The organism is Pseudomonas sp. Van50, assembly GCF_055390755.1.
Window position 1 is genome coordinate 5,497,215 of sequence record NZ_AP024343.1, and the last position, 112,442, is coordinate 5,609,656.

Sequence of the window (112,442 nt, forward strand, 5' to 3'; positions counted from 1 at the left end):
GACGGCAACTGGGTGGTGCCACCGCAACGGGCGGTCTGGATTCCACCGGGGGTCGACCATGAAGTGCTGATGCTGGGCGTGAGCACCCGTAGCCTGTACATCGAACCGGCTGCGGTTACGACCATGGACACGCGGTGCCAGGTCATCGGCGTGTCGCCCTTGATGCGCCAGTTGCTGATGGAAGCCGTGGCGCTTGCGCCGGACTACGACGAGGCTGGACGCGATGGCGCGCTGATCGATCTGCTGCTCCACGAACTGCTGCGCAGCACCCATCTGCCACTGCACCTCCCACTGCCCCAGGACCCGCGCCTGCTCGGCCTGTGCCGGGCGTTCCTGAAACACCCCGACACCCATGCCTCGCCCGTGCAATGGGCGGCGCAATTGCATATCAGCCTGCGCTCCTTCAATCGCCTGTTCAGCCGGCAGACCACGCTGAGTTTCAGCCAGTGGCGACAGCAGGCGTGTGTCATGGCGGCGTTGGCCCGTTTGGCCGAAGGGGATTCGGTGACGTGCATAGCCCTGGATCTGGGCTACGACAGCCCCGCTGCGTTTTCCACCATGTTCCGTCGGGTGCTGGGTCACGCTCCGAGCGCCTGGCTGGAGAAGACCACCGGTCATTGATCAAAAAATGAGATTGATCAGGATTCAAAACAACTGTACAAAAACACAGTATTTTTTGAATCCCACAGCTTTGGAGCACCCCATGGCCTCTCTCGCAATCAAAACCACCCTGGAACGCATCGCTGTCTATCAATTCACCCCTGCTCACAGTGCGCAGGCCCGAGCCATGCTGGGCTGGAGTGTCGAGGAGCTGTCCCGGCAATCCGGCGTCTCGGTCCAGGCCATCCGCCGCTTCGAGGCCGGTGGCGAGTTGCTCGATGTAACCCGCCTGGCCCTGGCGTTTCGCCTGGAGGCCGAGGGGCTGGTGTTCTTCCCCGGGTTCGCACCGGGGCGCGGCATGAACATCAAGGGCGCGACGCCGGACCCGATGGGGCGGCCCGATTACGCGATGATCGAATAACACCGTCTGCGCACATGCTAGGCGATACCGGCTCGGTCCGGGTACGCCGAGGGTTCTACGTCCAGCCACCAGGCGCGGCCACGTTGCGGCTGCGCCAGGGTGAATGCTTCGCCCATTTGCGGTGTGGTGATGCAAACGTTGCGCTCCCAGGCCAGGGCCAGGATGCGATCGAAAGGTTCATACCAGGCATGCATCGCCAAGTCGAACGTACCGTTGTGGATCGGCAGCAGCCAGCGGCCCTTCAGGTCGATATGAGCCTGCAGGGTCTGCTCCGGCTGCATGTGCACATGGGGCCAATCGACGTTATAGGCGCCGGTTTCCATCAGCGTCAGGTCGAAGGGGCCGTATTGTTCGCCGATGCGTTTGAAACCCTCGAAGTAGCCGGTGTCGCCACTGAAGAAAATTCGCGTGGCGCCGTCGATCATCACCCACGAGGCCCATAAGGTGCTGTTGCTGTCGAACAGACCGCGACCGGAAAAATGCTGGGAGGGCGTGGCGATGAACTCGATGCCGTCCACCTCGGTGCCTTGCCACCAGTCAAGTTGACGCACCTTGCTGGCATCGACACCCCATTTGATCAGGGTATCGCCCACGCCAAGGGGGGCCAGGAAGTGGCGAGTCTTGGCCGCCAGCTTGAGGATCGCCTGATGATCGAGGTGGTCGTAATGATCGTGGGAAAGGATCACCGCTTCAATCGGCGGCAACTCTTCCAGGCTGATGGGCGGCTGATGAAAACGCTTGGGGCCGACCCATTGCACGGGTGAAGCACGTTCGGAGAACACCGGGTCGGTCAGCCAGAATTTGTCCCGCAGCTTGAGCAACACGGTGGAGTGGCCGAGACGGAAGACGCTGTGATTGGGCGCGGCCAGCAACGCGGCGCGCGTCAGCGGTTGAACCTCGATGGCGCCCGCGGGCCGGGTAGCGCGCGGCTTGTGGAAGGTCATGTTCCAGATGATGCGCAGGGTCGTGCCGAACCCTTGCCGCGGAGTGAAGGCGTGATTGCGATACTTGCCCTGTTCGTGCCGGGATAAATGTTGGGCAGCCGGGCTATCGGTCGGAAAAGAGGGAATGGTCATGGTGCGATAACTCCAAGGACGTCGTCGCAATTGCGCTTCGCCGTTGTGGGACGCTGGATGGCCGTTGCATGCACGCTCAGCCGTTTGACACAGAAACTACACCACTCGGTGTAGTTTCTAGATTGCATGAATGCCGGGAGCAAGTAAACTGCCGAGTGTAAGTTCTCTCCTCTCAACCGACGAATGCCCATGACCGTACCGCAGCGCCTTACCGAGCGAAAACGCGAAGCCATCCTCCAGGCCGCGATTGCTGAATTCCGTAGCAGCGGTTTCGAGATCACCAGCATGGACAAGATCGCGGCGACTGCCGGCGTATCGAAGCGCACGGTGTACAACCATTTCCCCAGCAAGGAAGAACTCTTTGCCGAAATTCTGAATCGGTTATGGAACAGCATCACCGCAGAACAGGACATGCCCTACAGCTCGCAAACGCCGCTGCGGGAGCAGCTTCAAACGTTGCTGCAAGCCAAACTGCGCCTGCTGGCGGACGAGAATTTCCTCGACCTGGCGCGCATCGCCATCGCCGCAACGATTCATTCCCCGGAGCGGGCCCAGGACATGGTGTCGCGCATGGGCCAGCGTGAAGAAGGCCTGACGGCCTGGATTCGCCAGGCCCAGGCCGATGCTCGGTTGAAGCCTGTGGAGCCGGCATTTGCCGCCCAGCAAATGCATGGGCTGCTCAAGACGTTCGCCTTCTGGCCGCAGGTTTCGATGGGGCAACCGAGCCTGACCCAGGAGGAGCAGGCCCGGGTGATCGAATCGGCCCTCGACATGTTCCTGAGTCGTTACCAGGCTTGATTGGCTGGCACATCCCGCTGGATGAGGGCTACTGCATCGATGGGTTGTGCACAACCTTCTGGTGCATTTCGGTGGTCAAGCTGTCGATACGCTCGGTCAACGCCTTGGTCATTTCCGTCAGACGGGTGTTCTGCTCCAACAATTGGAGCAACTGCGCCGTGTTCTGCGCGGCCTGGGCCTGGCGCTCGCTGTTGGCGACGGCCAAGGCTTCGCGATGTTGCGCATCGGCTTCCGCCAGGGCCTTGTCCCGAGCGGCCTGCCGGGTTTGCGCCAGCAAAATCAGCGGGGCGGCATAGGCCGACTGCAGGCTGAACGCCAGGTTCAGCAAGATGAACGGGTAAGCATCGAAGTGAAAGACCCCCATCAGGTTCAGGCTGACCCATAGCAGCACGATCAAAGTCTGCGCACCGAGGAACATCGGCGTCCCGAAAAAACGCGCGAACGCCTCCGCCCTCAGCGCAAAGCGGTCATTGCCAAAAGTCGGCGCCAGATGGGCGTGAGGGCGATGAAAACGCAAGTGGTCAACGGGTGCGGAGGGAGTGGTTTGGGAAGACTTCGTCATCGTGATGTTCTCTGCCTGGGCTTGGTGCTCAAGGCACTATAACCGTTGGGGGATTGTCATCCATTGAGTCATGCACAGCCTGCGCGTTAAAAGTCAGCGCCACCGCAGATTGCGCCCCAACTCATCGAACAAGGTCACCACCGAACGCAAGGCCCGGCAATCCGGACGGGTCAGGAGCCACAGAGCCGTGTCATATCCCAGCAACGGCTCACCGATTGGCATCAGGCCCTGGTTTTCGTCGATCAGAAAGTCCGGCAGCGCCGCCACCCCCAAACCCGCCCGCACCAGTTCGGTGACAGAGAGCATGCTGTTGCAGCGATAGGCGGGCACTACGCCGGGTAAATGCTGACGACGCCAGGCCACGGTGGGGTGATCGGGGAGAAAATCGTCCGGCGCGATCCAGGTCATGGCGGCCAGGTCATCCACATTCGCCGAGCGCAGGTACGTGGCACCGGCACATACCCGGAACGTCACATTGCCGAGGTTGCGACCAACCAAGTGCTCCGGCGGCGTACGGGTCAGTCGCAACGCGATGTCGGCATCCCGGCGGCTGAGGTTGACAAAGTCATTCGAGGTGCTCAACTCGAGGCTCAACGCCGGATAAGCAGGCATGAAACGCGCCAGCGCCGGCAGCAACAACGCTTGCAGGACCGAATCACTGCACGTCAGGCGCACCGTCCCGCTGATGACCTCCCCGCCCTGCTCCACCCCCACTCGCGCCGCCTCCAAGGCCTGCTCGGCGCGTTCGGCTTGTTCGGCCAATGCCTGGGCCAGGCTCGTGGGCAAGTACCCGGAACGGCTTTTCTCGAACAAGGGCTGGCCCAGGGCTGCCTCCAGCCGACGTACCGAACGAAACACCGTGGACACGTCCACCTGCAGCAGCCGAGCGGCTCGGGCCAGCGAGCCACCCCGGACCAGCGCCAGGATCAGGGACAGATCGGGATAGTCCAGACGATAGTGCGTTGCTGCATTGATCACTTGGATAAACGCCAATATTGATTGCGTGAACGCCAATCTATAGTGGCCACCAGGAATCAACAAGCGGCGAGCTCCCATGGAAAAACAGCATGCGTTAAACATCGCCCTGGTCGGCGACCACGATCCACACATCACCGCTCACCGGGCGATCCCCCGCGCACTTGAGCTGGCAGGCACACAAACCGGCCATGCCCTTCGCCTGCAATGGCTGGCAACGCCGCTCATTACCGACAACGCTGTGCTGGAGGGTTTCGACGGTGTCTGGTGTGTGCCCGGCAGCCCCTACCAAAACGAAGCCGGCGCCTTGCAAGCCATTCGTTTTGCCCGCGAACAGCGTCGCCCTTTCCTGGGCACCTGCGGCGGTTTTCAGCATGCCGTGCTGGAATATGCCCGTCACGTGATGGGCTGGGTCGACGCCGTCCATGGTGAAACCTCTCCCGAGGCTGAACGGGCGCTGTTGACGCCGCTGAGCTGCGCCCTGGTGGAAACCATCGACAGCCTTCAACTCGAGGCGGGCTCGTTGATCGCCAAGGCCTATGGCCGACAGACCGCGTTCGAGGGCTACCATTGCCGCTTCGGGGTCAATCCGGACTTTGAAAAAGACTTGCTGAGCCAGCGCCTGCACGCCGTCGCCCGGGATTCGGCCGGCGACCTGCGAGCGGTGGAGCTGCAGGACCATCCGTTCTTTGTCGCCACGCTGTTCCAGCCTGAACGAGCCGCGCTGGAAGGCCGGGTGCCGCCGCTGGTCCGCGCGTTTGTCGAAGTCTGCGCAAGGAAAATGTCATGAGCGCCCACTGTTACGCCGTGATTTTCACCTCCCTGCGTACCGAAGGGGACCAAGGCTACGCCGAAGCCGCCGAGCGCATGCTGGCCCTGGCCCGGGAGCAGCGCGGATTTTTAGGTGTCGAATCGGCCCGTGGCGACGATGGCCTTGGGATTACTGTGTCGTATTGGAGCGATGAAGCCGCGATCCTGGCCTGGAAGCAGCATCCCGAACACCGCGCGATCCGTGAGCGCGGTCGCTCAACCTGGTACACCCATTGCCATACGAGGGTGTGCAAGGTCGAACGGGACTATGCCTTCCAACGCCCAAACTAATACCAGGACACCAATCCTTGTGGGAGCGAGCTTGCTCGCGATGGCGGTATGTCAGTCACGGTGATGTTGGCTGATCCACCGCTATCGCGAGCAAGCTCGCTCCCACAGGGTTTCTGTTCAGTTCAAGATCGAGGCCTCAGCCTTCCACCAACTGCCGCACCGCCACGATTTCCGGCAGATCGCTGCGGGCCATGTACACCCGCAAAGGTTCGGTGAGGTTGATGCGGTCGTCGATGTTCTGGTCCAGCAACAGCTGGATCCGCTCGCGCTTGAGGGCCATGGCGCCGTCTGCTGCGGGGGCCCAGACAAATTCGCTGGTGGGAATGATGCCGTCGTCGGCCACGTCCATGCCGAAGGCGTCTTCGCTGAACCGCACAATGTACTGGCCAGTCTTGCGGTTCAGGCCGACAAAACCCTTGAGCTGGTCGGCGGCCTGGCAGATGAATGTCGAAGTGGTGCGCATGGTAAACCTCATGGATGCGTCCCTCGGGACGTCTGATCAATGGTTTACACGCAGGGCAAGCGGATGCTGGAATTGAGGTTTCCCTCTGCGGGGAAACTGTGCGGCCAAGATTACCGTAGACCGGCCTGAAAAAGCACCGCAACAGAGGAATTCGTCCCGACCTGGATTAAATCAGCTCGATGAGCCGGGCAGTTCCCGGCTCATCGGATCAGTGCCTCGTCACGGTCTGAATGTTGGATGGACCAGTTTCAAGGAAGCTTGCTCATAGGCATAGGCAAATCCCAATACCCCGGCGTCTTGCCACATGGACCCGATAAACGATATGGAAGTTGGCTCACCCTCCGGCTCTACACCGGACGGTACGGTGATGATCGGGTAGCCTGCGATGGCAGCGCTCGGCTGGGAGATATAGTCATAATCGGCCACCATGACATCCAGCGTGTGATTCTGGAATTGAGTGTCGATGAGGCTTTTGAAACTTGCCCGTATCGGCAACCATAGAGCATCAACTTGTTCTTCACTTAACGTTTGCGCGTTGATTTGCTCAAGCATCCCCTGGCCATGGTTCCCTTCCACCGGATTTTGCTCGTTGAAATCTATCAACGTTTCAATAGACGTAATTGGCAACCCGCTACGAGTACTCAAGTAAGTCTGCAGTTCGAGCTTCATCGCCGCTGCCAATACTTGAACGTAGTTGCTCATGTCTGGAAGGCTCAGCGTCACCGGAACAAGGGTAGCGCCATTATCCCTGAGGGTTTTTACCGCCGCGCAATATTGAGGGCTGAGGTCGTGCACCATCCCGTTACCCAAATCACATTGCGACCGCTTCACGCTCTTCACGACGGGAAACAGCGGAAACGCGCCGAGATGTTTCTCGCCTTCATCCAGGACCACCCCAATGCGTTTGCCTTGCAACGCCTCGGTGGATAAAGCGCTGGTGTAATCGGAGCCTTGCGGTGCATTGCCGGTCAGCGGGTCGGCTGGATCGGAGCCTGCCAACTGGTACAGCAGCAAAGCGACATCATAGACGTTGCGCGCTATTGGCCCGGGGGTGTCCTGCCGCCGGGTGATTGGAACGACACCCGAGCGACTCAGCAATCCAAGGCTGGGTTTGAAGCCTACGACCCCATTGACGGCGGATGGGCAGATGATCGAGCCATTGGTCTCGGTGCCCACCGAAATGGGCGCAAAACCCGCAGCCACACTAGCCGCCGAGCCGGAGCTGGAGCCACAGGTACCTGCGCTTAAAACATGAGGATTGAGTCCTTGCCCACCTCGGCCGCTCCACCCTTGTGGCACCCTCAGGTCCCTCATTCCAGCCCATTCGCTCATGTTGGCTTTGCCCAGGATAATGGCGCCAGCGTCGCGTAGCCGCTGGATGACGAAGGCATCCTGCGCGGCCGGCATCCCCACCATCGCCAGTGAGCCGGCAGAAGTCTGCATCTGGTCCGCAGTGTCGATATTGTCCTTGATCAATACCGGTATACCGTGCAGCGGGCCTCGAACGTTACCGCTTGCACGCTCACTGTCGCGTAACGCTGCATCTGCCAGGGCCTGAGGATTCAGTTCGAGAACAGCCTTGAGGTGAGGTCCTTCCTTATCCAGCGTCTGGATCCGGTTATTCAAATAGTTCACCAGTTCCACCGAAGTCAGCTGGTTGGCAGTCAATCTCTGATTGAGTTCCGTGACACTCAAATACTCGTAGGCCTGCGTGGCATGTTCAGTTGTTTTTGCCTGGGCTTGGACAGTGATTGCAAGGCAAGATAAAAACCCGAGCTTGGCTATCCACAACGTTCTTTTATTACTCATGTCGATCCTTTGGCATGGAGAATACAAGCGAACTGTTTCGCTCTGCCGCGCATAGTAAGAGTCGAAAAAAACAGAAGCACTGCCAGAACCGTTAGGCGATATTGCTCGATTTTTTTAGCCAAGCCCGACAACACAGGGAACTACGCCGTACACACTGTTTCAGCGAGCGAATCGATGGAGGGATAGGAATTTTCTTGTAAATATTCAGAATGATCGACGCCGGACTCCACCCCTTTTAATACACGAAAATCGCTGAGCCAAGCGGTCTGCATAGCAGTCTCAGGCGAGGGGAAAATTGCATTGCGCAGGTTTAGGTCGGTTTGGCGATAGCGCCGAACGCGTTCAATTGTTAAAAGAGAAGCCTTTGAAAATCACGAAAGGATCTCGAGCATGCCTGTCACCTTCACCCGCAGCGCCTTGGTGCTGAGCCTGTTGCTCGGCTTTGGTCAGATACAAGCCGCAGAAACCCCGAGCCCCAAGGCCCTGGCAACCCTTCAAGGCATTCCGCATCCGGCGGTCATTGCCCACCGCGGTGCCTCGTTCGACGCGCCGGAATCCACCGCCGCTGCCTACAAGCTGGCTCGCGACCTGGGCGCCGACTATCTGGAACTGGACCTGCAACGCAGCAAGGACGGAGTGTTGTTCGTCCTGCATGACGACAGTCTGCTGCGCACCACGGATGTCGCCACCAAGTTTCCCGAACGCAAGGACAGCACCGCCAACGAGTTCACCATGGCGGAACTCAAAACCCTCGATGCCGGCAGTTGGTTCAACACCGCCTACCCGGACCGCGCCCGCCCTTCGTTCGCCGGCCTGAAGATCCTCACCCTCGATGAAGTGATCGACATTGCCCAGGGCAACCCACAGCACAAACCGGGGCTGTATATCGAAACCAAAGAGCCGAAGTTGTTTCCCGGCATCGAACGTGACCTCAAGGACAAATTGCAGGACCGTGGCTGGTTGAGCCCCTCCGGCTCCAAGCTCGCAAAAAGCGCCACCGGGGTCGGCCAAGGCAAGGGCAAGGTGGTCTTGCAAACCTTCGAGAAGAGCAGCCTGGAACTGTTGCACAAAGAGATGCCGAAGGTGCCGAAGATCCTCTTGCTGTGGGTCGGCGAGGGCAACATCGAACCCAAGTCCAAGGTGCCGTTTGCCGAATCCGGTGAAACGGACAAGGCGGTCTACTATGCCAAGCAGGAACCCAAGGACAGGGCGGAATTCGAGAAATGGGTCCAGTACGCCAAGGCCCAGGGTGCAGTGGGCACCGGTCCGTCCGCTGCCTTGACCCATGGCGGCAGCCAGAGTTACTCGGATCTGGTGCAGCCGTGGATGAACCAGTACACCCATGCCCTGGGTTTGCTGGTGCATGTCTACACCGTGGATGAGCCGGTGGACTTCAAGAAAGTGATGGACGCTGGCGTCGATGGCATTTTCACCAACCGTGCCAGTGAGTTGCTCAAGTACTTCAAGCGTCCCGAAACAGGCAGTGTGACGCAACTGTTGGAGAAGAACGGCTACTGAGTCGAAAGACGTTTCCAGAAAACGTGCTTCAAGTTTTTTCGAATTAAGGGTGAATTAAGTTGCCACAGATAATCTGAACCCACTTAAACGACTCACCCTTTAACGACACCAAGGAAAGACATATGAAAACTTTGACTGCCCTGTTCACCGCTGCCGCCCTGACCCTCACCGCTGGCCTGGCCCAGGCTGACGTTCGAATCGACCAGGTTCCGCAACTGGTCAAGGAAGGCAAGATCAAATCCCTGGAATCGATGAACGCAGAAGCCCTGAAGTTGCACCCAGGTGCCACCATCACCGACACCGACCTGGATAACCACTTCAACGGTTATGAGTATGAAGTGGAACTGAAAACCGCCGATGGCAAAGAGTTTGACGTTGACTTCGACGCTACAACCGGCAAAGTCCTGAGCAACAAGCAAGACACTTGATCCATCGACAAAAAAGAGCCGCGCAACTTTCGAGTTGCGCGGCTTTTTGTTTGGCGCATGTGAAAATCCGCTATCAAGTCCACAGGTCCAGCACCGCGACACACCTGTCACAAAACCTTCAAGAAAGCTTGCAATGATGCCGCTCAAGTGAACCTGTTGTCGCCGCGACAGGCACTCCCCGCCAGCGAGCCCTCATGAACCACAGCATCGACCAAAGCCATCGCGACCCGGACCTGTTCGGCCTGCTCTACGGCTTTCGTTTCCGCCCCGGCGAGCGTGGCAGGGAGATCGATTCGGCCCAGGCCCTGCAAAGCCTGCAACAACCGCAAGACCCGGATGAGTTTCTCTGGCTGCACCTGAACCTGGCTCATGCAGCGTGCGAACGCTGGATGAAAAGCCACCTGGCCCTGCCCGAGGAGTTTTTCGAAGCCCTGCACGAAGGCTCACGCTCGACCCGGATCGAACATGTCGACTCGGCATTGCTGGCCGTGGTCAACGATGTGGTGTTCAACCTCAGCAACCTGGTGTCCTCGGATGTCTCCACGTTGTGGGTTTGCGTGCACAGTCGGTTGATCATCAGCGCGCGCCTGCAACCTTTGCATTCGGTCGACAAGCTGCGCTCATCGGTCAAGGCCGGCGAGAGCTTTCGCTCACCGCTGGAACTGCTCGTGCATCTGCTGCGCGACCAAGGCGAAGTGCTGACTCAGATCGTGCGCAAGACCAGCCTCAGCGTCGACCAGATCGAAGATCAGTTGCTCTCTTCACGACTGTCCACCAACCGCTCCGAGTTGGGCGCCCAACGCCGCGTGCTGGTGCGCCTGCAACGCCTGCTGGCCCTGGAGCCGGGCTCGTTGCTGCGCTTGCTCAACCGCCCACCGCAATGGTTGCAGAAGGAAGACGTCAAGGAGCTGCGCAAGTCCACCGAGGAGTTTGCCCTGATCATCAACGACCTCACCGCCCTGGGCGAGCGGATCAAGCTGCTGCAGGAAGAGATCGCTGCCAACCTCAACGAACAAAGCAACCGTACGCTGTTCACCCTGACAGTGGTCACGGTCCTGGCGCTGCCCATCAACATCATTGCCGGTTTCTTCGGCATGAACGTCGGCGGCGTACCGCTGGCGAGTGACCCCGAGGGCTTCTGGATCCTCGTGGCGCTGGTGGCAACCTTTACCGTGATTGCAGGCCGATGGGCGTTTCGCAAGCGACGCGACTATTGAGCATGACCTGTCCAGACAACTCCTTTTGTCGGCATGCCTGGATTTAAAAGTCTTTTTGTCATTTCTCCTGGGGTATCCTGCCCACGCTTTGTAAAAGCGCGGATCTACCAGATCTATCCACAGACTTTGCGAGGAGCGCGATATGCACGAGATCCCTAATCTCCCCTTCCCAAGCCTGCACGACACTGAGCAGACGACCACGCTACAAGCCGGGGGGCAACCTGATGCCCAGCAACCCGAGCCCAAGGAAGCCACTGAACGCCGCCAGGCCGACAGCGAAGACTGATTGACCCGCACCACCAGACCGTGTGGAAAGCGCTAAGATGCGCTTTCCACACTGCCTGAACCCGAGTGCCCCCATGACCGATGACACCCCTCCCTTCAGCGAAAGCCAGGCCAGCGTCCTGTCGGCACCGCCGAGAAAATGGTCGAGATCTGGACCCGCCTTCCCGCCGAGAAACAAGCGGCCCTGCTGGCCCGTTTCGGCAGCGAAGAAAACGCCATCGCCGCGCTGGTCACCACGCGCCTGGTCAGTGGACAGCACGACAGCTGAACCACCATTGGGCAAATAGTTTTACTTTTCCCCGCCCGGACGCCGCGCTCGCCGTTATCATAAGCAGCCTATCTATCCCGCTGCTCCGTGGACCTCTTTCCCATGTCAGATTCCCAGCGCCCCCTGGCGGTCACGCTGCAAGTCGTTTCCATCGTCCTGTTCACCTTCATTGGCTACCTGAATATCGGCATTCCCCTGGCCGTGCTGCCCGGTTTCGTCCATGGCGAACTGGGTTTCGGCGCGGTGATCGCCGGGCTGGTGATCAGCGTGCAGTACCTGGCCACCCTGCTCAGTCGCCCTTACGCAGGGCGAATCATCGACAACCTGGGGAGCAAGCGCGCGGTGATGTTCGGCCTCGCCGGCTGTGGGCTGAGCGGTGTGTTCATGCTCGTGTCGGCCTGGACGCCACACCTGCCGACACTCAGCCTGATCAGCCTGTTGATCGGTCGCCTGGTGCTGGGCAGTGCCGAAAGCCTGGTGGGTTCGGGTTCGATTGGCTGGGGCATTGGCCGGGTCGGTGCAGCGAATACCGCCAAGGTGATTTCCTGGAACGGCATCGCCAGTTACGGCGCGCTGGCGATCGGTGCGCCGTTGGGGTATGGCTGGTCAATGCGTTAGGGCTGTGGAGCATGGGCGTCAGCATCATCTTGCTGGGTTTGCTGGGGCTGGCATTGGCCTGGCGCAAAACCGCGGCGCCCATCGTCGCTGGCGAACGCCTGCCGTTCATGCATGTGTTGGGACGTGTGCTACCACACGGCTGCGGCCTGGCCCTGGGCTCCATCGGGTTTGGCACGATCGCGACCTTCATCACCCTCTACTACGCCACGCAGCACTGGGATAACGCCGTGCTGTGCCTGAGCCTGTTCGGCGCCAGCTTCATCGGCGCGCGCCTGTTGTTCGGCAACCTGATCAACCGTCTGGGCGGCTTTCGCGTAGCGATTGCCTGCCTGTCGGTGGAAACCCTCGGTTTGTTGCTGTTGTGGCTCGCACCGGATGCCCACTGGGCCCTGGCGGGCGCGGCGTTGAGCGGTTTCGGCTTTTCCCTGGTGTTTCCGGCGCTGGGCGTGGAAGCGGTCAACCTGGTGCCCGCCTCCAGTCGTGGGGCGGCGGTGGGCGCCTATTCGCTGTTCATTGATTTGTCGTTGGGGATCACCGGGCCACTGGCCGGTGCGATTGCCGCAGGCTTCGGCTTTGCCTCGATCTTTCTGTTCGCCGCCCTGGCGGCCCTGGGTGGGTTGGCACTGAGTGTCTACCTGTACCGGCAGGCGCCCCGGTACCGTGAAGCGCGGGAGAAGGACTAGAAATCCACCTTGCCGCGCCCGGCCTTGATCGAGCCGCGCTTGGTCTTGGATTCCAGGCGACGCTTTTTCGAACCCAGGGTCGGCTTGGTCGGGCGGCGCTTCTTTTCGACCTTGGTGGCGCTGAGGATCAGTTCGGCCAAACGCTCCAGCGCGTCGGCCCGGTTCTGTTCCTGGGTACGGTATTGCTGGGCCTTGATGATCAGCACACCGTCGCTGGTAATGCGACTGTCGCGCAGGGCCAGCAACCGCTCCTTGTAGAACTCGGGCAGCGACGAGGCCGGAATGTCGAAGCGCAAATGCACGGCGCTGGAGACCTTGTTGACGTTCTGCCCCCCGGCCCCCTGGGCGCGGATGGCCGTCAGCTCGATCTCAGCGTCCGGGATGTGCACGGTGTTGGAAATCGCCAGCATGGGAAAGGGTCCGCTATCAAGCCCCACAGAATACCCCGAATCCCCCAGGGCGACGCCTAACTCCTGTGGGAGCGAGCTTGCTCGCGATTGCAGTGTGTCAGTCACCCTTGATATTGCTGACCCACCGCCATCGCGAGCAAGCTCGCTCCCACAGGGTTTCGTGCTTACTTGGCAGCCGCCACAGCCAATTCCTGGCGGGCACTGCGCTTGTTCTTGATCACGTAGCACACCCACATGAACACCACCCACACCGGAATCGCGTAGACCGAGATCTGGATGCCGGGAATCAGCAACATCACGCCCAGGATGAACACCACGAACGCCAGGCAGATGTAGTTGCCGTACGGATACCACAGCGCTTTGAACAGTGGCGTCTGCTGGGTCTGGTTCATGTGCTGGCGGAACTTGAAGTGCGAGTAGCTGATCATCGCCCAGTTGATCACCAGGGTCGCGACCACCAGCGACATCAACAACTCCAACGCATGCTGCGGGACCAGGTAGTTCAACAGCACCGCCACCAGCGTGACCGCCGCCGACGCGAGGATCGAACGTACCGGCACGCCGCGCTTGTCGATCCTGGACAAGGCCTTGGGCGCATCGCCCTGCTCGGCCATGCCCAGCAACATGCGGCTGTTGCAGTAGGTGCCGCTGTTGTACACCGACAGCGCGGCGGTCAGCACCACGAAGTTGAGGATATGCGCAGCGGTGTTGCTGCCCAGCATCGAGAACACCTGCACGAACGGGCTGCCGCTGTAGGCATCGCCGGAAGCGTTAAGGGTGGCCAGCAGGCTGTCCCAAGGGGTCAGGGACAACAGCACCACGAGCGCGCCGATGTAGAAAATCAGAATCCGGTAGATCACCTGGTTGATGGCCTTGGGGATCACGGTTTTCGGCTTGTCGGCCTCAGCGGCGGTGAAACCGAGCATTTCCAGGCCACCGAAGGAGAACATGATGATCGCCATGGCCATCACCAGGCCGCTCACGCCGTTGGGGAAGAACCCACCATGGGACCACAGGTTGGTCACCGACGCCTGCGGACCACCATGACCGCTGACCAGCAAATAGCTGCCCAAGGCAATCATGCCGACAATCGCCACGACCTTGATGATCGCGAACCAGAACTCGGCCTCGCCGAAGACTTTGACATTGGCCAGGTTGATCGCATTGATCAGGATGAAAAACGCCGCCGCCGACACCCAGGTCGGAATGTCCGGGGCCCAGTAATGGATGTACTTGCCGACCGCGGTCAGCTCGGACATGCCCACCAGGATGTAGAGAATCCAGCAGTTCCAACCCGACAGGAACCCGGCGAAACCGCCCCAGTACTTGTGGGCGAAGTGGCTGAAGGACCCGGCGACGGGCTCTTCGACGATCATTTCGCCCAACTGGCGCATGATCATGAAGGCGATGAAGCCGCAGATGGCGTAGCCGAGGATCATCGACGGGCCGGCTGATTTCAGCACCCCGCCGAGCCGAGGAACAGGCCGGTGCCGATCGCGCCACCGAGGGCGATCAGTTGAATGTGGCGATTTTTCAGGCCGCGTTTCAGCTCGCCCGAATGCGAGTTTTGTCCACTCATGAAAAGGGTCTCACGCAAGGTTTGATGATGTTCGTTAGACGTTGCCGCTCGAATCGGATCTCAAGCAGCGCCGATCAAACCCCAGCGCAGGCACCAGGAATTCAGCGTTTTTACAACGGTCATGCGTCACCTGTTTGTTTTTATCTGTGACGAAATCGAACCCGACACGCTTGTGGCGTGGCGGAGTGAACAAGGTGGATAACCTTGAAAGTGCGTGGGTACGCGAAGGGTCACAGTAAAACGCGGCGCATTGTACACCGCTGACCCCCTGCTGCCAGACACCACCGGATCAGCGTGTCGTTTGCCGGGATTGCATGGGTCCGCCTCGAACATGCCGGGCGGCTGCAAAAAAGTGTCCAGGCCCTTGCGAGCCCCTGAAGGGTGTAGCGCTAAAAACGCCACGACGGGAGAAATGCACTGGAGCTGCGGCGTTCATTGCGCCTCCTTTTTGTTATTCACCTGCACGACAGGCATGGGGCGCATCTCACCCTGCCCATCGATTCGAAACAAGCGGGCCAGAGCCTTGGAAAACCCTGCAGGGTGGGGCTTACGGAAGTTTTTTCTTACGCTTTGGGGAAACGACGTTTCGGCCCCTCTCGGCCGGTCTTTTTCGTCAGCATTTCTTTACAACCCGTCACGCAAACTTTCCAAGTAGGAAATTTCCGTAGGCTGACTGCAAATTGACGGTAGGTAGCTACCTATTAAAAAAAACACCCAGGCGGCTGTTTTTGAATGAGTAATGTTGTCGTTAAAAATGGAACAAAAAGTTCAAACGAAAAAAATAAATTATTTTTTTGCAATCCAAAAAACCCTCGACTAGGTTTTCAGCGACTTGCCAAGGCATCGTGCCGACAAGTTCTGCGGTGCCGTCACCGGCCTGTTTCCACTCGCCGAATCGGTCCGCTGATTTCCGTAAAAGTCATCTAGGAGATTCACTATGCAAGCACTGGACAAAGACTTGGAAACCGAACTGCAACTGGACGAATGGTTTGAAGCCCCAACCCATGAAGCCGCCGTTGAAATGATGCAAGCCGACGCCGTCGTTCCGTTCGGCACGGCGATGTGGCCTCTGTAGGCACCGCCCGGCGGAGGCGATCCGGCCGGTCGACTCCGCCACTTTTTGCCGGTTGTCAGGGAAGTTAAATGAACTTGTCAGGGAAGAATAAGCATGGACACACAACGAGCCATCTCACATTTCCTTTACTATCTCGAACACCATCCCGCCCTGGCCGGCATTCAGCCCGCCAAGGTGTTGCTCGGTCATACTGCTGACTACGAAGCGCTGACCGGCGCCATCGCCGAACAGGCGGGCAGCGGCTCACCCTTCCGGTTCAGTGCCATGCGCCTGGACCTCGAGCCCACGGAGCGCCTGTCCAAGGCCATTGCCGACAGCGATCTGTATATTTTCTTCTACGACTCTTCCACCCTGCCCAACCCACGTCCCGACGGCCCGGACTTTGTCCGTGCGCTGCAAGGCGTGATGGCCGACAACTGGAAGAAATCGCTGCTGTTCAAGGACTACGGCGATTATTTCTACGACACCTTCAGCGTGATTCCCCAGCGCATCGCCGGGCTCAACAGTCACCTGATCCGACGCATGTCCCAGGCGACGACCCTGAGTTTCCAGGATGACCGCGGTTCATATTTCGACACCGCCCTGGGCGGCGTTAAGAAATGGACCGACATCAACGGGGTCGGCAACTACGACCTGGCCCCCGGCGAAATCGCCACCCACAGCGACACCATCAATGGCCGGGTGAATTTTGTCGGCACATTCCTGAGCACCATCCCGTTCGCACGCAAATACGGCGTGTTGCAATCGCCGCTGGAGCTGTGGATCGAAGACTCCACCATCCAGAAAATCGCCACCGATGTACCTGGCCTGGAGCACGACTTCAACAAATACCTGGACGCCAACCCGTCCAATCGCCGCATCGAGGAATTGGGGATCGGCACCAACGAAGGGGTCAAGAGCCTGTACGCCCGCAATGCCGGTTTCGAGGAGCGCCACTGCGGCTTGCACCTGGGACTGGGTGGCGGGGCCAAGGGCAGCCATCATCTGGATCTGATTTTCGAGAGCGGCGTATTGGCGCTGGATAACGAGCCGATGTTCGATGGGCGATTTGTGCTTTAGGTGGGATTTCTGCACGGCTGATGCCGCCATCGCGAGCAAGCTCGCTCCCACAGGGTCTTCAGCGAATGGAAGATTTGCATTCAACGCCGTCCCACTGTGGGAGCGAGCTTGCTCGCGATAGCGGACTCACCGGCACCGCATCAATAAAAGCCAGGCAAAAAAAAGCCAACTCGAAAGTTGGCTTTTTTCATGGGCGGCTGCCGATCACTCCGGCTTACGACGCCCGAACCCCGGACGCTGTCCCGAACCTGCCGGTGCACCGCGGCGCTTGCCCGATGGCGCGTCGCGGTCGGCCAGGACGATACCCGGGCGCTTTTTCGGCGCCGGCTTGGCCGGACGCTTGGTGTCGGCCGGGCGATCGGCGACGGGCGTACCGCGACCTGCCGGAGCACCGCGACCTTCACCGCGCTCAGTCCGACCATTGGCCGGACGCGGCGTACGTGGGCCACGCTCACCGTCCTGACGAGGCGCAGGCTTGCGGGCCGGGCGCTCGCCTTCGATCTGCGGCTCGCGGGAAGGACGCGGACCGGTCGCCACACCTTCAGCAGCCGGACGCAGCGTACGCACGCGCTCGGTCTTGCCCATCGGGCGCGAGGATTTACGCTGCATCCGCTCCAGCTTGTCCTTGCTCTTGGCGGTCATCTGCGGCATCGCCACCGGCTTGAGACCCACTTCGGCGGCCAGGATGTCGACTTCGTACTGGCTCATTTCGCGCCAGCGGCCCATCGGCAGGTCGGAGTTGAGGAACACCGGGCCGAAACGCACGCGCTTGAGGCGGCTGACCACCAGCCCCTGGGATTCCCACAAACGCCGCACTTCACGGTTACGGCCTTCCATCACCACGCAGTGATACCAGTGGTTGAAACCTTCACCGCCGGGCGCCTGCTTGATGTCGGTGAAACGCGCCGGGCCGTCTTCCAGCACAACACCGGCCTTGAGGCGCTCGATCATCTCGTCGTCGACTTCGCCACGCACACGCACGGCGTATTCGCGGTCCATCTCGTAGGACGGGTGCATCAAACGGTTGGCCAGCTCACCGTCGGTGGTGAACATCAGCAAACCGGTGGTGTTGATGTCCAGCCGCCCGATGTTGATCCAGCGGCCTTCTTTCGGACGCGGCATCTTGTCGAACACGGTCGGACGGCCTTCCGGGTCGTCACGGGTGCAGATCTCGCCGTCGGGTTTGTTGTACATGATCACGCGGCGCACCGTTTCGGCGGCCTCTTCGCGCTTGATCACCTTGCCATCGATGGTGATGGCGTCGTGCATGTCGACACGCAGGCCCAAGGTGGCATCTTTGCCATTGACCTTGATCCGGCCCTGGGTGATCCAGGCTTCCACGTCACGGCGCGAACCGACGCCGATACGGGCGAGGACTTTTTGCAGCTTCTCGCCTGCTGGGCCGATTTCCTGGCTGTCGTTCTGGTCTTGGTCTTTCATTCTGGGCACCTCCCGGTGTGGTCGGGTCAGGCTTGGCCTGACGCTTTGAAAACGGGTCTTGGACGAAGGGATCGCCAAAGGGTCGCGAATCATACGCCTGTTGAGGCAATTGCGCATCTGAGACTAGCTGATCAACCCAGGCTCGGCGCTTTTTCCGCCGACCGGTGGCTGAAGCCCCCTGTGGGAGCCGAGCTTGCTCGCGATAGCGGTGGGTCAGCCTGCATTGATGCTGAATGTTCCTCTGTCATCGCGAGCAAGCTCGGCTCCCACAGGGGACGGTGTTTCCAAACCAGTTGTATCAATCGTCAAGCTGGCGCCGTTCGTTCTCGATCGCTTCGGCCAGGGCACGGGCTTCGGCTTCTTCGTCGCTCAGTTCCGGCTCGGGCTCGTGAGGCTGGAGGGCGGCGACAGCGGCCAGCAGTTTTTCCCGGGCTTCGGCAACGCCGAGGATGTCTTCTTCGGGTTCAGACTCGGCTTGAAGTTCAACGTCGTCGGGCTCCGGCTGATCATTCGTCTCGCCTTCAGGTCCTGGCCCCTCACGCAGCAGGTCGTCGAAATCAGTCTTCAAGCCCTCCTCCATGGTGTCCAGCTCCAGCAACAACGAATGGAAACTGGTCTCTTCCTTCGGTTCCTCAGGCTCGGCGCTGGCATCCGCCAGTTCCTGCAAGCCCTGGGGCACCGGCACGTCGTCGAACTCCAGTACCGGTTCGGGTTCCAGCTCCCGCAGTTCGGCCAGGGGCGGCAGGTCATCCAGGTTCTTCAGGTTGAAGTGATCGAGAAAGGCCTTGGTAGTGGCGAACATCGCGGGTTTGCCCGGTACATCGCGATAGCCGACGACGCGGATCCACTCGCGCTCCAGCAACGTCTTGACGATATGGCTGTTGACCGCCACGCCCCGTACATCCTCGATCTCGCCCCGGGTGATCGGTTGGCGATAGGCGATCAACGCCATGGTTTCGAGCATGGCGCGGGAGTAACGCTGCGGCCGCTCCTCCCACAGGCGTCCGACCCAGGGCGCGAACTTCTCGCGGATCTGCAGGCGATAACCGGACGCCACTTCCTTGAGTTCGAAAGCTCGTCCTTCGCAGGACTTGCCCAACAGCGTCAGGGCTTTCTTGAACACGGCCGGTTCGGGTCGCTCGCCTTCTTCGAAGAGTTCGAACAGGCGCTCCATCGATTGCGGCTTTCCCGAAGCCAACAGGAAAGCTTCAAGCAAGGGGGCCAGCTCGCGGGGTTCAGTCAGATTCATTGATTTGCTCGTTATTCGGCTCGTGCCCGCACGTGGATCGCTGCGAACGGCTCATTCTGCACCAGCTCGACCAAGGATTCCTTGACCAATTCCAGGACCGCCATAAACGTCACCACCACCCCCAACCGCCCTTCCTCGGCGGTGAACAGCTCGACGAACGGCACGAAGCCGCCGCCCTTGAGCCGCTCCAGCACATCGCTCATGCGCTCGCGGGTGGACAGCGCTTCGCGGCTGACCTGATGACTTTCAAACATATCGCCTCGGCGCAGGACCTCGGCCATGGACATCAGCAGCTCTTCCAGGCTTACATCCGGCAGCAACTTGCGCGCCCGCGCTTCGGGCGCATCGAGCTTGGGCACCACCACATCGCGCCCCACCCGGTTCAAGCCATCGAGGCCTTCGGCGGCGACCTTGAAGCGTTCATATTCCTGCAAACGCCGGATCAACTCGGCCCGCGGGTCGTCCTCTTCCGCTTCGACCTCCGCCGAGCGCGGCAGCAGCATCCGCGACTTGATCTCGGCCAGCATGGCCGCCATCACCAGGTACTCCGCCGCCAGTTCCAGGCGTACCGACTGCATCAACTCGACGTAGCCCATGTACTGGCGGGTGATTTCCGCCACGGGGATGTCGAGGATATTGATGTTCTGTTTACGGATCAGGTACAGCAGCAGGTCAAGCGGGCCCTCGAAGGCTTCGAGGAACACTTCCAGCGCATCCGGCGGAATGTACAGGTCCAGGGGCATTTCCATGACCGCCTGGCCATAGACCATGGCGAACGGCAACTCCTGCTGCGCGCCGGCTTGGCTGTCGGCATTGTCCACGACGGTTTCCACGGCGGACATTCAGGCCTCGACCATGAACGGCGTCGGATCGCCGCACCCGACGCGCACCACCTGGGGCTCGCCATCGGCCAGGTTGATCACCGTGGACGCCGACATGCCGCCGAAACCGCCATCGATGATCAGGTCCACCTGATGCTCGAGTATCTGGCGCATCTCATAGGGATCGGTCAACGGCTCGGTCTCGCCGGGCATGATCAGCGTCACGCTCATCAGCGGCTCACCCAGTTCCGCCAGCAGCGCCAGGGCGATGGGATGGCTCGGCACCCGCAGGCCGATGGTGCGCTTTTTCGGGTGCAGCAACAGCCGCGGGACTTCCCGGGTGGCATTGAGAATGAACGTGTACGGCCCCGGCAAATGCGCCTTGAGCAAGCGGAAGGTGCCGGTGTCGATCTTGGCGAACAGGCCCAACTGCGACAGGTCGCTGCAGATGAGCGCGAAATTGTGCTTGTCGTCCAGTTGACGCAGGCGTCTGACGCGCTCCACGGCATTCTTGTCGCCGATCTGGCAACCGATGGCGTAGGACGAGTCGGTGGGATAGACCACCACGCCACCACCACGAATGATTTCCACGGCCTGTTTGATCAGGCGCGCTTGCGGGTTTTCCGGATGAATCTGGAAAAATTGACTCACGTGTTCTACCTGTTCAGACGGCGGCGGTAACGGGATCATGTTTGAATCTACACCAGAGTGGTGGCAGATCTTCCGGCAACGGGCGGTATTCGCCGATCTCGGACCAGCCCCCAGGGCCATGGAAATCACTGCCGGCGGTGACCAGCAGGCCGAACTCACGGGCCAGGATCGCCAAGCTGCCCACTTGCTCGGCAGGCTGATGGCCGTTGACCACCTCAATGGCATGGCCCCCCGCTTGAATATAGTCGGCGACCAGGCGACGGCGCTTGCTGCGAGTGAAATCATAATGCCATGGATGTGCCAGGCTGACCCAGGCGCCAGCGGCCCGCAGGGTCTGGACGGTTTCTTCCAGGGTCGGCCAGTGCTGCTTGACGTCCCCCAGCTTGCCGGCCCCCAACCATTTGCGGAACGCTTCGGCGCGATCCTTGACGAACCCTTCGCGCACCATCCAGTCGGCAAAGTGTGGCCGGGCCGGTGCGTTGCCGCTGTCGCCCAGTTCCTGCTGGATCTGCCGGGCGCCGTCCAGCGCACCGGGCATGCCCTTGAGGGCCAGCTTGCGGCTGATCTCTTCGGACCGCAGCCAGCGCCCGTCGCGCAGTTGTGCGATGGCCTGGACCAGCGCCGGCGCATTCACATCGAAACCATAGCCCAGCACATGGATGGTCGCCCCGCCCCAGGTACACGACAACTCGACCCCGTTGACCAGCTGCATGCCCAGCGCCGTGGCGGCGCTGCGGGCCTCGTCGAGGCCTTCGAGGGTGTCGTGATCGGTCAGGGCCAGGACTCGCACGCCGTGCTCGAACGCCCGCGCCACCAGAACCGCAGGCGCCAGGGCGCCATCGGAGGCCGTGCTATGGCAGTGCAAATCAACATTCACGAGAGTTTGTTACCTCAAATCAGCTGGCCCTATCGCGGCCAAGGATGTTTGTTATTATGCCGCCACATCCTGCTTCTGGCTGCCACTGTGAAACAATTCATCGACTTCATCCCGCTCCTGCTGTTTTTCATCGTCTACAAACTTGATCCCCGGACCGTCGATTTCGCCGGCCACTCCTTGACTGTAGGCGGTATCTACAGCGCCACCGCCGTGCTGATCATCAGCTCCCTGGTGGTCTACGGCGCGCTGTTCGTGTCCCAGCGCAAGCTGGAGAAAAGCCAGTGGCTGACCCTCATCGCCTGCCTTGTATTCGGCAGCCTGACCCTGGCGTTCCACAGCGAAACCTTCCTCAAATGGAAGGCCCCGGTGGTCAACTGGCTGTTTGCCCTCGCGTTCATCGGCAGCCACTTCATCGGTGACCGATTGCTGATCAAGCGCATCATGGGCCATGCCATCAGCCTGCCGGAACTGATCTGGACCCGGTTGAACATCGCCTGGATCGCGTTTTTCCTGTTCTGCGGTGCCGCCAACCTGTTCGTTGCGTTCACGTTCCAGGAGTACTGGGTCGACTTCAAGGTCTTCGGCAGCCTGGGCATGACGCTGCTGTTCCTGATTGGCCAGGGCATCTACCTGTCCCGTCACCTGCACGATGCCGACCCCACCACGCCAAAAACCGAGGACTGACATGCTCTACGCAATCATTGCCACCGACGTCGCCGACTCCCTGGAAAAACGCCTGGCCGTGCGCCCGGTACACCTGGAGCGCCTGCAACAGCTCAAGTCCGAAGGTCGTATCGTGCTGGCCGGCCCGCACCCGGCGGTGGACAGCAATGACCCGGGCGCCGCCGGCTTCAGCGGCAGCCTGATCGTGGCCGAGTTCGACTCCCTGGTCGCCGCCCAGGCCTGGGCCGAGGCCGATCCGTTCGTGGCGGCCGGCGTCTACGCCAATGTCGTGGTCAAGCCGTTCAAGCAAGTCCTGCCGTAAATCCCCCCTGGCGCGATGGGCCTTCGCGGCTCATTGCCGCCGTTGCTCATCTTTATCGTTCGTCGGCCGACAACCTGTCTAATCTCGATTGGAATTCAGGAGTTGCAATGCGCAAAGGTCCGTTGTGCCTGTTGTTGGTCTCGTTGGCGATCGGAGCGCCCGCCCATGGCGAGGAAAGCACCGAGGGCAGTCATTCGGCGCCCTTGTCCCTGAGCGCCGGCGGCCAGATCGCCGAATTGCAGCAACGCTTGAAAGACAGCGAGCGCCAGCGTGAAGAACTGAGCAAACAACTTCAAAATGCCGACAGCGAGCGCGAAAGCGCTGTGCTGGCCCGGCTGCGCCAGGAGAACCAGCGCCTGAAGCTGCAACTCAAGGAAGCCCAGGCCAGCCCGTTGCCACGGCTGTTGACCGATCAACAGCAATGGTTCGTCATTGGTGCCGGGGTAGCGCTATTGGCCTTGCTCTGCGGTATCTTTGCCAGCGGTGGACGTAGACAACGTCGGCAATGGCTAAATTGAGTGAGTCATGAGCGAGCTGTTACTGATAGATGATGACCAGGAGCTGTGTGAGCTCCTCGTGAGTTGGCTGAGTCAGGAAGGGTTTCAGGTCCGCGCCTGTCACGATGGCCAGAGTGCCCGCAAGGCCTTGGCCGAAACCGCCCCGGCTGCCGTGGTCCTGGACGTGATGCTGCCCGACGGCAGTGGCCTGGAACTGCTCAAGCAATTGCGCAACGATCACCCGGAACTGCCGGTGCTGATGCTGTCGGCCCGGGGTGAGCCGCTGGACCGTATCCTTGGCCTGGAACTGGGTGCCGACGACTACCTGGCCAAGCCCTGCGACCCACGGGAACTGACCGCCCGCTTGCGCGCCGTGCTGCGTCGCAGCCATCCGGCGGCCGTGTCCAGCCAGATCGAACTGGGTGACCTGACCTTCAGCCCGGTGCGTGGCGTCGTCAGCATCGACGAACAGGAACAGACCCTCACCGTTTCCGAAAGCCGCCTGCTCGAAGCGCTGCTCAAGCAACCGGGCGAGCCGCTGGACAAGCAGGAACTGGCGCAAATCGCCCTGGGCCGCAAGCTGACCCTGTACGACCGCAGCCTCGACATGCACGTGAGCAACCTGCGCAAGAAAATCGGCCCCCACCCCGACGGTCGCCCGCGCATCGTGGCCCTGCGTAGCCGGGGTTATTACTACAGCCTCTAGAGGTTACGGCTCTAGAGACTGTGAGTGCTGCTACAGCCCCTGGAGGCTTTTGTGGCGAGGGTCTCCTTCCCATTGCATGCCCCACGGGGTTGTGTGCAGGCTGTTTGTCAGCATCGAACCAAACCGTCTTTACCCAAGCTTTACGCCCCCCTGACCGCCGCTGACCTTGATCTCCGTAATCTGCACACATCCGGAACTGACCGGGAATGAGACAAGGAGACACACCATGCGCAAGACCCTTATCGCTCTGATGTTCGCTGCCGCCCTGCCGACTGTCGCCATGGCCATGCCCGAAGGCCCCGGCCCGATGGGTCCGATGGACGGCCCGCGTCACGGCGGCCAGATGCACGACAAAGGCCCCTACAGCCAACTGGACCTGAGCCGCGAACAACGCCAGCAGATTCGCCGGATCATGGGCGAACAGCGCCACGAACAACGGGAACTGGTCGACAAGTACCTGGCCAAGCTGTCGCCAGCCGACCAGAAAGCCATGCAGGACGAAATGCAGGCCCGGCATGAGAAAGTCGATGCCCAGATCCGTGGCTTGTTGAAGCCTGAGCAGCAGAAGGAATTCGACGCGATCCAGAAGAAACAGGCCGAACGTCGCGCCGAGTGGGCTGAGTTCAAAGCCTGGAAAGCGCAACAACCGCAAAAAGCGCAATAATGCGCTGAAGCTTGCCCAGCCCAACGGCCAATCGCCGTTGGGCTTTCTTTGTTTTCGAGGATTTATCGTGCGTTCATTGTTCTGGCGCATCCTGGCCAGTTTCTGGCTGGCCATCGCCCTGGTTGCAGGGCTTTCGATCCTGATGGGCCATATGCTGAACCAGGACGCCTGGATCCTCAGCCGTCACCCTGGCCTCAATACCCTGCCCGAAGAGTGGACGCAAACCTACGAAAGCCAGGGCGAGGATGCCGCCCAGGACATCCTGCAACAGCGCAAGCGCCAGTATCACATCGACGTCCAGGTGTTCAACGAAAGCGGCGACCCGGTGGTACGCGGCACCTTTCCCCATCGTGCCGCGGCCTTCGAGGCCCGGCAGAACAACGACGACCGACGCCTGCCCTGGCGGCGGCTGACCGACGAGTTCACCAGCGCCAAAAGTGGCGACACGTACCTGTTCATCTACCGCATTCCCCATCCCGAACTGGACGCCTGGCACCGCGGCAGCCTGCTCTGGCCCCTCAGTGCACTGGGCATCGCGCTGGTGGTGCTGACCTTGTTCAGCCTGTTGGTGACGCTTTCCATCACCCGCCCACTGAGTCGCCTGCGCGGCGCGGTGCATGACCTGGGCCAGGCCGCCTACCAGCAGAACAGCCTCGCCAAGCTGGCCAACCGGCGAGACGAGTTCGGCGTGCTGGCCACCGACTTCAACCGCATGGGCGCGCGCCTGCAAAGCTTGATCGGGAGCCAACGGCAGCTATTGCGCGACGTGTCCCACGAACTGCGCTCGCCCCTCGCCCGGCTGCGCATTGCCTTGGCATTGGCTGAACGGGCCAGCCCCGAGGAACGTGAAAAACTCTGGCCGCGCCTGACCCGCGAATGCGATCGCCTGGAAGCGTTGATCAGCGAAATCCTGGTCCTGGCCCGGGTCGACGCCGACAACGCCAGCGCCGAAGAGGTGGACCTCAACGGTTTGCTGTTCGCCCTGCAAAAAGATGCACAACTGGCGTCACCGGAGCAAACCGTGCAGCTTGAAACCGAGGCAGACCTGACTCTCAAGGGCTGGCCGACCATGATCGAGCGAGCGGTGGACAACCTGCTGCGTAACGCCCAGCGCTTCAATCCGACCGGGCAACCCATCGAAATGCGCGCGGCGCGCCAGGGCGAACGGATCCTGATCAGCGTGCGCGACCACGGGCCTGGCGTGGAGGCCGAACACCTGGGTCAATTGGGCGAACCGTTCTACCGCGCCCCCGGCCAGACTGCCGCCGGCCATGGCCTAGGCCTGGCGATTGCGCGTCGTGCCGCCGAGCGCCATGGCGGTGCGTTGGTGCTGGGCAATCATCCCGAAGGCGGTTTCATTGCAACACTGGAATTGCCGCTGGTGCCGGGGGCGGTTGTCCAGCCGTAACCTGCAAATGAACAGTGGATCTGTTGACTCCAAGGCAATGCTGGCCCTTGTGGCGAGGGAGCTTGCTCCCGCCGGGCTGCGAAGCGGCCCCTGGATTTTGCGGTCGCTGCGCAACCGAGCGGGAGCAAGCTCCCTCGCCACGGTGAATCAAGCGCGACCTCATTAACCAAACGATAATTCCTCTTATTCAAACTGCCCCGCCCTGTTAGACTTTGCGCCCTCTTTTCACCTATCTCCCAGGTCGCCCGATGCCGTCGTTGCCTCTTCGTTTATGTGCACTGTTCATGGCCCTGGGCCTGAGTGCCTGCGATGATGCCCCGCGTTTTACCCAGGCCGAACCGGGTGAAGCCCGTTCCGGTGGCGCCGCGACGGTTCGCAAGAGCGATCAGAACGCCTTTTCCCTGCCCTCGGCCAACCTGCCACCTTCGCGGCGCGTGGATTTCAGCGTCGGCAACAGCTTCTTCCGCAGCCCGTGGGTGATCGCCCCCTCGACCACCACCGCCCGCGATGGCCTCGGCCCCTTGTTCAACACCAACGCCTGCCAGAACTGCCACGTCAAGGACGGTCGCGGCCATCCGCCGGCGCCGGATGCCGCCAGCGCGGTGTCGATGCTGGTGCGCCTGTCGATTCCCGACGCACCGGCCTACGCCAAGGTCATCGAACAACTGGGGGTCGTGCCGGAGCCGGTTTACGGCGGGCAGTTGCAGGACATGTCCGTCCCCGGTGTCGCTCCCGAAGGTAAAGTCCGAGTCGATTACAGCCCAGTCCCGGTGCGCTTCAAGGACGGCACCGCCGTGGAGCTGCGCAAGCCAAACCTGCAGATCACCCAATTGGCCTATGGGCCGATGCACCCGGACACGCGTTTTTCCGCCCGTGTCGCTCCGCCGATGATCGGCCTGGGGTTGCTGGAGGCAATCCCCGACGAAGCCATCCTGGCCAACGCCAAAGCCCAGGCGCGGGAAAACAACGGCATTGCCGGTCGCCCCAACCAGGTCTGGGACGATGCCCAACAGAAAACCGTACTTGGACGGTTTGGCTGGAAGGCCGGCCAACCCAATCTCAACCAACAGAACGTCCATGCGTTCTCCGGTGACATGGGCCTGACGACGAGCCTGCGGCCCTTCGACGACTGCACCGAAGCCCAGGTCGATTGCAAGCGCGCCCCCAGCGGCAACGGCCCGGACGGCGAGCCGGAAGTCAGCGACAACATCCTGCGACTGGTGCTGTTCTACAGCCGTAACCTCGCCGTACCGGCCCGTCGCGAGGTGAATTCTCCCCAGGTATTGGCGGGCAAGAATCTGTTTTTCCAGGCCGGTTGCCAGTCTTGCCACACCCCCAAATACACCACCGCCGCCAACGCCGCTGAACCGGAGCTTGCCAACCAGGTCATCCGCCCCTACACCGACCTGCTGCTGCACGACATGGGCGAAGGCCTGGCCGATAACCGCAGCGAATTCAAGGCCAGCGGCCGTGATTGGCGAACCCCGCCGCTGTGGGGCATCGGCCTGACCGAAACCGTCAATGGCCACACCCAGTTCCTGCATGACGGTCGTGCCCGCAACCTGATCGAAGCCGTACTGTGGCATGGCGGCGAAGCACAAGCGGCGCAACGCCAGGTTTTAGCGTTCAATGCCGAGCAACGCGCTGCGTTGCTGGCCTTTCTGAATTCCCTTTAAATGCCTTTTCCAGAAATGGGAGCCTGACATGTTCCGTCCCAAGCTGTTGTTCACCAGCCTCGCCGCCCTCGCCCTGGGTGCCTGCTCGCCCCAGGACCCGCAAGCGGTCACCTCGGCCGCCATCGCCAAGCAGGTGATCCTGCCAACCTACAGCCGCTGGGTCGACGCCGACCGGCAACTGGCAACCAGCGCCCTGGCGTTCTGCCAAGGCAAGGAAAACCTGGACACCGCCCGCGCCGACTTCCTCAAGGCGCAAAAAGCCTGGGCCGAGTTGCAACCCCTGTTGATCGGCCCGCTGGCCGAGGGCAACCGCGCCTGGCAGGTGCAGTTCTGGCCGGACAAGAAAAACCTGGTGGGTCGCCAGGTCGAGCAACTGGTCAACAGCCAGCCACAGATCGACGCCGCCGGCCTGGCCAAGTCCAGCGTGGTCGTACAAGGGCTCTCGGCCTACGAATACCTGCTGTTCGACGCGAAAATCGACATGGCCGACAGCGCCCAGAAAGCCAAGTACTGCCCGCTGCTCACCGCCATCGGCGAACGCCAGAAACAACTGGCCGAAGAGATCCTGTCGGGCTGGAACGCCAACGACGGCATGCTCGCCCAGATGAGCAAGTTCCCCAACCAGCGCTATGCCGACTCCCACGAGGCCATCGCTGATCTGCTGCGCGTGCAGGTCACGGCCCTGGACACGCTGAAGAAAAAACTCGGCACGCCGATGGGCCGCCAGAGCAAGGGCGTACCTCAGCCATTCCAGGCCGATGCCTGGCGCAGCCAGTCGTCGTTGCAAGGGCTGGAAGCCAGCCTGAGCGCGGCCAGGACCGTCTGGGCCGGGGTGGACAACAAGGGCCTGCGCGGCCTGCTGCCAAGCGACCAGAAACCGTTGGCGGACAAGATCGACGCCGCCTACGATGCCTCCTTGAAACTGTTCGCCAGCAGCCAGCGCTCCTTGACCGAAATGCTCAACGACGATGCCGGGCGCCAGCAACTCAACGATTTGTACGACAGCCTCAACGTCGTCCATCGCCTGCACGAAGGCGAACTGGCCAAGGCGCTGGGCATTCAACTGGGCTTCAATGCCAACGACGGTGACTGATCATGTTTCGACGTCAGGTCCTGGCACTGGGCAGTTTGCTGCTCGGCGCCGTCACCCTGGGCGGCTGGACGCTGTTCAAGCAAAAGGACAAGCACCCACTCTTGCTTTCGGCACGGGACGATGGCGACGGCAAGCACTACGCCGTCGGCTATCGACTGGACGGCACGCGGGTGTTCGCCACCCAGGTCGGCCAACGCTGCCATGACATCATCAATCACCCGACGCAGCCGATTGCGCTGTTCGTCGCCCGTCGTCCAGGCACCGAAAGCTACTTGATCGACCTGCGCGACGGGGCGCTGCTGCAAACCATCGCCTCGCTGCCGAACCGGCATTTCTACGGCCACGCGGTCATCCATAACAGCGGCGAATGGCTGTACGCCACCGAGAACGACACCACCGACCCGGGACGCGGCCTGTTGGGCGTTTACCGTTTCGAAGGCGAGCGGCTGGTGCACAGCGGCGAGATATCCACCCATGGCATCGGCCCTCACCAGGTGTCCTGGATGCCCGATGGCGAGACGCTGGTGGTGGCCAACGGCGGCATTCGCACCGAGGCCGAAAGCCGGGTCGAAATGAACCTCGACGCCATGGAACCGAGCCTGGTGCTGATGCAACGCGATGGCACCCTGCTGAGCAAGGAAACCCTCGCCCAATCGATGAACAGCGTGCGCCACCTCGGCATCGCCAGTGACGGCACCATCGTCTCCGGCCAGCAGTTCATGGGCGCTGCCCACGAATCGTCGGAACTGGTGGCGATCAAACGGCCAGGGCAGCCGTTCCACGCATTCCCGGTGCCCGAAGAACAATTGCAGGCCATGGGGCACTACACCGCCAGCGTCGCTGTGCACAGCGACCTGCGCCTGGTGGCCCTGACCGCCCCGCGCGGCAACCGCTTCTTCATCTGGGACCTGGACAGTGGCGAAGTCCGCCTGGATGCACCCTTGCCGGACTGTGCCGGCGTGGGCGCGGTAGCCGACGGTTTTGTCGTGACGTCGGGCCAGGGACGTTGCCGCTATTACGATTGTCGTCAGACACAACTGGTTGCAAAACCCCTAGATCTGCCGGCAGGGCTCTGGGACAACCATTTGCATCTGGTCTGAACAAGGGAGCGAAGCGCCATCGGCGCCAAGCTCCCTGCTTTTCGGAAAAGTCCCACGCACCACGGGCCCGTCAGCATCTGGAATAGCCCGCACTCTCAGGGTAATGTGCCCGCCTATCTGTATTTTCTCTCAATTTTTTTCCAAGGAAGTGGAACATGCTGCGACGCCGCATGCTGATCATGTTGGGTGTTGTCCTGCTGGTAGTGCTGTTGCTCGCCGGCTACAAGGCCTTTTCCGTTTACCAGGAGATCCAGTCGTTCTCCGAGCCAAAACCTCCGATCAGCGTCGCCGTGGCCACGGCCGCCCAGCAACCCTGGCAGGCTCGCCTGCCCACCGTGGGCAGTCTGAAGGCCCTGCAAGGGGTGGACCTGAGCCTGGAGATCGCCGGGACCGTGCAGAAGGTGCAGTTCCAGTCGGGGCAAAAGGTCAAGGTCGGTCAGCCGCTCCTGCAACTGGACAGCGAAGTCGAAAGCGCCCTGCTGGAAACCGCTGAGGCCGACCTGGGCCTGTCGCAAGTGGATTTCGGTCGCGGCCGACAGCTGGTGGGCAGCCAGGCGATCTCCAAGGGCGAATTCGACCGGCTCTCGGCGCAACTGAAGAAGAACCAGGCCACGGTCAACCAACTCAAGGCGTCGCTGGCCAAGAAACACATCCTGGCGCCGTTCAGCGGCACCATCGGCATTCGCCAGGTGGATGTCGGCGACTACCTGGCCAGTGGCACGGTGATCGCCACCCTGCAAGACCTCAGCAGCCTGTACGTGGACTTCTACGTGCCTGAGCAAAGCGTGCCCCGGCTCGCTGTAGCCCAATCGGTCAACGTCAGCGTCTCGGCCTATCCCGGGCAGACCTTCGTCGGCACCATCAGCGCGATCAACCCCAAGGTCGAGGACAGCACCCGCAACGTCCTGGTGCGCGCCACCCTGGCCAACCCGGACGGCAAGCTGCTGCCCGGCATGTTCGCCAACCTGCAGGTGATCCTGCCGGACGTGGCCGCCGGCATCGTCGTGCCGGAAAGCGCCGTGACCTACACCCTCTACGGCAACTCCATGTACGTGGTGACGCAAAAGAAAGCCGCCGATGGCACCGTCGAGAAAGACGACAAGGGCCAGCCCGTCCTGATCGCCGAACGGCGTTTCGTTGAAACCGGCGAGCGACGCGACGGCCAAGTGCTGGTTTCCAAGGGCGTGCAGAGCGGCGAACAAGTCGTGATCGCCGGCCAGATCAAGCTCGATAACGGTACGCCGATCGCCATCAGCGACGACAAGACCCTGACCGAACAGAACAGCACGCCGCGCGCGGACTGATCAAGGAACCCCCATGGCTTTTACCGATCCGTTCATCCGTCGTCCGGTGCTCGCCACCGTGGTCAGCCTGTTGATCGTACTGCTGGGCTTCCAGGCCTGGAGCAAGCTGCCCCTGCGCCAGTATCCACAAATGGAAAACGCCCTGATCACAGTGACCACTGCCTACCCCGGGGCCAACGCCGAGACCATCCAGGGCTACATCACCCAACCGATGCAGCAGAGCCTGGCCAGTGCCGAGGGCATCGACTACATGACCTCGGTCAGTCGCCAGAACTTCTCGGTGATTTCGGTCTATGCCCGCATCGGCTCCAACAGCGACCGGCTCTTTACCGAACTGCTGGCCAAGGCCAACGAGGTCAAGAACCAGTTGCCCCAGGATGCCGAGGACCCGGTCCTCAGCCGCGAGGCCGCCGATGCCTCGGCGCTGATGTACATCAGCTTCTTCAGCAAGGAACTGAACAACCCGCAGATCACCGACTACCTGTCACGGGTAGTCCAGCCCAAGCTGGCGACACTGCCCGGCATGGCCGAGGCGGAGATCCTCGGCAACCAGGTCTTCGCCATGCGCCTGTGGCTGGACCCGGTCAAGCTCGCCGGCTTCGGCCTGACCGCCGCCGACGTGACCAATGCCGTGCGCCAGCACAACTTCCTCTCCGCCGCCGGTGAAGTGAAAGGCGAATACGTCGTCACCAGCATCAACGCCAACACCGAACTCAAGTCCGCCGAGGCCTTCGCCGCGATCCCGCTCAAGACCGACGGCGACAGCCGCGTGTTGCTGCGGGACGTGGCCCGCGTGGAAATGGGCGCCGAGAACTACGACACCATCAGCTCCTTTGGTGGCACGCCTTCGGTGTACATCGGGATCAAGGCCACGCCGGGCGCGAACCCGCTGGATGTGATCAAGGAAGTGCGCAAGATCATGCCGGAGATGGAGGCGCAACTGCCGACCAACCTCAAGGCCGAGATCGCCTACGACGCCACCCTGTTCATCCAGGCTTCCCTCGACGAGGTGGTGAAGACCTTGTTCGAGGCGGTGCTGATCGTCATCGTCGTGGTGTTCCTGTTCCTCGGCGCCCTGCGTTCGGTGATCATCCCGGTGGTGACCATCCCGCTGTCGATGATCGGCGTGATGTTCTTCATGCAGTTGATGGGCTACTCGATGAACCTGCTGACGCTGCTGGCCATGGTGCTCGCCATCGGCCTGGTGGTGGACGACGCCATCGTGGTGGTGGAAAACATTCATCGGCACATCGAGGAAGGCAAGACTCCGTTCGACGCCGCGATAGAAGGTGCCCGGGAAATCGCCATGCCGGTGGTCTCGATGACCATCACCCTGGCGGCGGTGTATGCACCGATCGGCCTGCTCGAGGGCCTGACGGGCGCCTTGTTCAAGGAGTTCGCCTTGACCCTGGCTGGCGCGGTGGTGATCTCCGGGATCGTCGCCCTGACCCTGTCGCCCATGATGTGCGCCCTGCTCCTGCGTCACGATGAGAACCCCTCGGGGCTGGCCCATCGGCTGGACACGCTCTTCGAACGCTTGAAGAGCCGTTACCAGCGCATGCTCCATGGCACGCTCAACACCCGGCCGGTGGTGCTGGTGTTCGCGGTGATCGTGCTGCTGCTGATCCCGGTGCTGGTCATGTTCAGCAAGTCCGAACTGGCCCCCGACGAGGACCAGGGCATCATCTTCATGATGGCCAACGCCCCGCAGCCCACCAACCTCGACTACCTGAACACCTATACCGATCACTTCATTACCATTTTCAAGGAGTTCCCGGAGTACTACTCCTCCTTCCAGATCAATGGCTATAACGGCGTGCAGTCGGGCATCGGCGGCTTCCTGCTCAAGCCCTGGAACGAACGCGACCGCACCCAGATGGAAATCCTGCCCGAGGTGCAGGCCAAGCTGGAAAGCGTGCCTGGCTTGCAGATCTTCGGCTTCAACCTGCCCTCGCTGCCGGGCACCGGCGAAGGCTTGCCGTTCGCGTTCGTCATCAACTCCCCGAAGGACTACGCAACGCTGCTGGAGGTTGCCGACCGGGTCAAAAAGCGCGCATTGGAATCCGGCAAATTCGCCTTCATGGACATCGACCTTGCGTTCGACAAGCCAGAAGTCGTGGTGGATATCGATCGCGCCAAGGCCGCCCAGATGGGCGTTTCCATGCAGGACCTGGGCGGCACCCTGGCGACGCTGCTGGGGGAATCGGAGATCAATCGCTTCACCCTCGAAGGCCGCAGCTACAAGGTCATCGCCCAGGTCGAACGGCCGTTCCGGGACAACCCGGACTGGCTGAACAATTACTACGTGAAAAATGCCAAGGGTGAATCGCTACCGCTATCGACCCTGATCAAGGTCAGCGACCGGGCGCGGCCGCGACAACTGAACCAGTTCCAGCAGCTCAATGCGGTGACGATTTCAGGCTTTCCCATCGTGAGCATGGGCGAGGCCATCGAGACCGTCCGCCAGATCGCCCGGGAGGAAGCGCCGGTGGGGTTCGCCTTCGATTACGCCGGGGCTTCACGCCAATTCGTACAGGAGGGCAGCGCGTTGTGGGTGACCTTTGCCCTGGCCCTGGCGATTATCTTCCTGGTGCTGGCCGCGCAGTTCGAAAGCTTCCGGGATCCGCTGGTGATCCTGGTGACCGTGCCGTTGTCCATCTGCGGCGCCCTGATTCCGCTGTTCCTCGGCTGGTCGAGCATGAACATCTATACCCAGGTGGGCCTGGTGACGTTGATCGGCCTGATCAGCAAGCACGGGATCCTGATTGTCGAGTTCGCCAACCAGTTGCGCAGGGAACAGAACCTGTCGCCGCGCGAAGCCGTGGAACAAGCCGCGTCGATTCGTCTGCGACCGGTGCTGATGACCACCGCGGCGATGGTGTTCGGCATGGTGCCGCTCATCTTCGCCACAGGCGCCGGGGCAGTGAGCCGCTTCGACATCGGCACGGTGATCGCCACGGGCATGTCGATTGGCACCTTGTTCACCCTGTTTGTGCTGCCCTGCGTCTACACACTGCTGGCCAAACCCGATAAACCCTGAAGGCGGCCAGAAGGGAACAGGATAGTTTTTGTGGCGAGGGAGCTTGCTCCCGCTCGGCTGCGAAGCCGTCGTCAATGCGCCAAGGCTACCTGAGCAATCGATTGGGACCGCTTCGCGGTCCAGGGGAGCAAGCTCCCTCACCACAGGTTTTAGTGCTCGACTGGTGATTGCGGCAGAAAAAAAGGCCTCGCACAAGCGAGGCCTTTTTGGCTTCGTGATGTTCAACTCTGAGGCCTCATCCCCTGGGACAGGCTGAACATGAACAGCAGCAGATCATCGTCCGGTCGGATCGCTTCGCTCGCCTTTGCCACACGCGGCAGGGGACAATGCGCCCCCTCACTGGAGGCACTGAGGATCTGCGAGCGTGGCTGTTCCCATACAGCCACCGCCATTGACGCAACTGCCAGGGCTCCGACTAAAAACAAACCTCTAGCAATTTCTAGTTTCATGGCTATAAACCTTTGATAGCGCTGCCAAACGCCGCCTCATAAAAGTAGACGAATTTTTTCCAATCAACATCGCTGAACGACGAATGGCGCCGCAGTTGCTTCAGGTCATGGGAGGCCGCACGCCGGGCAGTCAGACGCTGGCGACATTTCTCCAGATCCAGCAGGGCCACTTCGGCCTTGGCCGCTTCGCCCTCTCCTGTCACCCGCACAAAAACATGCTTGATGTAGAGGCAGCCATGCTGCCAACGGCCCTTGTGCATGCGGGCCAGGTTCTCAGCCAGGGCCTGGAGGATTTGATCATGCACCGCTTCGCCATGGCGCTCACGTCCGCCGCCGGCATACCAATGCTCGATCTCCTCGAAGCCTTCCAGCGCATGGGTCACTAACAGCGCACGCCACTTGTGGTCGGGGTCACGCTGGGCACCACAAAAGATCAGCTCTGGCACGCGGACATTCAACTGGGTCAACGCCAGCAACGCGTCTTGCTCACGCAGCACGGTCGGTCGACCGAGCGGATACAACCAACTGCGATAAATGTGCCCCGTTTGACGCTTGGCATACAACAGCTCGCCGTCGTTGCTGTTGATCCGCTGCACGCCGCTTTCACCGCCACGTCGCACGTTGGGTTCTTCCACCCACTCACCTTGCTGGTTCCAAAAATGTTCGAAGCTGTTGCGGGAAATGCCAGTTGTCTCTACTGCCTGCACAACCATGCTCTTACCTCTTGCGTAATACATAAACTCGCCACATGGCATAGAGCGGTAGGAAATCCAGCCGTTCCTGAATGCGAAACCCAGCCTGTCGAAACTCTTCCTCTACTGTATCTGTCGGTAACACAAATCGATTCTGGTAGTCTTTCTGCCCACGGGTGCGCTCCAGACGCTTGCGTTTCCAGGCCTTGAAATTGCCATCGACCCACAATGAAACGATCACGCTGTCACGGCTGACACGCTCGAATTCCTTCAGAATCGCCAATCGATGCGCGGGTTCACCGATGTGATGCAACAAACGCATACAAAAAATACTGTCGACGGCGTTATCAGGCAAGGCGATGTCGAACGCAGAAGTGTGCAAGGGCCGTACCCGTTTCACCACATCGGTCGGTTGGGCCTCCAATGCAGTACTGAGCATGGCCTCGGAATTGTCGGCGCCGATGATGACTCGGTTCGGCTTTTCGGCCAACAAAGACCAGAAGCGCCCGGCACCGCAGGGCAGGTCCAGGACCAGACCGGGGTCTCCGACGAGGGCCAATGCACGCCGGGCCAGTTGTTGGTCTCGCTGGTTGGAAAGACGGCGACTCAAGCCACGGCGATGCTTATGAAAATATTCCCTGGCGTGCTGCTCGTCGTATTTTTCAGAAAATTCCAGCTTGATGGGTTTGGACATTAGGTGGGCCTCGATGACTGATCGGCCCACCTTATGAATCGGAATGTCATGCCTTTGTGAAAATAAAGTCAGGTAAACGCTCCAATATTTACAAGACTTTTCAGCAGAGGGGCTTAGCCCTTTGGATTCAATTCCACTTCGAAATGGCAACCATTGGGCTCCATCGTACTGAGGCTGACTGTCCAGCCCTGGTTTTCGCAAATGCGCTGCACCAGGGACAAGCCCAATCCCAAGCCCTCGCCGCGTTTTTCGTTACCGCGCACGAACGGCTCGAACATCGCTTCGCGCTTCTCCTCAGGAATCCCCACGCCGCTGTCCTCGACCACGAATCCGGTGGTGGTCAGCGAAAGGCGGATGAATCCCTGGTCGGTGTAGTGCAGGGCATTACGCAACAGATTGCCCATCACGGCCGTCAGGAACGTGGCGTTATACAGGGTGTCGACGGTTTGCCCAGGTTCGAAGATCAGCGTCAGGCCTTTGGATTCGATGGGCGCACGCCATACGCCAAGGAGGTTCTCGGCCACCTGCCCCAGGGTCAGCCGAGGCGACATGCCGTTGTCTTCACGCTCGGCCCTGGCGAGCATCAGGAAGGTCTGCACCAGCTCGCGCATCTCTTCACTGGCCCGATTGATGCGCTCGACCTGGGTACGACCGCGCGGATCCAGCGCCGGGTTTTCCAACAGCAACTCACACGAGGTCGCCAGGACCATCAACGGTGTACGCAATTCGTGGCTCACGTCGCTGGTAAACAACCGCTCGCGGGTCAAGGCCTGGCGCAAACGCCCCAGTGTGGCGTCGAACGCCACCGCCAGTTCACCCACCTCATCGGCGGCATAGTCCGGGGCCAGCGGCGGCGCGAGCCCCAGAAGCTGATCGCGATGACGCACTTGCCGGGCCAGACGAACCACGGGCGCCATCACCCGGCGGGCCAGGACCCAGCCCAGAAATACCGCCAGCGCCAGGCTGAGCACGAAGCCCACCAGCACCACGGCGAACAGCACCCGTTCGCGCTCTTCGAAGTCGCTCTGGTCTTGCAGCAACACGTAGTGCCGACCGTCAACGATCTCGACCATGGCGTGATAGGACAACTGCTCGCGAAACACCTCGTGGAAACCGCGCTCCAGATGGCGCAGATCCTTGGGCAACTCGAAATCCCCCGGGCCGCCGCTGAAATAAAACAACTGGTCGGGTTCCGGCCGATGGTTCCAGTCCGAGACACTGTCCATCAACAGCAGGCGTTGCAAATCACCGCCAAGCCCGGCGGAAATCAGTTTCTCTTCCACCAGATGGACCGTCGCCACGATGCCCATGGCGAACGCACCGGCCACCAATGCGCTCATCAGCGCAAACGCGATGATGATCCGTTGGGCAAGGCTTTGCTTAAACTCCATCGCGGCCCTCGGCCAGGCGATAGCCGACGCCGTGCACGGTGTGCAACAACGGCTTGTCGAAAGGTTTGTCGATGACCTGGCGCAGTTGATGGACATGGCTGCGCAAGCTGTCGCTGTCCGGGCAATCGTCGCCCCACAACGCTTCCTCGAGGATTTCGCGGCGCAACACATGGGGACTTTTCTGCATCAGCACCGCCAACAGCTTCAGGCCGACGGGGTTGAGCTTGAGCAGCTTGCCTTCGCGCGTCACTTCGAGGGTATCGAGGTCGTAGCTCAGGTCGCCGACCTGCAAGGCCCGCCGGCCACCGCCCTGGGCTCGACGCATGACGGCTTCGATCCGCGCCGCCAGTTCCGACAAAGCGAACGGTTTGATCAGGTAATCATCGGCACCGGACTTGAAGCCCTGCAGGCGATCGTCCAACTGGTCCCGGGCGGTGAGCATGATCACCGGCGTATCACGCCGGGCGTCTTCGCGCAGGCGCTTGCACAAGGTGTAGCCATCGATGCCTGGCAGCATGATATCGAGCACGATCAGGTCGTAATGTTCGGTCGCCGCCAGGTGCAACCCCGACAAACCGTCCTGGGCGCAATCGACGGTGTAGCCCTTGAGCCCCAGGTAATCGGCCAGGTTGGCCAGGATGTCGCGGTTGTCTTCGACCAATAGAATTCGCATGGGCACCTCTGCGTACACAGTTAACGGCTGGCTTGGCCCGCGCAGCTTACGGCCAAGCGTGGCTCACGGCTAGGGTTGTATCCGCCGTAGCGGCGCGGGTCCCCTGTGGGAGCGAGCTTGCTCGCGAATGCGGTGGATCAGTCGCCATCCATGTTGAATGTAGCGACGCTTTCGCGAGCAAGCTCGCTCCCACAAAGGTCAAGCGCCCAGGAACAGGGCTGCACGGTCATTGACGAGTTTTTCACCCAACATTCACACCGCCCCAACGCAGCGCAGGCCAGACTGCGCAACGCGCTGCTTAAGAAAACTCCCATCAAAGGTATTGCCATGGTCTCCACCGCCCTCCGCCCCGCTTCCAGGCCGCTGAATTTCCGGGTTGCCTTGGGCCTGCCTGCCGTTGTCGCAGCCGTTCTGGTGCTGCTGGAACTGACCACCCTGGACATGGACGTGGCCAAGCTGTTTTACGACCCGATGGCGGGTGGTTTTATCGGTCGGCACAGTTTTTTTCTGGAGGACATCCTGCACGATCGAGCCAAGGAGGTGGTGATCGCGTTCTCCGTGCTGGCGATCCTCGGGTTCATCGGTACGTTTTTCATCGCCCGGCTCAAACCGTTCAAACGCGAGCTGGGTTGCCTGGTGCTGTCCTTGGCACTGGCGACGTCTTTCGTCACCCCGATCAAAGCCGTGACGGCTGTGCAATGCCCCTGGAGCCTGAAGGAATTCGGCGGCCAGGAAACCTACAGTGAGCTGCTCAGCCCACGCCCGGCCACCGACAAACCCGGTCGATGCTGGCCCGGTGGTCACGCCGCCACCGGGTTCACATTGTTTGCGCTGTTCTTCGTCCTGCGCGACCGCCGCCCGCGCCTGGCCCGCCGGGCCTTGGTACTCGCCTTCACGTTGGGCACGGTGTTTTCCCTGGGGCGGATGATGCAAGGGGCGCACTTCTTTTCCCATAACGTGTGGACGGCGGTGTTCTGTTGGCTGATTTGCCTGGGGTGTTACTACTACATCCTGTACCGACCGGCCGCCACAGCCGAGCGTGTCGCTGTCACCAGTCCCGCCAATGCCTGAAGCCCCCCGGACAAACCCTGTGGGAGCAAAGCTTGCTCGCGATTGCGAGGGCAGCTTCAGCATCCTGACAAGCTGACCCACCGTGATCGCGAGCAAGCTTTGCTCCCACAGAAACAGCTGGCACAGAAACAGCTGGGCCCAGCCCAATGACGGGATAAATCCAAGGCAATAAAAAACCCCGCTTGCTTTCGCAGGCGGGGTTTTTCGCTACAGGGGTAAGGCTGGCTTACATCATGCCGCCCATGCCACCCATGCCGCCCATGTCTGGCATGCCGCCGCCAGCTGGAGCGTCTTCCTTGATTTCAGCGATCATCGCCTCGGTGGTGATCATCAGGCTGGCAATCGACGAAGCCGCTTGCAGAGCCGAACGAGTCACTTTGGCCGGGTCCAGGATACCCATTTCGATCATGTCGCCGTATTCGCCGGTAGCAGCGTTGTAACCGTAGTTACCCGAACCCTGCTTGACCTTGTCGACCACAACGCTTGGCTCGTCACCGGAGTTGGCAACGATCTGGCGCAGCGGTGCTTCTACCGCGCGACGCAGCAACTGGATGCCCACGTTCTGGTCATCGTTGTCGCCTTTGAGTTCGCTGATGGCTTGCAGGGCACGAACCAGTGCCACGCCACCGCCAGGTACCACGCCTTCTTCGACGGCTGCGCGGGTAGCGTGCAGGGCGTCTTCAACGCGGGCTTTCTTCTCTTTCATTTCAACTTCGGAACCTGCACCGACCTTGATCACTGCAACGCCGCCGGACAGCTTGGCCAGACGCTCTTGCAGCTTTTCACGGTCGTAGTCGGACGAAGTCTCGGCCACTTGTGCGCGGATCTGGGTCACGCGAGCCTGGATGTCAGCCTCGACGCCGGCACCGTCGATCACGGTGGTGTTTTCCTTGGACAGGATCACGCGCTTGGCGTTACCCAGGTGCTCCAGGGTGGTGCTTTCCAGGCTCAGGCCGATCTCTTCGGAGATAACGGTACCGCCGGTCAGTACGGCGATGTCCTGCAGCATGGCCTTGCGACGGTCGCCGAAGCCTGGAGCCTTGACGGCTGCGACTTTAACGATGCCACGCATGTTGTTCACAACCAGAGTCGCCAGGGCTTCGCCTTCAACGTCTTCAGCCACGATCAGCAGTGGGCGACCGGCTTTGGCAACGGCTTCCAGCACGGGCAGCATTTCGCGGATGTTGGAGATCTTCTTGTCCACCAGCAGGATCAGCGGGCCGTCGAGCTCGGCGGTCATGGTGTCCGGCTTGTTGACGAAGTACGGGGACAGGTAGCCACGGTCGAACTGCATGCCTTCAACAACCGACAGTTCGTTTTCCAGGCCCGAGCCTTCTTCAACGGTGATCACGCCTTCTTTACCGACTTTTTCCATGGCTTCGGCAATGATGTCGCCGATGGAGTTGTCGGAGTTGGCGGAGATGGTGCCGACCTGAGCGATCGCCTTGGTGTCAGCGCATGGCTTGGACAGGGCTTTGAGCTCTTTGACAATGGCGATGGTCGCCTTGTCGATGCCGCGCTTGAGGTCCATCGGGTTCATGCCGGCAGCGACGGCTTTCAGGCCTTCGTTGACGATCGACTGAGCCAGTACGGTCGCAGTGGTGGTGCCGTCACCGGCGTCATCGTTGGCACGGGAGGCAACGTCTTTGACCAGCTGCGCGCCCATGTTTTCGAAGCGATCTTTCAGCTCGATTTCCTTGGCTACGGAAACGCCGTCCTTGGTGATGGTCGGAGCGCCGAAGCTCTTCTCGATGATCACGTTACGGCCTTTCGGGCCCAGGGTCGCTTTTACTGCGTCAGCCAGGACGTTGACACCGGCGAGCATTTTCTTGCGGGCGGAATCGCCGAATTTAACTTCTTTAGCAGCCATGATCGATATTCCTTAAATACTTTGTAGTCGCGGGAAAATGAGCGGGAAATCAGCCTTCGACAACAGCGAGAATTTCGCTCTCGCCGATAACCAGCAGGTCTTCGCCATCAACTTTCACAGTGTTGCTACCGGAGTAAGGGCCGAACACAACCTTGTCACCCACTTTCACGGACAGCGCACGTACTTCACCGTTTTCCAGGGCCTTGCCTGGACCTACAGCGAGGACTTCACCCTGGTTTGGCTTTTCAGCAGCCGAACCTGGCAGGACGATACCGCCAGCGGTTTTCTTTTCTTCTTCGCTGCGACGGACGACGACGCGGTCATGCAGAGGACGAAGCTTCATTGTCGATCTCTCCTAATTGTGGTTTTCATCGGCCGGTGTAGTCCCGGCGGGTTTAACGAATCCGGCTGTGCCGGGTGCGGTTCGTCAAGCGAACCGCGGAAGTCTGTCCGGTGTTGCCACCGGAAACCTTGCGGTGACCCATACATAAGGGCGCACAAGGCGATTACAAGGGCAGGGCATGAATTTTTTTACTTCTCGGAGCCGAAAACGAACACGGCACCCGAAGGTGCCGTGTCGCGGTTTTTTACTTGGGGTCGCGATGTTCGAATTCGCCTTCGATCACGTTGGGCTCACGGCCCAGGGGTTCTCGCGGAGCCGGCCCGCCACGGGGCTGCAGGTCATCGGCGAAGGCCCGCTGGCGCATCGCCTGCTCTTCGGCGCGCTGGCGCATTTTATTGGCCAGCAACCGACGGGTGAACGGCAACAGCATGACCAGGCCCAGCACGTCGCTGATAAAGCCTGGCAGGATCAACAGGCCGCCACCCAATGCCAGCATCAGGCCTTCGAGCATGGTCTGGGCAGGCAGCTCGCCACGGTTCAGGCTTTCACGGGCACGCAATGCCGTGGCGAGGCCGGCGATGCGCAGCACGAACACGCCGAGCATCGAGCCGAGAATGACCAGCAACAGCGCCGGGAAAAACCCGATCGCACCGCTGACCTTGACGAATACGAACAGCTCCAACACCGGAAACAGCAGAAAGAGCAACAAAAAAGGGCGCATCAAATGGTTCCTCAACGCAAGAATGCCTTGCTATGAAACCTTAAATGACGTCGCCCTTTCGTGAATTCAAGCGTCGGCCTCGGCATTTTTTGGCCATTGCTCGGCGTGAGCCAAGTAAACCAAGGCTTCGCGCACTTGTGTCGGCGTGTTGCAAGGTGCCGCAAACGCCAGCCAGTGCAGGCCCTGGCCAATGCGCAGGTGCATGCCCTCGCTGTCGATGCCCACCAGTTGCGCCGGTTCGCTTTTCGGCAGGCCGGCCAGTTCCACGTAATGGGCGATGGCTTTGGCGTGATCGGCGTTCATGTGCTCGATCATGCTGGCTTCGGCTTTGCCGGCGAAGGGGTTGGCCAGGGTGAGCCGGTCGATCCAGTGAATGGCGCCAAAGCCGCCGATGTAGCGATGGCGCACCGGCTCGAGCACCCAGAAATCGAAATCATGGGCCTTGTGGTGGTTCTGCGAGTCAGGGAAATAGCGGTAATAACGCTCGGCGGCCGCTTCGATGGCGGCGCTGTCTTCGAGCTTCCGGGCTTCGGCCAGATAGGTCAGGCGCCCCACCGCCTGGACATCCTCGGCACCGCGCTCGCCCACCAGCATCGAACACTTGGGGTCTTTTTGCAGATTGTGAGTGTGCTGGGCAATGCGGCTGATCAGGATCAGCGGCCAGCCTTGTGCGTCCAGGCAATACGGGACGACGGAGCCGAACGGAAAGCCGGGCATGGATTTGGAATGAGTGGAGAGCATTCCACGGTATTCCTTGAGCAGCAGTTCCCGGGCATGTCTGGCAGCTTCAACGCTCAATTTATGACTCCTTTTATGAAATCCGTCTAGAAAACGGTCGGGCGACTGGAGTAATGTTCCGATACACCTAGGGGACAGTTCGCGTGTGCAGTCGGGCTGCACCGTCACAAATTCGAGAAACCTCCCAACAGGTCCCCCCTCCACCGCTGCGCCATCTGGAACATGAGAATGCAACTCACTGACAAAGTAATCATTATCACCGGCGGTTGCCAGGGCCTGGGCCGCTCCATGGCCGAGTATTTCGCCGACAAAGGCGCAAAGCTGGCGCTGGTGGACCTCAACCAGGAAAAACTCGACCAGGCGGTGGCCGCCTGCGCAGCCAAGGGCGTCGAGGCCCGCGCCTACTTGTGCAATGTCGCCAATGAAGATCAGGTGATCGACATGGTTGCCCGGGTGGCCGAGGACTTCGGCGCGATCCACGGCCTGATCAACAACGCCGGGATCCTGCGCGATGGCCTGCTGCTCAAGGTCAAGGACGGCGAAATGACCAAGATGAGCCTGGCCCAGTGGCAGGCCGTGATCGACGTCAACCTCACCGGCGTGTTCCTGTGCACCCGTGAAGTGGCGGCGAAAATGGTCGAACTGAAGAACAGCGGCGCCATCATCAATATCTCGTCGATTTCCCGCGCCGGCAATGTCGGCCAGACCAACTATTCGGCCGCCAAGGCCGGTGTGGCCGCCGCCACCGTGACCTGGGCGAAGGAACTGGCGCGCTACGGCATCCGTGTCGCCGGCATCGCACCGGGCTTCATCGAAACCGAGATGACCCTGGGCATGAAACCCGAAGCCCTGGAGAAAATGACCTCGGGGATTCCGCTCAAGCGCATGGGCAAGCCCGAGGAGATCGCCCATTCGGCGGCGTATATCTTCGAGAATGACTACTACACCGGGCGGATCTTGGAGATGGATGGCGGGTTGCGGATCTAAGGTCAGCGCAAACCAAATGAAATGTGGGAGCGGGCCTGTGGGAGCACAGCTTGCTCGCGATAGCGATTCTAAGGCCAACAGATGTGTTGTAGGTGAAGCCGTCATCGCGAGCAAGCTGTGCTCCCACAGGCTTGCTCCCACATAAGACTGCAGTTCAGTCGATCAATCGTCGCTGACGGTGATGTTCGGCATCGCCGGTGAAGCGGCCTCCTGCAACACGATCCGCGCGCCCACATGGCGGGCCAGTTCCTGATAGACCATGGCGATCTGGCTGTCCGGTTCGGCGATGACCGTCGGTTTGCCGCCGTCGGCCTGTTCGCGGATCACCATCGACAGCGGCAGCGAAGCCAGCAGTTCGACGCCGTACTGGGTCGCCAGCTTTTCCCCGCCACCTTCGCCGAACAGGTGCTCGGCATGTCCGCAATTGGAGCAGATGTGCACGGCCATGTTCTCTACCACGCCCAGCACAGGGATGTTCACCTTGCGGAACATCTCCACGCCCTTGCGCGCGTCCAGCAGGGCCAGGTCCTGGGGGTGGTGACGATCACCGCACCGGCCACCGGGACTTTCTGCGCCAGGGTCAGCTGGATATCGCCGGTGCCCGGCGGCATGTCGATCACCAGGTAATCCAGGTCGCCCCACGCGGTTTGCGTGACCAGTTGCAGCAAGGCCCCGGAAACCATCGGTCCGCGCCAGACCATCGGCGTGTTGTCGTCGGTCAGGAAGGCCATGGACATGACTTCCACGCCATGGGATTGCAGCGGCACGAACCACTTCTGGTCCTTGATCTGCGGCCGGGTGCCCTCGGCGATCCCGAACATGATGCCCTGGCTCGGGCCGTAGATGTCCGCGTCGAGAATCCCGACCTTCGCCCCTTCACGGGCCAGGGCCAGGGCCAGGTTGGCGGCGGTGGTGGACTTGCCCACGCCGCCCTTGCCCGAGGCCACGGCGATCACGTTCTTGACGTTGGCCAGCCCCGGCACCTGCGCCTGAGCCTTATGGGCAGCGATCACGCTGGTGACCTGGACTGTCGCGGCGGTCACGCCGTCGAGGCCTTCGATCGCCATTTGCAGCATCTGCGCCCAGCCGCTCTTGAACAGGTCGGCGGCGTAGCCGATTTCCAGCTGGACACTGACGCGATCGCCCTGGATGTCGATGGCGCGCACGCATCCGGCGCTGACCGGGTCCTGGTTCAGGTAGGGGTCGGTGTACTGGCGAAGGACGGTTTCCACCGCTGCGCGGTTGACGGCGCTCATGGGCAACTCCGATAGCAAGACTTGAAAAACAGGCCGCTATCCTACGCCGAGCCTGCTTGTGTGGCGAGGGAGCTTGCTCCCGCTGTGTGGGAGCAAGGCTTGCCCGCGATGCAGGCGATGCGGTCTTTCAGAAATCGAGGTGCCCGTTTCGCGAGCAAGCTTTGCTCCCACAATCCCCTCGCCACAGATTGTGCCTGGCTCAGGCCTTTCGCCGTTCCCAACCGATGCATGCGGAAACAGGCCAGTGGGGTGAAATATATTTCCCGGCGCTTTATAGTGGCCGACCTCCGTTTCATCAAGTAGCCGAGCCCCATGTCCGAGCCACGCAAGATTCTCGTCACCAGCGCCCTGCCCTATGCCAATGGTTCGATTCACCTCGGCCATATGCTGGAATACATCCAGACCGATATGTGGACGCGCTTCCAGAAACATCGCGGCAACCAGTGCATCTATGTCTGCGCCGACGACGCCCACGGTTCGGCCATCATGCTGCGCGCGGAAAAGGAAGGCATCACCCCGGAGCAACTGATCGCCAACGTCCAGGCCGAACACAGCGCCGACTTTGCCGAGTTCCTGGTGGACTTCGACAACTTCCACTCCACTCACGCCGAAGAAAACCGTGAGCTGTCGAGCCAGATCTACCTGAAGCTGCGTGACGCCGGGCACATCGCCACCCGTTCGGTCACCCAGTATTTCGACCCGGAAAAGAACATGTTCCTGGCCGACCGCTTCATCAAGGGCACCTGCCCGAAATGCGGCACCGAAGACCAGTACGGCGACAACTGCGAAAAATGCGGCGCCACCTACGCACCGACCGACCTGAAAGACCCGAAATCGGCGATTTCCGGCGCCACCCCGGTGCTCAGGGACTCCCAGCATTTCTTCTTCAAGCTGCCGGATTTCCAGGAAATGCTGCAAACCTGGACCCGCAGCGGCACGTTGCACGACGCGGTGGCCAACAAGCTCGCCGAATGGCTCGACTCCGGCCTGCAAGAGTGGGACATCTCCCGCGATGCGCCGTACTTCGGCTTCGAAATCCCCGGCGAGCCCGGCAAGTATTTCTACGTGTGGCTGGATGCGCCCATCGGCTACATGGCGAGCTTCAAGAACCTTTGCGACCGCACGCCTGAGCTGGACTTCGACGCGTTCTGGGGCAAGGACTCCACAGCCGAGGTGTATCACTTCATCGGCAAGGACATCGTCAACTTCCATGCGCTGTTCTGGCCCGCCATGCTCGAAGGCGCCGGTTTCCGCAAGCCGACCGGCATCAACGTCCACGGCTACCTGACCGTCAATGGCCAGAAGATGTCCAAGTCCCGCGGCACCTTCATCAAGGCCCGGACCTACCTGGACCACCTGTCGCCGGAATACCTGCGCTACTACTACGCGTCCAAGCTCGGCCGCGGCGTCGACGACCTGGACCTGAACCTCGAAGACTTCGTGCAGAAGGTCAACTCCGACCTGGTGGGCAAGGTCGTCAACATTGCCAGCCGTTGCGCCGGGTTCATCCACAAGGGCAACGCCGGGGTCCTGGTCGCCGGTAACGCCGCGCCGGAACTGACCGACGCTTTCCTGGCGGCGGCACCCAGCATCGCCGACGCCTACGAGAGCCGCGACTTTGCCCGCGCCATGCGCGAAATCATGGCCCTGGCCGACCGCGCCAATGCCTGGATCGCCGACAAGGCCCCGTGGTCGCTGGCCAAGCAGGAAGGCAAGCAGGACGAAGTCCAGGCCATCTGCGCCTTGGGCATCAACCTGTTCCGCCAGTTGGTGATCTTCCTCAAGCCGGTACTGCCGTTGCTGGCCGCTGATGCCGAAGCGTTCCTGAACGTCGCGCCGCTGACCTGGAACGACCACCAGACACTGCTGAGCAACCATCAACTGAACGCATTCAAGCCGTTGATGACCCGTATCGATGCCACCAAGGTCCAAGCCATGATCGACGCCTCCAAGGAAGACCTGGCCGCCAGCCAGACCGACACCGGCGGCCCGACCGGCAACGGTGAGTTGACCAAGGATCCGTTGTCGCCGGAAATCGACTTCGACGCTTTCGCCGCCGTTGACCTGCGCGTGGCGCTGATCCTCAAGGCCGAGGCCGTCGAAGGGGCCGACAAGCTGCTGCGCCTGACCCTGGACATCGGCGATGAGCAACGCAACGTGTTCTCCGGCATCAAGAGTGCCTACCCGGACCCGGCCAAGCTCGAAGGTCGGTTGACGATGATGATCGCCAACCTCAAGCCGCGCAAAATGCGCTTCGGCATCTCCGAAGGCATGGTGATGGCGGCAGGCCCCGGTGGCGAGGAAATCTACCTGTTGAGCCCTGACAGCGGCGCCAAGCCGGGCCAGCGGATCAAGTAACGCGACCGCGTGCTGCACCGATCCCACAGTCGCCTTGCAGGTGGCTGTGGGATTTTCATATCTGGCCCGCACTCCCGGCGTGCCGGATAATGCCTAATCTTGTAACAGGCCCTTTGTTCGCCCACACGCCCATGACCGAAATCGTCCTCACGCTGTTCAGCGCTGCCCTGATCAACAACCTGGTGTTGCATTGGCCGCTGGGCGTCGATCCGCTGCTGGCGGCCAACGGCAGAAGACAGGTGCACGCCCTGGGCCTGGCAACGGCGTGCCTGATGCTGATCGTCGGCACCCTGGGTTATCTGGTCGATCATGGGGTGCTCGTGCCAACCAATCTGACATTCCTGCGCCTGTTGGTCTGGCTGTCCTTGAGCATCTTGCTGATCGGGCCGTTGCTGCGCCTGCTGACACGCTGGCTGCCCGCAATGCCGTTCGATGGATTGTGGCCGCTGCTGCTCGGCAATGCCGGCATCCTGGGCGTCACGCTGCTCAACGGCCAGGAAGACCGAGGCCTGGGCCACGCCGTGGCGCTGAGCCTGGGGCCGGGCTGGGCTTCTGGCTGGTGCTGGGCCTGTTCGACGATCTGCGCCAGCGCACCTTCAATCACGCTATTCCCTTGCCCTTCAGGGGCCTGCCAATACAGTTGATCAGCGCCGGACTGATGGCGGTGGCCTTTCTCGGATTGCGCGGGCTGGTCAAAACATGAGCCTGATTCAACGTATCGACGCCCTGTTGCCGCAGACCCAATGCGGCAAATGCGGTCACCCCGGGTGCAAGCCCTACGCCGAAGGCATCGCCCAGGGCGAGCCGATCAACAAATGCCCGCCCGGCGGACGCGAAACCATCGCGGCCCTGGCCGAGCTGATGAAAATACCAGTGCTGGAACTGGACACCAGCCGCGGCGTGGCTCCGGCGCAAATCGCCTTCATCCGCGAAGCCGAATGCATCGGCTGCACCAAGTGCATCCAGGCCTGTCCGGTGGACGCGATTGTCGGCGCGGCCAAGCTGATGCACACCGTCCTCATCGACGAATGCACCGGCTGCGACCTGTGCGTGGCGCCCTGCCCGGTCGACTGCATCGAAATGCGGCCCCTGCCGACGGCAAGCGTGTTGCCGATTGTCGGCGGCCTGGCCTTCAGCGCCGCCGAGCAACAGGCGCGAACGGCCAAGCGCAACCACGCCCGGCGCCGCTTCGAACAACGCAATGCGCGCCTGCGCCGCGAAGAAGAACAGCGCCAGGCGGAGCGCTTGGCCCGTACCCAGCGCGCGGCCCAGGCCAAGGAACCGGAACAGCCGCTCGATCCCGTACAAGCCGCACTGGAACGCGTGCGCGCGCAAAAAGCCGCCACCGCCGATGCCGCCTTGAAAAAAGCCAAGGTTGACCTGGCCATGAGCCGGGCGCAGTTGAACAAATCCTTGAAAGCGTTCGGCCATCCGCCAACCTTCGAGCAGCAGTCGCAACTGATCCTGCTGCAACGCCAGTTCGAAGCGGCCGAGCAGGCCCTGAGCCAACTGGAAAACGCCGCACCCGCGATCACGCCAGCCCCGGCTCCGGCACAAAGCGCCGAACTGAAGCGGGCCAAGATCCAACTGGCGATGCGCCGCGCCGAACTCAGCAAAGCCCGTACGGCAGCGGCATCGGATGAACAACTGCAGGCGTTGGAGCAAGCGGTGAAGGATGCCGAGCGCCAGGTGGACGTCCATGCCGCTTCCTGACACCGTGGACGAACGGCTGCGGCCCGCGATGACGCGGGTGTTGCTGGCGACACTGCCCGGCGTGCTGGCGTTGCTGTGGTTCCAGGGCTGGGGCGTGGTACTCAACCTGCTGTTGTCCGGCCTCACCGCGCTGGCGGTCGAAGCGTTGGTGCTGCGTTTGCGCCGCCGGCCGCTCAAACCCGAACTGAACGATGGCAGCGCGCTGGTCAGTGCCACGCTGCTGGCCCTGGCCTTGCCGGCGTATTGCCCCTGGTGGCTGACCGTCACCGCGGCCGCCTGCGCCTTGCTGTTCGGCAAGCACCTGTGGGGCGGCGTCGGCAGCAACCCGTTCAACCCGGCGATGCTCGGCTATGCCCTGGTCCTGGTGGCGTTTCCCGCCCATATGAGTCCCGCGCCCCACGGTTTGGGCCTGCTTGAAGGCTTGCAACAGGTGTTCGGCACTCATCCGACGCCCGACGCCTGGGCCGGGGCCACCGCGCTGGACAGCCTGCGAACCAACACGAGCCTGACCATCGATGAACTGTTCGCCAGCGATCCGGCGTTCGGGCGTTTCGGTGGCCGCGGTGCCGAATGGGTCAATCTGGCGTTCCTGGCGGGAGGTCTGTTTCTGTTGCAGCAACGGGTGTTCAGCTGGCATGCGCCGGTGGGCCTGCTGGGGAGCCTGTTTATCGTCAGCCTGCTGTGCTGGAACGGGTCGGGGTCCGATTCCCATGGCTCACCGCTGTTTCATCTGTTCAGCGGCGCAACCATGCTCGGCGCGTTTTTTATCGCGACCGAACCGGTCTCGGGCGCCAAGGCCCCTCTCGCCCGCCTGCTGTTTGGCGCGGGCATGGGGCTGCTGGTCTACCTGATCCGCACCTGGGGCGGCTACCCGGATGGCGTAGCGTTCGCGGTGTTGCTGATGAACCTCGGCGTGCCGGCACTGGACCGGTTTGCCGAGGCGCGACAACGGCGGCCACTGACATGAAGAATCCCGGCGGCGTGGCAATCCTGATCCTGTTGATCGGCCTCGGTTGCAGTGCCACTTACCTCACACACCTCGGCACCGCCGGGCGCATCGAGACCCAGCGGCAAGCGCTGGCGAACAGGACAATGCTTGAGGTGCTGCCCACCGGCCTCTACGACAATCAGCCATTGGCGCACCCCGTTCTCACCGCCCCGGAGACCTTGACCCATAGCTCGCTGCTGGGCGGTTATCTGGCGACCCGCAATGGCCAGCCCAGCGCCGTGCTGCTGCGTAGCCAGGCACCGGGCTATGAGGGCAGCATCGAATTGCTGGTCGCCATCGATCCACAGGGCCGGCTGCTGGGCGTCAAGACGCTGCGCCAAGCCGAAACTCCCGGGTTGGGCGCGGCGATTGCCGGCTGGCCGAACACCTGGATGCAGGTTTTCACCGGCAAATCACGCCAGGCGCCTGACGACAGCGGCTGGGCCCTGAAGAAGGACCAGGGACAGTTCGATCAACTGGCCGGCGCAACGGTGACATCCCGGGCGGTGCTCCAAGCGGTTCACGACGCGTTGCGTTACTTCGACGAGCACAAGGCTCAGTTGGGAGTGCCTGCCAATGAATAGGCCATGGGGCCTGACACACGGCCTGCTGCTCGTCCCACTGGTGGGCGCCAGCGATTCGCTGATGGGCGCACTGGTGCTATGGCTGGCCTGGGCCTTGATGTTCTTCTGCCAGGGCTTGGCGATGGGGTGTGTCCGACAACGCCTGACAACCGCGCAACAACTGCTCGCCGCCATCGTGCTGGCCGCTACCCTGACCACCTGCATAGGTTTTGTCATCCAGGCCTGGGCATTGGAACTGTATCGACCGCTGGGGCTTTACCTGGGCTGGATCGCCTTGAGCTGCGTGGCGCTGGAGCATGCGGGTTTCTTCGTTGAGTCTCGCTTGCCTGGACGCCTCAGGCTGGCTGGGGCGTTCGGTCTCTTGATGGTCAGCCTGGGCACCCTGCGTGAGCTGATCGGCAGCGGCCTCCCCTGGCCTTGCTCGCCCCGGGCGGGTTCATTCTGCTCGGCCTGCTACTGGCGGCCCGACAGGCCTGGACGGCAGCCAAATCCCCTTCAACCACCGAGGAAACGCCGCGCCCATGAACGCCGCAAAACGCCTGGAAATATTCCGTCGCTTTCACGAGGACAACCCGGAACCGAAAACCGAACTGGCCTATTCCTCGCCGTTCGAATTGCTGATCGCGGTCATCCTGTCGGCCCAGTCCACCGACGTCGGCGTCAACAAGGCCACGGCTAAATTGTTCCCGGTCGCCAACACCCCGGAGGCGATCTACGCCCTGGGCGTCGAAGGGTTGTCCGAGTACATCAAGACCATCGGCCTGTTCAACAGCAAGGCCAAAAACGTGATCGAAACCTGCCGCCTGCTGATCGAGCGCCACGGCAGTGAGATCCCCCAGACCCGTGAAGCGCTGGAAGCCCTTCCAGGCGTCGGCCGCAAGACCGCCAACGTCGTGCTCAATACCGCGTTTCGGCAGTTGACCATGGCGGTCGACACCCACATTTTCCGCGTCAGCAACCGTACCGGGCTGGCCCCCGGCAAAAACGTGGTGGAGGTGGAGAAGAAGCTGATGAAGTTTGTCCCCAAGGAATACCTGCTGGACTCCCATCACTGGCTCATCCTCCATGGGCGCTACGTCTGCCTGGCGCGCAAGCCCCGCTGCGGCAGCTGCCGAATCGAAGATTTATGCGAATACAAGCACAAGACCTCGGACGATTGAGGCGCTATTGCTTTTATCGATCTATCGATTGAAAAAATCTTTTTTACCCGCCCGTGGTTTATCGATATAAGGAGCGCCAATGGCAGTCTTAGCCTGGAGTCGAACCCATGAGTGCTGGCAAAGAACAACTGGATGTAGAAGACGAATTCATCGCCGCTGAGGCCGACGACGGTGAACCTGCGGTCGTGCCGGAAGTAGCGAAAACCAACCTGAGCAAGCGCCGCACCATCGATAACCTGCTGGAAGAGCGTCGTTTACAGAAGCAACTGGCCGATTACGACTTTGACCTCTGACACGTAAAAGCCTCCCTGATGGAGGCTTTTTACTGAGTACGCGTGACAGCAGCCTCACACCAACCCATTACGCTGCGCCAGCTCGATCAGGTCGACCAGCGAACGGGCATTGAGCTTCAATAACAGACGGGTCTTGTAAGTACTGACGGTCTTGTTGCTCAAGAACATTCCATCGGCGATTTCCTTGTTGGTCTTGCCGCGCGCCAGTTGCTGCAAGACCATCATCTCCCGCCCCGACAACCGATCGACCATATCGGACTCACTGGCATTACCCAGGCTCGATCGCACCGTATGCAATGCCTGGTTGGGAAAGTAACTGTAGCCGGACAGTACTGCCTTGATTGCACTTAATAATTCAGTAAGGTCCTGTTGCTTGCAGACATACCCGGCCGCCCCTGTCTGCATGCAACGCATTGAAAAATGCCCAGGCGCCTGGGAAGTCAGTACCAATACCTTCATTGACGAAGGTATGGCCGTCAAACGGGCAATGACCTCCAACCCGTCCAGTTTCGGAATACCGATATCGAGAATGACGATATCGGGCATAAGTTCACGAGCAAGTTGTAACGCATCGACGCCGTTGTCGGTTTCGGCAACGACCTCATAACCATGACGCTCCATCAGCAAACGTACAGCAAGACGAATGACGGGATGATCATCCACGATCAGCACTTTATTCATGGGCAAATCCAACTTCGCTGTTCGAATTTTTAGAGCACGCACAATAGCCTAGTCATTTCTACCTTGGCATGCCGCCCCCCCTGACCGCTCGCACCGAGAGACAGATCCTACAAGCTATACAGAAAACTCCTACAAATCCCGCCGGGAAAAATGTGTCCTCAATTTTTTACAGAGAAGGACCGAGCGCCCTTGAGCATCCGTTACCCCTATGAATAATGCGCTCTTTCGCCGCCCTACCTGCTTGCGGACCGGTCATTGGAAAGCACTTTACTCATAAAGAGTAACTGAATTATTTACTGTTAAAACTGCCCCCCTCACTTCAGCAGCGGAAATTCCTATATAAGAGACGTTCAGGCACCCGATATAAAACATCGACAGCCCTGATTGTTTTAGCGACACCTTATTAGCCACCGATATTATTTTTTCCAAACCACTCACGAGCATGAATATTCCATGAGCATTAACCATGAACAAACCTTTGAAGACCATCACCAACCCCATGACCCTTATCGCCATATTCGCAACTTTATCCGAAACGTCCGCGGCTGTTTCCCTGCCTTTTCTGGATGATCAGGACCGTGAGTATTACCTCTGGTTCCTGATCAGCTTCCCCTTCTATTTATTGCTGCTTTTTTTCATCACCCTCAACTTCAATTATCGTTCCTTGTATTCACCTTCGGATTTTCGCAAGAGCAAGCACTTCATAAAGACCATGGATGACGCGACCTGTCGGCGCAAACGAATGCTACGTCGGGCGGGCAAGGACCACCGGCGGCGACTGATAGGTCTTCATCGCCCCAGGCATGAACCGCCGGACACCTTTTGCATCCTGTGCCGCCAATCCCGTCGCCTGAGCGAAACTTGCCAACCTGAGCATTTGAAGCACGCCGGCATCGTCGTGTACGTCATTTACCACCACGCAGACCTTGCAACCCACGGGCAGGATGGATGAGCCATCAGGAGACAGTGCTGCAGACAAGAGGCTGCCCTTGCAAAACAGAGGGCAAAAAAAACGGCCTGCTCAAGGCAGGCCGTTTTTTATATCGCCAGGGTCAGAACAGCTTGCGACCCTTGTTCGCCGCGATGCGCATGCGCAGGGCGTTGAGCTTGATGAAGCCGGCCGCGTCGGCCTGGTTGTAGGCACCGCCGTCTTCTTCGAAGGTCGCGATGTTGGCGTCGAACAGCGACTCGTCCGACTTACGCCCGGTGACGATCACGTTGCCCTTGTACAGCTTCAGGCGTACCACGCCATTCACATGAGCCTGGGAGGCGTCGATCATCTGCTGCAGCATCAGACGCTCAGGGCTCCACCAGTAGCCGGTGTAGATCAGGCTGGCGTACTTGGGCATCAGCTCGTCCTTGAGGTGAGCCACTTCGCGGTCCAGGGTGATCGATTCGATCGCCCGGTGAGCGCGCAGCATGATGGTGCCACCCGGGGTTTCGTAGCAGCCGCGGGACTTCATGCCGACATAGCGGTTCTCGACGATGTCCAGACGACCGATGCCGTGTTCGCCGCCGATGCGGTTCAGGGTCGCCAGCACGGTGGCCGGGCTCATTTCCACGCCGTCCAGGGCGACGATATCGCCATTGCGATAGGTCAGCTCCAGGTATTGCGGGGTATCCGGGGCCTTCTCGGGGGAGACGGTCCAGCGCCACATGTCTTCTTCGTGCTCGGTCCAGGTGTCTTCCAGCACGCCGCCTTCATAGGAGATGTGCAGCAGGTTGGCGTCCATCGAGTACGGGGATTTCTTCTTGCCGTGACGCTCGATTGGAATCGCGTGCTTCTCGGCGTAGTCCATCAGTTTTTCACGGGACAGCAAGTCCCATTCACGCCACGGGGCGATGACTTTCACGCCCGGCTTGAGGGCATAGGCGCCCAGCTCGAAACGCACCTGGTCGTTGCCTTTGCCGGTAGCGCCGTGGGAAATGGCATCGGCGCCGGTTTCGTTGGCGATTTCGATCAGGCGCTTGGCAATCAACGGACGGGCGATGGACGTACCCAGCAGGTACTCGCCTTCGTAAACGGTGTTGGCGCGGAACATCGGGAACACGAAGTCGCGGACGAACTCTTCGCGCAGGTCATCGATGTAGATCTCTTTGACGCCCATGGCCTGGGCCTTGGCGCGTGCAGGCTCGACTTCCTCGCCCTGCCCCAGGTCAGCGGTGAAGGTCACCACTTCGCAGTTATAAGTGTCCTGCAGCCACTTGAGGATCACCGAAGTGTCCAGGCCGCCGGAATACGCCAGAACGACCTTGTTTACGTCCGCCATGCCATCACTCCACGGGTTGTACGGAAAGCCGTGAAGTCTAACGTCCAGCGCGGATAATTTACAGGGGCGCGACAGCTTATGACGACGAAGCGACAGATTATGTCGAGCGCGCGACGGTCAAAACCGAATCAGGAGGTCCGCGCGGTCGTCCCGACGGGCGTGGGTGCCGGTGTCTTGGCCGGTGCAGCGGTGGGCGCCGGCGCTTTGGCAGGGGGCGCAGCGGGTGCAGGCTGCGCGGCGGCGGGCTGGGGTGCCGGTGCTTCGCTAGCCGCCACGCGCTCGAGGCGCACGACCACCCGACGGTTCTTGGCCCGGTTGGCGGCGTTGGTGTTGGGCACCAGGGGATAACGTTCGCCGTGGAAGCGCAGGGTAATCTGCGACTCCTGGAAACCATTGGCCTTGAAGAAATCCTGGACCGCCAGGGCCCGGCGGCGCGACAGCTCGCGGTTGGTCAGGCGATTGCCGCTGTTGTCGGAGTGACCGTCAAGCTCGACATGATTGACGCTCGGATCGGCCTTGATGAAGTCGAGCATCACCTGCAACTGGGCCTTGGCATGGGCATCGAGTTCGACTTCTTCGCCGGGGAAGCCGATCTGGGTCTGCTTCACCTGCTCGAAATTCTTCGGCAACAACTTGGCCACACAGCTCTGATAATCGCCGAAGGCTTTATTGAAACGCACCGGCAGCAACCGGACTTCCGACACTCGACCGTCCTCGGTGTTACGCCGTACCACAGGGCTACGACCGTCCATCAGCCCACTGATCAAGCGTCCGGCCTGGACCTGGGAGCTGTTGAACAATACATCGCCACTGCCAATGCTGACCGAGCCCAGGTTGATATCGCCGCGCCCCGGTTGCCACGGTGCGGCGGCCGCCAGCAAGGTGGCCGAACCGCCGCCCAGCATCGGGTTATAGCTCTTGAGGCGGAACGTGGCCTGTTCGCCCGCCCGGCGCACGAACTCGCCACTGCCGAAATCGGTGATCGGCTGGCTCAGCCGGCACTCGAACTTGTCGCCTTCGACCGCCCACTCAATGCTCTCCAGACGGGTCTGGAAAGTGAGCGCCATGGCGGGAAGGCTGGCAAACACACTGAGCAAGGCTAGATAACGCTGGCGCACGGGAGGCTCCACTGACTTTTATACAAAGATCGACGCATGCTTGAGGGCATGACGCCTGTCCGGGGCACTGCACGGATTCGTGGCACACCTGTAGGAGCTATCGGTAAGTTGTGGCAGAACTTGATAGCGGGTGCCTGAATCGGTCTTTTCCGGTAGCATTCCCCAGAGTTTGACCCGCCTGGAAGCCCCCTAATGTCCGACCGCCTGACCCTGCTGCGTCCCGACGACTGGCATATTCATCTTCGCGATGGTGCTGTGTTGACCCATACCGTCGCCGATGTCGCGCGCACCTTCGGGCGCGCAATCATCATGCCTAACCTGGTTCCGCCCGTGCGCAACGCCGCCGAGGCCGATGGCTATCGCCAGCGTATCCTCGCCGCGCGCCCGGCTGGCAGCCGCTTCGAACCGCTGATGGTGCTTTACCTCACCGACCGCACCCAGCCCGAAGAGATTCGCGACGCCAAGGCCAGCGGTTTTGTCCATGCCGCCAAGCTGTATCCCGCCGGCGCGACGACCAACTCCGATTCCGGTGTCACCAGCATCGACAAGATCTTCCCGGCGCTGGAGGCCATGGCCGAAGTCGGCATGCCGTTGTTGATCCATGGTGAGGTTACCCGGGGCGACGTCGATGTGTTCGACCGCGAGAAAATCTTCATCGACGAACACATGCGCCGCGTCGTGGAGCGTTTCCCGACCCTCAAGGTGGTGTTCGAACACATCACCACCGGCGATGCCGTGCAGTTCGTCAACGAGGCCCCGGCCAACGTCGGCGCGACCATTACCGCCCACCACCTGCTGTACAACCGCAACCACATGCTGGTGGGCGGGATCCGGCCGCACTTCTATTGCCTGCCGATCCTCAAGCGCAATACCCACCAGGAAGCCTTGCTGGACGCCGCTACCAGCGGCAGCGCCAAGTTTTTCCTCGGCACCGACTCGGCACCCCACGCCCGTCACGCCAAGGAAGCGGCCTGCGGTTGCGCCGGTTGCTACACCGCCTATGCCGCCATCGAGATGTACGCCGAGGCGTTCGAACAGCGCAATGCGCTGGAAAAACTCGAAGGCTTCGCCAGCCTGCATGGCCCGCGCTTCTATGGCCTGCCGGTGAACACCGACCGTATTACCCTGGTCCGTGACGAATGGACCGCCCCTGTCAGCCTGCCCTTCGGCGAGCAGACCGTCATCCCGCTGCGCGCCGGTGAAAAACTGCGCTGGCGCCTGCTGGAGGAAAACGCGTGAGTGAAGATCATTTCGACGACGAACTGGACGGCAACGGTGGTTCGGGCGGCGCCCGTCACCCCATGGCCGCGCGGTTCCGTGGTTATCTGCCGGTCGTCGTCGATGTAGAAACCGGTGGTTTCAATTCCGCCACCGACGCCTTGCTGGAAATCGCCGCGACCACCATCGGCATGGACGAAAAAGGCTTTGTGTTCCCTGACCACACCTATTTCTTCCGTGTCGAACCGTTCGAAGGCGCCAACGTCGAAGCGGCGGCTTTGGAATTCACCGGGATCAAGCTCGATCACCCGTTGCGCATGGCAGTCAGCGAAGAAACGGCCCTGACCGACATCTTCCGTGGTGTGCGCAAGGCGCTCAAGGCCAACGGTTGCAAGCGCGCGATCCTGGTCGGCCACAACAGCAGCTTCGACCTGGGCTTCCTCAACGCCGCCGTCGCGCGCCTGGACATGAAGCGCAACCCGTTCCACCCGTTCTCCAGCTTCGACACCGCGACCCTGGCTGGCCTGGCGTATGGCCAGACCGTCCTGGCCAAGGCGTGCCAGGCAGCCGACATCGATTTCGATGGTCGTGAGGCGCACTCGGCCCGCTACGACACCGAGAAGACCGCCGAGCTGTTCTGCGGCATCGTCAACCGGTGGAAAGAGATGGGCGGCTGGCAGGATTTCGACGACTAAAGAGCAGAGCCAATGTGGGGCGGTGCCACTCTGTGGGAGCAAAGCTTGCTCGCGACACAGGCGACTCGGTTCTTGGAAGACCGCATCGCCGCCATCGCGGGCAAGCCTTGCTCCCACAGATAAATCCCCTCACCACAGGGTTCTGTGTTTCAGCCGACAAGTTTGGAACACCCATAAAAAAACCGGCCCATCGAGGGCCGGTTTTTTTATGCCTGGAGGCGCTTACAGCTTGTCGCTGTGCTCGCCCAGGTAAGCGGCAACGCCTTCAGGCGATGCGGTCATGCCCTTGTCGCCTTTTTTCCAGTTGGCCGGGCAGACTTCGCCGTGCTCTTCGTGGAATTGCAGCGCGTCGACCAGACGGATCAACTCTTCCATGTTACGGCCCAGCGGCAGGTCGTTGATGATCTGCGAACGGACAACGCCCTTGTCGTCGATCAGGAAGGCACCACGGAAGGCCACGCCGCCTTCGGACTCAACGTCGTAGGCCTTGGCGATTTCGTGCTTCATGTCGGCAGCCATGGTGTATTTCACCTGGCCGATACCGCCATTGTTGATCGGGGTGTTGCGCCAGGCGTTGTGAGTGAAGTGCGAGTCGATCGACACAGCGACCACTTCAACGTTGCGCGCCTTGAAATCATCCATGCGGTGATCCAGTGCGATCAGCTCGGACGGGCAGACGAAGGTGAAGTCCAGCGGATAGAAGAACACCAGGCCGTATTTGCCTTTGATGGCCGAGGACAGGGTGAAGCTGTCGACGATTTCGCCGTTGCCAAGCACGGCTGGCACGGTGAAGTCAGGGGCTTGTTTGCCTACGAGTACGCTCATTGGATATCTCCTGATGTAATTAGCGTGAAAACAAAGTCCGGGCCAGCCTGCCACCCTCAGGCGACAGCCCTGTGACACGAACCCGCTTGCAAGGGCCGACCATCATACACCGCGCATTTGGACTGTCTTCAACGGTTTTTCGGTGGTATCGAAAAATCGCCGCCCCGCTGCGTGCCGCCTTCGTTGCCCAAGGAAAAAACCGTTCGTCAGCCTGGCACCGCTCTGGCGCAAGACCTTGAGAAACCACTTTGACAATCATTCTCGTTAACATTAAGATCCGTCTCAATTGAGTCACAACCAGCGACGGTTCTCACTTATGTATGTATGCCTCTGCACTGGCGTCACCGACGGACAAATCCGCGAAGCGATCTATGAAGGTTGCTGCAGCTATCGCGAAGTCCGCCAGGCCACCGGCGTAGCCAGCCAATGCGGCAAATGTGCCTGCCTGGCCAAGGAAGTGGTGCGTGAAACCCTCGCCAAGGTGCAAACGGCACAGGCCTCGATCCCCTACCCGGTAGAATTTACTGCCGCGTAAAGACAGCTTTTCAAGGAACCGGACTCAATGTCCGGTTTTTTTATGCCTGTAAATCAAATGCTTAGCGTCCAGACGCGGAACACAAACATTCTTATTCCGATTAATTTTCATTTATTATTCAATAACTTAGGTTTGACACTGATAAATACGCGGCTCAAACTCTGCCCTATACACAGCTATTACAGGGCAGGCCTCATCATGAAAGGCGACATTACAGTCATCCAGCATCTCAACAAGATCCTTGCCAATGAGCTGGTCGCGATCAACCAATACTTCCTGCATGCGCGCATGTACGAGGATTGGGGCCTGAACAAGCTGGGCAAGCACGAGTACCACGAGTCCATCGACGAGATGAAACACGCGGACAAGCTGATCAAGCGCATCCTGTTTCTCGAAGGCCTGCCGAACGTCCAGGACCTGGGCAAGCTGCACATTGGCGAACACACCCGGGAAATGCTCGAGTGCGACCTGCGCATCGAGCGCACCGGCCACGCCGACCTGAAGGCCGCCATTGCCCATTGCGAAAGCGTTGGCGACTTCGGTAGCCGTGAACTGCTGGAAGACATCCTCGAATCCGAGGAAGAGCACATCGACTGGCTGGAAACCCAACTGGGCCTGATCGACAAAGTCGGTCTGGAGAACTACCTGCAATCGCAGATGGGCGAAGAGTAACCTTCCCCGGCAGCAGGCCACTAAAAAGCCCCGCCCTCTTTCGAGAGGCGGGGCTTTTTATTGCCTGGATTCTCCCAGGCCCTACTCAAAACCACTGTGGGAGCGAGCTTGCTCGCGATGGCGGTGGATCAGATATAAAAATGCTGACTGACACACCACTATCGCGAGCAAGCTCGCTCCCACAAGGTTTCCCGTTCACCACAACCGGCGTGGTGAACAGGCTTCCATGGATCAGGCTTCGGTCTTGTTCGCGGACGCTTTTTCTACCGCAGCCTTGATCGTGGCCTGCAAAGAACCGTCGGCGGCCATCTCGGTCATGATGTCGCTACCACCGACCAGCTCACCGCCCACCCACAATTGCGGGAAGGTTGGCCAGTTGGCGTACTTGGGCAGGTTGGCGCGGATTTCCGGGTTCTGCAGGATGTCCACGTAGGCAAACTTCTCGCCACACGCCATCACAGCCTGAGCAGCCTTGGCCGAGAAACCGCACTGTGGCGCGTTCGGCGAGCCTTTCATGTAAAGCAGGATGGTGTTGTTGGCAATCTGGTCTTTAATCGTTTCGATGATATCCACGGAGCACCTCGGCTTAAACTTTGCGACGTCAGTTGTCGACACGGTGGCGCATTGTAACGGAAAGCAGAACGTGCTGCTCAGAGACAATTTTACGCAGCCGCCACCTTCACCGGTACACCGTTGAGCGCCGCGTTGCCGGACAACTCATCGAGCTGGCAATCATCGGTCAGGTCATTGGCGCTGGATCCCGGCTGCCCACTGGCAATGGTCATCTGCACGCCCGGCCGGGCATGGCCCCAGCCGTGGGGCAGGCTGACCACGCCTTTCATCATGTCCAGGCTGCCCAGTACCTCGACTTCGATGGCCCCCACCCGCGAGCTGACCGTCACGCGCTGCCCGTCGGCAAGGCCTCGGGAGGCGAGGTCATCCGGGTGCATCAGTAATTGATGACGCGGCTTGCCCTTCACCAGTCGATGGAAGTTATGCATCCAGGAGTTGTTGCTGCGCACATGGCGGCGACCAATCATCAGCAACTCATCCGGTTCTGGCGCCTGCAACGCGGCAAAGCGCGCAAGGTCGGCAAGAATCACCGCCGGCGCGGCCTGCACCCGCTGGTTTTCGGTTTTCAAGCGCGGGGCCAGGTTGGGCTTGAGTGCGCCGAGGTCGATGCCATGGGGATGGTCGAACAAGGTCGCCAGAGACAGTTTGTGCGGCGAGGCGTCGCCATAGGCTCCGCTGCGCAGGCCAAGATCGATCATCTGCGCCGGCGGCATGGTCGGCTTGAGCTCTTTGCCGGTGTGGGCAGCGAAGGCCTTGGCCAGGCCGACAAAGATCTCCCAGTCGTGCAGCGCCCCCTCGGGCTTGGGCAGGATCGCCCGGTTGAAACGGGTCACGTTGCGCACCGCGAACAGGTTGAAGGTGGTGTCGTAATGATCGTTTTCCAGGGCCGAGGTCGAGGGCAGGATCAGGTCGGCGTAACGGGTGGTTTCGTTGATGTACAGATCGACACTGACCATGAACTCCAGCCCATCCAGGGCCTGCTCCAACTGCCGCCCGTTGGGTGTAGACAGCACCGGGTTGCCGGCCACGGTGACCAGCGCCCGAATCTGGCCTTCGCCCTCGGTCAGCATCTCCTCGGCCAGGGCCGACACCGGCAGCTCCCCTGCGTACTCGGGACGCCCGGAGACCCGGCTCTGCCAACGATTGAAATGCCCACCCGAGGTGGTCGCCACCAGGTCCACCGCCGGCTCGGTACACAGCGCACCGCCCACCCGATCCAGATTGCCGGTCACCAGGTTGATCACCTGGATCAGCCAGTGGCACAGCGTACCGAACGCCTGGGTCGACACCCCCATCCGCCCGTAGCACACCGCTGAAGGGGCGGCGGCGAAGTCCCGGGCCAATTGCCGGATCTGCGCGGCCGGCACCGCACAGAGCGGGCTCATTGCTTCAGCCGTGAAAGCAGCAACGGCCGCGCGCACCTCATCCAGGCCGTCCACCGGCAGGTGGCTGTCACGGGTCAGGCCTTCGCTGAACAGGGTATTGAGCAAGCCAAACAGCAGCGCGGCATCGCCACCGGGACGCACGAAGACATGCTGGTCGGCAATGGCCGCCGTTTCGCTGCGGCGCGGATCGACCACCACCACTTTGCCGCCACGGGCCTGGATCGCCTTGAGACGCTTCTCCACGTCCGGCACGGTCATGATGCTGCCGTTGGAGGCCAATGGGTTGCCGCCCAGGATCAGCATGAAGTCGGTGTGATCGATGTCCGGAATCGGCAGTAGCAAGCCGTGGCCGTACATCAGGTGGCTGGTCAGGTGATGGGGCAGTTGGTCCACCGAGGTTGCCGAGAAACGGCTGCGGGTCTTCAACAGGCCCAGGAAATAGTTGCTGTGGGTCATCAGCCCATAGTTATGCACGCTGGGGTTGCCCTGGTAGACCGCCACCGCGTTCTGGCCGTGGCGCGCCTGGATATCCGCCAGGCGCGCGGCCACCAATGCGAAGGCGTCGTCCCATGCGATGGGGTGCCATTCGTTGCCGATGCGCTGCATGGGTTGGCGCAGGCGGTCCGGATCGTTCTGGATATCCTGCAGGGCCACTGCCTTGGGGCAGATGTGACCGCGACTGAAGGTGTCCAGCGCATCGCCCTTGATCGAGGTGATCGCCAGGCCCTGGCCGTCGGTTTCGGTGGTTTCGAGGGTCAAGCCGCAAATGGCTTCACACAGATGGCACGCACGGTGGTGGAGAGTCTTGGTCATGGCCAGTCTCTGTTTTATTCGTGGCGGGCACTTTCGGCCGCGGGAACAAAACTATGGCCCGTGCTTCCCGGCAGCGCCAGCGACGTTCGTCCTGTGAATTGCCGGGCATCAGGCCCGCCGATGAAGTGCCATCAAGGGCCCTCGGGGGGCGGTGCCAGGAGTTGGATTTCCTCGACGGTTTCCACTTCCTCCTGGGCGATGGGCACACCGGTCAGTTCGCCAATCAATCGCCAATGCTCGTCGAGGCCGCTGCTGATCGTGGCCATGCGATCGATCATCCGGCGGCCTGCGGCCTTGGTCACTTCATCATCGCTGCGCAGCAATTCGAATGACATGGACGTCACCGATGCCGTCAGGTGGGTCAGCGAGCGTGCGGTCAGCCCCAGCAATTCCATCAATTGTCGCTCTTTCGAATCCATTTCGGGCTCCTGTGCCGCTGAGGCTCATTTATAACCCAGGCCTTTGCATTAGGAAATGTTTCACAACCACCAGCAGGCAGGCGCAAGAGTCGAAGGACATGGCATAAACCGCCACCATCCATGGCGCGCCCGGCCGCGCTTGATTGCCAAGCCGAGCAGCGCCAGTGTACAAATGGGCCGCTGCAGTCAGGAAACCGGCCTCAAATACGTCATCGCATTCGCGTGATGGCTTCGCTGAAATCCCCAAAAACCGTAGCCCTATTGGTAAGACGCGACATTTAATGTCAATATCGCGCCTTCCCCTATTTTCGTCGCCCCGTGCGGCTTTTGCCGCAGGTCTCGCCCGTTTTTTCATTAAACAAGGCTTTGAGCATCTGCGGTCAGTTACAAAAAGGTAGTCAATCATGAGCGCAAGGCACTTTCTCTCCCTGATGGATTTCACGCCCGATGAGTTGCTCGGCGTGATCCGTCGAGGCGTGGAGCTCAAGGACCTGCGTAATCGCGGCGTACTGTTCGAGCCCTTGAAAAACCGCGTGCTGGGGATGATCTTCGAGAAATCATCGACCCGCACCCGCATCTCTTTCGAAGCCGGCATGATCCAACTGGGCGGCCAGGCGATTTTCCTGTCGCCCCGCGACACCCAACTGGGCCGTGGCGAACCCATCGGCGATTGCGCCATCGTCATGTCGAGCATGCTGGACGCGGTGATGATCCGTACCTTTGCCCACAGCACCCTGACCGAGTTCGCGGCCCATTCCCGCGTACCGGTGATCAACGGCCTGTCCGACGACCTGCACCCCTGCCAGTTGCTGGCCGACATGCAGACCTTCCTCGAGCACCGTGGCTCGATCCAGGGCAAGACCGTGGCCTGGATCGGCGACGGCAACAACATGTGCAACAGCTATATAGAAGCGGCGATGCAATTCGACTTCCAACTGCGCGTCGCCTGCCCCGAAGGTTTTGACCCCAATGCCGAGTTGCTGGCCAAGGCCGGGGACCGGGTGTCCATCGTCCGTGACCCGAAACAGGCCGTGGCCGGTGCGCACCTGGTGAGCACCGACGTCTGGACCTCCATGGGCCAGGAAGAAGAAACCGCCAGGCGCCTGGAGTTGTTCGCGCCACTGCAGGTCAACCGGGCCCTGCTCGACCTGGCGGATGCCGACGTGTTGTTCATGCACTGCCTGCCGGCCCACCGTGGCGAGGAGATCAGCATGGACCTGCTGGATGACCCGCGTTCGGTAGCCTGGGACCAGGCCGAGAATCGCCTGCATGCGCAAAAGGCCTTGCTCGAGTTCCTGGTCGAGCCGGCGTATCACCACGCATGAGCCACGCCTTGCTGCTGAACTTGCACAACCTGGCCTGCGGTTATCAGGACCAGCGGGTCGTGCAGAACCTCAACCTGCACCTCAATGCCGGTGATATCGGTTGCCTGCTCGGTTCGTCCGGGTGCGGCAAGACCACGACCTTGCGCGCCATTGCCGGCTTCGAACCGGTGCACGAGGGTGAAATCCAGTTGGCCGGGGAAACCATCTCCCGCGCCGGCTTCACCCTGGCCCCGGAAAAACGCCGCATCGGCATGGTGTTCCAGGACTACGCCCTGTTCCCCCACCTGAGCGTGGCCCAGAACATTGCCTTTGGCATCCGCAAGCATCCGAACAAGGACCGCGTCGTCGAAGAATTGCTGGAACTGGTCAACCTGAAACACCTGGGCAAGCGTTTTCCCCATGAACTGTCCGGCGGACAACAGCAGCGCGTGGCCCTGGCCCGTGCGCTGGCGCCGGAACCGCAGCTGCTGTTGCTCGATGAACCGTTCTCCAACCTCGATGGCGAGCTGCGCCGCAAGCTCAGCCATGAAGTGCGAGACATTCTCAAGGCCCGCGGCACCAGCGCGATCCTGGTCACCCACGACCAGGAAGAAGCCTTCGCCGTGAGTGACCATGTCGGTGTCTTCAGGGAAGGTCGCCTGGAACAGTGGGACACGCCCTACAACCTGTATCACGAACCACTGACGCCATTCGTCGCCAGTTTCGTTGGCCAGGGCTACTTCATTCGCGGCCAGCTCGACAGCCCGGAATCGGTACAGACCGAGCTTGGCCTGCTGCGCGGCAACCGGGCCTACACCTGGCCCATCGGCGGCGCGGTGGACGTGCTGCTGCGGCCAGACGACATCGTCTACGCCCCGGACAGCCCGCTTACTGCCAGAATCGTTGGCAAGACCTTCCTGGGTGCTTCAACCTTGTACCGCCTGCAATTACCCACAGGTGCGCAACTGGAATCGATCTTCCCCAGCCATGCCGACCATCAGGTCGGCGCCGCCGTCGGCATCCGCGTGGCGGCTGAACACCTGGTGCTGTTCCAGGCCTCGGGCAGCACCGCGGCGCATATCCCACCAGTGGACAGCGGTGTGCGACGCTACAGCGCGGCCAGCTAATCATTGTGGGAGCGGACACATTCAGCATCGATGCAGGCTGAACCAGCGCTATCGCGAGCAAGCTCGCTCCCACATGGAAATTTTCAACAGGCACAAATCGACTGTCATCCACAAATCCTGTGGGAGCGAGCTTGCTCGCGATGACATAGCCACATTCAGCATCAGTGCAGGCCGAACCACCGCTATCGCGAGCAAGCTCGCTCCCACATTTTGATGTCATTGACTTGAGTGCAGCATCAACGTCCCGCTGGCCACTAACGTCGCGTTCCCGCCGATCTTCACCCGTTCACCCTCCAACCGGCAAAACAACGCCCCGCCCCTGGCCGAACACTGATAAGCCGTCAGTCCGTGCTTGCCCAGACGCTTGGACCAATAGGGAATCAGGCTGCAGTGGGTCGAGCCGGTCACCGGGTCTTCGTTGATGCCGATCGCCGGGGCAAAATAGCGCGAGACAAAATCATGCTTGCTCCCCGGCGCGGTGACGATAGCGCCGGGCCAGGGCAGTTTTGCCAGGGCCACCATGTCCGGCTTGCAATCGAGCACCGCTTGCTCCGACTCCAGCACCACGAACAACTCGTTGGAACTCAGCACATCCACCGCCTCGACGCCCAAGGCACTCTGCACGGCCAGGGACACGCCCAGCTCGGCAGGCACGACGGCCGGAAAATCCAACCACAGCCGATCACCCTCGCGCGTCACGCTCAACGAACCGGACCGGCAGATGAAATCCAGGCGCTCAACGGTTTCGTGATAGACCTCGAACAGTACATAAGCGCTGGCCAACGTGGCGTGACCACATAGCGGGACTTCGGTGGTGGGGGTGAACCAGCGGATATGCCAATGCTGACCTTCACGCACCAGGAACGCGGTTTCAGCCAGGTTATGCTCGGCGGCGATCTTCTGCATCAGGTCGTCCGCCAGCCAGCCGTCGAGCCGGTAGATCATCGCCGGGTTGCCGCCGAACGGCCGGTCACTGAACGCATCGACCTGATGAAACGCAAGCTGCATGGCACTTCTCCTTATTTTTCTGATGCGCCAGCATGGGGTGTAGCGACACGGATTATCCAGTGACAGATCAGCAGAATTTTCACCCTACAGGCTGCGCAGCGGCCACCCTGCTCTATCAAGCACGCCCGATATCAGCAAACACCGCCGCGGTGTGTTCCTTCAATACCGAAGGCGCCAACTCGACTTCCAACCCACGCCGCCCCGCACTGACGAACATGCTGGCGAGTGGCTGTGCGGAATTGTCGATAAACGTGCGCAAACGCTTCTTCTGCCCCAGCGGGCTGATACCGCCGAGCAAATAACCGGTCGAACGCTGCGCGGCGGCCGGGTCGGCCATCTCGACCTTTTTCACGCCGGCGGCGTGGGCCAGGCCTTTCAAATCCAGGCTCCCGGCCACGGGCACTACCGCCACCAACAGCTCACCTTTTTCACTGGCCGCCAACAATGTCTTGAACACCTGCGCCGGATCCAGCCCGAGCTTTTCCGCCGCCTCCAAGCCATAGGAGGCGGCCTTGGGATCGTGTTCATAACTGTGGATGCGATGTTCGGCGCGCACTTTCTTAAGCAGATCCAACGCGGGTGTCATGACCGCTCCTGATAAGGAAATCAAAAAAGAGTGAGCGGATTCTAAGCCATCGCCTCTGAAAAGGCTTTGCGGCTGCGCTGCCTCTATCGGTGACGCATCGCCAAGGGGAGAGTCATTCACAGCACGAATAGTTGAAATGTGACCAATGGTTCACTTTCGACCTTTGACACCAGCGTTTCTTGTCTATATTTTTTCGAAACTGAAAGCCACATTACATGTCTCAAACAGCAACCCGAGTTCAGGATGGGGATCCTGCCTCGGTGGAAATCGCGTAATCGTGCTGTACTGAACGCGCTGCAAAACAACAAAAAACCGAGGTTTGAATGACAACTGCTTTACAACAGCCGTCCCTGCCCAGCCAATGCCTGGCGGAATTCCTGGGAACTGGCCTGCTGATTTTTTTCGGCACCGGCTGCGTCGCGGCGCTCAAGGTCGCGGGTGCGAGCTTCGGTTTGTGGGAAATCAGCCTCATCTGGGGCGTCGGCGTCAGCATGGCGATCTATCTGAGCGCAGGCATTTCCGGCGCCCACCTCAACCCCGCCGTCAGCATCGCCCTGTGCATGTTCACCGACTTCGAAAAGCGCAAGCTGCCTTTCTATATAGCGTCCCAAGTGACCGGTGCCTTCTGCGGCGCCCTTCTGGTCTACACGCTGTACAGCAATTTATTCTTCGATTTCGAACAGTCCCGGCACATGGTTCGCGGCACCGAAATGAGCCTCGAACTGGCTTCGGTGTTCTCCACCTACCCGCACGCGGCACTCTCCACTGGCCAAGCCTTCCTCGTGGAAGCGATCATCACCGCCATCCTGATGGGGGTGATCATGTCCCTGACCGATGACAACAACGGTTTGCCCCGTGGTCCACTGGCCCCCTTGTTGATAGGCCTGTTGATAGCCGTGATCGGCAGCTCCATGGGGCCGCTGACGGGCTTTGCGATGAACCCGGCGCGGGACTTCGGTCCTAAACTGATGACTTTCTTCGCAGGCTGGGGTGAAATTTCCCTCACGGGTGGACGCGACATCCCGTACTTCCTGGTTCCGATTTTTGCGCCGATCGTGGGTGCGTGCCTCGGTGCTGCGGCCTATCGCGGGCTGATTGCCCGCCACCTGCCCAGCGCTGTAACAGCTACAAAGGATGCAGAACCGGCCATTGACGGCAAGCCCAGAACATCCTGAAACAGTCGGCGCAGGCCCTGCCATTCGAAGCCTGCGCCGTGGCTTCTTTTTACGTCTCCCTTTATGAAAGACCCGAGGCAATCGACATGACCGATATCCAGAACAAGAACTACATCATTGCCCTCGACCAGGGTACGACCAGCTCGCGCGCGATCATCTTCGACCGTGACGCCAATGTGGTCTGCACCGCCCAACGCGAATTCGCCCAACATTACCCGCAGGCCGGCTGGGTCGAACACGACCCGATGGAAATCTTCGCCACCCAGAGCGCGGTCATGGTCGAAGCCCTGGCCCAGGCCGGCCTGCACCATGACCAGGTGGCCGCGATCGGCATCACCAACCAGCGGGAAACCACCGTGGTCTGGGACAAGACCACCGGCCGGCCGATCTACAACGCCATCGTCTGGCAGTGCCGCCGCAGTACCGAGATCTGCCAACAGCTCAAGCGCGACGGCCACGAGCAATACATCAGCCAGACCACCGGCCTGGTCACCGACCCGTACTTCTCCGGCACCAAGCTCAAGTGGATCCTGGACAACGTCGAAGGCAGCCGCGAGCGTGCGCGCAACGGTGAGCTGCTGTTCGGCACGGTCGATAGCTGGCTGATCTGGAAATTCACCGGTGGCAAGGTCCACGTCACCGACTACACCAACGCCTCGCGCACCCTGCTTTTCAACATCCACTCGCTGGAATGGGACGCGAAGATGCTCGAGATCCTCGACATCCCCCGGGAAATGCTCCCGGAAGTGAAGTCGTCCTCGGAAATCTATGGCCGCACCAAAAGCGGTATCGCCATCGGCGGCATCGCCGGCGACCAGCAGGCCGCCCTGTTCGGCCAGATGTGCGTGGAGCCGGGCCAGGCGAAAAATACCTACGGCACCGGTTGCTTCCTGCTGATGAACACCGGGAAAAAGGCCGTGAAATCCAATCACGGCATGCTTACCACCATCGCCTGCGGCCCCCGTGGCGAAGTGGCCTACGCCCTGGAAGGCGCTGTATTCAACGGCGGCTCCACCGTCCAGTGGCTGCGCGATGAACTGAAGATCATCAACGACGCCCTGGATACCGAATACTTTGCCAACAAGGTCAAGGACAGCAACGGTGTGTACCTGGTGCCCGCCTTCACCGGCCTGGGCGCGCCGTATTGGGACCCCTATGCCCGTGGCGCACTGTTTGGCCTGACCCGCGGCGTACGGGTCGATCACATCATTCGCGCAGCACTGGAGTCGATTGCCTACCAGACCCGCGACGTACTCGACGCCATGCAACAGGATTCGGGTGAACGCCTCAGGGCCCTGCGCGTCGACGGTGGCGCGGTGGCGAACAACTTCCTGATGCAGTTCCAGGCCGACATCCTCGGCACCCAGGTCGAGCGGCCGAAAATGCGTGAAACCACGGCCCTGGGTGCGGCGTACCTGGCCGGCCTGGCGTGCGGCTTCTGGGGCAGCCTGGAAGAACTGCGCGGCAAAGCGGTGATCGAGCGCGAATTCGAACCGCAACTGGACGAGGCGGCGAAAGAAAAACTCTATGCCGGCTGGCAGAAAGCGGTCAGCCGCACCCGCGATTGGGAGCCCCATGAAGACGCTGAATAAAGCCTGATAAGGTTCTGAAACTGGTCGGGAGTGGATTCCTGCGGCATCATGGGCAAATTTTGTATGGCAGCCCAAAGGAAGCCCCATGAATCTGCCTCCCCGCCAGCAGCAAATCCTCGAACTGGTCCGCGAACGCGGCTATGTCAGCATCGAGGAAATGGCGCAGTTATTCGTTGTCACTCCGCAAACCATCCGCCGCGACATCAACCAACTGGCGGAAGTGAACCTGCTGCGCCGCTACCACGGCGGCGCCGCCTACGATTCAAGCGTGGAAAACACCGCCTACGCCATGCGCGCCGACCAGATGCGCGACGAAAAACAACGCATCGCCGAAGCCATCGCCGCCCAGATCCCCGATCATGCCTCGCTGTTCATCAACATCGGCACCACCACCGAATCCATCGCCCGGGCCCTGCTCAATCACAACCATCTGAAGGTCATCACCAACAACCTGCACGTGGCTTCGATCCTCAGCGCCAAGGACGACTTCGAAGTCCTGATCGCCGGCGGCAACGTACGGCGTGACGGCGGCGTGGTGGGCCAGGCCAGCGTCGACTTCATCAACCAGTTCAAGGTCGACTTCGCCCTGGTGGGCATCAGCGGGATCGATGAAGACGGCAGCCTGCTGGACTTCGACTACCAGGAAGTGCGGGTTTCCCAAGCCATCATCGCCAACGCCCGGCAAGTGCTGCTGGCGGCGGACTCCAGCAAGTTCGGACGCAATGCCATGGTCCGCCTGGGCCCCATCAGCCTGATCGATTGCCTGGTGACCGACCAGCAACCGGTGCCGGCCCTGGCGCAGTTGCTGAGCCAGCACAAGATTCGGCTGGAGGTGGTCTGACTGCCATCTATCCATCCAGCGTTACGGGCTTGAAAATTCTGCTAGTTTGAAAGTAGCCAAGCTGTCGAATACCAGATTTGCTGACAGACCCGGACATCGGGTTTGTGCCCTCTCAATCCTGCGTTCGTTTGGGGATCCGCTGCGCACCAGCCCAGCGGGCGTTAACCAAATGACCACGGCACGTAGTAGCTGCCATAACTTGAGTGTGTGGAGCTACTACTATGAACGATCCGATAAAAAGCCTGCGTTATCTTCCCGGCATCCATCTTCTCGATCGTCCGATGGTCATGGACGTCCCTCCAGAGTCAGGGGTGCTGGATTTGCCCGCGACTCCCGACTCAGGGGTTGTGGTCCGCGTGGCGGTGTATCCGGAAATGGCAAAAAACGACACAGTCCAGCTGTTATGGCGAGGCAGTACTGAAGCGAGCAGTTACTACACGAAGTTATCCGTAAGAGACACGGAGCGCTTTCTGGATTTCATTGTGCCCAAGAGCGTTCTACTGGCCGACCCAGGCACGCCTGCGGGAGGTGATTTAGCGCGCCCTCAGGTCAGCTACGAGGTTTTTCCGGCTTCTGGTGGTACGAAGAAGGAGTCGGCAATTACCGGACTGTATTTTGTAGTCTCCTGGGCATCAACCCCATCGAACCTCCCTCCTACTGTGCCCGCGGCAGCTGATGGCCTGCTGGACCCGGACCAGATAGCCGCTCCCGGACTCACTGTTCTTTTCCCCGACCTGTGGTTATTGACGCTCGATGGACAAGCTATGGACGCGACGGCAGAGTGATCTATATGGAGCGCTTTGGGGTAGGCCCTGATCTCTCTGTAGTCATTGTTCGCCCTATCCTGGACCTGACCGAGGATGGCGGAGAAGTACGCATTACCTACTACACGGGTAATGATCAAAACGTTCTCATACATTCGCTTCCCGCCGTCCTACAAGTCAGCCGCAGTTGACACCAAGCAAGCGCCGGCGATGCGCTGTCCGTGTCGCCGGTGCCATTTCCCAAGCCTGCCCCCACTCCCTAATTTCTTCGAAAATTTTCCTTTCACTTTCCTTTGATCAGTATTTTCAATCAAAGACGACTGGCCGTTGCTGTCTTTATGGGCTAGTATTTTCGCAAATGAACATTTATGTTCGAATTCAAATATTACGAAAAGAACCCGAGGCCAGCCGATGCCCACTTCTACCTTGCCTACGCCCCCTCTCGCCGAGATCTATGACGTCGCCGTCATTGGCGGCGGTATCAATGGCGTGGGGATTGCCGCGGACGCTGCCGGTCGCGGTCTTTCGGTGTTCCTTTGTGAAAAGGACGACCTGGCCAGCCATACCTCGTCGGCCAGCAGCAAGCTGATCCACGGTGGCCTGCGCTACCTCGAACATTATGAATTCCGCCTGGTGCGCGAAGCACTGGCCGAACGCGAAGTGCTGCTGACCAAGGCCCCGCACATCGTCAAGCAAATGCGCTTCGTGCTGCCCCACCGCCCGCACCTGCGTCCGGCCTGGATGATTCGCGCCGGCCTGTTCCTCTACGATCACCTGGGCAAACGTGAACAGCTCGCAGGCTCCAAAAGCCTGAAATTCGGTGCCGACAACCCATTGAAAAGCGAAATCACCAAAGGTTTCGAATATTCCGACTGCTGGGTCGACGATGCGCGACTGGTGGTGCTCAACGCCATGGCCGCCCGGGAAAAAGGCGCACATGTCCACACCCGCACCCGCTGTGTGAACGCCCGCCGCAGCAAAGGCCTGTGGCACTTGCACCTGGAACGTGCCGACGGCAGCCTGTTTTCGATTCGCGCCAAGGCGCTGGTCAATGCCGCCGGCCCATGGGTCGCCAAGTTCATTCGCGATGACTTGAAGCTGGAGTCGCCCTATGGCATCCGCCTGATCCAGGGCAGCCACCTGATCGTGCCGAAACTCTACGAAGGCGAGCACGCGCACATTCTGCAAAACGAAGATCAGCGCATCGTGTTCACTATTCCGTATCTGAACCAGTTCACCTTGATCGGCACAACTGATCGCGAATACACCGGTGACCCGGCCAAGGTAGCGATCACCGAAGGCGAAACCGATTACCTGCTGAAGGTGGTCAACGCCCACTTCAAGAAGCAGATCAGCCGCGACGATATCCTGCACAGCTATTCCGGCGTACGTCCGCTGTGCAACGACGAGTCCGACAACCCGTCGGCCGTCACCCGGGACTACACCCTGGCGCTTTCCGGTGGCGGCGAAGAAGCGCCCTTGCTGTCGGTGTTCGGCGGCAAGCTGACCACTTATCGCAAATTGGCCGAATCGGCCATGGCGCAACTGGCGCCCTACTTCACGCAGATGCGCGGAAGCTGGACCGCCGTAGAGGCCCTCCCCGGCGGTGAAAACATGACCACCCCGCAAGCGCTGTGCTCGGCGTTGCGGGACAAGTTCGACTGGCTGCCGACCGACATCGCCCGCCGCTGGGCCACCACTTATGGCAGCCGTACCTGGCGCATGCTCGAAGGCGTGCATGACCTGGGCGACCTGGGCGAACACCTCGGCGCCGGCCTCTACACCCGCGAAGTCGATTATCTGTGCAGCGACGAGTGGGCCATCGATGCCCAGGACATCCTGTGGCGCCGCAGCAAGCTGGGCTTGTTCACCACCCCGGCCGAGCAAGAGAAGCTGCAGCAGTACCTGGATAAGGTCGAGCACAACCGTCGCAAGATCGAAGCGGCCTGACCGATATCCCGCAACACCCAAAGCCCCTGAATCCAGCGATTCAGGGGCTTTTTGCTATCTGGCGTCCACCGATGCCCCTGTGGGAGCGAGCTTGCTCGCGATGAGGCCAGCACATTCAACATCCATGGGACTGACACACCGCTATCGCGAGCAAGCTCGCTCCCACAATGAATCGGGGGCAGGCCCAAGCCATTCGGTTTTCCGAACACGACCCGCCAGTCAGTTCGGCTAACCGGATAAAACAGCCCGCCTAAAACCTGAAACAAAACATTAATCACCATTTAAAACAACAAGTTAAACAGACCACCCTGGCCTGGCACGAGTCATGCTCTACACTTCTGGAGACGAATGCCTGTACGCCAACACACCAGGAGCTGCCAGGTATCTCGAAGTACTCAGGGCCGACGAACCGGCCGAAATAAAAAAAACAATGTCGAGGAAACATCGATGCGTATCGTTCCCCATCTCCTGGGCGCAGCCATTGCTGCCGCTCTGATCAGCACTCCGGTTTTCGCAGCCGAACTGACCGGCACACTGAAAAAGATCAAAGAGTCCGGCGTCATTACGCTTGGGCATCGCGACGCTTCCATTCCGTTCTCCTACATCGCGGACGCTTCCGGCAAGCCGGTCGGCTACTCCCACGACATCCAGCTGAAAGTCGTCGAAGCGATCAAGAAAGACCTGGACCTGCCCAACCTGCAGGTCAAGTACAACCTGGTCACCTCGCAAACCCGTATCCCGCTGGTGCAGAACGGCACCGTGGACCTGGAATGCGGCTCTACCACCAACAACGTCGAGCGTCAGCAGCAGGTTGACTTCTCCGTTGGCATCTTCGAGATCGGCACTCGGCTGCTGACCAAGAAAGATTCCAAGTACAAGGATTTCGACGACCTCAAGGGCAAGAACGTCGTGACCACCGCCGGCACCACGTCCGAGCGCCTCCTCAAGTCCATGAACGCCGACAAGCAAATGGGCATGAACGTCATCTCCGCCAAGGACCATGGCGAGTCCTTCCAGATGCTCGAAGGCGGCCGTGCCGTTGCCTTCATGATGGACGACGCCCTGCTGGCCGGCGAAGCCGCCAAGGCCAAGAAAGCCGACGACTGGGCCGTGACCGGTACACCACAGTCCTACGAAATCTACGGCTGCATGATGCGCAAGGGCGACGAGCCGTTCAAAAAGGCTGTGGATGACGCCATCAAGGCCACCTACGCTTCGGGCGAGATCAACAAGATCTACGAAAAATGGTTCATGCAACCTATCCCGCCAAAAGGCCTGAACCTGAACTTCCCGATGAGCGACGAACTCAAGGCATTGATCGCCAAGCCAACCGATAAAGCGGCTGACGACAAGAAATCCTGATTTCTGACTAACCTTATCTCCTGAAGGGGCCCGGCCCTTTCAGGGGATGGTCACTCCCTGCTGGCAAATTTGGAAAACACTCGAACCGGTGGCTGTCGAGCCGATCGCGTGTGCCTGGCCTCCAAGCCGGGCGGGAACGGAGCTTCCCCAGGCGGGCATTTGTATCTCGAACGATCTGAGGGGAGACCCTAATGAATTACAACTGGGACTGGGGCGTGTTCTTCAAGTCCACCGGCGTGGGCAGCGAGATTTATCTCGACTGGTACCTGGCCGGCCTGGGCTGGACCATCGCCATCGCTGTCGTGGCCTGGATCATCGCCCTGCTGCTGGGCTCGGTGCTCGGCGTGATGCGCACCGTGCCGAACCGGCTGGTGTCGGGGATCGCCACCTGCTACGTGGAACTCTTCCGTAATGTGCCGCTGCTGGTTCAGCTGTTCATCTGGTACTTCCTGGTGCCGGACCTGCTGCCCGCCGATATGCAGGAGTGGTACAAGCAGGACCTGAACCCGACCACCTCGGCCTACCTGAGCGTCGTCGTGTGCCTGGGCCTGTTCACCGCCGCCCGAGTCTGCGAACAAGTGCGCACCGGTATCCAGGCGCTGCCGCGCGGCCAGGAATCCGCCGCCCGAGCCATGGGTTTCAAGCTGCCGCAGATCTACTGGAACGTGCTGCTGCCCCAGGCCTATCGGATCATCATTCCGCCGCTTACCTCGGAATTCCTCAACGTCTTCAAGAACTCCTCCGTGGCCTCGCTGATCGGGCTGATGGAGCTGCTCGCGCAGACCAAGCAGACCGCCGAGTTCTCCGCCAACCTGTTCGAAGCCTTCACCCTGGCAACGCTGATCTACTTCACCCTGAACATGAGCCTGATGCTGCTCATGCGCATGGTCGAGAAGAAAGTCGCGGTGCCCGGCCTGATCTCCGTGGGGGGTAAATGATGGAATTCGATTTCACTGGCGTCATACCGGCCATTCCCGGCTTGTGGAACGGCATGGTCATGACCCTCAAGCTGATGGCCATGGGCGTGGTCGGCGGGATCATCCTGGGGACGATCCTGGCGCTGATGCGCCTGTCCCACAACAAGCTGATCTCCAACATTGCCGGCGCCTACGTCAACTATTTCCGCTCGATTCCGCTGCTGCTGGTCATCACCTGGTTCTACCTGGCGGTGCCGTTCGTGCTGCGCTGGATCACCGGCGAAGACACGCCGATCGGTGCATTCGGTTCTTGCGTCGTGGCGTTCATGATGTTCGAGGCGGCGTACTTCTGCGAAATCGTGCGGGCCGGCGTGCAGTCGATCCCCAAGGGCCAGATGGGCGCGGCACAGGCACTGGGCATGAACTATGGCCAGACCATGCGCCTGATCATCCTGCCCCAGGCATTTCGCAAGATGACCCCGCTGCTGCTGCAACAGAGCATCATCCTGTTTCAGGACACCTCGCTGGTCTACACGGTCGGCCTGGTGGACTTCCTCAATGCTTCGCGGGCCAATGGCGACATCATCGGCCGCTCCAATGAGTTCCTGATCGTCGCAGGTCTCGTGTACTTCACAATCAGCTTTGCCGCCTCGCTGCTGGTCAAGCGTCTGCAAAAAAGGTTCGCCGTATGATCTCTATCAAGAACATCAACAAGTGGTATGGGGACTTCCAGGTACTGACCAATTGCAGCACCGAGGTCAGCAAGGGTGAAGTTGTGGTGGTGTGCGGGCCATCGGGTTCGGGCAAATCCACACTGATCAAATGCGTGAACGCCCTGGAGCCGTTCCAGAAAGGCGACATCGTGGTCGATGGCACCTCCATCGCCGACCCGAAGACCAACCTGCCGAAACTGCGTTCGCGGGTGGGCATGGTGTTCCAGCATTTCGAGCTGTTCCCGCACCTGACCATCACCGAAAACCTGACCATCGCGCAGATCAAGGTGCTGGGCCGCAGCAAGGAAGAAGCCACCAAGAAAGGCCTGCAACTGCTTGAGCGGGTCGGTCTCTCGGCCCACGCCCACAAGCACCCGGGCCAGCTCTCCGGCGGCCAGCAGCAACGCGTGGCGATTGCCCGTGCCCTGGCGATGGACCCGGTGGTGATGCTGTTCGACGAACCGACCTCGGCCCTTGACCCGGAAATGGTCAACGAAGTGCTCGACGTGATGGTGCAACTGGCCCACGAAGGCATGACCATGATGTGCGTGACCCACGAAATGGGCTTCGCCCGCAAAGTGGCGAACCGGGTGATCTTCATGGACCAGGGCCAGATCATCGAGGACTGCAAGAAAGAAGAGTTCTTCGGCGACATCAGTGCCCGCTCCGAACGCGCGCAGCATTTCCTTGAGAAAATCCTGCAGCACTAAAAACACCGCTCCCCACTGTGGGAGCGAGCTTGCTCGCGAATAGGGCAGCACATTCAACATCAATGTGGCTGACACATCGCTTTCGCGAGCAAGCTCGCTCCCACAAGAGATCGGAGTTGGCTTGTAGATTTGTGTTGTGGTTGACCCAAGGCTTCTGTGATGAAATGCGACCCCACCCTTTATCGCGCCGCGCCGCCATCACTCGCCGTGAAACCCCGCCTGATCCGCCATCTGTTCCTGCCGCCGCTGGTCATTGCGCTGATGATCGGCCTGGGTTACCTCGGCTTCTGGATCAGCGAGCACTATGGCGTACGTGGCCTCGCCGAGAATGGCGAGCGCCAGCTGGAACTGCACGCCCGTGCGGTCGAGAGCGAGATCAGCAAGTACACCTACCTGCCCAGCCTGCTGGAGCTTGAATCGAGTGTCTCGCAACTGCTCGACGACCCCACGCCCGAGCATCGCAAGACCGTCAACGAATACCTCGAAGGCCTGAACCGCCGCAGCCGCAGCCGGGCCATCTACGTGATGGACACCACCGGTCGGGTGATGGCCACCAGCAACTGGCGCGATGTCGACAGTTACCTGGGCGAAGACCTGTCCTTCCGCGCCTATTTCCAGAACGCCGTACGCGGCCAGCCGGGACGGTTCTACGGCATCGGCAGCACCAATGGCGAACCCGGCTACTACCTGGCCCATGGCCTGGAGCAACAGGGCAAGATCATTGGCGTGGCCGTGGTCAAGGTGCGCCTCGAAGCCATGGAAGAACGCTGGCAGCGAGCGCGGCTGGAGGCGTTCGTCAGTGATGAAAACGGCATCATCATCCTGTCCAGCGACCCGGCGCGACGGCTCAAGTCGGTGCGCCCCCTGAGCGACGAGACCAAGGAACGCCTGGCCCGCAGCCTGCAATATTATTGGTTCCCGCTCAATGAACTGGTGCCCCTGGCCCGGGAACGCCTGGCCGAAGGCATGGAGAAGCTGACCTTCCCGGCCAACACCGAACTGGTGTCCGACGAACGCGCCATCAGCTACCTGTCGCAGACCCGCCCCTTGAGCGATACCCCGTGGAATTTCACCCTGCTGACGCCCCTTGAAGACCTGCGTCGCCAGGCGATCAACCAAGGCATCCTGGTGGCCGTGGCCTTCGCCCTGGTGGCGTTCCTGCTGATCGCCTGGAACGAACGACGCAAGGTCATCGCCACCCGCCTTGCGGCCCGGGAAGCCTTGCAGGAAGCCAACAACCAGCTCGAGCGTCGGATTACCGAACGCACCACCGACCTGCGCGCTAGCAACGAACGACTCAAGGGCCAGATCCGCGAGCGGCGCCAGGCCGAAGAGACCTTGCGCCGGGCCCAGGACGAACTGGTCCAGGCCGGTAAACTGGCGGCCATCGGCCAGATGTCCACCAGCATCGCCCATGAGCTCAACCAGCCGCTGGCGGCGCTGCGCACCTTGTCCGGCAATACCGTGCGCTTCCTGGAGCGCGGCCAACTGGACATCGCCAGCACCAACCTCAAGACCATCAACGAATTGATCGACCGCATGGGCCGGATCACCGCCAGCCTGCGCGCCTTCGCCCGGCGCGGCGACGACCAGGGCCGGGCGAGCCTGGGCAAGGCCGTCGAGGCCGCATTGCAATTGCTGGGCGGGCGCCTGGAAAACCTGGACATCCAGATCCACAGCGGTTTCGATGACGTCCAATTGCAAATCGACCAGACCCGCCTCGAACAGATCCTCGTGAACCTGATCGGCAACGCCCTGGACGCCATGCAAACGCAACCCGAGCCGAAACTGTGGCTCGACGGCCAGGCCGCCGATGGCAAATATCGCCTTCGGGTGCGGGACAATGGTCACGGCATCGATCCTGAAGCCCGCAAGCATTTGTTCGAACCGTTCTTCACCACCAAACCTGGCGAACAGGGCCTGGGCCTGGGCCTGACGCTCTCGGCGAGCCTGGCCGCCGCCGCGGGCGGGCACCTGGGCGTCGAGTACCCGCTCGAGCGTGGCACTACGTTTGTCCTCAATCTACCGTTGGTCAGCCTTTCACCTGCCGAGCCGCTATGAACCACGACCTGAGCGTACTGATCGTCGAAGACGACCCCCACGTCCTGCTGGGCTGCCAGCAGGCCCTGAGCCTGGAGGACATTCCCTGCATCGGCGTGGGCAGCGCCGAAGAGGCCCTGGAGCGAGTCGACGATAACTTTGCCGGCATCGTCATCAGCGATATTCGGCTGCCGGGCATCGACGGCCTGGAACTGCTGACTCGTCTCAAGGCGCGGGACCGCAGCCTGCCGGTGGTGCTGATCACCGGCCACGGCGACATTTCCATGGCCGTCGGAGCCATGCAAAAAGGCGCCTATGACTTCATGGAGAAACCCTTCTCCCCTGAGCGCCTGGTGGACGTCGCCCGTCGCGCCCTGGAACAGCGCAGCCTGGCCCGGGAAGTGTCATCGCTACGTCGGCAACTGGCCGAACGCGACTCCCTGGAAGGCCGGATCATTGGCCGCTCGCCGGCCATGCAGCATCTGCGCGCGCTGATCGCCAACGTCGCCGACACCTCGGCCAACGTCCTGATCGAAGGCGAAACCGGCACCGGCAAGGAACTGGTCGCCCGCTGCCTGCATGATTTCAGCCGGCGCCACGACAAGCAGTTCGTCGCGCTGAACTGCGGCGGCCTGCCGGAGAACCTGTTCGAAAGCGAGATTTTCGGCCACGAGGCCAACGCCTTCACCGGGGCCGGCAAACGCCGGATCGGCAAGATCGAGCACGCCGATGGCGGCACGCTGTTTCTCGATGAAGTGGAAAGCATGCCCCTGCCCTTGCAGATCAAGTTGCTGCGCGTGTTGCAGGAACGCACCCTCGAACGCCTGGGCTCGAACCAGAGCGTGGCGGTGGATTGCCGGGTGATCGCCGCCACCAAGTCCGACCTGGACGAAATGGGCCGGTCCGGGCAATTCCGCAGCGACCTGTATTACCGCCTCAACGTGGTGACCCTGGAACTGCCGCCCTTGCGTGAGCGGCGCGAAGACATCCTGCAATTGTTCGAGCATTTTCTTCAGCAGTCGTCCCTGCGCTTCGACCGCACGGTGCCGGAGCTGGACAACCAGACCCTGTCGAACCTGATGAGCCACGACTGGCCGGGCAATGTACGCGAACTGCGCAACGTCGCCGAGCGCTACGCCCTCGGCCTGCCGGCGTTCAAGCGCTCCGGTGCCAGTGGCGGCAGCCAGGGCTTGGCCTTCGCCGAAGCGGTGGAAGCGTTCGAGCGCAACCTGCTGGTGGACGCCCTGCAACGCAGCGGCGGCAACCTGACCCAGGCCAGTCAGGAGCTGGGCATGGCCAAGACCACGCTGTTCGACAAAGTCAAAAAATATGGCCTGAGCCATTAACCGAAGGGTGAACGTGTGGACCTGATTTTCAAGGCGGCGCTGGGTGCAGCCGTGGTGGTCATCCTGGCGATGCTGGCCAAGACCCGGAATTACTACATCGCCGGGCTGGTGCCGCTGTTCCCCACCTTCGCCCTGATCGCCCACTACATCGTTGGCAAAGGCCGCTCGGTGGACGATCTGAAGACCACCATCGTGTTTGGCATGTGGTCGATCATTCCGTACTTCGTCTATCTCGCAACGCTGTACGTCATGGTCGACCGCCTGCGCCTCGAAGCCTCATTGGCCGTGGCAGCCGTCGCCTGGCTGATGGCAGCGACGGTGCTGGTCACCGTTTGGGTGCGGGTGCACGGCTGATCCCTGTAGGCGCTGCTCGACAGCGCCTACAAAACCTACGGCTCAATAACCGACAGTAAATCGCGTCCGCGAAAACTGCGGCGTCTCCACTTCATCGATCATCGCAATGGCGTAGTCGGCAAAGCTGATCCAGCTACGCCCGTCGGCGTCGAACAGCAGGTGATCCTTGCCGACACGGAACTGGCCCGTGCGCTCGGTTTCGACGAACTCCGCCGAAGGCGAGAGGAAGGTCCAGTCCAGGTCCTGTTCCTTGCGCAGCACATCCAGGAACAAGGCACCGGCGCTGGCTTCAGCCAGGTATTCCTCCGGGAAGCCGTCGCTGTCGATCACCCGGCTGTTATCCGGCAGCAGCAACGAACCGGCCCCGCCGACCACCAGCAAGCGCTTGACCCCGGCGGCTTTCACCGGTGCGATGACCTTGTCTGCCGGCACGCTGGCAAAGTGCGTGGCACTGATCACCACGTCATGCCCGTCGATGGCGGCGATCAGCGCCTCGCTGTCCAATACGTCCACCTGCTTGCTGACCACCCCGGCCCTTTCGCCGATTTTCGCGGTGTTGCGGGCAATGGCCGTCACGCTGTGACCACGGCGCAGGGCCTCTTCCAACAGTTGGCTGCCGGCCCGGCCGGTGGCGCCGATGATTGCGATCTTGCTCATGGTGTTCTCCAGTGATTACACATAAATGCCATTTGAAACGGTTGACGCGGTACATCGTCGTGGCATATGTGGCGAGGGAGCTTGCTCCCGCTGGGTCGCGCAGCGGCCCCAAACCGGTGGATACCCTACGTCGGGCACACCCCGTGGATCGTTTTGCGGCTGCTTCGCAGCCGAGCGGGAGCAAGCTCCCTCGCCACAAAAGCACCTCAGCCAAAAGCCATTGATGACAAGCACCCCGCCACACAATCAGTCATTCACCACTTCATCTCGCCCTTCGCCACCTTGGCACTGAGCTCCAGGGAACTGTCTTCACCCAGGTCCGGATAGCGTAGTTTCATGGCGCGGATCAGCGCGGCGGAATCCTTGGCCTTGGCGGTTTCTTCGTCGAAAGCCTTGATGTAGCTGGCGGTGAAGCGCACCGGGGCCAGGGAACGGGCGCTGTCACCCAGGTAGTGACCCGGAATCACCGTGTTCGGTTGCAGTTTTTCAATGTTGGCGAGGGTCGCCAGCCAATCCTTGTGAGACTGCGGCGTCTGGGTATCGGCCATCCATACATGAATGTTTTCGGCCACCACGACACCACCCACCACGGCCTTGATCGATGGAATCCACACGAAACTGCGGTCCGGCTGCGGACCATCAAGGCCGACGACCTGCAAGCGCTGGCCTTCCAGGGTCAGGCTGTCGCCCTTGAGCACCTGGGGCACGATGGCTTTGGCCGGCGCATCGGTCTTCAGGATCGGCCCCCAGTATTTCAGTTTGCCGTCCATGGTCTGCTTGATGTGTTCGACGGTCGGCGCCGACGCCAGCACCTTGGCCTCAGGGAACGCGGCGGTGAGGGTCTCCAGGCCAAAATAGTAGTCTGGATCGCCATGGCTGATGTAGATCGTGGTCAATCGCTTGCCACTGGCGCGGATTTTTTCCACCACCTGGGCGGCCTGGGATTTGCCGAACTGGGCGTCCACCAGAATCGCCTCTTTCTCACCGCTGACCAACACCGAAGTCACCGGGAAAACCGCCGCCGCGCCAGGGTTGTAGACGTCGAGCGTCAAGTCGGCGGCCCAGGTCTGGGCAGTGAAAGCCAGGGCGGCAGTTGCCAGCAGCAGGCGCTTGAGTGGGATAAAGCCGGTCATGTGTGCTCCGTTGTCCAAAAACCCGTCAGGGGAATGAGACTGAGCTTAGTTACCTGACTCGTTACAAAAAATGCGATGCTGGAACATAGTTTGTTTCTGAAATCGGGCAAATCATGGATCGTCTACAAGCAATGCGGGTGTTTGTCACGGTGGTCGACCTGGGCAGTCAGTCGGCAACGGCTGAGCACCTGGACCTGTCGCGCCCCGTGGTGTCGCGGTATCTGGCGGAGCTGGAAGACTGGGTCGGCGCCCGGTTGATGCACCGCACCACCCGCAAGCTGAGCCTGACGGCCGCAGGTTCCGAGATCCTGCCGCGCTGCCGGCAGATGCTGGAGCTGTCCGGCGACATGCAAGCCGCCGTCGGCACCCCCGACGATGCGCCACGGGGCATGTTGCGCATCAGCGCCAGCACCTCGTTCGGCCAGGCCCAACTGGCGAGCGCCATGGCCGACTACGTCAAGCGCTACCCAGGGGTGAGCATCGACCTGCAGATGCTCGACCGCACCGTGAACCTGGTGGACGAGCGCATCGACCTGGCGATCCGCATGAGCAACGACCTGGACCCGAACCTGATCGCCCGCCGCCTGACGGTCTGCCGTTCGGTGATCTGCGCCTCGCCACGGTATCTGCGTGAGCATTCGACACCGCTGCGCGTGGAAGACCTGAGCCGGCACAACTGCCTGACCCACTCCTACGTCGGCAAGAGCCTGTGGCATTTCGAGCAGGACGGCGAGCAGGTCTCGGTGCCGGTGCAAGGCAACATCAGCGCCAACGAAGCCAGCACATTGCTTCAAGCCACGATAGCCGGCGCAGGCGTGGCGATGCTGCCCAGCTACCAGGCCGGCGCCCACCTCAAGAACGGCGAACTGATCCGCCTGCTGCCCCATGCCGAACCGCGCCGGATGAACATGTACGCGGTGTACGCCTCACGCAAGCACATGCCCTCGGCGCTGCGCAGCCTGCTGGATTTTCTGGTGCTGAAGTTTCCCGAGACGCCGGAGTGGGATGTGGGGTTGTAGAAATATTCGCCTCACCACTGTCCACCTGTGGGAGCGAGCTTGCTCGCGATAGCGGTGTGACAGCCAGCAGAGAGGTTGACTGACATTCCGCTATCGCGAGCAAGCTCGCTCCCACAAGGGCCAAGGTAGTTTTCTCAAGTACCGTCCCAGGATTTCACCAACAGCCCGCCCCAAGGCATACTGGCCACCCTCCGCATCCCAGAACCCAAAACCGCCCCATGCGTATCCACGTCAGTTTCATCGACCGCGTCGGCATCACCCAGGAAGTCCTGGCCTTGCTCGGTGGGCGCAATCTCAACCTGGATGCGGTGGAGATGGTGCCGCCCAACGTCTACATCGATGCCCCGACCCTCAGCCCGCAAGTGCTCGACGAGTTGCGCGAGGCCCTGTTCAGCGTGCGCGGCGTGCAAGCGGTCACCGTGGTGGACATCTTGCCGGGCCAGCGTCGGCACCTGCAGCTCGATGCCTTGCTCGCCGCCATGACCGACCCCGTGCTGGCCTTGGACAGCGTCGGCAAGGTGTTGCTGGCCAACCCGGCGCTGATCGCCCTGTATGGTCGTGAACCGGCCGGGGAAAGCGTGGCCGAGCTGTTCAGTGACGAGGCATTGCTCGGCGCCTTGCTGGAAAATGGCTTCCGCCTGCCCTTGCGGGAGGTCACCCTCAATGGCCAGACCTTGCTGCTGGACGCCACCCCCATCACCGACGCCGGCGCGCTGCTGACGCTCTATCAGCCCAATCGCATCGGCGAGCGTCTGTCAGCCCTGCACCACGACCACGCCGAAGGTTTCGACGCACTGTTGGGCGAATCCCCGGCGATCCGCACCCTCAAGGCCCGGGCCCAGCGGGTCGCGGCCCTGGATGCACCGCTGCTGATCCAGGGCGAAACCGGCACCGGCAAGGAACTGGTGGCCCGGGCCTGTCACGCCATCAGCGCCCGTCACAGCGCGCCGTTCCTGGCCCTTAACTGCGCCGCGCTGCCGGAGAACCTGGCGGAAAGCGAGCTGTTCGGCTACGCCCCCGGCGCCTTCACCGGGGCACAACGGGGCGGCAAGCCAGGGCTGATGGAGTTGGCGAACCAGGGCACGGTATTCCTCGATGAAATCGGCGAGATGTCGCCGTACCTGCAAGCCAAGCTCCTGCGTTTCTTGAACGATGGCAGCTTCCGTCGGGTGGGCGGCGACCGGGAAGTCAAGGTCAACGTGCGGATCCTCAGCGCCACCCACCGCAACCTGGAGAAAATGGTCAGCGAAGGCTCGTTCCGCGAGGACCTGTTCTATCGCCTGAACGTGCTCAACGTCGAAGTCCCGCCGCTGCGCGAACGCGGCCAGGACATCCTGCTGCTGGCGCGCTACTTCATGCAGCAGGCCTGCGCGCAGATCCAGCGCCCGGTCTGCCGCCTGGCTCCCGGTACTTACCCGGCGCTGCTGGGCAACCGCTGGCCGGGCAACGTGCGGCAATTGCAGAACGTGATCTTCCGCGCCGCCGCCATCTGCGAAAGCAGCCTGGTGGACATCGGCGACCTGGACATCGCCGGCACCTCCGTGGCGCGCCAGGGCGATGTGGAAGTCGAAAGCCTGGAGCAGGCCGTGGAAACCTTCGAGAAGCACCTGCTCGAAAGCCTCTACGCCAACTACCCCTCCACCCGCCAGTTGGCCAGCCGCCTGCAAACCTCCCATACCGCGATTGCCCATCGGTTGCGCAAATACGGAATTTCCGGGAAGCCGTAGGCCCCTGTGGGAGCGAGCTTGCTCGCGATGGGGGACTGCCTGTCACCTCAATGCAAACTGAACCACCGCTATCGCGAGCAAGCTCGCTCCCACAAGGTGACTGACCCCAAAAAGGTGGACACCCCTCTGACTTTTTGGGTTTTCCATGGGCCGGCGTGCCTTCAGAATCGAAGCCAAAAACGACCTCCACCTGTACTGAAAGCGCTACAGTGGAACGATATCGCTACACCTTGCGCTAACCTGCACCGTGCAAGGCTTTGATCCCACAACGATTTTTTCCAGGCGTCCAGCTGTAGCGATTTCGCTACAGCCAAGTCAATCCAAGACTTGATGAAACCATTCAAGCCATTGAAACATAAGGCATTAATAACATTGGCCGCATTCTTGCTATGGATATAACCATTCGGCCGGGCCAAGCCCCGCGCCTTTCTTCGCGTCCACCAGACGAATCTGGCCCCAGGAGTTTCCATGAGCGAGTTGCGTTTCACTGAAGATCACGAATGGCTGCGCACCGAAGCCGACGGCAGCGTCACCGTAGGCATTACCGCTTTCGCGCAGAACGCATTGGGCGACGTGGTTTTTGTGCAACTGCCTGAATTGCAGGCCTATGACAAAGGCGCCGAGGCCTCTACCGTGGAGTCGGTCAAGGCTGCCAGCGGTGTGTACATGCCCCTGGACGGTGAAGTGCTCGAAGTGAACGACAAGCTCGACGCCAGCCCGGAACTGGTCAACGAAGATCCGCTGGGCGAAGGCTGGTTCTTCCGCTTTAAACCGACCGACGCCGACGCAGTGGCTAAGCTGTTGGATCAAGACGCCTACGATCGCCTGATCAAAGCCAACGCCGAAGCCTGAGGAGCGCACCATGACCGTTAATCTCGGCACCGCCAACGAATTCATCGCCCGCCACATCGGCCCGCGTTCCAGCGACGAGCAAGCCATGCTCGAGCGCCTGGGTTACGACTCCCTGGAAGCGTTGAGCGCCAGCGTCATCCCGGAAAGCATCAAGGGCACCAGCGTGCTGGACATGGGCGACGGCCAGAGCGAAGCCGACGCACTGGCCTCGATCAAGGCCATCGCCAGCAAGAACCAACTGTTCAAGACCTACATCGGCCAGGGCTACTACAACTGCCACACGCCGGCACCGATCCTGCGCAACCTGCTGGAAAACCCGGCCTGGTACACCGCCTACACCCCGTATCAGCCTGAAATCTCCCAGGGCCGTCTCGAAGCGCTGTTGAACTTCCAGACCCTGATCAGCGACCTCACCGGCCTGCCGATCGCTAACGCCTCGTTGCTCGACGAAGCCACCGCCGCCGCCGAAGCCATGACCTTCTGCAAGCGCCTGAGCAAGAACAAGGGCAGCAACGCCTTCTTCGCCTCCGTGCACAGCCACCCGCAAACCCTCGACGTGCTGCGCACCCGTGCCGAGCCCCTGGGCATCGACGTGGTGGTGGGCGATGAGCGCGAACTGAGCGACGTCAGCGGCTTCTTCGGCGCGCTGCTGCAATACCCGGCCAGCAACGGCGACCTGTTCGACTATCGCGAACTGACCGAACGCTTCCACGCCGCCAACGCCCTGGTGGCCGTTGCCGCGGACCTGCTGGCCCTGACCTTGCTGACCCCACCGGGTGAATTCGGTGCCGACGTGGCCATCGGCAGTGCCCAGCGCTTCGGCGTGCCGCTGGGCTTCGGCGGCCCACACGCGGCGTACTTCTCCACCAAGGACGCGTTCAAGCGCGACATGCCGGGCCGCCTGGTCGGTGTTTCCGTGGACCGTTTCGGCAAGCCGGCCCTGCGCCTGGCGATGCAGACCCGCGAGCAACACATCCGCCGCGAGAAAGCCACGAGCAACATCTGCACCGCCCAGGTGCTGCTGGCCAACATCGCCAGCATGTACGCCGTGTACCACGGCCCCAAGGGCCTGGTGCAAATTGCCAATCGCATCCATCACCTGACCGCGATCCTCGCCAAGGGCCTGGGCGCGCTGGGCCTGAGCGTCGAGCAAGAGAGCTTCTTCGACACCCTGACCCTGCGCACCGGCGCGCAAACCGCCGCCCTGCACGACAAGGCCCGCGCCCAACGCATCAACCTGCGTGTGGTGGACACGCAACGCCTGGGCCTGTCCCTGGACGAGACCACCAGCCAAGCTGACGTCGAAGCACTGTGGAGCCTGTTGGCCGACGGCAAGGCACTGCCGGACTTCGCGGCACTGGCCGCCACCGTGCAAAGCCGCATCCCGGCCGAGCTGGTGCGCCAATCGGCGATCCTCAGCCACCCGGTGTTCAACCGCTACCACTCCGAAACCGAGCTGATGCGCTACCTGCGCAAGCTCGCCGACAAGGACCTGGCCCTGGATCGCACCATGATCCCGCTGGGTTCCTGCACCATGAAACTCAACGCCGCCAGCGAAATGATCCCGGTGACCTGGGCCGAGTTCGGCGCCCTGCACCCGTTCGCCCCGGCGGAGCAAAGCGCTGGCTACCAGCAACTGACCGACGAACTGGAAGCCATGCTCTGCGCCGCCACCGGCTATGACGCGGTGTCGCTGCAACCCAACGCCGGTTCCCAGGGCGAATACGCCGGCCTGCTGGCGATCCGCGCCTATCACCAGAGCCGTGGCGAAGACCGTCGCGACATCTGCCTGATCCCGTCCTCGGCCCACGGCACCAACCCGGCCACCGCCAACATGGCCGGCATGCGCGTGGTCGTGACGGCCTGCGATACCCGTGGCAACGTCGACATCGAAGACCTGCGGGCCAAGGCCATCGAGCACCGCGAACACCTCGCGGCGCTGATGATCACCTACCCGTCCACCCACGGCGTATTCGAAGAAGGCATCCGCGAAATCTGCGGCATCATTCATGACAATGGCGGCCAGGTGTACATCGACGGCGCCAACATGAACGCCATGGTCGGCCTCTGCGCCCCGGGCAAGTTCGGCGGCGACGTGTCACACCTGAACCTGCACAAGACCTTCTGCATTCCTCACGGCGGTGGCGGCCCGGGCGTCGGCCCGATTGGCGTCAAGTCGCACCTGGCACCGTTCCTGCCGGGCCACGCCAACATGGCGCGCAAGGAAGGCGCAGTGTGCGCGGCGCCGTTCGGCAGCGCGAGCATCCTGCCGATCACCTGGATGTACATCCGCATGATGGGCGGTGCGGGCCTCAAGCGCGCGTCGCAACTGGCGATCCTCAACGCCAACTACATCGCCCGTCGCCTGGAAGAACACTACCCAGTGCTCTACTCCGGCAGCAACGGCCTGGTGGCCCACGAGTGCATTCTCGATTTGCGTCCGCTCAAGGACAGCAGTGGCATCAGTGTCGATGACGTGGCCAAGCGCCTGATCGACTTCGGTTTCCACGCGCCGACCATGTCGTTCCCGGTAGCCGGCACGTTGATGATCGAACCGACCGAAAGCGAATCCAAGGAAGAACTGGACCGTTTCTGCGACGCCATGATCTGCATCCGCGAAGAAATCCGCGCGGTGGAAAACGGCAGCCTGGACAAAGACGACAACCCGCTGAAGAACGCCCCGCACACCGCGGCGGAGCTCGTCGGCGAGTGGACCCACCCCTACAGCCGCGAACAGGCGGTGTACCCGGTGGCGTCGTTGATCGATGGCAAGTACTGGCCGCCGGTGGGCCGGGTCGACAACGTGTTCGGCGACCGCAACCTGGTCTGCGCCTGCCCGTCGATCGAAAGCTACGCTTGACCTATGGAGGGGCGGGCTTGCTCGCCACCTCTCAACAACACCGCGAACCTTGTGGAAGGTCACCTTCTCAAGGAAACCACATCTCCCTGTGGGAGCGAGCTTGCTCGCGATAGCGGTGTGACAGCTGACAGAAATGTTGACTGACACTCCGCTATCGCGAGCAAGCTCGCTCCCACAAAGGAGCCTGTGCCCCATTTCATAACCGTCGATCCTCATAAAAAGAAACCGGAGAAACACCATGTCGTTAAGCGTGTTCGACCTGTTCAAGATCGGTATCGGTCCTTCCAGCTCCCATACCGTCGGCCCGATGCGTGCCGCTGCCCGTTTCGCCGAGGGGCTGCGCCGGGACGATCTGCTTGAAAGCATTACCAGCGTCAAGGTCGAGCTCTACGGCTCGCTCGGTGCCACCGGCAAGGGCCACGGCAGTGACAAGGCCGTGCTGCTGGGCCTGGAGGGCGAGCATCCCGACACCGTGGACACCGAAACGGTGAACGCCCGGCTCCAGGAGATCCGCAGCAACGGCCGCCTGAACCTGCTCGGCGCACACGCCATCGAATTCAACGAAAAGCTGCACTTGGCGATGATCCGCAAGCCGCTGGCCTTTCACCCCAACGGCATGATCTTCCGCGCCTTCGATGCCGCCGGGCTGCAAGTGCGCAGCCGCGAGTACTACTCGGTCGGTGGCGGCTTTGTCGTGGATGAAGACGCCGCCGGCGCCGACCGCATCGTCGAAGACGCCACGCCCCTGACCTTCCCGTTCAAGAGCGCCAAGGACCTGCTGGGCCATTGCACCACCTATGGCCTGTCCATCAGCCAGGTGATGCTGACCAACGAAAGCGCCTGGCGCCCCGAAGCCGAGACCCGCGCCGGCCTGCTGAAGATCTGGCAGGTGATGCAGGATTGCGTGGCGGCCGGCTGTCGCAACGAAGGGATTCTGCCGGGCGGGCTGAAGGTCAAGCGCCGGGCCGCGGCGTTGCATCGCCAGTTGTGCAAGAACCCCGAAGCCGCCCTGCGCGACCCGCTGTCGGTGCTCGATTGGGTCAACCTGTACGCCTTGGCCGTCAACGAAGAAAACGCCTACGGCGGGCGCGTCGTCACCGCCCCGACCAACGGGGCGGCGGGCATCGTCCCGGCCGTGCTGCATTACTACATGCGCTTCATCCCAGGGGCCAGCGAGGATGGCGTGGTGCGGTTCCTGCTGACCGCCGCCGCCATCGGCATCCTGTACAAGGAAAACGCCTCCATCTCCGGCGCCGAAGTCGGTTGCCAGGGTGAAGTCGGCGTGGCCTGTTCCATGGCCGCCGGGGCCTTGTGCGAAGTGCTCGGCGGCACCGTGCAGCAAGTGGAAAACGCCGCCGAGATCGGCATGGAACACAACCTCGGCCTGACCTGCGACCCGATCGGCGGGCTGGTGCAGGTGCCATGCATCGAACGCAACGCCATGGGCTCGGTGAAAGCCATCAACGCGGTGCGCATGGCCATGCGCGGCGATGGACATCACTTTGTCTCCCTCGACAAAGTCATCCGCACCATGCGCCAGACCGGCGCCGACATGAAAAGCAAATACAAGGAGACCGCCCGCGGCGGTCTGGCGGTCAACATCATCGAATGCTGACGCGCGCCATTCTCATTTTCCAGGAGCTGATATGTCCACCGAACAACTGTTGAAAACCCCGCTGCACGCCCTGCATCTCGAACTCGGCGCCCGCATGGTGCCGTTCGCCGGCTACGACATGCCGGTGCAGTACCCACTGGGCGTGATGAAGGAACACCAGCACACCCGCGATCAGGCCGGGCTGTTCGACGTGTCCCACATGGGCCAGATCCGCCTGAGCGGCGCAGGCGCCGCCAAGGCCCTGGAAACCCTGGTACCAGTGGACATCATCGACCTGCCGGTGGGCATGCAGCGCTACGCCATGTTCACCAACGACAACGGCGGCATCCTTGACGACCTGATGGTCGCCAACCTGGGCAATGACGAACTGTTCCTGGTGGTCAACGCCGCCTGCAAGGATCAGGACCTGGCCCACCTGCGTGCGCACATTGGCGATCAGTGCAACATCGAGCCGCTGTTCGAGGCCCGCGCCCTGCTTGCCCTGCAAGGTCCGGCCGCCGTCACCGTGCTCGCCCGCCTGGCGCCGGACGTGGCAAAGATGACCTTCATGCAGTTCCAGCGCGTCACGCTGTTGGGCGTGGATTGCTTTGTCAGCCGTTCGGGCTACACCGGTGAAGACGGTTTCGAAATTTCCGTACCCGCCGCCGACGCGGAAAAACTCGCCCGCGCCTTGCTGGCCGAGCCGGAAGTCGCGGCCATCGGCCTCGGTGCCCGTGACTCCCTGCGCCTGGAAGCCGGCCTGTGCCTGTATGGCCACGACATGAACACCGAGACGACGCCGATCGAAGCCAGCCTGCTGTGGGCCATTTCCAAAGTACGCCGTGCCGATGGCGCCCGCGCCGGTGGTTTCCCCGGCGCCGAGAGCGTGTTCGCCCAACAACAGGGCGGCGTGAAGCGCAAACGCGTCGGCCTGCTGCCCCAGGAACGCACACCCGTGCGTGAAGGCGCGGAGATCGTCAACGAAGCCGGCGAGATCATCGGTTCTGTGTGCAGTGGCGGTTTCGGCCCGACCCTGGGCGCTCCGCTGGCGATGGGTTACCTGGACAGCGCCTATGTGGCACTGGATACGCCGGTCTGGGCCATCGTGCGTGGGAAAAGGGTGCCTTTGCTTGTAAGCAAAATGCCATTCGTTCCACAGCGCTACTACCGCGGCTGATTGGTTGTTTCTATAAGTAACGCGGTTGCGTTATACGTGCACTAATGTGTCACGCAACCGCCATAAAAAGGTGCATATCTTTAGACAATCAACCGACCTTATAACGATCGTAAACAATTGAACTAGCCTATCGAATAAGCCCTGTTCCGCAAGCGGCGTAAATGCGGGCAAGCTGAGCAAATACGGGGCCTTCCGAGGGGGTTGTTTTTTTATTCGAAGTTGGCGTAGAGTTTGGTCACTGTGTTTGCATGGGTCGCTTGGAATCGTGACCTGGGCAGTAGCTTATGAAGTTCGCTACATCCCGTTCGACGTCTCTTACTTTCCTGCAACCCAGCCCAGTACTCTTTCATGTGAAAGAGGCTGTCATCAATTTTAGCGTCAAAGGAAATAAGAAAATGTCTCAACGTCAGAGCGGTACCGTCAAGTGGTTCAACGACGAAAAGGGTTTTGGTTTTATCACGCCTGAAAGCGGTCCGGACCTGTTCGTGCATTTCCGCGCCATCCAAGGCAACGGCTTCAAGAGCCTGAAAGAAGGTCAGAAAGTCACTTTCGTTGCCGTGCAAGGCCAGAAAGGCATGCAGGCTGACGAGGTTCAAGCCGAAGCCTGAGGCTTTCGCACACTAAAAAGCCCCTGATTGATATCAGGGGCTTTTTTATGGGCGTAAATCCGTAAAATGGCTTCTTTTTTCAGCCGAGGCCGTCATGCCGAAACACCTGCTCACGCCCCAGGGCGACTTTCCCCCCGCCGGCCTGGGCCGTCGCCTGGCGGCGATGTTTTATGACTTTTTGCTGTGCACAGCGCTGCTGATCGTCACCAGCGGTGCCTACAAGATGATCCAGATGGCGATCATCGGCGAAGAAAAAATGCGCGCCCTGACCGAAGCCGGTGCGCTGGACGGCGACCCGCTGCTGTCCACCGTGCTGCTGTTCGTGCTGTTCGGCTTCTTCGCCAAGTTCTGGACCCACAACGGCCAGACCCTGGGCATGCAAGTGTGGTGCATCCGCGTACAGAACGCCGATGGCACGGCCATCAGCCTGTGGCAGGCGCTGTTGCGGTTCGTGGTGTCGATTGCATCACTGCTGCTGGTAGGGTTGGGGTTCTTCTGGGCGCTGTTCGACAAGCGCCAGCGCAGCTGGCATGACATCTACTCGGAAACGCAGCTGGTGCGAATTCCCAAGAAGACCAAGTAATTCCCGACTGCAAGACAGCCTTGTGGCGAGGGAGCTTGCTCCCGCTCGGCTGGTGTAGGAGCTGCCGAAGGCTGCGATCTTTTGATCTTTCGCTTGAGACTCAAGTGTCTGGGACAAGATCGCAGCCTCGTTGCACTCGACAGCTCCTACACCGCAGTCCCGCGGGAGCAAGCTCCCTCGCCACAAAAAGCTTTAAGGCCTCAAGCCCCTAACGTTCAAAGACCATCAGCTTCCCAACGATCAGGCATTGCCCGCCAGCTTCATCCGCGCCGCCTGGGTGAAGTCCAGCATGCGCTTGAGCGGGCGAATCGCCTGGGGGATCAGCGCCGGGTCGACGAAGATCTCGTTGGCACCTTCCTGCAAGCTCTTGAGCGTGCGCTCCAGGGTATTCATGGCCATCCATGGGCAGTGCGCGCAACTGCGGCACGCCGCGCCGTTACCGGCGGTAGGGGCTTCGATGAAGACCTTGTCCGGGCACAGCTGCTGCATCTTGTAGAAAATACCCCGGTCGGTGGCGACGATCAGCGTCTTGTTCGGCAGGGTCTGGGCCGCGGCGATCAACTGGCTGGTGGAGCCCACGGCATCCGCCAGCTCGATCACCGACGTCGGCGACTCCGGGTGCACCAGGATCGCAGCGTCCGGGTACAGCGCCTTCATGTCCTCCAACTGCTTGGACTTGAACTCTTCGTGGACGATGCAGGCACCGTCCCAGAGCAACATGTCGGCGCCGGTCTTGCGCTGGATGTAAGTGCCCAGGTGCTTGTCCGGCCCCCAGATGATCGTCTCGCCGTTGTCCATCAGGCTCTCGACGATTTCCAACGCGCAACTGGACGTCACCACCCAGTCGGCCCGGGCCTTGACCGCCGCCGAGGTGTTGGCATAAACCACCACGGTGCGCTCCGGATGCTGGTCGCAGAACGCCGAGAACTCGTCCACCGGGCAGCCCAGGTCCAGGGAGCAGGTGGCCTCCAGGGTGGGCATCAGCACGCGTTTCTCGGGGTTGAGAATCTTGGCGGTCTCGCCCATGAACTTGACCCCGGCCACCACCACGGTCTTGGCCGGGTGGGCATTGCCGAAGCGGGCCATTTCCAAGGAGTCGGACACGCAACCACCGGTCTCTTCGGCCAGGGCCTGGATGATCGGGTCACAGTAGAAGTGCGCGACCAGTACCGCGTCCTGAGCCTTGAGCTCGGCGGCGATGGCGGCGCGGTACCAGGCTTCCTGCTCGGCGGTCAGCGGCTTGGGCTGCTTGGCGTCGAGGTGGGCCTGGACCAGAAGGCGTTCGGAAATTTGCGTCATGTTCGCAAGACCTGCAAGCGCGTTTAGCGCGAAAGTCGAGTATACACCCGGCTCCGGACCACTCGGGTACCGCCGGGAAAGTGGGTATCAATCAGGCACGGGACAGCGTGAAGCCGGCAAGGCTACAGAATATCCCGCCGATGCAAAAGATCATTCTGACCTGTGCCCCGCCAGGCGACTTCGCGCCCGGCCAAGCTGACTGAAATGTAATCACTCGCCTCGTCCGCCTGTGTCATCTTTCGCTCAAACCTGCACAGGGCGATCACCTCCCATGCACGCAGCGAATCGACTGACGGACTCTCATCGCATGCAAACAAAAACTTCCCGGCGAACCTTCGTAAAGGGCCTGACTGCCGGCGGCATCCTCGGCGGCTTGGGTTTGTGGCGCGCGCCCGTCTGGGCAGTCACCGGCCCGGGCCAGCCCAACGTGCTGAGCGGCACCGAGTTCGACCTGTTCATCGGCGAAAGCCCGGTCAATTTCACCGGCAACCCCCGCACCGCCCAGACCATCAACGGCGGCATCCCCGGCCCGCTGCTGCGCTGGCGTGAAGGCGACACCGTGACCCTGCGGGTGCGCAATCGCTTGCAGGACACCACCTCCATCCACTGGCACGGCATCCTGCTGCCGGCCAACATGGACGGTGTTCCGGGGTTGAATTTCAAAGGCATCGAGCCCGGCGGCCTGTACGTGTATCAATTCAAGGTCCGGCAGAACGGCACCTACTGGTACCACAGCCATTCCGGTTTCCAGGAGCAATCCGGGGTCTACGGCCCGCTGGTGATTGACGCCAGGGAGCCCGAGCCCTTCCAGTACGAACGGGACTATGTGGTGATGCTCACCGACTGGACCGATGAAGACCCCGCCAACATCCTGCGCAAGCTCAAGAAGCAATCGGACTACTACAACTACAACAAACGCACCGTCGGCGACTTCATCGACGACGTGGGCAAGAACGGCTGGGCCAGCACCGTGGCCGACCGCAAGATGTGGGCCGAGATGAAGATGAACCCCACAGACCTGGCCGACGTCAGTGGCGCCACCTACACCTACCTCATGAACGGCCAGGCACCGGACATGAACTGGACCGGCCTGTTCAAGCCTGGCGAGCGCCTTCGCCTGCGCTTTATCAACGGCTCGTCCATGAGCTATTTCGACGTGCGCATTCCCGGCTTGAAGATGACAGTGGTGGCGTCCGACGGCCAATACGTCAAACCGGTGAGCGTCGATGAGTTCCGGATCGCCGTGGCCGAAACCTATGACGTCATCATCGAACCGACCCAAGAGGCCTACACCCTGTTCGCCCAGTCCATGGACCGCACCGGGTATGCCCGCGGCACCCTCGCGACCAGGGCCGGATTGTCGGCACCGGTACCGCCCCTGGACCCTCGGCCCTTGGTGACCATGGACGACATGGGCATGGGTGGCATGGACCACGGCGGCATGGGGCAAATGAACGGCATGGACCACGGCTCGATGCAGGGCATGGCGGGAATGGACGACAGCTCGATGCAAGGCATGGATCACAGCCAGATGCAGGGCATGGGCGACATGGCCGGCATGGATCACGGTGCCATGCAGGGCATGGACAGCATGCTCGCGCACCCCGACACCGAGAAAGACAATCCCCTGGTGGACATGCAGGCCATGAGCGTCAAACCCAAGCTCGATGACCCGGGCATGGGGCTGCGGGACAACGGCCGCAAAGTGCTGACCTACTCCGACCTGCGCAGCACCTTTCCCGACCCCGACGGCCGCGAGCCGAGCCGCACGATCGAGCTGCACCTGACCGGGCACATGGAGAAATTCGTCTGGTCGTTCAACGGCGTGAAGTTCGCCGACGCCGCGCCGCTGCTGCTCAAGTACGGCGAGCGACTGCGCATCGTGCTGATCAACGACACCATGATGACCCACCCCATCCACCTGCACGGCATGTGGAGCGACCTGGAGGATGAGAACGGTCAGTTCATGGTCCGCAAGCACACCATCGACGTGCCACCGGGCGCCAGGCGCAGCTACCGGGTCACCGCCGATGCCCTCGGGCGCTGGGCGTATCACTGCCATCTGCTGTTTCACATGGAGATGGGCATGTTCCGTGAAGTTCGGGTGCAGGAATGAGGAGCCGACCATGACCACTGTTTTTCACTACTCCATGGCACTCATTGCCAGCCTGGCCTTCAGCGCCACCACCTCGACCTGGGCGGCCAGCAACGACATGCCCGGCATGGATCACAGCCAGATGCCGGGAATGGACCACAGCCAGATGCAAGGCATGGACTCAATGCAGGGCATGGAACCCATGCAATCAGCGCCGACCAGCAGCCGCACACCGATCCCCGCACTGACCGCCGCCGACCGCGCCGCTGTCTACGAAGATCATGGCGGGCACGCGGTGCATGACAGCGCCATCCATTCGTTTTTCCTCATCGACCAACTGGAATGGCAGGACGCCGATGACGGCAGCGCCCTGAGCTGGGATGCATCGGGCTGGATCGGCGGCGACATCGACCGTTTGTGGCTGCGCTCCGAAGGTGAACGCCTCAACGGCAAGACCGAAGAAGCCGAATTGCAGGCCCTGTGGGGCCACGCCGTCAGCCCCTGGTGGGACCTGGTGGCCGGCGTGCGCCAGGACTTCAAGCCAGGCGATCCGCAAACCTGGGCCGCCTTCGGTGTGCAAGGCATGGCGCTCTACAACTTCGAAGCCGAGGCCACCGCGTTCATCGGCGAAGGTGGCCAGAGCGCGGCGCGCCTGGAGGGCGACTATGACATCTTGCTGACCAACCGCCTGATCCTGCAGCCCACCGCCGAAGCCAACTTCTATGGCAAGAACGATCCCGCCCGTGGCGTCGGCTCGGGGCTGTCGGATACCGAGCTCGGCCTGCGGCTGCGCTATGAAATACGCCGCGAATTCGCGCCCTACATTGGCGTCACCTGGAATCGGGTCTACGGCAACACCGCCGACTACGCCCGGGAAGAAGGCGAAGACCGCAGCGAAGCGCGCCTGGTGCTGGGCCTGCGCCTGTGGTTCTGATCTGTTTCACTAAAACTAAAAATCGAGCTAGGAGTCCTTGCATGTCATTCATCAAAACCGCCGTCGCCTTGTCCGCCGGCCTGTTGCTCAGTGGCCTGGCCCAGGCCCATCCGAAACTGCTGTCCTCCTCCCCGGCCGAAGGCGCCGAAGGGGCGGCGCCGGCGAAGATCGAGCTGCATTTTTCCGAAAACCTGATGACCCAGTTTTCCGGCGCCAAGCTGATGATGACCGCGATGCCGGGCATGGCGGCGCATTCGCCAATGCCCATGCCGGCCAAGGTGTCCGGCAGCGATGATCCGAAAACCATGGTCATCACGCCGAATGCCCCGCTTGCCACCGGCACTTACCAAGTCCAGTGGCGCGCGGTGTCGTCCGACACTCACCCGATCACCGGCAATGTCACGTTCAAGGTGAAGTGAGTTGATGAGCGACTCGATCAACATCGCGCTGCGCTTTGCCTTGTACCTGGATCTGATGTTGCTGTTTGGCCTCGCTGCGTTTGGCCTTTATAGCCTGCGAGGCCAGGAGCGGGTCTCGGGGATGCAGTTGCCTTTCGCACCGCTGCTGCTGACCACGGCGCTGCTGGGGGGCTTGCTCTCCCTGGCGGCCATGGCGTGCATGGCCTGGGCCATGAGCGGTGTTTCGGCGTGGGCCGAACTGTGGCCGCACCTTGAAATGATGGTCGTGCAAACCGATGTCGGCTTGAGTTGGACAGTGCGCATGGCGGCGCTGCTGCTGGCCGGTTTCGCCGTGACGCTCAATCACCGTTGGCCGAGCGCCAGCCTCGGCCTGGTCACACTGGCCGGGGCCGTAGCGCTGGCGACACTGGCTTGGGCAGGTCACGGCGCCATGGACGAAGGCAGCCGTCGCAACTGGCACTTCATCACCGACTTCCTGCACCTGTGGGCGGCAGGTGGCTGGGTCGGTGCCTTGGCCGCGTTTGCCCTGCTGCTTCGCCAGGCCGAACCTGCGTTGGCGGTGCTGGCCCGGACATTGACCGGGTTCGAAACCGCCGGGGCGGTGATCGTGGTGGTTATCAGCGTGACAGGGGTGGTCAATTATCTGTTCATCGTCGGCCCGAGTGTCGAAGGGCTGCTGGACAGCACCTATGGTCAGTTGCTGGCGCTCAAACTCATCTTGTTCGCGGCCATGCTGGTGTTCGCCGCGCTGAATCGTTTTCACCTGAGCCCGCTGCTGGAACAAGCCCGACAGAGCGGCGAGCACGGGGTTGCAGTGAAGGCCCTGCGGCGCAGCATGGTGCTGGAGTTCGCCGTGGCGGTGGTCATCCTGGGGTTGGTGGCCTGGCTGGGCACGCTGAGCCCGGCGATGGAATAAGGGGTAGTGAACTACAGTGTGGCGAGGGAGCTTGCTCCCGCTGGGTTGCGAAGCCGCCCCCTGGTTTTGCCTGACACACCGCAAGGGGCCGCTACGCGCCCCAGCGGGAGCAAGCTCCCTCGCCACGAAAGCCCTGGATCTTGACTGATTGCGCGCCGCATTTAATTTTTCAATACCTCCCGCCAGTTTTCAGTTTGCCCATAACAGGCCGCCCCAGCCTAAATGACGCTTTGTTAACCAAGGCTCTGTTATGGAAAACGTTCGAACATCAAGCACCCACGCCGTCTGGCTGATGGTCAGCATCGTGTTGGTGGCGCTGAACCTGCGGCCCTCGATGGCCGCGGTCGGGCCGTTGCTGTCAGCCATTCGCGGCGAGGTCCCCCTGAGCTTCAGCACGGCCTCGCTGCTGACCATGTTGCCGGTCATGGCCATGGGCCTGGCGATGTTCCTGGGCATGCGCATCGCCCTGCGCATCGGTGAGCACCGCACCATTGTCCTGTCGCTGCTGATCATCGGTATCGCCACCGCATCGCGCTTGTACCTGGACAGCGCCGCCGAGCTGATCATCAGCGCGGTGCTAGCCGGACTCGGCATCGCGCTGATCCAGGCGGTGATGCCGGCGCTGATCAAGTCGCGCTACGCCGACAACGTCTCGCTGTTCATGGGCCTGTATGTCACGTCGATCATGGGCGGCGCGGCGCTTGCCGCGTCGTTTTCGCCGTTTGTCCTGGCGCAGACCGGCAGCTGGCGCATCGGCCTGGCGATCTGGGCACTGTTGGCGTTGGTCGCCCTGGGTTGCTGGTATGCCCAGCGCTCAGCCGTGACACCGTTGCCCGAAGCCCCTGTCCGGCAGCAAGAGTCATTCTTCAGCAATTCCCGGGCTTGGTTGCTGGCGATTTTCTTCGGCCTGGGCACCGCCTCCTACACCTGCGTACTGGCCTGGCTGGCCCCGTACTACGTGGAAAAGGGTTGGAGTGAACAACACGCGGGCCTGCTGCTGGGGTTCCTCACGGCCATGGAAGTGCTGTCCGGCCTCGTCACCCCGGCGATTGCCAACCGCAGCCAGGATAAACGCGTGGTCCTCGCCGTGTTGCTGGTGCTGATCATGGGCGGCTTCTGCGGCCTGATCCTCAGCCCGGAACGCTTCAGCCTGTTGTGGCCTTGCCTGCTGGGCCTGGGCATCGGCGGCCTGTTCCCGATGAGTTTGATCGTGTCCCTCGACCACTTGGACAACCCGCGACGGGCCGGTGGCCTGACCGCGTTCGTGCAAGGCATCGGCTACCTGATCGCCGGGCTCTCGCCCTTGATTGCCGGGATGATCCGCGATCAGTTGGGCAGCTTCGAATGGGCCTGGTGGTCGCTCACCGCCGTCATGGCGTTGATGCTCCTGATGGTCCTGCGCTTCAATCCCAAGCAATACGCGCGGCATATCAGCTAGTCGACGAAGACCGGCCGCTCGCGCCCGGGGCTGCATTCGATGCAGCCCCGGTTTTGACAGTTCACCCATGACGGCAGACCGTTTTGTCCATCATGACGTTCCGATCCGCAACACAGGAATAAGACCTTGATGAAAAACGTCGGTTTTGCCGCCGCTCACTGGGGCATGCTCATTTGGGCAATGCTGATCGCCTCGTCGTTCTTTGCCGCGGCCCAGGTCAGCCAGACGATCGACCCGATCCTGCTCACGGGTCTGCGGCTGCTGTTTTCCGCGCTGATGTTCCTGCCGCTGCTGCTCCTGAAAAACACCTCGCCCATTTCCATCAGGGGCCTGCTGGCCCACGCCGTACTCGGCCTGCTGTTGGCGACTTACTTTGGTTCGTTGTTCGAAGCGTTGCGCTACACCTCGGCGGTCAACACCGCGACGCTGTACACGCTGGTGCCCTTGATGACTTTGTTTTTCGAGGTATTCCTGCTGCCCAGTCCCAGCCTCAAGACCCGCCTGCTGCCCATGTTGGTGGCGGCAGTCGGCGCCGTGTTGCTGACGCTCAAGGGCTCGGCCCCGGGGCAAATGCCGGCGCTCTATCCGGTGCTGGTGTTCGGTGCCGGTTGCCTGGCGATGGCGTTGTATTCGCCGCTGAGCCAACGCTTCAAGGCAACAGCGTTGCAGGGCCGCGATCCGGTGGCGATGACGTTCTGGAACATGCTGTTCGGTTCGCTGTTCCTGCTGGTGTTCTGCCTGATCAGTGGCGGATGGCGCAGCGGCCTGCAGTTGTCGACGCTGGACATCGGCTGGCTGGTGTACCTGGCCTTGTTCGGCACCCTCGCCACGTTCTGGTTGCTGCACCGGGCAATCGGGGTGATCTCGCCCTCCACGGTGATTTCCTACGTTTACCTCAACACCCTGTTCGTCACCCTGCTGAATTGGTTCTGGCTCAGGCAGCAACCGATGATGATCGAGATCATCGGCGCTGCGCTGGTGGGAGGCGGCATGCTGGCACTGGTGGTCAGCAGCCGTAACGCCAGAACCGTTACGGCTTGAGCCCCCTCAGTACGTCGATACCGGGCGAGGCGCAACCGGGCTCCAGCGCTCCAGTTCCCGTTCAAGGAAAGCGGCCACCGCCAACAACCGTTCCTCTTGCCAGTGAGGCCCGACAATCTGAATGCCGATGGGCATCCCGGTGGACGGGTCGACGCCGGCGCGGATCACCACCGCGGGTGAGCCGCTGAGACTGAACGGGAACACGAAGGCATACTGATCGCGGTCCTCCAGGGACGCCCCATGGCGGAACGCGACATCCGGGAAGACCGGACAGATGAACAGATCGTGCTGCTTGAAGAACTTCGCCAACTGATAGCGGAAGGTATCGATCATGATCCAGTCGCGCTTGACTTCATCCACGCTCAATTCCACGGCCTCGCTCATGTCCAGCAACTGAGCGATCGCCGGGGTAAAGCTGCGCTTGTTCATGGACTCGAACAAACGCCGCCAGCCCCGTCCGGCATCGGCGCCCGTGATGAACACCCGCCACAGGACATCGCAGGCTTCGTCGAGCATCGGCGGCGCGACCTCGCTCACCTGCGTCACCACGGGGCTCAAGCACCGTTCGACCTGCTGCAACACCTGGCTCACCGCCGCGCTGACGGGGGTTCGGCTCGACGCCGAGAACAGCGCGATACGCAGGTCGGCCAGGGGCTCGCTGGCGGCGAACGGCACATCGACGGTGTCTGGGTCATGGCCGTCGGCACCGCTGATCAGCGGGCCGAGCAGCGCCAGGTCATCGACATAGCGCCCCATCACGCCAAAGGCCGAGGTCAGGTGAAACAGCCCGGAACGGTCATTGGGAAACTGGCCGGTCAACGGCACCCGCCCCTGGGTCAGTTTCAGGCCGCAGATGCCATTGAAGTGCGCCGGGATCCGCACACTGCCGCAGGCATCGGACGCCAGCCCCGCGGGTGAACACCCGGCGGCGATGGCGGCCGCTTCACCGCCACTGCTGCCGCCCGCCGAGCGAAGCAGATCGTGGGGGTTGAGGGTGCGCCCGTAGATCAGGTTCTCGGTCTCGAAAGCCATGCACAGTTCCGGCACATTGCTGATGCCCAGAATGATCGCGCCGGCCTGCCGAAGTCGGGCGACCGCCGTCGCGTCCTCCTGGCTGACATCCCCCATCAGCTCCCCCACGCCGCGGGACATCTTGAATCCGCGAACATGGAGGACGTCTTTGACCGTGATGGGAATGCCATGCAGCGGACCGCTGATCTGGCCAATACGCGCCATCTCGTCCGCCTCACGGGCCTGGCGCCGCAGGTCCTCGACCGGCGCCAGTTGGATCAATGCATTGATCTGCCGGTTACGCTCGGCGATGCGCTGCAAGTAGAACTCCAGCAACGTCACGCTGGTCAGCACACCACGGCGCAACAGGCCGGCCATTTCCCGCAACGTCAGCGTGTCGGGGTTGAACATACTCACGACGCCTCCTTGCTGCGCAACCACTTGTTGGGCAACTGATACATATTGCGCACCACCAGGGAAAACGCCTTCACCGCCAGGGCCGGACGTTGGTCAATGGCCTCCAGGGCCTCTTCGATCATCGCCAGCACATGCCGCAACGCTTCGGGTTCGATATTCAACGGCGGATAGAAGCGCAGCACCGGGCGTTCGGCCTTCTCATTCATCGAATGCCCGGCATGCACGCCACGCTTGCCCAATTCCATGCTCATCAAGGCTTCATAGACCGAGCCACGCAGGCGCAGCCCTGTCATCAAGCCGACGCCCGGCACGTCTTCGACAATGTGCGGATAGCGCAGGGCCAACCGTTGCAGGCCGTGGCGCAACACGCCGCCGTTGACCCGGGACAGCTCCACCAGGTTGTTCTGTTCGATGTAATCGATGGCCGCGAGCGCCGACGCGCATGCGACCGGATGCCCGCCGTTGGTGCGCGTATCCGGCTCGATATCACTGAGGGGGTACTGGGTGGCCAGGCGCTGGCTGTACATGGCACAGGCAAACGAGGTATAGCCGCCGGTCAAGCCCTTGGAAAGGATCATGATGTCGGGCACCACGTCATCGTATTGCACGGCGAACCATTTGCCGCAGCGACCGAAACCGGTCTGGATTTCATCGGCCACCAACAGGGTGCCGGTGGCGTCGCACAGGGCCCGGATGTTGGCCATGTAGCCCACCGGCGGCACCTGCAAATGAGCCCCGCCCAGAATCGGCTCGACGTACACCGCACACACGCCTTCGCCCACGGCCTTCTGCAACGCGGCGAAATCACCGTAGGGCACACAGGTCACGTCGGGAGGATCGATACCATAGCTGCCATGGTTCTGCTGCTGGCCCAGGATGCTCATCGCCGCCAGGGTCTTGCCATGGTAGGAGCCGCTCATCACCACGATGCCACGCCGTTTAGGCTGGATCCGCAGTACATAGCGCAGGCTCTGCTCGACGGCCTCGGCGCCCGAGACCATGAATTGCACGTCGCCCCACTCCCCCGGCACCAACTGGCACAGTCGCTCGGACAGGGTGTCCTGCAGCGGATGGCGCCGGCCTTCCGGCACCCAGGCCAGTTGATTCAGTTGCGCCTGCACCCGCTCACGCACCATCGGGTTGCGATGCCCGACGATAAACACCCCGTAGCTGCACGCGCAGTCGATGAAGCGCTTGCCGGTGTGGTCAGTGACGTGGATGCCATCGGTCTGCTGTTCGACAGTGGTCTTGCCAAGGCGATACAACTTGGCCGCCGACGCACTCCAGTGGCGCTGGCAATCGTCCAGCAATTGTTCATGCGGCCTGAGTAAGGACATGGCTTAACGTCTCCTTGATGATGAGTGCGGCACGTTGGATCTGCTCGGGGCGTGCAGTGATCGGGCAGCGCAAAATCACTTCGCGGCCACGGGGCGTACTGACATAGACCCCCTGCTGGTAAAGCGCCTCGCACAGCACGGCCGGTTGCAGGTCGTCGGCCAGCGGCAAGCTGACCCAGGCACCGACAGCCACAGCCCCCAATGACGCCAGGGCTTGTGCCAGGTACTGGCCGTTTTCCTGGCAGTGCCGGGGCGAGTCGTGGGCTTGCACGTAATCCAGCGCGGCCAGGGCTGCCACACAGGCCATGGGATTACCGGCAGTGGTGCTGCCGTGTTTGGCCGGGCTGCTGCGCCCATAGACCTGCCAGGCCATGTGTTCGCTGCAGGTATAGGTGCCGATGGGAATTGCACTGCCGCCCAGGGGGCCGCCGAGTACAACGATGTCCGGAATCGGACGATAACGCTGGAAGCCGAACAGCGAACCCAGGCTGCCAAGGCAACTGTGGGTATCGACCGCGATGACCGGTGCCGACGCTTTTGCCGCGCGAGCATGCAATTGCTCGATCAAATCGGCATCGAGCAATTGCAACCGGCCGTTTGCATCCGTGCGGGTATTGCTGTGGCACACCGCGAAGCAATCATTCCAGTCCACCGTGTCCAGGTCAGCCAAGTGACGGATCGCCACCCGCTTGAACCCCAGGAACGCCTGGACACCCAGGTCACCTTGCGCTGCATTGAGGCAGCGTCCGTAAGTCAGCGAACCGTAGTCGCCGCCCTGGATGAACACGATGGTGTTGCCCTTGGGCTTGAGCCCTTTGCACAACTTCAAGGCGCCCTCGAACGCTTCGTCGCCGGAGCTGCACACATAAGAGCTGGCCAGCGGGGCGGGCAGCAGCTCGGCCAGGCGTCGGCACAAGGCAATCAGCGGTTCGGACATCAGCACCCGATTGGACAGGCCCATGATCTCTGCCTGGCGAGTGACCGCCTCGATCACGGGCGGCACCTGGAAGCCAAACCCGCCGGTCAGGTCAATGATCTGCCGACCCTCGCCGTCGAGGTAGGTCTCGTACTGCCCGCCGATAATCTGTTTGTTGTTTTTCATAGACTCTCTCAGCGATAGCTCAAGGCGTTGAAAATGCGTCGACGCTCATCGACGATGGTTTCCCGACCGTGCATGACCCGGCGGTTATCGATCATCACCATGTCGTGGTCACGCCAGCCAACCGGGTAGGTGTATTGGGCGGAAACCTCAGCGATTTCAGCCAGGAATTCGGCAGGGATCGGCTGCCCGGCCACCGTGTCGATGACCGGCGCCTCGTAATTGAAGGAAGGCCCAGAATGCTGTTGGCAAAGGCCGGACGCTGGCTGAAGGGGGACGTCAGGATCGCCGACGTGCTGAAGGCGTAATGGATCGAGTCATCGGCCGGGTTGAAGGAAATCAGGGTTTGCGGGTCGTCACCGATGATCTGCAACAGATCTTCGATCACGACGGCTGCCGGATCCGACAACGTTGGCGAGTAATGACAGACCAGCCGGCGCCATTTCTCCCCCGCCACGGTGCGGCTGTAGCGAATCGGATTTTCTTCAAAGAACGTGCGGCAGCCTGGGGACAGTTTCTCCAGCACCCGTTCGCCATCGCACAGGGTGGTTTGCGAACCCTTGCGCGGTGCTTCCTGGCAATAGAACCAGGTCATGTCCGGCCAGAACGGTGAGTTGCCATTTTCGCAGTGCAGGCCAACCGCCTGGCGCCCGGCGTCCACCAATTGCGCCGCGCCGCCGACCATGACCCGGGCGGGGTCCAGGCTCAACCGCGAACTGTTTTGCTTCACGTAGGCACTGAAATCCTCGGCGTTGTGAATACAGTTGCGAAACAGTACGACGCCGTAATGCCCCAGCAACTCATACAACTCAGCCTTGCCCAGGCTGGCGAAGTGGCGCGACTCGACGATGGAGACGTCCGGGTTCTCAAAGTGAAAGGCAGGTGTGCTCATTGGATGCATTCCTTTGCAGCGTGGAAAAAGTCGTAGCGATATCGGCGCGTTTCGGCCGCCCCGTAACGGTGTAGAGTTGCTCGAGCAACGGGTCGTCCTGGGTCAACAACCAGAGCCGGTTCGGGCGCTCGATATCAGAGAAGCGCCCCGCCGACCAGGCGAGCAGTTCATCGCGCGCCGGTGTCGACTCGACACACAGCAACGCCACCAGACCGTGCTGCTCATCGAAAAACACCGCGGCGTCGCTCACGCCGGGGTATTTGCGATACTCCAGTTCAACCTGCTCGGGGCTGACGTTGCGGCCATTGGGCAGGCAGATCACGTTCTTCTTGCGCCCGTGCACATAGAGGTAGCCATCGGCATCCAGCGCGCCCAGGTCACCGGTGTCCATCCAGCCGTCGTCCGACATGGAACAGGCACTCGGGTCCGTACCTGAGTAACCGCTGAACAGCGAGCTGCTCTTGACCTCGATGGTCTGGTCGGCGCCGATGCGCACCTGGACATGGGGCAACGGCTTGCCAACGCTGCCGAGACGTTGCTGTTCGAAGGTGTTCACACTGACCACCGACGCGTTCTCCGAAAGCCCATAGCCCTGGTATACCTCAATGCCTTGCTCAGCCAGGCCGCGCAGGGCATCGATACTCACCGCCGCGCCGCCGCAGGTGATATGCGCGCCCGATTGCAGGTAACGCGCCAGCCGCTCGCCCTGCTCGCCCCCTTCGTTCAATTGTTCCAGGAAACGATTGATCATGACCGGCGGCACCGTCAGGGCCGTTGGCTGGACTCGCAGGATCCAGTCGACCAGGCGCTGTGCCGACGCCCCTGGCTCGCCGAGCAACGGTTCGTCCGGCGGCAGGAAATGCACGGTGCCGCCCGCCAACAGTGGCAGGTAGGCGGCGGTGACTTGCTCAAGCAGCAGACTCAGGGGCACCAGCGACAGGTAACGGCGATGAGCACCGACCGGCATGCTCTGGCGCAACGAGGCGAGCACCGTGCCGACTGCCTGGCTGCTCAGGCGCACCCCCTTTGGCCGACTGGTGGTGCCCGAGGTGTGAATGATCTTGCAGATCCAGTCACCCTCGCCGTCCGGCAGCCGCAGCAAAGGCTGTTCGATCACCGGCTCGTTGAGGCGGCGCAGGCGACTGTCGGCAAAATTCAGCTTCCAGCGCTGCGCCAGCGTTCGCTGCCCTGCCGCATCCACCAGAAATCCATCGCAGCGTGATGCCAGGTGTTCGGCCTGGGATTGGCTGAACGCCAGCGGCAGCGGCAACGCGGTGATCCCGGCGAACAGACAGGCCAGGTCGGCGACCAGCCAGTCGCTGCTGTTGCGCGTCGCGATCCCCAACACCACACGATCGCCATAGGCCGGCTCAGGGAAGCGTCGCTGCAGTTCGGCTGCCAGGTTAAGGGCCCGGTGCTCCAGTTCGCCGTAGGTCAGCGTCACCGACTCCGTGCCTGAATCCAACCAGTCCACCGCACAGACGGCCTGGCGATTGTCTTGCAACGCCCGTTGTAGCTGAGTGATAAACCCGCCGCTCATGGCTGCGCCCTCGCCATGACATCGCCGGGCAGTTGAGTGAATGAAGTATTGAGCGTCATGGCGGCAAACCGTGAACGTTGCGGGTCGACCCGGATGAAACCGGTGACGGGCAACTTGGCGTAATAGCTTCCCCAATTTTTGCCGCCGTCGTCGGCCAGGCGCGTTGGGTCTGCGGTCAGCAGGGGCTCGAAATCGATCTGGCAACTTTCCATCATTTGCCGGACGCGAGGTGTCACGGTGCACAACAGGTAATGCCCGCCCATGCACCAGGCCAACAACGGAATCATGTTGACCAGAATCATTCCGGCCGTCAGGTGATGGGAGACCAGGTTGCCGATTTCGACAATGTTCGAGCGCTCGATGGTTTTCTCGAAACGCTGAGACAAAATCTCGTCGATGGGTTGCGTCAGGTATTGCTCGGAAAACAGTATCCGGTGATCGGCGAAAGTAATACCGGCGCAGGCAAGAATACGATCCGCCGGATCCTGAGTAACCGCAAAGTACTGCGGATTCGGTTCAACCGAGGCCGAATAAGAACTGCGAAATTTATCCCTTACAACTTCTGTGGCTTGCACCCATAACGGTGTCTTAGTTTCCGCGACACGTATTTGCATATCGTCCTCCTCCGTCCATGTACAGGATTTCTACAAAAAGCGAGGCGAGCATATTGGGGAAATTTCCTACAGGCCATTTAAAAAATAAAATGCTTCCGCTAATATATAAATAAACGTTCCTGTCATAAAAACCGGGGATGCTAGCCAACGGAATGCGCCAAAGAAGGATCTTATGCTCAATAGTAATATGCTTAGAAAGCTGGATATGCAGGACTTGATGGTGTTTGTCGCGGTGTATGAGCAAAGCAGCGTCACCGAGGTGTCCGAAGCCCTGTGTGTCAGCCAGTCAACCGTAAGCTATTGCCTGAAGAAGCTGCGTACGAGCTTCGAAGATGAACTTTTTGTTAATACCCGTAGTGGCATGTTGCCGACAAGCAAAGCCACGGCCATGTACCCTCACATACTTAGTATCCTCAAGATAATAAACACATGCCACTCTGGTATTCCGGCATTCGATCCGACCCAGAAAGAGATAACCTTCAATGTCTGCGCACCGGAATACTTTGAACTCCTCATCCTGCCCAAACTGGTCAAGCGCTTTATTGGCAGCCGCTTCCCGGTCATCATTAATACCACCAAGTTTCACAGGGATATTCCAGTCGATGAGTTGACGGAGGGTCGCTTCGATCTGGTTATTTGTTTCGGCCCGAACTTCCATCGCGGCGTCAAGGGACTGCGTTCGCAAGTACTACTGGAAGATGAACTGGTTTGTGTAGTCGATAAGAACTTCACATTGTCGGAAGAGGCGTTCAGCCTGGAAACGTTCGTCGCCTGCCAGCACGTTTTTCCGACACCCTGGACATCCGACACCAACATGATCGATGGATGGCTCGCCCGGCAAGGCTATAACCGCCAAATTGTCGCTCGAGCCAACAGCTACGTAGCGGCATTGAACATGATCGCCGGTACCGACTTCATCCTGACCTTGCCTCGACGCATCCAAGCGCTGACCTGCGACGAGAACACGTTCAGCCATCGTCGCCCACCGGCAGGCCTACCGAACTTCACGCTGGACATGATGTGGAGCGAAAAACCGAGCCAGGACAGCGCCAACAGCTGGTTTCGCGAACAGATCATCAAGGTTTGTGCCGAGGACGGCCTGCTTTAAATCCGCCGAGAACCGCTCGAGTCGTCGAGCGGTTCAGGTTCTGACTTTTCATCAGGCAAAAAAAAATCCGGAAATCCGCACTTTCGTGGGCCTTCCAGACTTTTAAAACAGCTAAAAATGGTGGGTCGTGTGGGATTCGAACCTACGACCAATTGGTTAAAAGCCAACTGCTCTACCAACTGAGCTAACGACCCGCTGTGTGGTGGCGCGTATAATACTGATTTCTAAGGACTATTCAACACTTAATTTGAAATAAATCAAAAATAACGGGTTGGATCGCTCACACCCGCCGCAGTGAAGCCTTCTGCACGCAGGCGGCAGCTGTCGCATTTGCCGCAAGCGCGGCCCTGATCGTCGGCCTGATAGCAGGAAACGGTGAGCCCGTAGTCCACGCCAAGCTTCACGCCCGCCTTGACGATGTCGGCCTTGCTGAGATTCTGCAACGGCGCCTGGATGCGGAAACCCTGCCCTTCCACGCCGGCCTTGGTCGCCAGATTGGCCATGCGCTCGAACGCTTCGACGAACTCAGGACGGCAATCCGGGTAGCCGGAATAATCCACGGCATTGACGCCAATGAAAATGTCACGGGCGCCCAGCACTTCAGCCCACCCCAACGCCAGGGACAGGAACACCGTATTACGCGCAGGCACATAGGTCACCGGAATGCCCTCGCTAGGCGCCTCGGGCACGTCGATGGAGCTGTCGGTCAGGGCCGAGCCACCGATGCCGTTGAGGTTCAGGCCGATCACTTTGTGTTCCACCACGCCCAAGTCCCGGGCAACCCGTTGCGCGGCGTGCAACTCAGCGCGGTGGCGCTGGCCATAGTCGAAACTCATGGTGTAGCAGCGGTAGCCTTCGGCACGGGCCATGGCCACGACCGTGGCCGAATCCAGGCCACCGGACAACAGGATGACCGCACGTTTTTCAGCCATGTTCGAATGTTCAGTCATCTCAGCGCCCCGGCTCGTCGTTCCAAAGATATTTATGCAGCTGCAGTTGCAGGCGCACCGGCAAGTTATCCGCCACCACCCAATCCGCCAGATCCCGGGCGCTCAAATCGTGATGACTCGGCGACAACAGCACTTCGCCGGCCCGCTGGTCGAGCCCGTACTGGATCAACTTGGACACGGCCCAGTCGTAATCCTCCCGCGAACAGATCACGAACTTGACCTGATCGTTGGGCGTCAGCAGTTCGATATTCTCATAGCGGTTGCGATGCGCTTCCTTCGAGCCTGGGGTTTTCAGGTCCACGACGCGGCTGACGCGCGGGTCGACGGCCGAGATATCCAGGGCGCCGCTGGTTTCCAGCGAAACCTCGTAACCGGCATCACACAACTGCTTGAGCAAGGGGATGGCGTTGGGTTGCGCCAAGGGCTCGCCGCCCGTGACACAGACATAACGCGGACGATAACTGGCCACTTGCTCCAGGATATCGTCGAGGGTTCGCAGGGTGCCGCCACTGAAGGCGTAGGCGCTGTCACAGTATTGGCAACGCAACGGACAACCGGTGAGGCGCACGAATACCGTGGGCAGCCCAGCCGTTCGCGTTTCACCCTGTAACGAGTAAAAAACTTCGGTGATTCTCAATGTGTCTTGCATAGTCGCCACGGGCGTAACAGCTAAACAGGCTGTCCGCCTCCGTCAGGCACTTCAAGGAACCCCGCCAACGCGCAGATCCCAAAAAGCGTGTTTCATAAAAAGGGCGTGAATTCTAACGAAAAAACCCGCGACAGGCGCGGGTTTCTTCAAAACAGGTCAAACCGGCTTACATGCGTTGTAGATCACGCTGGGCCAACTGAGCGGCGGATGTCCCCGGATATTGGGCCACCACCTGCTGCAGAATACCTTTCACCTTGTCAGCGTGACCGAGACGGCGTTCGACGTCAGCCAGCTTGTACAGCGAATCCGGCACCTTGGCGTGCTTGGGATACAGCTGCGAAACCTTGGCGAACGCCTGGCCGGCACCTTGCAGGTCGCCCTTGGCCAGGTTCACTTCGCCCAGCCAGTATTGGGCATTGCCCGCGTACTGGCTGTTTGGGTACTTGCGCAGGAAAGCGGCAAAAGCCTGGCTGGCCTTGTCGAAATCCTTGGCCTTGATCAGGTCGAAGGCAGCATCGTAATAGAGCTTTTCCTTCGCCGGATCAGCCGGCTCGCCACCGGCGGCAGGTGCTGCTGGAGCAGCCGCCCCCGCGCCTGCGGCTGCACCGGGGGCGTTCAAGTCGCCACCGGCTGGAGAATTCTCAGGAGTCGCGGCAGGTGCAACGCCGGATCCTATGCGCCGATCAAGATCCTGGTATCGCTCCAGGCTTTCCTGCTTCATGCGCGAAATATCATTTTGCAGTTCTTCGATCACACCCTGTTGGCGCGAGATCTGATCCTGCATTTGCTGCAGTTGGTTGAACAGCTGGCCCTGTGCCGAGACAGGGGCCGAAACCCCTCCCCCGGCATAGGCGCCGTTCGTACCGTAACCTGCAGGCGGATAGCTGCTCCCGCTATTGTTATAGCCGGCATCGTTATCGACCACAGGAACCGCAGCCCACGCCGCAAGCGGCGCGAGGCTGAGAGCCAGAACAGTTACAGCACGACGGCACGTTCGCATGACGAATTACTTACGCAGTTCGACGCGACGGTTTTGAGCCCAG

Annotated in this window: 105 protein-coding genes, 1 tRNA gene and 8 pseudogenes (2 of these 114 cut by a window edge); 68 read left to right on the plus strand and 46 right to left on the minus strand. The window is 61.2% G+C overall.

Annotated features, from left to right (window positions below; translation table 11 throughout):
• Both ACZ5M5_RS23550 and ACZ5M5_RS23555 read left to right on the plus strand, forming a co-directional pair.
• Nucleotides 1-621, plus strand: the 3' portion of a protein-coding gene (locus ACZ5M5_RS23550) for an AraC family transcriptional regulator (RefSeq protein ID WP_464738062.1). It extends 156 nt beyond the left edge of the window; only the last 621 of its 777 coding nucleotides appear in the window; its start codon lies beyond the left edge, outside the window; its stop codon occupies nucleotides 619-621.
• A gap of 82 nt (nucleotides 622-703) precedes the next feature.
• On the plus strand, nucleotides 704-1,021 hold the full coding sequence (locus tag ACZ5M5_RS23555) for a helix-turn-helix domain-containing protein (protein WP_060740988.1): 318 nt from the start codon (nucleotides 704-706) through the stop codon (nucleotides 1,019-1,021).
• Between the two features lie 17 nt (nucleotides 1,022-1,038).
• Here the strand turns inward: ACZ5M5_RS23555 and ACZ5M5_RS23560 are convergent, their stop codons facing one another.
• Nucleotides 1,039-2,097: an MBL fold metallo-hydrolase gene (locus ACZ5M5_RS23560; protein ID WP_060740987.1), complete on the minus strand. Its 1,059-nt coding sequence runs from the start codon at nucleotides 2,095-2,097 to the stop codon at nucleotides 1,039-1,041.
• A gap of 189 nt (nucleotides 2,098-2,286) precedes the next feature.
• On the opposite strand from ACZ5M5_RS23560, the gene ACZ5M5_RS23565 reads away from it, so the two are divergent.
• Nucleotides 2,287-2,895 carry a TetR/AcrR family transcriptional regulator gene (locus ACZ5M5_RS23565; RefSeq protein WP_060740986.1) on the plus strand — a complete coding sequence of 203 codons (609 nt, stop codon included), beginning with the start codon at nucleotides 2,287-2,289 and terminating at the stop codon, nucleotides 2,893-2,895.
• 28 nt (nucleotides 2,896-2,923) lie between these two features.
• Here the strand turns inward: ACZ5M5_RS23565 and ACZ5M5_RS23570 are convergent, their stop codons facing one another.
• Entirely contained in the window at nucleotides 2,924-3,457 is a 534-nt protein-coding gene (locus ACZ5M5_RS23570) for a DUF1003 domain-containing protein (protein WP_464738063.1), read from the minus strand.
• 93 nt (nucleotides 3,458-3,550) lie between these two features.
• Entirely contained in the window at nucleotides 3,551-4,498 is a 948-nt protein-coding gene (locus tag ACZ5M5_RS23575; RefSeq protein ID WP_464738064.1) for a LysR family transcriptional regulator, read from the minus strand.
• Nucleotides 4,499-4,511: 13 nt separating this feature from the next.
• On the opposite strand from ACZ5M5_RS23575, the gene ACZ5M5_RS23580 reads away from it, so the two are divergent.
• Nucleotides 4,512-5,222: a CTP synthase C-terminal region-related (seleno)protein gene (locus ACZ5M5_RS23580; protein WP_464738065.1), complete on the plus strand. Its 711-nt coding sequence runs from the start codon at nucleotides 4,512-4,514 to the stop codon at nucleotides 5,220-5,222.
• Nucleotides 5,219-5,533: an antibiotic biosynthesis monooxygenase family protein gene (locus tag ACZ5M5_RS23585; protein ID WP_060740983.1), complete on the plus strand. Its 315-nt coding sequence runs from the start codon at nucleotides 5,219-5,221 to the stop codon at nucleotides 5,531-5,533. The genes ACZ5M5_RS23580 and ACZ5M5_RS23585 overlap by 4 nt, the downstream gene beginning before the upstream one ends.
• Before the next feature lie 136 nt (nucleotides 5,534-5,669).
• On the opposite strand, the gene ACZ5M5_RS23590 is transcribed toward ACZ5M5_RS23585, so the two are convergent.
• Complete coding sequence (locus tag ACZ5M5_RS23590) at nucleotides 5,670-5,996, minus strand: DUF2025 family protein (RefSeq protein ID WP_060740982.1); 327 nt, start codon at nucleotides 5,994-5,996, stop codon at nucleotides 5,670-5,672.
• A gap of 219 nt (nucleotides 5,997-6,215) precedes the next feature.
• On the minus strand, nucleotides 6,216-7,805 hold the full coding sequence (locus ACZ5M5_RS23595) for an amidase family protein (protein ID WP_060740981.1): 1,590 nt from the start codon (nucleotides 7,803-7,805) through the stop codon (nucleotides 6,216-6,218).
• 390 nt (nucleotides 7,806-8,195) lie between these two features.
• Between ACZ5M5_RS23595 and ACZ5M5_RS23600 the strand changes: the two genes are divergently transcribed.
• The 6 genes and pseudogenes from ACZ5M5_RS23600 (at nucleotide 8,196) to ACZ5M5_RS23625 (ending at nucleotide 12,822) form a co-directional block, all read left to right on the plus strand.
• Complete coding sequence (locus ACZ5M5_RS23600) at nucleotides 8,196-9,323, plus strand: glycerophosphodiester phosphodiesterase (RefSeq protein ID WP_464738066.1); 1,128 nt, start codon at nucleotides 8,196-8,198, stop codon at nucleotides 9,321-9,323.
• A gap of 122 nt (nucleotides 9,324-9,445) precedes the next feature.
• Nucleotides 9,446-9,751: a PepSY domain-containing protein gene (locus ACZ5M5_RS23605; RefSeq protein ID WP_060740979.1), complete on the plus strand. Its 306-nt coding sequence runs from the start codon at nucleotides 9,446-9,448 to the stop codon at nucleotides 9,749-9,751.
• 194 nt (nucleotides 9,752-9,945) lie between these two features.
• Entirely contained in the window at nucleotides 9,946-10,968 is a 1,023-nt protein-coding gene (locus ACZ5M5_RS23610; RefSeq protein ID WP_464738067.1) for a transporter, read from the plus strand.
• Nucleotides 10,969-11,110: 142 nt separating this feature from the next.
• On the plus strand, nucleotides 11,111-11,254 hold the full coding sequence (locus ACZ5M5_RS23615; protein WP_162893862.1) for a hypothetical protein: 144 nt from the start codon (nucleotides 11,111-11,113) through the stop codon (nucleotides 11,252-11,254).
• A gap of 73 nt (nucleotides 11,255-11,327) precedes the next feature.
• Nucleotides 11,328-11,521 (plus strand): annotated as a pseudogene (locus ACZ5M5_RS23620) (hypothetical protein).
• Nucleotides 11,522-11,623: 102 nt separating this feature from the next.
• Nucleotides 11,624-12,822 (plus strand): annotated as a pseudogene (locus ACZ5M5_RS23625) (MFS transporter).
• Here ACZ5M5_RS23625 and arfB read toward each other — a convergent pair.
• A complete protein-coding gene (gene arfB / locus ACZ5M5_RS23630; RefSeq protein ID WP_123415751.1) occupies nucleotides 12,819-13,232 on the minus strand; it encodes an alternative ribosome rescue aminoacyl-tRNA hydrolase ArfB in 414 nt (137 codons plus the stop codon). The pseudogene ACZ5M5_RS23625 and the gene arfB overlap by 4 nt on opposite strands.
• Before the next feature lie 164 nt (nucleotides 13,233-13,396).
• Nucleotides 13,397-14,811, minus strand: a pseudogene (locus tag ACZ5M5_RS23635) (amino acid permease).
• 937 nt (nucleotides 14,812-15,748) lie between these two features.
• On the opposite strand from ACZ5M5_RS23635, the gene ACZ5M5_RS23640 reads away from it, so the two are divergent.
• Together ACZ5M5_RS23640 and ACZ5M5_RS23645 are read left to right on the plus strand one after the other, a co-directional pair.
• The gene (locus ACZ5M5_RS23640; protein ID WP_003178782.1) at nucleotides 15,749-15,886 is read left to right on the plus strand and encodes a hypothetical protein; all 138 of its coding nucleotides are present in this window, start codon (nucleotides 15,749-15,751) and stop codon (nucleotides 15,884-15,886) included.
• A gap of 93 nt (nucleotides 15,887-15,979) precedes the next feature.
• Nucleotides 15,980-16,945 (plus strand): M29 family metallopeptidase, encoded by a 966-nt coding sequence (locus ACZ5M5_RS23645; RefSeq protein ID WP_060740974.1) that lies wholly within the window; start codon nucleotides 15,980-15,982, stop codon nucleotides 16,943-16,945.
• Between the two features lie 204 nt (nucleotides 16,946-17,149).
• Here the strand turns inward: ACZ5M5_RS23645 and rluB are convergent, their stop codons facing one another.
• The 5 genes from rluB to ACZ5M5_RS23670 form a co-directional block, all read right to left on the minus strand.
• A complete protein-coding gene (gene rluB / locus ACZ5M5_RS23650; RefSeq protein ID WP_060740973.1) occupies nucleotides 17,150-18,385 on the minus strand; it encodes a 23S rRNA pseudouridine(2605) synthase RluB in 1,236 nt (411 codons plus the stop codon).
• Between the two features lie 298 nt (nucleotides 18,386-18,683).
• On the minus strand, nucleotides 18,684-19,634 hold the full coding sequence (scpB, locus tag ACZ5M5_RS23655) for an SMC-Scp complex subunit ScpB (protein ID WP_103310765.1): 951 nt from the start codon (nucleotides 19,632-19,634) through the stop codon (nucleotides 18,684-18,686).
• Nucleotides 19,635-19,645: 11 nt separating this feature from the next.
• Nucleotides 19,646-20,344 carry a segregation and condensation protein A gene (locus ACZ5M5_RS23660; protein ID WP_165826070.1) on the minus strand — a complete coding sequence of 233 codons (699 nt, stop codon included), beginning with the start codon at nucleotides 20,342-20,344 and terminating at the stop codon, nucleotides 19,646-19,648.
• Between the two features lie 132 nt (nucleotides 20,345-20,476).
• Nucleotides 20,477-21,106 carry an L-threonylcarbamoyladenylate synthase gene (locus ACZ5M5_RS23665; protein ID WP_053124883.1) on the minus strand — a complete coding sequence of 210 codons (630 nt, stop codon included), beginning with the start codon at nucleotides 21,104-21,106 and terminating at the stop codon, nucleotides 20,477-20,479.
• 13 nt (nucleotides 21,107-21,119) lie between these two features.
• Nucleotides 21,120-21,983 (minus strand): PHP domain-containing protein, encoded by an 864-nt coding sequence (locus tag ACZ5M5_RS23670; RefSeq protein ID WP_060740970.1) that lies wholly within the window; start codon nucleotides 21,981-21,983, stop codon nucleotides 21,120-21,122.
• An 87-nt stretch (nucleotides 21,984-22,070) separates the two neighbouring features.
• On the opposite strand from ACZ5M5_RS23670, the gene ACZ5M5_RS23675 reads away from it, so the two are divergent.
• The 11 genes from ACZ5M5_RS23675 (at nucleotide 22,071) to ACZ5M5_RS23725 (ending at nucleotide 34,456) form a co-directional block, all read left to right on the plus strand.
• Complete coding sequence (locus ACZ5M5_RS23675; protein ID WP_060740969.1) at nucleotides 22,071-22,667, plus strand: septation protein A; 597 nt, start codon at nucleotides 22,071-22,073, stop codon at nucleotides 22,665-22,667.
• A 1-nt stretch (nucleotide 22,668) separates the two neighbouring features.
• Nucleotides 22,669-22,968, plus strand: coding sequence for a YciI family protein (locus tag ACZ5M5_RS23680; protein WP_464738068.1), 300 nt, complete (start codon nucleotides 22,669-22,671; stop codon nucleotides 22,966-22,968).
• A 107-nt stretch (nucleotides 22,969-23,075) separates the two neighbouring features.
• A complete protein-coding gene (locus ACZ5M5_RS23685; RefSeq protein ID WP_060740967.1) occupies nucleotides 23,076-23,486 on the plus strand; it encodes an SH3 domain-containing protein in 411 nt (136 codons plus the stop codon).
• A 7-nt stretch (nucleotides 23,487-23,493) separates the two neighbouring features.
• Nucleotides 23,494-24,171: a response regulator transcription factor gene (locus ACZ5M5_RS23690; protein ID WP_003178772.1), complete on the plus strand. Its 678-nt coding sequence runs from the start codon at nucleotides 23,494-23,496 to the stop codon at nucleotides 24,169-24,171.
• A gap of 226 nt (nucleotides 24,172-24,397) precedes the next feature.
• Complete coding sequence (locus ACZ5M5_RS23695; RefSeq protein ID WP_072408657.1) at nucleotides 24,398-24,835, plus strand: Spy/CpxP family protein refolding chaperone; 438 nt, start codon at nucleotides 24,398-24,400, stop codon at nucleotides 24,833-24,835.
• A 67-nt stretch (nucleotides 24,836-24,902) separates the two neighbouring features.
• Nucleotides 24,903-26,243, plus strand: coding sequence for a sensor histidine kinase (locus ACZ5M5_RS23700; protein ID WP_464738069.1), 1,341 nt, complete (start codon nucleotides 24,903-24,905; stop codon nucleotides 26,241-26,243).
• Between the two features lie 248 nt (nucleotides 26,244-26,491).
• Nucleotides 26,492-27,919, plus strand: a complete 1,428-nt coding sequence (locus tag ACZ5M5_RS23705) for a di-heme oxidoreductase family protein (protein ID WP_464738070.1) — start codon at nucleotides 26,492-26,494, stop codon at nucleotides 27,917-27,919.
• A gap of 28 nt (nucleotides 27,920-27,947) precedes the next feature.
• Nucleotides 27,948-29,012, plus strand: coding sequence for an imelysin family protein (locus ACZ5M5_RS23710; protein WP_060740963.1), 1,065 nt, complete (start codon nucleotides 27,948-27,950; stop codon nucleotides 29,010-29,012).
• A gap of 2 nt (nucleotides 29,013-29,014) precedes the next feature.
• On the plus strand, nucleotides 29,015-30,112 hold the full coding sequence (locus ACZ5M5_RS23715; protein ID WP_464738071.1) for a DUF1513 domain-containing protein: 1,098 nt from the start codon (nucleotides 29,015-29,017) through the stop codon (nucleotides 30,110-30,112).
• A gap of 155 nt (nucleotides 30,113-30,267) precedes the next feature.
• Nucleotides 30,268-31,416, plus strand: coding sequence for an efflux RND transporter periplasmic adaptor subunit (locus ACZ5M5_RS23720; RefSeq protein WP_060740961.1), 1,149 nt, complete (start codon nucleotides 30,268-30,270; stop codon nucleotides 31,414-31,416).
• 13 nt (nucleotides 31,417-31,429) lie between these two features.
• Nucleotides 31,430-34,456 carry a multidrug efflux RND transporter permease subunit gene (locus ACZ5M5_RS23725; RefSeq protein WP_060740960.1) on the plus strand — a complete coding sequence of 1,009 codons (3,027 nt, stop codon included), beginning with the start codon at nucleotides 31,430-31,432 and terminating at the stop codon, nucleotides 34,454-34,456.
• Between the two features lie 221 nt (nucleotides 34,457-34,677).
• On the opposite strand, the gene ACZ5M5_RS23730 is transcribed toward ACZ5M5_RS23725, so the two are convergent.
• The 5 genes from ACZ5M5_RS23730 to colR form a co-directional block, all read right to left on the minus strand.
• Nucleotides 34,678-34,905, minus strand: a complete 228-nt coding sequence (locus ACZ5M5_RS23730; protein WP_060740959.1) for a hypothetical protein — start codon at nucleotides 34,903-34,905, stop codon at nucleotides 34,678-34,680.
• A gap of 2 nt (nucleotides 34,906-34,907) precedes the next feature.
• On the minus strand, nucleotides 34,908-35,618 hold the full coding sequence (locus ACZ5M5_RS23735; protein ID WP_060740958.1) for a lipopolysaccharide kinase InaA family protein: 711 nt from the start codon (nucleotides 35,616-35,618) through the stop codon (nucleotides 34,908-34,910).
• A gap of 4 nt (nucleotides 35,619-35,622) precedes the next feature.
• On the minus strand, nucleotides 35,623-36,291 hold the full coding sequence (locus ACZ5M5_RS23740) for a class I SAM-dependent methyltransferase (protein WP_060740957.1): 669 nt from the start codon (nucleotides 36,289-36,291) through the stop codon (nucleotides 35,623-35,625).
• Between the two features lie 113 nt (nucleotides 36,292-36,404).
• The gene (locus ACZ5M5_RS23745; RefSeq protein ID WP_103308464.1) at nucleotides 36,405-37,682 is read right to left on the minus strand and encodes a sensor histidine kinase; all 1,278 of its coding nucleotides are present in this window, start codon (nucleotides 37,680-37,682) and stop codon (nucleotides 36,405-36,407) included.
• Complete coding sequence (colR, locus tag ACZ5M5_RS23750) at nucleotides 37,672-38,355, minus strand: two-component system response regulator ColR (RefSeq protein ID WP_025215158.1); 684 nt, start codon at nucleotides 38,353-38,355, stop codon at nucleotides 37,672-37,674. Before colR ends, ACZ5M5_RS23745 begins: the two co-directional genes overlap by 11 nt.
• A gap of 327 nt (nucleotides 38,356-38,682) precedes the next feature.
• Here colR and ACZ5M5_RS23755 point away from each other — a divergent pair, with 327 nt between their 5' ends.
• Complete coding sequence (locus ACZ5M5_RS23755) at nucleotides 38,683-39,426, plus strand: phosphatase PAP2 family protein (protein ID WP_060740955.1); 744 nt, start codon at nucleotides 38,683-38,685, stop codon at nucleotides 39,424-39,426.
• A 226-nt stretch (nucleotides 39,427-39,652) separates the two neighbouring features.
• On the opposite strand, the gene groL is transcribed toward ACZ5M5_RS23755, so the two are convergent.
• From groL to ACZ5M5_RS23775, 4 genes are all read right to left on the minus strand, one after another.
• Nucleotides 39,653-41,296 (minus strand): chaperonin GroEL, encoded by a 1,644-nt coding sequence (groL, locus tag ACZ5M5_RS23760; RefSeq protein ID WP_053124505.1) that lies wholly within the window; start codon nucleotides 41,294-41,296, stop codon nucleotides 39,653-39,655.
• A 49-nt stretch (nucleotides 41,297-41,345) separates the two neighbouring features.
• Nucleotides 41,346-41,639 (minus strand): co-chaperone GroES, encoded by a 294-nt coding sequence (locus ACZ5M5_RS23765; RefSeq protein WP_024619193.1) that lies wholly within the window; start codon nucleotides 41,637-41,639, stop codon nucleotides 41,346-41,348.
• Nucleotides 41,640-41,883: 244 nt separating this feature from the next.
• Nucleotides 41,884-42,360 carry an FxsA family protein gene (locus ACZ5M5_RS23770; RefSeq protein ID WP_060740954.1) on the minus strand — a complete coding sequence of 159 codons (477 nt, stop codon included), beginning with the start codon at nucleotides 42,358-42,360 and terminating at the stop codon, nucleotides 41,884-41,886.
• 66 nt (nucleotides 42,361-42,426) lie between these two features.
• The gene (locus ACZ5M5_RS23775; RefSeq protein WP_464738072.1) at nucleotides 42,427-43,158 is read right to left on the minus strand and encodes a HugZ family pyridoxamine 5'-phosphate oxidase; all 732 of its coding nucleotides are present in this window, start codon (nucleotides 43,156-43,158) and stop codon (nucleotides 42,427-42,429) included.
• Between the two features lie 168 nt (nucleotides 43,159-43,326).
• On the opposite strand from ACZ5M5_RS23775, the gene ACZ5M5_RS23780 reads away from it, so the two are divergent.
• On the plus strand, nucleotides 43,327-44,085 hold the full coding sequence (locus ACZ5M5_RS23780; protein ID WP_060740952.1) for an SDR family oxidoreductase: 759 nt from the start codon (nucleotides 43,327-43,329) through the stop codon (nucleotides 44,083-44,085).
• 162 nt (nucleotides 44,086-44,247) lie between these two features.
• Here ACZ5M5_RS23780 and apbC read toward each other — a convergent pair.
• Nucleotides 44,248-45,341, minus strand: a pseudogene (gene apbC, locus ACZ5M5_RS23785) (iron-sulfur cluster carrier protein ApbC).
• Between the two features lie 312 nt (nucleotides 45,342-45,653).
• Here apbC and metG point away from each other — a divergent pair.
• From metG to ACZ5M5_RS23825, 8 genes and pseudogenes are all read left to right on the plus strand, one after another.
• The gene (metG, locus tag ACZ5M5_RS23790) at nucleotides 45,654-47,699 is read left to right on the plus strand and encodes a methionine--tRNA ligase (protein ID WP_060740950.1); all 2,046 of its coding nucleotides are present in this window, start codon (nucleotides 45,654-45,656) and stop codon (nucleotides 47,697-47,699) included.
• A 131-nt stretch (nucleotides 47,700-47,830) separates the two neighbouring features.
• A pseudogene (locus ACZ5M5_RS23795) lies at nucleotides 47,831-48,402 on the plus strand (Rnf-Nqr domain containing protein).
• Nucleotides 48,399-49,412 (plus strand): electron transport complex subunit RsxB, encoded by a 1,014-nt coding sequence (gene rsxB, locus ACZ5M5_RS23800; protein WP_060740948.1) that lies wholly within the window; start codon nucleotides 48,399-48,401, stop codon nucleotides 49,410-49,412. The pseudogene ACZ5M5_RS23795 and the gene rsxB overlap by 4 nt, the downstream one beginning before the upstream one ends.
• Entirely contained in the window at nucleotides 49,399-50,379 is a 981-nt protein-coding gene (locus ACZ5M5_RS23805) for an RnfABCDGE type electron transport complex subunit D (protein ID WP_060740947.1), read from the plus strand. The genes rsxB and ACZ5M5_RS23805 overlap by 14 nt, the downstream gene beginning before the upstream one ends.
• The gene (locus tag ACZ5M5_RS23810; RefSeq protein WP_464738073.1) at nucleotides 50,376-50,984 is read left to right on the plus strand and encodes an RnfABCDGE type electron transport complex subunit G; all 609 of its coding nucleotides are present in this window, start codon (nucleotides 50,376-50,378) and stop codon (nucleotides 50,982-50,984) included. The genes ACZ5M5_RS23805 and ACZ5M5_RS23810 overlap by 4 nt, the downstream gene beginning before the upstream one ends.
• Nucleotides 50,977-51,509, plus strand: a pseudogene (locus tag ACZ5M5_RS23815) (Rnf-Nqr domain containing protein). The gene ACZ5M5_RS23810 and the pseudogene ACZ5M5_RS23815 overlap by 8 nt, the downstream one beginning before the upstream one ends.
• Entirely contained in the window at nucleotides 51,506-52,144 is a 639-nt protein-coding gene (nth, locus tag ACZ5M5_RS23820; RefSeq protein ID WP_053124528.1) for an endonuclease III, read from the plus strand. Before ACZ5M5_RS23815 ends, nth begins: the two are co-directional and overlap by 4 nt.
• Nucleotides 52,145-52,251: 107 nt before the next feature.
• On the plus strand, nucleotides 52,252-52,437 hold the full coding sequence (locus tag ACZ5M5_RS23825) for a PA3496 family putative envelope integrity protein (protein WP_060740943.1): 186 nt from the start codon (nucleotides 52,252-52,254) through the stop codon (nucleotides 52,435-52,437).
• A 54-nt stretch (nucleotides 52,438-52,491) separates the two neighbouring features.
• Here ACZ5M5_RS23825 and ACZ5M5_RS23830 read toward each other — a convergent pair whose 3' ends face one another.
• Nucleotides 52,492-53,118 (minus strand): response regulator transcription factor, encoded by a 627-nt coding sequence (locus tag ACZ5M5_RS23830; protein ID WP_053124532.1) that lies wholly within the window; start codon nucleotides 53,116-53,118, stop codon nucleotides 52,492-52,494.
• Nucleotides 53,119-53,584: 466 nt separating this feature from the next.
• Here ACZ5M5_RS23830 and ACZ5M5_RS23835 point away from each other — a divergent pair.
• Nucleotides 53,585-53,842 (plus strand): annotated as a pseudogene (locus ACZ5M5_RS23835) (hypothetical protein); the annotation flags it as partial.
• Nucleotides 53,843-54,170: 328 nt separating this feature from the next.
• Here ACZ5M5_RS23835 and ACZ5M5_RS23840 read toward each other — a convergent pair.
• Both ACZ5M5_RS23840 and ACZ5M5_RS23845 read right to left on the minus strand, forming a co-directional pair.
• Entirely contained in the window at nucleotides 54,171-55,388 is a 1,218-nt protein-coding gene (locus tag ACZ5M5_RS23840) for an argininosuccinate synthase (RefSeq protein ID WP_003204943.1), read from the minus strand.
• A gap of 128 nt (nucleotides 55,389-55,516) precedes the next feature.
• Nucleotides 55,517-56,506 carry a flagellar protein MotY gene (locus ACZ5M5_RS23845; RefSeq protein ID WP_464738074.1) on the minus strand — a complete coding sequence of 330 codons (990 nt, stop codon included), beginning with the start codon at nucleotides 56,504-56,506 and terminating at the stop codon, nucleotides 55,517-55,519.
• A 192-nt stretch (nucleotides 56,507-56,698) separates the two neighbouring features.
• Between ACZ5M5_RS23845 and pyrC the strand changes: the two genes are divergently transcribed.
• Both pyrC and rnt read left to right on the plus strand, forming a co-directional pair.
• Nucleotides 56,699-57,745 (plus strand): dihydroorotase, encoded by a 1,047-nt coding sequence (pyrC, locus tag ACZ5M5_RS23850; protein ID WP_060740940.1) that lies wholly within the window; start codon nucleotides 56,699-56,701, stop codon nucleotides 57,743-57,745.
• Nucleotides 57,742-58,419 carry a ribonuclease T gene (rnt, locus tag ACZ5M5_RS23855; protein WP_003204947.1) on the plus strand — a complete coding sequence of 226 codons (678 nt, stop codon included), beginning with the start codon at nucleotides 57,742-57,744 and terminating at the stop codon, nucleotides 58,417-58,419. Before pyrC ends, rnt begins: the two co-directional genes overlap by 4 nt.
• Before the next feature lie 222 nt (nucleotides 58,420-58,641).
• Here the strand turns inward: rnt and ACZ5M5_RS23860 are convergent, their stop codons facing one another.
• Nucleotides 58,642-59,244 carry a peroxiredoxin gene (locus ACZ5M5_RS23860; protein WP_003204949.1) on the minus strand — a complete coding sequence of 201 codons (603 nt, stop codon included), beginning with the start codon at nucleotides 59,242-59,244 and terminating at the stop codon, nucleotides 58,642-58,644.
• 316 nt (nucleotides 59,245-59,560) lie between these two features.
• On the opposite strand from ACZ5M5_RS23860, the gene ACZ5M5_RS23865 reads away from it, so the two are divergent.
• Both ACZ5M5_RS23865 and bfr read left to right on the plus strand, forming a co-directional pair.
• On the plus strand, nucleotides 59,561-59,779 hold the full coding sequence (locus ACZ5M5_RS23865) for a bacterioferritin-associated ferredoxin (protein ID WP_003178704.1): 219 nt from the start codon (nucleotides 59,561-59,563) through the stop codon (nucleotides 59,777-59,779).
• A 198-nt stretch (nucleotides 59,780-59,977) separates the two neighbouring features.
• Complete coding sequence (gene bfr, locus ACZ5M5_RS23870) at nucleotides 59,978-60,451, plus strand: bacterioferritin (RefSeq protein WP_003178701.1); 474 nt, start codon at nucleotides 59,978-59,980, stop codon at nucleotides 60,449-60,451.
• Between the two features lie 231 nt (nucleotides 60,452-60,682).
• Here the strand turns inward: bfr and grxD are convergent, their stop codons facing one another.
• The 3 genes from grxD to ACZ5M5_RS23885 all read right to left on the minus strand — a co-directional run bounded on the left by grxD (nucleotide 60,683) and on the right by ACZ5M5_RS23885 (nucleotide 63,641).
• Nucleotides 60,683-61,024 carry a Grx4 family monothiol glutaredoxin gene (gene grxD / locus ACZ5M5_RS23875; protein ID WP_060740939.1) on the minus strand — a complete coding sequence of 114 codons (342 nt, stop codon included), beginning with the start codon at nucleotides 61,022-61,024 and terminating at the stop codon, nucleotides 60,683-60,685.
• An 89-nt stretch (nucleotides 61,025-61,113) separates the two neighbouring features.
• Nucleotides 61,114-63,222 (minus strand): molybdopterin oxidoreductase family protein, encoded by a 2,109-nt coding sequence (locus tag ACZ5M5_RS23880; RefSeq protein ID WP_464738075.1) that lies wholly within the window; start codon nucleotides 63,220-63,222, stop codon nucleotides 61,114-61,116.
• A gap of 131 nt (nucleotides 63,223-63,353) precedes the next feature.
• A complete protein-coding gene (locus ACZ5M5_RS23885; protein WP_060740937.1) occupies nucleotides 63,354-63,641 on the minus strand; it encodes a hypothetical protein in 288 nt (95 codons plus the stop codon).
• A gap of 404 nt (nucleotides 63,642-64,045) precedes the next feature.
• Here ACZ5M5_RS23885 and argF point away from each other — a divergent pair, with 404 nt between their 5' ends.
• On the plus strand, nucleotides 64,046-64,966 hold the full coding sequence (gene argF / locus ACZ5M5_RS23890) for an ornithine carbamoyltransferase (RefSeq protein ID WP_072408711.1): 921 nt from the start codon (nucleotides 64,046-64,048) through the stop codon (nucleotides 64,964-64,966).
• Nucleotides 64,963-66,072, plus strand: coding sequence for an ABC transporter ATP-binding protein (locus ACZ5M5_RS23895; RefSeq protein WP_464738076.1), 1,110 nt, complete (start codon nucleotides 64,963-64,965; stop codon nucleotides 66,070-66,072). Before argF ends, ACZ5M5_RS23895 begins: the two co-directional genes overlap by 4 nt.
• Nucleotides 66,073-66,288: 216 nt before the next feature.
• On the opposite strand, the gene ACZ5M5_RS23900 is transcribed toward ACZ5M5_RS23895, so the two are convergent.
• Nucleotides 66,289-67,080 (minus strand): PhzF family phenazine biosynthesis protein, encoded by a 792-nt coding sequence (locus ACZ5M5_RS23900; RefSeq protein WP_103308472.1) that lies wholly within the window; start codon nucleotides 67,078-67,080, stop codon nucleotides 66,289-66,291.
• A 115-nt stretch (nucleotides 67,081-67,195) separates the two neighbouring features.
• Nucleotides 67,196-67,666, minus strand: coding sequence for a Cys-tRNA(Pro) deacylase (gene ybaK, locus ACZ5M5_RS23905; protein ID WP_060740933.1), 471 nt, complete (start codon nucleotides 67,664-67,666; stop codon nucleotides 67,196-67,198).
• A gap of 323 nt (nucleotides 67,667-67,989) precedes the next feature.
• Here ybaK and ACZ5M5_RS23910 point away from each other — a divergent pair, with 323 nt between their 5' ends.
• From ACZ5M5_RS23910 to ACZ5M5_RS23965, 12 genes are all read left to right on the plus strand, one after another.
• Complete coding sequence (locus ACZ5M5_RS23910) at nucleotides 67,990-68,841, plus strand: MIP/aquaporin family protein (protein ID WP_464738077.1); 852 nt, start codon at nucleotides 67,990-67,992, stop codon at nucleotides 68,839-68,841.
• A gap of 86 nt (nucleotides 68,842-68,927) precedes the next feature.
• Nucleotides 68,928-70,433 carry a glycerol kinase GlpK gene (glpK, locus tag ACZ5M5_RS23915; protein WP_060740931.1) on the plus strand — a complete coding sequence of 502 codons (1,506 nt, stop codon included), beginning with the start codon at nucleotides 68,928-68,930 and terminating at the stop codon, nucleotides 70,431-70,433.
• 85 nt (nucleotides 70,434-70,518) lie between these two features.
• Nucleotides 70,519-71,274, plus strand: coding sequence for a DeoR/GlpR family transcriptional regulator (locus ACZ5M5_RS23920; protein WP_003204973.1), 756 nt, complete (start codon nucleotides 70,519-70,521; stop codon nucleotides 71,272-71,274).
• Between the two features lie 221 nt (nucleotides 71,275-71,495).
• Nucleotides 71,496-72,059 (plus strand): hypothetical protein, encoded by a 564-nt coding sequence (locus ACZ5M5_RS23925; RefSeq protein WP_464738078.1) that lies wholly within the window; start codon nucleotides 71,496-71,498, stop codon nucleotides 72,057-72,059.
• A 390-nt stretch (nucleotides 72,060-72,449) separates the two neighbouring features.
• Entirely contained in the window at nucleotides 72,450-73,988 is a 1,539-nt protein-coding gene (gene glpD, locus ACZ5M5_RS23930) for a glycerol-3-phosphate dehydrogenase (RefSeq protein ID WP_060740929.1), read from the plus strand.
• A 447-nt stretch (nucleotides 73,989-74,435) separates the two neighbouring features.
• Nucleotides 74,436-75,350, plus strand: a complete 915-nt coding sequence (locus ACZ5M5_RS23935; protein WP_060740928.1) for a glutamate/aspartate ABC transporter substrate-binding protein — start codon at nucleotides 74,436-74,438, stop codon at nucleotides 75,348-75,350.
• A 191-nt stretch (nucleotides 75,351-75,541) separates the two neighbouring features.
• Nucleotides 75,542-76,288: an amino acid ABC transporter permease gene (locus tag ACZ5M5_RS23940; protein WP_092201528.1), complete on the plus strand. Its 747-nt coding sequence runs from the start codon at nucleotides 75,542-75,544 to the stop codon at nucleotides 76,286-76,288.
• Complete coding sequence (locus tag ACZ5M5_RS23945; RefSeq protein WP_060743144.1) at nucleotides 76,288-76,959, plus strand: amino acid ABC transporter permease; 672 nt, start codon at nucleotides 76,288-76,290, stop codon at nucleotides 76,957-76,959. The genes ACZ5M5_RS23940 and ACZ5M5_RS23945 overlap by 1 nt, the downstream gene beginning before the upstream one ends.
• Nucleotides 76,956-77,690: an amino acid ABC transporter ATP-binding protein gene (locus ACZ5M5_RS23950; protein ID WP_003204983.1), complete on the plus strand. Its 735-nt coding sequence runs from the start codon at nucleotides 76,956-76,958 to the stop codon at nucleotides 77,688-77,690. The genes ACZ5M5_RS23945 and ACZ5M5_RS23950 overlap by 4 nt, the downstream gene beginning before the upstream one ends.
• A 159-nt stretch (nucleotides 77,691-77,849) precedes the next feature.
• A complete protein-coding gene (aauS, locus tag ACZ5M5_RS23955) occupies nucleotides 77,850-79,751 on the plus strand; it encodes a two-component sensor histidine kinase AauS (protein WP_060740926.1) in 1,902 nt (633 codons plus the stop codon).
• Nucleotides 79,748-81,076 carry a two-component response regulator AauR gene (aauR, locus tag ACZ5M5_RS23960; RefSeq protein WP_058546102.1) on the plus strand — a complete coding sequence of 443 codons (1,329 nt, stop codon included), beginning with the start codon at nucleotides 79,748-79,750 and terminating at the stop codon, nucleotides 81,074-81,076. The genes aauS and aauR overlap by 4 nt, the downstream gene beginning before the upstream one ends.
• 24 nt (nucleotides 81,077-81,100) lie before the next feature.
• Nucleotides 81,101-81,430 carry a GlpM family protein gene (locus ACZ5M5_RS23965; RefSeq protein WP_170842284.1) on the plus strand — a complete coding sequence of 110 codons (330 nt, stop codon included), beginning with the start codon at nucleotides 81,101-81,103 and terminating at the stop codon, nucleotides 81,428-81,430.
• 42 nt (nucleotides 81,431-81,472) lie between these two features.
• On the opposite strand, the gene ACZ5M5_RS23970 is transcribed toward ACZ5M5_RS23965, so the two are convergent.
• Nucleotides 81,473-82,087 carry an NAD(P)-dependent oxidoreductase gene (locus tag ACZ5M5_RS23970; protein WP_060740924.1) on the minus strand — a complete coding sequence of 205 codons (615 nt, stop codon included), beginning with the start codon at nucleotides 82,085-82,087 and terminating at the stop codon, nucleotides 81,473-81,475.
• A gap of 254 nt (nucleotides 82,088-82,341) precedes the next feature.
• Entirely contained in the window at nucleotides 82,342-83,220 is an 879-nt protein-coding gene (locus tag ACZ5M5_RS23975; RefSeq protein WP_464738079.1) for an MBL fold metallo-hydrolase, read from the minus strand.
• A 113-nt stretch (nucleotides 83,221-83,333) separates the two neighbouring features.
• Between ACZ5M5_RS23975 and ACZ5M5_RS23980 the strand changes: the two genes are divergently transcribed.
• From ACZ5M5_RS23980 to ACZ5M5_RS24015, 8 genes are all read left to right on the plus strand, one after another.
• A complete protein-coding gene (locus ACZ5M5_RS23980) occupies nucleotides 83,334-84,239 on the plus strand; it encodes a LysR family transcriptional regulator (RefSeq protein WP_103311416.1) in 906 nt (301 codons plus the stop codon).
• 218 nt (nucleotides 84,240-84,457) lie between these two features.
• Nucleotides 84,458-85,966 (plus strand): sigma-54-dependent transcriptional regulator, encoded by a 1,509-nt coding sequence (locus ACZ5M5_RS23985; protein ID WP_092332056.1) that lies wholly within the window; start codon nucleotides 84,458-84,460, stop codon nucleotides 85,964-85,966.
• A 468-nt stretch (nucleotides 85,967-86,434) separates the two neighbouring features.
• Entirely contained in the window at nucleotides 86,435-86,818 is a 384-nt protein-coding gene (gcvH, locus tag ACZ5M5_RS23990; protein ID WP_060740920.1) for a glycine cleavage system protein GcvH, read from the plus strand.
• 10 nt (nucleotides 86,819-86,828) lie between these two features.
• Nucleotides 86,829-89,678, plus strand: coding sequence for an aminomethyl-transferring glycine dehydrogenase (gene gcvP / locus ACZ5M5_RS23995; RefSeq protein ID WP_464738080.1), 2,850 nt, complete (start codon nucleotides 86,829-86,831; stop codon nucleotides 89,676-89,678).
• Between the two features lie 238 nt (nucleotides 89,679-89,916).
• On the plus strand, nucleotides 89,917-91,293 hold the full coding sequence (locus tag ACZ5M5_RS24000) for an L-serine ammonia-lyase (protein ID WP_103308622.1): 1,377 nt from the start codon (nucleotides 89,917-89,919) through the stop codon (nucleotides 91,291-91,293).
• Between the two features lie 31 nt (nucleotides 91,294-91,324).
• Nucleotides 91,325-92,449 (plus strand): glycine cleavage system aminomethyltransferase GcvT, encoded by a 1,125-nt coding sequence (gene gcvT, locus ACZ5M5_RS24005; RefSeq protein ID WP_207281154.1) that lies wholly within the window; start codon nucleotides 91,325-91,327, stop codon nucleotides 92,447-92,449.
• A gap of 395 nt (nucleotides 92,450-92,844) precedes the next feature.
• Nucleotides 92,845-93,057 carry a cold-shock protein gene (locus ACZ5M5_RS24010; protein ID WP_003175786.1) on the plus strand — a complete coding sequence of 71 codons (213 nt, stop codon included), beginning with the start codon at nucleotides 92,845-92,847 and terminating at the stop codon, nucleotides 93,055-93,057.
• Nucleotides 93,058-93,151: 94 nt separating this feature from the next.
• Nucleotides 93,152-93,640: an RDD family protein gene (locus ACZ5M5_RS24015; RefSeq protein ID WP_464738081.1), complete on the plus strand. Its 489-nt coding sequence runs from the start codon at nucleotides 93,152-93,154 to the stop codon at nucleotides 93,638-93,640.
• A gap of 240 nt (nucleotides 93,641-93,880) precedes the next feature.
• Here ACZ5M5_RS24015 and nadA read toward each other — a convergent pair whose 3' ends face one another.
• Nucleotides 93,881-94,939, minus strand: coding sequence for a quinolinate synthase NadA (gene nadA / locus ACZ5M5_RS24020; RefSeq protein ID WP_003205010.1), 1,059 nt, complete (start codon nucleotides 94,937-94,939; stop codon nucleotides 93,881-93,883).
• Nucleotides 94,940-95,246: 307 nt separating this feature from the next.
• On the opposite strand from nadA, the gene ACZ5M5_RS24025 reads away from it, so the two are divergent.
• From ACZ5M5_RS24025 to ACZ5M5_RS24050, 6 genes are all read left to right on the plus strand, one after another.
• Nucleotides 95,247-97,055, plus strand: coding sequence for a copper resistance system multicopper oxidase (locus ACZ5M5_RS24025; protein WP_464738082.1), 1,809 nt, complete (start codon nucleotides 95,247-95,249; stop codon nucleotides 97,053-97,055).
• A gap of 10 nt (nucleotides 97,056-97,065) precedes the next feature.
• Entirely contained in the window at nucleotides 97,066-97,968 is a 903-nt protein-coding gene (locus ACZ5M5_RS24030) for a copper resistance protein B (RefSeq protein WP_060740914.1), read from the plus strand.
• A 41-nt stretch (nucleotides 97,969-98,009) separates the two neighbouring features.
• Nucleotides 98,010-98,387 carry a copper homeostasis periplasmic binding protein CopC gene (copC, locus tag ACZ5M5_RS24035; RefSeq protein ID WP_060740913.1) on the plus strand — a complete coding sequence of 126 codons (378 nt, stop codon included), beginning with the start codon at nucleotides 98,010-98,012 and terminating at the stop codon, nucleotides 98,385-98,387.
• Between the two features lie 4 nt (nucleotides 98,388-98,391).
• Nucleotides 98,392-99,303 (plus strand): copper homeostasis membrane protein CopD, encoded by a 912-nt coding sequence (gene copD, locus ACZ5M5_RS24040; protein ID WP_464738083.1) that lies wholly within the window; start codon nucleotides 98,392-98,394, stop codon nucleotides 99,301-99,303.
• A 250-nt stretch (nucleotides 99,304-99,553) separates the two neighbouring features.
• A complete protein-coding gene (locus ACZ5M5_RS24045; protein WP_103308627.1) occupies nucleotides 99,554-100,741 on the plus strand; it encodes a cyanate transporter in 1,188 nt (395 codons plus the stop codon).
• A gap of 129 nt (nucleotides 100,742-100,870) precedes the next feature.
• Nucleotides 100,871-101,782 (plus strand): DMT family transporter, encoded by a 912-nt coding sequence (locus ACZ5M5_RS24050; RefSeq protein WP_060740910.1) that lies wholly within the window; start codon nucleotides 100,871-100,873, stop codon nucleotides 101,780-101,782.
• Nucleotides 101,783-101,788: 6 nt separating this feature from the next.
• On the opposite strand, the gene ACZ5M5_RS24055 is transcribed toward ACZ5M5_RS24050, so the two are convergent.
• From ACZ5M5_RS24055 to ACZ5M5_RS24085, 7 genes and pseudogenes are all read right to left on the minus strand, one after another.
• Complete coding sequence (locus ACZ5M5_RS24055; protein ID WP_060740909.1) at nucleotides 101,789-103,204, minus strand: amidase; 1,416 nt, start codon at nucleotides 103,202-103,204, stop codon at nucleotides 101,789-101,791.
• Between the two features lie 2 nt (nucleotides 103,205-103,206).
• Nucleotides 103,207-104,547 carry an aspartate aminotransferase family protein gene (locus ACZ5M5_RS24060; protein ID WP_060740908.1) on the minus strand — a complete coding sequence of 447 codons (1,341 nt, stop codon included), beginning with the start codon at nucleotides 104,545-104,547 and terminating at the stop codon, nucleotides 103,207-103,209.
• On the minus strand, nucleotides 104,525-105,649 hold the full coding sequence (locus tag ACZ5M5_RS24065; protein WP_060740907.1) for an aminotransferase class III-fold pyridoxal phosphate-dependent enzyme: 1,125 nt from the start codon (nucleotides 105,647-105,649) through the stop codon (nucleotides 104,525-104,527). Before ACZ5M5_RS24065 ends, ACZ5M5_RS24060 begins: the two co-directional genes overlap by 23 nt.
• Nucleotides 105,650-105,657: 8 nt before the next feature.
• Nucleotides 105,658-105,843: a TauD/TfdA family dioxygenase gene (locus ACZ5M5_RS24070; RefSeq protein ID WP_464738084.1), complete on the minus strand. Its 186-nt coding sequence runs from the start codon at nucleotides 105,841-105,843 to the stop codon at nucleotides 105,658-105,660.
• Nucleotides 105,844-106,097: 254 nt separating this feature from the next.
• Nucleotides 106,098-106,547: pseudogene (locus ACZ5M5_RS24075) on the minus strand (TauD/TfdA family dioxygenase); the annotation flags it as partial.
• Complete coding sequence (locus tag ACZ5M5_RS24080) at nucleotides 106,513-108,078, minus strand: AMP-binding protein (protein WP_464738085.1); 1,566 nt, start codon at nucleotides 108,076-108,078, stop codon at nucleotides 106,513-106,515. The pseudogene ACZ5M5_RS24075 and the gene ACZ5M5_RS24080, both read right to left, overlap by 35 nt.
• On the minus strand, nucleotides 108,075-108,692 hold the full coding sequence (locus ACZ5M5_RS24085) for a thermostable hemolysin (RefSeq protein ID WP_060740904.1): 618 nt from the start codon (nucleotides 108,690-108,692) through the stop codon (nucleotides 108,075-108,077). The genes ACZ5M5_RS24080 and ACZ5M5_RS24085 overlap by 4 nt, the downstream gene beginning before the upstream one ends.
• 172 nt (nucleotides 108,693-108,864) lie before the next feature.
• Between ACZ5M5_RS24085 and ACZ5M5_RS24090 the strand changes: the two genes are divergently transcribed.
• Nucleotides 108,865-109,800: a LysR family transcriptional regulator gene (locus tag ACZ5M5_RS24090; protein WP_464738086.1), complete on the plus strand. Its 936-nt coding sequence runs from the start codon at nucleotides 108,865-108,867 to the stop codon at nucleotides 109,798-109,800.
• A 118-nt stretch (nucleotides 109,801-109,918) separates the two neighbouring features.
• Here ACZ5M5_RS24090 and ACZ5M5_RS24095 read toward each other — a convergent pair.
• The 5 genes from ACZ5M5_RS24095 to pal form a co-directional block, all read right to left on the minus strand.
• Nucleotides 109,919-109,994, minus strand: a tRNA-Lys gene (locus ACZ5M5_RS24095).
• A 63-nt stretch (nucleotides 109,995-110,057) separates the two neighbouring features.
• On the minus strand, nucleotides 110,058-110,732 hold the full coding sequence (queC, locus tag ACZ5M5_RS24100; protein WP_162491257.1) for a 7-cyano-7-deazaguanine synthase QueC: 675 nt from the start codon (nucleotides 110,730-110,732) through the stop codon (nucleotides 110,058-110,060).
• 19 nt (nucleotides 110,733-110,751) lie between these two features.
• The gene (gene queE, locus ACZ5M5_RS24105; protein WP_003205025.1) at nucleotides 110,752-111,399 is read right to left on the minus strand and encodes a 7-carboxy-7-deazaguanine synthase QueE; all 648 of its coding nucleotides are present in this window, start codon (nucleotides 111,397-111,399) and stop codon (nucleotides 110,752-110,754) included.
• Nucleotides 111,400-111,565: 166 nt separating this feature from the next.
• Complete coding sequence (gene ybgF / locus ACZ5M5_RS24110) at nucleotides 111,566-112,399, minus strand: tol-pal system protein YbgF (RefSeq protein ID WP_060740901.1); 834 nt, start codon at nucleotides 112,397-112,399, stop codon at nucleotides 111,566-111,568.
• A gap of 6 nt (nucleotides 112,400-112,405) precedes the next feature.
• Nucleotides 112,406-112,442, minus strand: partial view of a peptidoglycan-associated lipoprotein Pal gene (gene pal / locus ACZ5M5_RS24115; protein WP_003205029.1) — the end only. Its footprint extends 461 nt past the window's final position; the window shows 37 of its 498 coding nt (coding positions 462-498); the start codon falls outside the window, past its right edge — the gene reads right to left on this strand; the stop codon is at nucleotides 112,406-112,408.

Excerpts from the sequence above, each read along its gene's own strand:
- ACZ5M5_RS23555 (WP_060740988.1), top strand. The coding sequence starts at position 704 with ATGGCCTCTCTCGCAATCAAAACCACCCTGGAACGCATCGCTGTCTAT.
- ACZ5M5_RS23560 (WP_060740987.1), bottom strand. The coding sequence starts at position 2,097 with ATGACCATTCCCTCTTTTCCGACCGATAGCCCGGCTGCCCAACATTTA.
- ACZ5M5_RS23565 (WP_060740986.1), top strand. The coding sequence starts at position 2,287 with ATGACCGTACCGCAGCGCCTTACCGAGCGAAAACGCGAAGCCATCCTC.
- ACZ5M5_RS23570 (WP_464738063.1), bottom strand. The coding sequence starts at position 3,457 with ATGACGAAGTCTTCCCAAACCACTCCCTCCGCACCCGTTGACCACTTG.
- ACZ5M5_RS23580 (WP_464738065.1), top strand. The coding sequence starts at position 4,512 with ATGGAAAAACAGCATGCGTTAAACATCGCCCTGGTCGGCGACCACGAT.
- ACZ5M5_RS23585 (WP_060740983.1), top strand. The coding sequence starts at position 5,219 with ATGAGCGCCCACTGTTACGCCGTGATTTTCACCTCCCTGCGTACCGAA.
- ACZ5M5_RS23590 (WP_060740982.1), bottom strand. The coding sequence starts at position 5,996 with ATGCGCACCACTTCGACATTCATCTGCCAGGCCGCCGACCAGCTCAAG.
- ACZ5M5_RS23595 (WP_060740981.1), bottom strand. The coding sequence starts at position 7,805 with ATGAGTAATAAAAGAACGTTGTGGATAGCCAAGCTCGGGTTTTTATCT.
- ACZ5M5_RS23600 (WP_464738066.1), top strand. The coding sequence starts at position 8,196 with ATGCCTGTCACCTTCACCCGCAGCGCCTTGGTGCTGAGCCTGTTGCTC.
- ACZ5M5_RS23605 (WP_060740979.1), top strand. The coding sequence starts at position 9,446 with ATGAAAACTTTGACTGCCCTGTTCACCGCTGCCGCCCTGACCCTCACC.
- ACZ5M5_RS23610 (WP_464738067.1), top strand. The coding sequence starts at position 9,946 with ATGAACCACAGCATCGACCAAAGCCATCGCGACCCGGACCTGTTCGGC.
- ACZ5M5_RS23615 (WP_162893862.1), top strand. The coding sequence starts at position 11,111 with ATGCACGAGATCCCTAATCTCCCCTTCCCAAGCCTGCACGACACTGAG.
- arfB (WP_123415751.1), bottom strand. The coding sequence starts at position 13,232 with ATGCTGGCGATTTCCAACACCGTGCACATCCCGGACGCTGAGATCGAG.
- ACZ5M5_RS23640 (WP_003178782.1), top strand. The coding sequence starts at position 15,749 with ATGCAAGCACTGGACAAAGACTTGGAAACCGAACTGCAACTGGACGAA.
- ACZ5M5_RS23645 (WP_060740974.1), top strand. The coding sequence starts at position 15,980 with ATGGACACACAACGAGCCATCTCACATTTCCTTTACTATCTCGAACAC.
- rluB (WP_060740973.1), bottom strand. The coding sequence starts at position 18,385 with ATGAAAGACCAAGACCAGAACGACAGCCAGGAAATCGGCCCAGCAGGC.
- scpB (WP_103310765.1), bottom strand. The coding sequence starts at position 19,634 with ATGAATCTGACTGAACCCCGCGAGCTGGCCCCCTTGCTTGAAGCTTTC.
- ACZ5M5_RS23680 (WP_464738068.1), top strand. The coding sequence starts at position 22,669 with ATGCTCTACGCAATCATTGCCACCGACGTCGCCGACTCCCTGGAAAAA.
- ACZ5M5_RS23685 (WP_060740967.1), top strand. The coding sequence starts at position 23,076 with ATGCGCAAAGGTCCGTTGTGCCTGTTGTTGGTCTCGTTGGCGATCGGA.
- ACZ5M5_RS23690 (WP_003178772.1), top strand. The coding sequence starts at position 23,494 with ATGAGCGAGCTGTTACTGATAGATGATGACCAGGAGCTGTGTGAGCTC.
- ACZ5M5_RS23695 (WP_072408657.1), top strand. The coding sequence starts at position 24,398 with ATGCGCAAGACCCTTATCGCTCTGATGTTCGCTGCCGCCCTGCCGACT.
- ACZ5M5_RS23705 (WP_464738070.1), top strand. The coding sequence starts at position 26,492 with ATGCCGTCGTTGCCTCTTCGTTTATGTGCACTGTTCATGGCCCTGGGC.
- ACZ5M5_RS23710 (WP_060740963.1), top strand. The coding sequence starts at position 27,948 with ATGTTCCGTCCCAAGCTGTTGTTCACCAGCCTCGCCGCCCTCGCCCTG.
- ACZ5M5_RS23715 (WP_464738071.1), top strand. The coding sequence starts at position 29,015 with ATGTTTCGACGTCAGGTCCTGGCACTGGGCAGTTTGCTGCTCGGCGCC.
- ACZ5M5_RS23720 (WP_060740961.1), top strand. The coding sequence starts at position 30,268 with ATGCTGCGACGCCGCATGCTGATCATGTTGGGTGTTGTCCTGCTGGTA.
- ACZ5M5_RS23725 (WP_060740960.1), top strand. The coding sequence starts at position 31,430 with ATGGCTTTTACCGATCCGTTCATCCGTCGTCCGGTGCTCGCCACCGTG.
- ACZ5M5_RS23730 (WP_060740959.1), bottom strand. The coding sequence starts at position 34,905 with ATGAAACTAGAAATTGCTAGAGGTTTGTTTTTAGTCGGAGCCCTGGCA.
- ACZ5M5_RS23735 (WP_060740958.1), bottom strand. The coding sequence starts at position 35,618 with ATGGTTGTGCAGGCAGTAGAGACAACTGGCATTTCCCGCAACAGCTTC.
- ACZ5M5_RS23740 (WP_060740957.1), bottom strand. The coding sequence starts at position 36,291 with ATGTCCAAACCCATCAAGCTGGAATTTTCTGAAAAATACGACGAGCAG.
- ACZ5M5_RS23745 (WP_103308464.1), bottom strand. The coding sequence starts at position 37,682 with ATGGAGTTTAAGCAAAGCCTTGCCCAACGGATCATCATCGCGTTTGCG.
- colR (WP_025215158.1), bottom strand. The coding sequence starts at position 38,355 with ATGCGAATTCTATTGGTCGAAGACAACCGCGACATCCTGGCCAACCTG.
- ACZ5M5_RS23755 (WP_060740955.1), top strand. The coding sequence starts at position 38,683 with ATGGTCTCCACCGCCCTCCGCCCCGCTTCCAGGCCGCTGAATTTCCGG.
- groL (WP_053124505.1), bottom strand. The coding sequence starts at position 41,296 with ATGGCTGCTAAAGAAGTTAAATTCGGCGATTCCGCCCGCAAGAAAATG.
- ACZ5M5_RS23765 (WP_024619193.1), bottom strand. The coding sequence starts at position 41,639 with ATGAAGCTTCGTCCTCTGCATGACCGCGTCGTCGTCCGTCGCAGCGAA.
- ACZ5M5_RS23770 (WP_060740954.1), bottom strand. The coding sequence starts at position 42,360 with ATGCGCCCTTTTTTGTTGCTCTTTCTGCTGTTTCCGGTGTTGGAGCTG.
- ACZ5M5_RS23780 (WP_060740952.1), top strand. The coding sequence starts at position 43,327 with ATGCAACTCACTGACAAAGTAATCATTATCACCGGCGGTTGCCAGGGC.
- metG (WP_060740950.1), top strand. The coding sequence starts at position 45,654 with ATGTCCGAGCCACGCAAGATTCTCGTCACCAGCGCCCTGCCCTATGCC.
- rsxB (WP_060740948.1), top strand. The coding sequence starts at position 48,399 with ATGAGCCTGATTCAACGTATCGACGCCCTGTTGCCGCAGACCCAATGC.
- ACZ5M5_RS23805 (WP_060740947.1), top strand. The coding sequence starts at position 49,399 with ATGCCGCTTCCTGACACCGTGGACGAACGGCTGCGGCCCGCGATGACG.
- ACZ5M5_RS23810 (WP_464738073.1), top strand. The coding sequence starts at position 50,376 with ATGAAGAATCCCGGCGGCGTGGCAATCCTGATCCTGTTGATCGGCCTC.
- nth (WP_053124528.1), top strand. The coding sequence starts at position 51,506 with ATGAACGCCGCAAAACGCCTGGAAATATTCCGTCGCTTTCACGAGGAC.
- ACZ5M5_RS23825 (WP_060740943.1), top strand. The coding sequence starts at position 52,252 with ATGAGTGCTGGCAAAGAACAACTGGATGTAGAAGACGAATTCATCGCC.
- ACZ5M5_RS23830 (WP_053124532.1), bottom strand. The coding sequence starts at position 53,118 with ATGAATAAAGTGCTGATCGTGGATGATCATCCCGTCATTCGTCTTGCT.
- ACZ5M5_RS23840 (WP_003204943.1), bottom strand. The coding sequence starts at position 55,388 with ATGGCGGACGTAAACAAGGTCGTTCTGGCGTATTCCGGCGGCCTGGAC.
- pyrC (WP_060740940.1), top strand. The coding sequence starts at position 56,699 with ATGTCCGACCGCCTGACCCTGCTGCGTCCCGACGACTGGCATATTCAT.
- ACZ5M5_RS23860 (WP_003204949.1), bottom strand. The coding sequence starts at position 59,244 with ATGAGCGTACTCGTAGGCAAACAAGCCCCTGACTTCACCGTGCCAGCC.
- ACZ5M5_RS23865 (WP_003178704.1), top strand. The coding sequence starts at position 59,561 with ATGTATGTATGCCTCTGCACTGGCGTCACCGACGGACAAATCCGCGAA.
- bfr (WP_003178701.1), top strand. The coding sequence starts at position 59,978 with ATGAAAGGCGACATTACAGTCATCCAGCATCTCAACAAGATCCTTGCC.
- ACZ5M5_RS23880 (WP_464738075.1), bottom strand. The coding sequence starts at position 63,222 with ATGACCAAGACTCTCCACCACCGTGCGTGCCATCTGTGTGAAGCCATT.
- ACZ5M5_RS23885 (WP_060740937.1), bottom strand. The coding sequence starts at position 63,641 with ATGGATTCGAAAGAGCGACAATTGATGGAATTGCTGGGGCTGACCGCA.
- argF (WP_072408711.1), top strand. The coding sequence starts at position 64,046 with ATGAGCGCAAGGCACTTTCTCTCCCTGATGGATTTCACGCCCGATGAG.
- ACZ5M5_RS23895 (WP_464738076.1), top strand. The coding sequence starts at position 64,963 with ATGAGCCACGCCTTGCTGCTGAACTTGCACAACCTGGCCTGCGGTTAT.
- ACZ5M5_RS23900 (WP_103308472.1), bottom strand. The coding sequence starts at position 67,080 with ATGCAGCTTGCGTTTCATCAGGTCGATGCGTTCAGTGACCGGCCGTTC.
- ybaK (WP_060740933.1), bottom strand. The coding sequence starts at position 67,666 with ATGACACCCGCGTTGGATCTGCTTAAGAAAGTGCGCGCCGAACATCGC.
- ACZ5M5_RS23910 (WP_464738077.1), top strand. The coding sequence starts at position 67,990 with ATGACAACTGCTTTACAACAGCCGTCCCTGCCCAGCCAATGCCTGGCG.
- glpK (WP_060740931.1), top strand. The coding sequence starts at position 68,928 with ATGACCGATATCCAGAACAAGAACTACATCATTGCCCTCGACCAGGGT.
- ACZ5M5_RS23920 (WP_003204973.1), top strand. The coding sequence starts at position 70,519 with ATGAATCTGCCTCCCCGCCAGCAGCAAATCCTCGAACTGGTCCGCGAA.
- ACZ5M5_RS23925 (WP_464738078.1), top strand. The coding sequence starts at position 71,496 with ATGAACGATCCGATAAAAAGCCTGCGTTATCTTCCCGGCATCCATCTT.
- glpD (WP_060740929.1), top strand. The coding sequence starts at position 72,450 with ATGCCCACTTCTACCTTGCCTACGCCCCCTCTCGCCGAGATCTATGAC.
- ACZ5M5_RS23935 (WP_060740928.1), top strand. The coding sequence starts at position 74,436 with ATGCGTATCGTTCCCCATCTCCTGGGCGCAGCCATTGCTGCCGCTCTG.
- ACZ5M5_RS23940 (WP_092201528.1), top strand. The coding sequence starts at position 75,542 with ATGAATTACAACTGGGACTGGGGCGTGTTCTTCAAGTCCACCGGCGTG.
- ACZ5M5_RS23945 (WP_060743144.1), top strand. The coding sequence starts at position 76,288 with ATGGAATTCGATTTCACTGGCGTCATACCGGCCATTCCCGGCTTGTGG.
- ACZ5M5_RS23950 (WP_003204983.1), top strand. The coding sequence starts at position 76,956 with ATGATCTCTATCAAGAACATCAACAAGTGGTATGGGGACTTCCAGGTA.
- aauS (WP_060740926.1), top strand. The coding sequence starts at position 77,850 with ATGAAATGCGACCCCACCCTTTATCGCGCCGCGCCGCCATCACTCGCC.
- aauR (WP_058546102.1), top strand. The coding sequence starts at position 79,748 with ATGAACCACGACCTGAGCGTACTGATCGTCGAAGACGACCCCCACGTC.
- ACZ5M5_RS23970 (WP_060740924.1), bottom strand. The coding sequence starts at position 82,087 with ATGAGCAAGATCGCAATCATCGGCGCCACCGGCCGGGCCGGCAGCCAA.
- ACZ5M5_RS23975 (WP_464738079.1), bottom strand. The coding sequence starts at position 83,220 with ATGACCGGCTTTATCCCACTCAAGCGCCTGCTGCTGGCAACTGCCGCC.
- ACZ5M5_RS23980 (WP_103311416.1), top strand. The coding sequence starts at position 83,334 with ATGGATCGTCTACAAGCAATGCGGGTGTTTGTCACGGTGGTCGACCTG.
- ACZ5M5_RS23985 (WP_092332056.1), top strand. The coding sequence starts at position 84,458 with ATGCGTATCCACGTCAGTTTCATCGACCGCGTCGGCATCACCCAGGAA.
- gcvH (WP_060740920.1), top strand. The coding sequence starts at position 86,435 with ATGAGCGAGTTGCGTTTCACTGAAGATCACGAATGGCTGCGCACCGAA.
- gcvP (WP_464738080.1), top strand. The coding sequence starts at position 86,829 with ATGACCGTTAATCTCGGCACCGCCAACGAATTCATCGCCCGCCACATC.
- ACZ5M5_RS24000 (WP_103308622.1), top strand. The coding sequence starts at position 89,917 with ATGTCGTTAAGCGTGTTCGACCTGTTCAAGATCGGTATCGGTCCTTCC.
- gcvT (WP_207281154.1), top strand. The coding sequence starts at position 91,325 with ATGTCCACCGAACAACTGTTGAAAACCCCGCTGCACGCCCTGCATCTC.
- ACZ5M5_RS24010 (WP_003175786.1), top strand. The coding sequence starts at position 92,845 with ATGTCTCAACGTCAGAGCGGTACCGTCAAGTGGTTCAACGACGAAAAG.
- ACZ5M5_RS24015 (WP_464738081.1), top strand. The coding sequence starts at position 93,152 with ATGCCGAAACACCTGCTCACGCCCCAGGGCGACTTTCCCCCCGCCGGC.
- nadA (WP_003205010.1), bottom strand. The coding sequence starts at position 94,939 with ATGACGCAAATTTCCGAACGCCTTCTGGTCCAGGCCCACCTCGACGCC.
- ACZ5M5_RS24025 (WP_464738082.1), top strand. The coding sequence starts at position 95,247 with ATGCAAACAAAAACTTCCCGGCGAACCTTCGTAAAGGGCCTGACTGCC.
- ACZ5M5_RS24030 (WP_060740914.1), top strand. The coding sequence starts at position 97,066 with ATGACCACTGTTTTTCACTACTCCATGGCACTCATTGCCAGCCTGGCC.
- copC (WP_060740913.1), top strand. The coding sequence starts at position 98,010 with ATGTCATTCATCAAAACCGCCGTCGCCTTGTCCGCCGGCCTGTTGCTC.
- copD (WP_464738083.1), top strand. The coding sequence starts at position 98,392 with ATGAGCGACTCGATCAACATCGCGCTGCGCTTTGCCTTGTACCTGGAT.
- ACZ5M5_RS24045 (WP_103308627.1), top strand. The coding sequence starts at position 99,554 with ATGGAAAACGTTCGAACATCAAGCACCCACGCCGTCTGGCTGATGGTC.
- ACZ5M5_RS24050 (WP_060740910.1), top strand. The coding sequence starts at position 100,871 with ATGAAAAACGTCGGTTTTGCCGCCGCTCACTGGGGCATGCTCATTTGG.
- ACZ5M5_RS24055 (WP_060740909.1), bottom strand. The coding sequence starts at position 103,204 with ATGTTCAACCCCGACACGCTGACGTTGCGGGAAATGGCCGGCCTGTTG.
- ACZ5M5_RS24060 (WP_060740908.1), bottom strand. The coding sequence starts at position 104,547 with ATGTCCTTACTCAGGCCGCATGAACAATTGCTGGACGATTGCCAGCGC.
- ACZ5M5_RS24065 (WP_060740907.1), bottom strand. The coding sequence starts at position 105,649 with ATGAAAAACAACAAACAGATTATCGGCGGGCAGTACGAGACCTACCTC.
- ACZ5M5_RS24080 (WP_464738085.1), bottom strand. The coding sequence starts at position 108,078 with ATGAGCGGCGGGTTTATCACTCAGCTACAACGGGCGTTGCAAGACAAT.
- ACZ5M5_RS24085 (WP_060740904.1), bottom strand. The coding sequence starts at position 108,692 with ATGCAAATACGTGTCGCGGAAACTAAGACACCGTTATGGGTGCAAGCC.
- ACZ5M5_RS24090 (WP_464738086.1), top strand. The coding sequence starts at position 108,865 with ATGCTCAATAGTAATATGCTTAGAAAGCTGGATATGCAGGACTTGATG.
- queC (WP_162491257.1), bottom strand. The coding sequence starts at position 110,732 with ATGGCTGAAAAACGTGCGGTCATCCTGTTGTCCGGTGGCCTGGATTCG.
- queE (WP_003205025.1), bottom strand. The coding sequence starts at position 111,399 with ATGCAAGACACATTGAGAATCACCGAAGTTTTTTACTCGTTACAGGGT.
- ybgF (WP_060740901.1), bottom strand. The coding sequence starts at position 112,399 with ATGCGAACGTGCCGTCGTGCTGTAACTGTTCTGGCTCTCAGCCTCGCG.